The organism is Paenibacillus tundrae, from assembly GCF_036884255.1.
Lineage (GTDB): Bacteria > Bacillota > Bacilli > Paenibacillales > Paenibacillaceae > Paenibacillus.
In genome coordinates, this window is sequence record NZ_CP145605.1 from 92,501 (window position 1) to 207,843 (window position 115,343).

Annotated in this window: 98 protein-coding genes, 12 tRNA genes, 3 rRNA genes, 2 other RNA genes and 1 riboswitch (1 of these 116 cut by a window edge); of the genes, 92 read left to right on the plus strand and 23 right to left on the minus strand. The window is 46.0% G+C overall.

Going from position 1 to position 115,343, the window contains the following annotated elements:
- Positions 1–154: 154 nt before the first annotated feature.
- The 10 genes from guaB (at position 155) to V6W81_RS00465 (ending at position 9,385) form a co-directional block, all read left to right on the plus strand.
- Complete coding sequence (guaB, locus tag V6W81_RS00420; RefSeq protein WP_128099787.1) at positions 155–1,612, plus strand: IMP dehydrogenase; 1,458 nt, start codon at positions 155–157, stop codon at positions 1,610–1,612.
- A 433-nt stretch (positions 1,613–2,045) separates the two neighbouring features.
- The gene (locus V6W81_RS00425) at positions 2,046–3,419 is read left to right on the plus strand and encodes a D-alanyl-D-alanine carboxypeptidase family protein (protein ID WP_186381087.1); all 1,374 of its coding nucleotides are present in this window, start codon (positions 2,046–2,048) and stop codon (positions 3,417–3,419) included.
- Between the two features lie 216 nt (positions 3,420–3,635).
- Complete coding sequence (gene pdxS / locus V6W81_RS00430; protein WP_056698065.1) at positions 3,636–4,517, plus strand: pyridoxal 5'-phosphate synthase lyase subunit PdxS; 882 nt, start codon at positions 3,636–3,638, stop codon at positions 4,515–4,517.
- A gap of 17 nt (positions 4,518–4,534) precedes the next feature.
- Positions 4,535–5,125, plus strand: a complete 591-nt coding sequence (gene pdxT / locus V6W81_RS00435) for a pyridoxal 5'-phosphate synthase glutaminase subunit PdxT (RefSeq protein WP_338541228.1) — start codon at positions 4,535–4,537, stop codon at positions 5,123–5,125.
- A gap of 259 nt (positions 5,126–5,384) precedes the next feature.
- Positions 5,385–6,668 carry a serine--tRNA ligase gene (serS, locus tag V6W81_RS00440; protein ID WP_338541229.1) on the plus strand — a complete coding sequence of 428 codons (1,284 nt, stop codon included), beginning with the start codon at positions 5,385–5,387 and terminating at the stop codon, positions 6,666–6,668.
- Between the two features lie 243 nt (positions 6,669–6,911).
- Positions 6,912–7,000 (plus strand) — tRNA-Ser (locus V6W81_RS00445).
- A 301-nt stretch (positions 7,001–7,301) separates the two neighbouring features.
- On the plus strand, positions 7,302–7,643 hold the full coding sequence (locus tag V6W81_RS00450; protein WP_307221577.1) for a hypothetical protein: 342 nt from the start codon (positions 7,302–7,304) through the stop codon (positions 7,641–7,643).
- Positions 7,644–7,669: 26 nt separating this feature from the next.
- A complete protein-coding gene (locus V6W81_RS00455; protein ID WP_186381086.1) occupies positions 7,670–7,846 on the plus strand; it encodes a hypothetical protein in 177 nt (58 codons plus the stop codon).
- A gap of 24 nt (positions 7,847–7,870) precedes the next feature.
- Complete coding sequence (locus tag V6W81_RS00460) at positions 7,871–8,023, plus strand: small acid-soluble spore protein P (RefSeq protein WP_056698079.1); 153 nt, start codon at positions 7,871–7,873, stop codon at positions 8,021–8,023.
- 267 nt (positions 8,024–8,290) lie between these two features.
- On the plus strand, positions 8,291–9,385 hold the full coding sequence (locus tag V6W81_RS00465) for a hypothetical protein (RefSeq protein WP_338541230.1): 1,095 nt from the start codon (positions 8,291–8,293) through the stop codon (positions 9,383–9,385).
- Positions 9,386–9,521: 136 nt separating this feature from the next.
- On the opposite strand, the gene V6W81_RS00470 is transcribed toward V6W81_RS00465, so the two are convergent.
- Positions 9,522–10,094, minus strand: a complete 573-nt coding sequence (locus V6W81_RS00470; protein WP_145053388.1) for a GNAT family N-acetyltransferase — start codon at positions 10,092–10,094, stop codon at positions 9,522–9,524.
- Positions 10,095–10,132: 38 nt separating this feature from the next.
- Positions 10,133–10,633 carry a tRNA adenosine(34) deaminase TadA gene (gene tadA / locus V6W81_RS00475; RefSeq protein ID WP_338541231.1) on the minus strand — a complete coding sequence of 167 codons (501 nt, stop codon included), beginning with the start codon at positions 10,631–10,633 and terminating at the stop codon, positions 10,133–10,135.
- Positions 10,634–10,965: 332 nt separating this feature from the next.
- Here tadA and V6W81_RS00480 point away from each other — a divergent pair, with 332 nt between their 5' ends.
- Entirely contained in the window at positions 10,966–13,305 is a 2,340-nt protein-coding gene (locus V6W81_RS00480) for an ATP-binding protein (RefSeq protein WP_338541232.1), read from the plus strand.
- Between the two features lie 18 nt (positions 13,306–13,323).
- Complete coding sequence (rluF, locus tag V6W81_RS00485) at positions 13,324–14,025, plus strand: 23S rRNA pseudouridine(2604) synthase RluF (protein WP_338541233.1); 702 nt, start codon at positions 13,324–13,326, stop codon at positions 14,023–14,025.
- A gap of 236 nt (positions 14,026–14,261) precedes the next feature.
- Here the strand turns inward: rluF and motB are convergent, their stop codons facing one another.
- Both motB and motA read right to left on the minus strand, forming a co-directional pair.
- A complete protein-coding gene (gene motB, locus V6W81_RS00490) occupies positions 14,262–15,080 on the minus strand; it encodes a flagellar motor protein MotB (RefSeq protein ID WP_145053394.1) in 819 nt (272 codons plus the stop codon).
- Entirely contained in the window at positions 15,067–15,867 is an 801-nt protein-coding gene (gene motA / locus V6W81_RS00495; protein WP_145053437.1) for a flagellar motor stator protein MotA, read from the minus strand. Before motA ends, motB begins: the two co-directional genes overlap by 14 nt.
- A 234-nt stretch (positions 15,868–16,101) precedes the next feature.
- Between motA and V6W81_RS00500 the strand changes: the two genes are divergently transcribed.
- From V6W81_RS00500 to rbsK, 3 genes are all read left to right on the plus strand, one after another.
- A complete protein-coding gene (locus tag V6W81_RS00500; RefSeq protein WP_145053396.1) occupies positions 16,102–16,395 on the plus strand; it encodes a hypothetical protein in 294 nt (97 codons plus the stop codon).
- Between the two features lie 259 nt (positions 16,396–16,654).
- Entirely contained in the window at positions 16,655–16,951 is a 297-nt protein-coding gene (locus V6W81_RS00505; protein ID WP_056698106.1) for a 4a-hydroxytetrahydrobiopterin dehydratase, read from the plus strand.
- 41 nt (positions 16,952–16,992) lie between these two features.
- The gene (gene rbsK / locus V6W81_RS00510; RefSeq protein WP_338541234.1) at positions 16,993–17,976 is read left to right on the plus strand and encodes a ribokinase; all 984 of its coding nucleotides are present in this window, start codon (positions 16,993–16,995) and stop codon (positions 17,974–17,976) included.
- An 80-nt stretch (positions 17,977–18,056) separates the two neighbouring features.
- Here the strand turns inward: rbsK and V6W81_RS00515 are convergent, their stop codons facing one another.
- The 5 genes from V6W81_RS00515 to V6W81_RS00535 form a co-directional block, all read right to left on the minus strand.
- On the minus strand, positions 18,057–18,413 hold the full coding sequence (locus V6W81_RS00515; RefSeq protein WP_056698111.1) for a c-type cytochrome: 357 nt from the start codon (positions 18,411–18,413) through the stop codon (positions 18,057–18,059).
- 154 nt (positions 18,414–18,567) lie between these two features.
- The gene (locus V6W81_RS00520; RefSeq protein ID WP_338541235.1) at positions 18,568–19,059 is read right to left on the minus strand and encodes a GNAT family N-acetyltransferase; all 492 of its coding nucleotides are present in this window, start codon (positions 19,057–19,059) and stop codon (positions 18,568–18,570) included.
- 335 nt (positions 19,060–19,394) lie between these two features.
- Positions 19,395–19,865 (minus strand): C40 family peptidase, encoded by a 471-nt coding sequence (locus tag V6W81_RS00525; RefSeq protein WP_056698118.1) that lies wholly within the window; start codon positions 19,863–19,865, stop codon positions 19,395–19,397.
- 3 nt (positions 19,866–19,868) lie between these two features.
- Positions 19,869–20,006: riboswitch (cyclic di-AMP (ydaO/yuaA leader) on the minus strand.
- A gap of 253 nt (positions 20,007–20,259) precedes the next feature.
- Positions 20,260–21,102: a carbamoyl transferase gene (locus tag V6W81_RS00530; RefSeq protein ID WP_338541236.1), complete on the minus strand. Its 843-nt coding sequence runs from the start codon at positions 21,100–21,102 to the stop codon at positions 20,260–20,262.
- A gap of 10 nt (positions 21,103–21,112) precedes the next feature.
- Positions 21,113–23,104, minus strand: coding sequence for a M1 family metallopeptidase (locus tag V6W81_RS00535; RefSeq protein WP_338541237.1), 1,992 nt, complete (start codon positions 23,102–23,104; stop codon positions 21,113–21,115).
- Between the two features lie 101 nt (positions 23,105–23,205).
- Between V6W81_RS00535 and V6W81_RS00540 the strand changes: the two genes are divergently transcribed.
- Positions 23,206–23,709 (plus strand): YwhD family protein, encoded by a 504-nt coding sequence (locus V6W81_RS00540; RefSeq protein ID WP_145053409.1) that lies wholly within the window; start codon positions 23,206–23,208, stop codon positions 23,707–23,709.
- 293 nt (positions 23,710–24,002) lie between these two features.
- On the opposite strand, the gene V6W81_RS00545 is transcribed toward V6W81_RS00540, so the two are convergent.
- Positions 24,003–26,081, minus strand: a complete 2,079-nt coding sequence (locus V6W81_RS00545; protein WP_338541238.1) for a transglycosylase domain-containing protein — start codon at positions 26,079–26,081, stop codon at positions 24,003–24,005.
- A 410-nt stretch (positions 26,082–26,491) separates the two neighbouring features.
- On the opposite strand from V6W81_RS00545, the gene speE reads away from it, so the two are divergent.
- Entirely contained in the window at positions 26,492–27,319 is an 828-nt protein-coding gene (gene speE, locus V6W81_RS00550) for a polyamine aminopropyltransferase (RefSeq protein ID WP_338541239.1), read from the plus strand.
- A 15-nt stretch (positions 27,320–27,334) separates the two neighbouring features.
- On the plus strand, positions 27,335–28,204 hold the full coding sequence (speB, locus tag V6W81_RS00555; RefSeq protein ID WP_145326605.1) for an agmatinase: 870 nt from the start codon (positions 27,335–27,337) through the stop codon (positions 28,202–28,204).
- 386 nt (positions 28,205–28,590) lie between these two features.
- On the opposite strand, the gene V6W81_RS00560 is transcribed toward speB, so the two are convergent.
- Entirely contained in the window at positions 28,591–28,722 is a 132-nt protein-coding gene (locus V6W81_RS00560) for a hypothetical protein (RefSeq protein WP_260866136.1), read from the minus strand.
- Positions 28,723–29,354: 632 nt separating this feature from the next.
- Between V6W81_RS00560 and V6W81_RS00565 the strand changes: the two genes are divergently transcribed.
- The 4 genes from V6W81_RS00565 to argS all read left to right on the plus strand — a co-directional run bounded on the left by V6W81_RS00565 (position 29,355) and on the right by argS (position 33,577).
- Positions 29,355–30,836: an alpha-N-arabinofuranosidase gene (locus V6W81_RS00565; protein WP_338541240.1), complete on the plus strand. Its 1,482-nt coding sequence runs from the start codon at positions 29,355–29,357 to the stop codon at positions 30,834–30,836.
- 4 nt (positions 30,837–30,840) lie between these two features.
- Complete coding sequence (locus tag V6W81_RS00570; protein WP_338541241.1) at positions 30,841–31,140, plus strand: DUF6171 family protein; 300 nt, start codon at positions 30,841–30,843, stop codon at positions 31,138–31,140.
- 335 nt (positions 31,141–31,475) lie between these two features.
- Positions 31,476–31,898, plus strand: a complete 423-nt coding sequence (locus tag V6W81_RS00575) for a DUF1934 domain-containing protein (protein ID WP_145053417.1) — start codon at positions 31,476–31,478, stop codon at positions 31,896–31,898.
- Positions 31,898–33,577 (plus strand): arginine--tRNA ligase, encoded by a 1,680-nt coding sequence (gene argS / locus V6W81_RS00580; RefSeq protein WP_145053419.1) that lies wholly within the window; start codon positions 31,898–31,900, stop codon positions 33,575–33,577. Before V6W81_RS00575 ends, argS begins: the two co-directional genes overlap by 1 nt.
- A gap of 257 nt (positions 33,578–33,834) precedes the next feature.
- Here the strand turns inward: argS and V6W81_RS00585 are convergent, their stop codons facing one another.
- Positions 33,835–34,989, minus strand: a complete 1,155-nt coding sequence (locus tag V6W81_RS00585; protein ID WP_338541242.1) for a S8 family peptidase — start codon at positions 34,987–34,989, stop codon at positions 33,835–33,837.
- Positions 34,990–35,412: 423 nt separating this feature from the next.
- Between V6W81_RS00585 and rpoE the strand changes: the two genes are divergently transcribed.
- The 52 genes from rpoE (at position 35,413) to V6W81_RS00845 (ending at position 85,168) form a co-directional block, all read left to right on the plus strand.
- The gene (gene rpoE / locus V6W81_RS00590; protein WP_145053425.1) at positions 35,413–35,985 is read left to right on the plus strand and encodes a DNA-directed RNA polymerase subunit delta; all 573 of its coding nucleotides are present in this window, start codon (positions 35,413–35,415) and stop codon (positions 35,983–35,985) included.
- A 490-nt stretch (positions 35,986–36,475) separates the two neighbouring features.
- The gene (locus V6W81_RS00595; protein ID WP_128099818.1) at positions 36,476–38,080 is read left to right on the plus strand and encodes a CTP synthase; all 1,605 of its coding nucleotides are present in this window, start codon (positions 36,476–36,478) and stop codon (positions 38,078–38,080) included.
- 226 nt (positions 38,081–38,306) lie between these two features.
- Positions 38,307–38,693, plus strand: coding sequence for a response regulator (locus V6W81_RS00600; RefSeq protein WP_056698157.1), 387 nt, complete (start codon positions 38,307–38,309; stop codon positions 38,691–38,693).
- Positions 38,694–38,953: 260 nt separating this feature from the next.
- Entirely contained in the window at positions 38,954–39,808 is an 855-nt protein-coding gene (gene fba / locus V6W81_RS00605; RefSeq protein WP_056698160.1) for a class II fructose-1,6-bisphosphate aldolase, read from the plus strand.
- Positions 39,809–39,955: 147 nt separating this feature from the next.
- The gene (locus V6W81_RS00610; protein WP_145053427.1) at positions 39,956–41,209 is read left to right on the plus strand and encodes a UDP-N-acetylglucosamine 1-carboxyvinyltransferase; all 1,254 of its coding nucleotides are present in this window, start codon (positions 39,956–39,958) and stop codon (positions 41,207–41,209) included.
- Between the two features lie 470 nt (positions 41,210–41,679).
- Entirely contained in the window at positions 41,680–43,005 is a 1,326-nt protein-coding gene (gene rho / locus V6W81_RS00615; RefSeq protein ID WP_056698164.1) for a transcription termination factor Rho, read from the plus strand.
- 65 nt (positions 43,006–43,070) lie between these two features.
- Positions 43,071–44,345: a radical SAM protein gene (locus V6W81_RS00620; RefSeq protein WP_338541243.1), complete on the plus strand. Its 1,275-nt coding sequence runs from the start codon at positions 43,071–43,073 to the stop codon at positions 44,343–44,345.
- 103 nt (positions 44,346–44,448) lie between these two features.
- The gene (rpmE, locus tag V6W81_RS00625; protein WP_056698168.1) at positions 44,449–44,646 is read left to right on the plus strand and encodes a 50S ribosomal protein L31; all 198 of its coding nucleotides are present in this window, start codon (positions 44,449–44,451) and stop codon (positions 44,644–44,646) included.
- 264 nt (positions 44,647–44,910) lie between these two features.
- Positions 44,911–45,178, plus strand: an RNA gene (ffs, locus tag V6W81_RS00630) — signal recognition particle sRNA large type.
- A gap of 174 nt (positions 45,179–45,352) precedes the next feature.
- Positions 45,353–47,110, plus strand: coding sequence for a DNA polymerase III subunit gamma/tau (dnaX, locus tag V6W81_RS00635; protein ID WP_338541244.1), 1,758 nt, complete (start codon positions 45,353–45,355; stop codon positions 47,108–47,110).
- 49 nt (positions 47,111–47,159) lie between these two features.
- Positions 47,160–47,471 (plus strand): YbaB/EbfC family nucleoid-associated protein, encoded by a 312-nt coding sequence (locus V6W81_RS00640; RefSeq protein WP_024628773.1) that lies wholly within the window; start codon positions 47,160–47,162, stop codon positions 47,469–47,471.
- Between the two features lie 34 nt (positions 47,472–47,505).
- Complete coding sequence (gene recR / locus V6W81_RS00645; RefSeq protein ID WP_145053433.1) at positions 47,506–48,105, plus strand: recombination mediator RecR; 600 nt, start codon at positions 47,506–47,508, stop codon at positions 48,103–48,105.
- A 271-nt stretch (positions 48,106–48,376) separates the two neighbouring features.
- On the plus strand, positions 48,377–48,655 hold the full coding sequence (locus V6W81_RS00650) for a DUF2508 family protein (RefSeq protein ID WP_082560442.1): 279 nt from the start codon (positions 48,377–48,379) through the stop codon (positions 48,653–48,655).
- Positions 48,656–48,689: 34 nt separating this feature from the next.
- Positions 48,690–48,959: a pro-sigmaK processing inhibitor BofA family protein gene (locus tag V6W81_RS00655; RefSeq protein WP_338541245.1), complete on the plus strand. Its 270-nt coding sequence runs from the start codon at positions 48,690–48,692 to the stop codon at positions 48,957–48,959.
- 317 nt (positions 48,960–49,276) lie between these two features.
- A 16S ribosomal RNA gene (locus tag V6W81_RS00660) occupies positions 49,277–50,829 on the plus strand.
- Between the two features lie 100 nt (positions 50,830–50,929).
- Positions 50,930–51,046, plus strand: a 5S ribosomal RNA gene (rrf, locus tag V6W81_RS00665).
- 36 nt (positions 51,047–51,082) lie between these two features.
- A tRNA-Ile gene (locus tag V6W81_RS00670) sits at positions 51,083–51,159 on the plus strand.
- A 21-nt stretch (positions 51,160–51,180) separates the two neighbouring features.
- Positions 51,181–51,256: transfer RNA gene (locus V6W81_RS00675), tRNA-Ala, on the plus strand.
- Positions 51,257–51,463: 207 nt separating this feature from the next.
- Positions 51,464–54,388, plus strand: a 23S ribosomal RNA gene (locus V6W81_RS00680).
- The 16S, 23S and 5S rRNA genes sit together here with 10 tRNA genes alongside, the layout of an rRNA operon.
- An 84-nt stretch (positions 54,389–54,472) precedes the next feature.
- Positions 54,473–54,564, plus strand: a tRNA-Ser gene (locus tag V6W81_RS00685).
- A 49-nt stretch (positions 54,565–54,613) separates the two neighbouring features.
- Positions 54,614–54,690 (plus strand) — tRNA-Met (locus V6W81_RS00690).
- 9 nt (positions 54,691–54,699) lie between these two features.
- Positions 54,700–54,775, plus strand: a tRNA-Val gene (locus V6W81_RS00695).
- A 5-nt stretch (positions 54,776–54,780) separates the two neighbouring features.
- Positions 54,781–54,856: transfer RNA gene (locus V6W81_RS00700), tRNA-Thr, on the plus strand.
- A gap of 9 nt (positions 54,857–54,865) precedes the next feature.
- Positions 54,866–54,943 (plus strand) — tRNA-Asp (locus tag V6W81_RS00705).
- 20 nt (positions 54,944–54,963) lie between these two features.
- Positions 54,964–55,036: transfer RNA gene (locus V6W81_RS00710), tRNA-Phe, on the plus strand.
- A gap of 13 nt (positions 55,037–55,049) precedes the next feature.
- Positions 55,050–55,135: transfer RNA gene (locus tag V6W81_RS00715), tRNA-Tyr, on the plus strand.
- 7 nt (positions 55,136–55,142) lie between these two features.
- A tRNA-Lys gene (locus V6W81_RS00720) sits at positions 55,143–55,215 on the plus strand.
- 252 nt (positions 55,216–55,467) lie between these two features.
- A complete protein-coding gene (locus V6W81_RS00725) occupies positions 55,468–56,649 on the plus strand; it encodes a PucR family transcriptional regulator (RefSeq protein ID WP_338541246.1) in 1,182 nt (393 codons plus the stop codon).
- Positions 56,650–56,752: 103 nt separating this feature from the next.
- Positions 56,753–57,877, plus strand: coding sequence for an ABC transporter ATP-binding protein (locus V6W81_RS00730; protein WP_145051889.1), 1,125 nt, complete (start codon positions 56,753–56,755; stop codon positions 57,875–57,877).
- A gap of 368 nt (positions 57,878–58,245) precedes the next feature.
- Complete coding sequence (hprK, locus tag V6W81_RS00735) at positions 58,246–59,184, plus strand: HPr(Ser) kinase/phosphatase (RefSeq protein ID WP_145052149.1); 939 nt, start codon at positions 58,246–58,248, stop codon at positions 59,182–59,184.
- Between the two features lie 111 nt (positions 59,185–59,295).
- The gene (gene lgt / locus V6W81_RS00740) at positions 59,296–60,348 is read left to right on the plus strand and encodes a prolipoprotein diacylglyceryl transferase (RefSeq protein ID WP_338541247.1); all 1,053 of its coding nucleotides are present in this window, start codon (positions 59,296–59,298) and stop codon (positions 60,346–60,348) included.
- Positions 60,349–60,355: 7 nt separating this feature from the next.
- On the plus strand, positions 60,356–61,012 hold the full coding sequence (gene ppaX / locus V6W81_RS00745; RefSeq protein ID WP_145051895.1) for a pyrophosphatase PpaX: 657 nt from the start codon (positions 60,356–60,358) through the stop codon (positions 61,010–61,012).
- Positions 61,009–61,536 (plus strand): acyltransferase, encoded by a 528-nt coding sequence (locus V6W81_RS00750; RefSeq protein WP_338541248.1) that lies wholly within the window; start codon positions 61,009–61,011, stop codon positions 61,534–61,536. The genes ppaX and V6W81_RS00750 overlap by 4 nt, the downstream gene beginning before the upstream one ends.
- Positions 61,537–62,117: 581 nt before the next feature.
- Positions 62,118–63,344, plus strand: a complete 1,227-nt coding sequence (locus tag V6W81_RS00755) for an ATP phosphoribosyltransferase regulatory subunit (RefSeq protein ID WP_145051902.1) — start codon at positions 62,118–62,120, stop codon at positions 63,342–63,344.
- A gap of 1 nt (position 63,345) precedes the next feature.
- Positions 63,346–64,005, plus strand: a complete 660-nt coding sequence (gene hisG / locus V6W81_RS00760) for an ATP phosphoribosyltransferase (protein WP_338541249.1) — start codon at positions 63,346–63,348, stop codon at positions 64,003–64,005.
- A gap of 173 nt (positions 64,006–64,178) precedes the next feature.
- On the plus strand, positions 64,179–65,483 hold the full coding sequence (gene hisD / locus V6W81_RS00765) for a histidinol dehydrogenase (RefSeq protein ID WP_338541250.1): 1,305 nt from the start codon (positions 64,179–64,181) through the stop codon (positions 65,481–65,483).
- Entirely contained in the window at positions 65,476–66,105 is a 630-nt protein-coding gene (gene hisB, locus V6W81_RS00770) for an imidazoleglycerol-phosphate dehydratase HisB (RefSeq protein WP_338541251.1), read from the plus strand. The genes hisD and hisB overlap by 8 nt, the downstream gene beginning before the upstream one ends.
- Before the next feature lie 3 nt (positions 66,106–66,108).
- Positions 66,109–66,717: an imidazole glycerol phosphate synthase subunit HisH gene (hisH, locus tag V6W81_RS00775; protein ID WP_338541252.1), complete on the plus strand. Its 609-nt coding sequence runs from the start codon at positions 66,109–66,111 to the stop codon at positions 66,715–66,717.
- A 430-nt stretch (positions 66,718–67,147) separates the two neighbouring features.
- Entirely contained in the window at positions 67,148–67,882 is a 735-nt protein-coding gene (gene hisA / locus V6W81_RS00780; RefSeq protein ID WP_056695220.1) for a 1-(5-phosphoribosyl)-5-[(5-phosphoribosylamino)methylideneamino]imidazole-4-carboxamide isomerase, read from the plus strand.
- A 31-nt stretch (positions 67,883–67,913) separates the two neighbouring features.
- Positions 67,914–68,675, plus strand: a complete 762-nt coding sequence (hisF, locus tag V6W81_RS00785; protein ID WP_338541253.1) for an imidazole glycerol phosphate synthase subunit HisF — start codon at positions 67,914–67,916, stop codon at positions 68,673–68,675.
- Complete coding sequence (hisIE, locus tag V6W81_RS00790; protein WP_338541254.1) at positions 68,668–69,408, plus strand: bifunctional phosphoribosyl-AMP cyclohydrolase/phosphoribosyl-ATP diphosphatase HisIE; 741 nt, start codon at positions 68,668–68,670, stop codon at positions 69,406–69,408. Before hisF ends, hisIE begins: the two co-directional genes overlap by 8 nt.
- A 12-nt stretch (positions 69,409–69,420) precedes the next feature.
- Complete coding sequence (hisJ, locus tag V6W81_RS00795) at positions 69,421–70,260, plus strand: histidinol-phosphatase HisJ (RefSeq protein ID WP_338541255.1); 840 nt, start codon at positions 69,421–69,423, stop codon at positions 70,258–70,260.
- Between the two features lie 64 nt (positions 70,261–70,324).
- The gene (locus V6W81_RS00800; RefSeq protein WP_145051923.1) at positions 70,325–71,272 is read left to right on the plus strand and encodes a ribose-phosphate diphosphokinase; all 948 of its coding nucleotides are present in this window, start codon (positions 70,325–70,327) and stop codon (positions 71,270–71,272) included.
- Positions 71,273–71,546: 274 nt separating this feature from the next.
- A complete protein-coding gene (locus V6W81_RS00805; RefSeq protein ID WP_338541256.1) occupies positions 71,547–73,805 on the plus strand; it encodes a helix-turn-helix domain-containing protein in 2,259 nt (752 codons plus the stop codon).
- Between the two features lie 480 nt (positions 73,806–74,285).
- Entirely contained in the window at positions 74,286–75,872 is a 1,587-nt protein-coding gene (locus V6W81_RS00810) for an extracellular solute-binding protein (RefSeq protein WP_145051929.1), read from the plus strand.
- Positions 75,873–76,002: 130 nt separating this feature from the next.
- Entirely contained in the window at positions 76,003–76,902 is a 900-nt protein-coding gene (locus V6W81_RS00815) for an ABC transporter permease (RefSeq protein ID WP_239293559.1), read from the plus strand.
- Between the two features lie 60 nt (positions 76,903–76,962).
- A complete protein-coding gene (locus tag V6W81_RS00820) occupies positions 76,963–77,835 on the plus strand; it encodes a carbohydrate ABC transporter permease (protein ID WP_145051934.1) in 873 nt (290 codons plus the stop codon).
- 64 nt (positions 77,836–77,899) lie between these two features.
- On the plus strand, positions 77,900–78,850 hold the full coding sequence (locus V6W81_RS00825) for a sugar phosphate isomerase/epimerase family protein (RefSeq protein WP_338541257.1): 951 nt from the start codon (positions 77,900–77,902) through the stop codon (positions 78,848–78,850).
- Positions 78,851–79,119: 269 nt separating this feature from the next.
- Positions 79,120–80,880 (plus strand): hypothetical protein, encoded by a 1,761-nt coding sequence (locus V6W81_RS00830; RefSeq protein ID WP_338541258.1) that lies wholly within the window; start codon positions 79,120–79,122, stop codon positions 80,878–80,880.
- A gap of 190 nt (positions 80,881–81,070) precedes the next feature.
- Positions 81,071–82,804 carry a tetratricopeptide repeat protein gene (locus tag V6W81_RS00835; RefSeq protein ID WP_338541259.1) on the plus strand — a complete coding sequence of 578 codons (1,734 nt, stop codon included), beginning with the start codon at positions 81,071–81,073 and terminating at the stop codon, positions 82,802–82,804.
- Positions 82,805–83,010: 206 nt separating this feature from the next.
- Positions 83,011–83,970 carry a thioredoxin-disulfide reductase gene (gene trxB, locus V6W81_RS00840; RefSeq protein ID WP_056695247.1) on the plus strand — a complete coding sequence of 320 codons (960 nt, stop codon included), beginning with the start codon at positions 83,011–83,013 and terminating at the stop codon, positions 83,968–83,970.
- A 166-nt stretch (positions 83,971–84,136) separates the two neighbouring features.
- Positions 84,137–85,168: an AI-2E family transporter gene (locus tag V6W81_RS00845; RefSeq protein WP_145051946.1), complete on the plus strand. Its 1,032-nt coding sequence runs from the start codon at positions 84,137–84,139 to the stop codon at positions 85,166–85,168.
- A 196-nt stretch (positions 85,169–85,364) separates the two neighbouring features.
- Here the strand turns inward: V6W81_RS00845 and V6W81_RS00850 are convergent, their stop codons facing one another.
- The 4 genes from V6W81_RS00850 to V6W81_RS00865 are packed head-to-tail and all read right to left on the minus strand — an operon-like array spanning position 85,365 to position 88,823.
- Complete coding sequence (locus V6W81_RS00850; RefSeq protein ID WP_338541260.1) at positions 85,365–85,967, minus strand: response regulator transcription factor; 603 nt, start codon at positions 85,965–85,967, stop codon at positions 85,365–85,367.
- Complete coding sequence (locus V6W81_RS00855) at positions 85,964–87,097, minus strand: sensor histidine kinase (protein ID WP_145051951.1); 1,134 nt, start codon at positions 87,095–87,097, stop codon at positions 85,964–85,966. The genes V6W81_RS00850 and V6W81_RS00855 overlap by 4 nt, the downstream gene beginning before the upstream one ends.
- 9 nt (positions 87,098–87,106) lie before the next feature.
- Positions 87,107–87,844 (minus strand): ABC transporter permease, encoded by a 738-nt coding sequence (locus V6W81_RS00860; RefSeq protein WP_338541261.1) that lies wholly within the window; start codon positions 87,842–87,844, stop codon positions 87,107–87,109.
- 1 nt (position 87,845) lies between these two features.
- A complete protein-coding gene (locus V6W81_RS00865) occupies positions 87,846–88,823 on the minus strand; it encodes an ABC transporter ATP-binding protein (protein WP_145051956.1) in 978 nt (325 codons plus the stop codon).
- A 356-nt stretch (positions 88,824–89,179) separates the two neighbouring features.
- On the opposite strand from V6W81_RS00865, the gene V6W81_RS00870 reads away from it, so the two are divergent.
- From V6W81_RS00870 to V6W81_RS00895, 6 genes are all read left to right on the plus strand, one after another.
- Complete coding sequence (locus tag V6W81_RS00870) at positions 89,180–90,130, plus strand: ROK family glucokinase (protein ID WP_145051959.1); 951 nt, start codon at positions 89,180–89,182, stop codon at positions 90,128–90,130.
- Between the two features lie 50 nt (positions 90,131–90,180).
- The gene (rapZ, locus tag V6W81_RS00875) at positions 90,181–91,080 is read left to right on the plus strand and encodes an RNase adapter RapZ (RefSeq protein WP_056695257.1); all 900 of its coding nucleotides are present in this window, start codon (positions 90,181–90,183) and stop codon (positions 91,078–91,080) included.
- A 13-nt stretch (positions 91,081–91,093) separates the two neighbouring features.
- Positions 91,094–92,080, plus strand: a complete 987-nt coding sequence (locus V6W81_RS00880; RefSeq protein ID WP_056695259.1) for a gluconeogenesis factor YvcK family protein — start codon at positions 91,094–91,096, stop codon at positions 92,078–92,080.
- A 6-nt stretch (positions 92,081–92,086) separates the two neighbouring features.
- The gene (gene whiA, locus V6W81_RS00885; RefSeq protein ID WP_145051962.1) at positions 92,087–93,025 is read left to right on the plus strand and encodes a DNA-binding protein WhiA; all 939 of its coding nucleotides are present in this window, start codon (positions 92,087–92,089) and stop codon (positions 93,023–93,025) included.
- 257 nt (positions 93,026–93,282) lie between these two features.
- Positions 93,283–93,552 carry an HPr family phosphocarrier protein gene (locus V6W81_RS00890; protein ID WP_056695263.1) on the plus strand — a complete coding sequence of 90 codons (270 nt, stop codon included), beginning with the start codon at positions 93,283–93,285 and terminating at the stop codon, positions 93,550–93,552.
- Between the two features lie 145 nt (positions 93,553–93,697).
- The gene (locus V6W81_RS00895) at positions 93,698–94,450 is read left to right on the plus strand and encodes an SIMPL domain-containing protein (protein WP_145051965.1); all 753 of its coding nucleotides are present in this window, start codon (positions 93,698–93,700) and stop codon (positions 94,448–94,450) included.
- Between the two features lie 212 nt (positions 94,451–94,662).
- On the opposite strand, the gene V6W81_RS00900 is transcribed toward V6W81_RS00895, so the two are convergent.
- The gene (locus V6W81_RS00900; RefSeq protein ID WP_338541262.1) at positions 94,663–96,597 is read right to left on the minus strand and encodes a hypothetical protein; all 1,935 of its coding nucleotides are present in this window, start codon (positions 96,595–96,597) and stop codon (positions 94,663–94,665) included.
- Positions 96,598–96,942: 345 nt separating this feature from the next.
- On the opposite strand from V6W81_RS00900, the gene V6W81_RS00905 reads away from it, so the two are divergent.
- Positions 96,943–98,040: a PdaC/SigV domain-containing protein gene (locus V6W81_RS00905; RefSeq protein ID WP_338541263.1), complete on the plus strand. Its 1,098-nt coding sequence runs from the start codon at positions 96,943–96,945 to the stop codon at positions 98,038–98,040.
- 199 nt (positions 98,041–98,239) lie between these two features.
- On the opposite strand, the gene clpP is transcribed toward V6W81_RS00905, so the two are convergent.
- Together clpP and V6W81_RS00915 are read right to left on the minus strand one after the other, a co-directional pair.
- On the minus strand, positions 98,240–98,836 hold the full coding sequence (clpP, locus tag V6W81_RS00910; RefSeq protein ID WP_145051974.1) for an ATP-dependent Clp endopeptidase proteolytic subunit ClpP: 597 nt from the start codon (positions 98,834–98,836) through the stop codon (positions 98,240–98,242).
- A 179-nt stretch (positions 98,837–99,015) separates the two neighbouring features.
- Positions 99,016–99,090 (minus strand) — tRNA-Arg (locus V6W81_RS00915).
- Between the two features lie 482 nt (positions 99,091–99,572).
- Here V6W81_RS00915 and V6W81_RS00920 point away from each other — a divergent pair.
- The 10 genes from V6W81_RS00920 (at position 99,573) to ssrA (ending at position 112,316) form a co-directional block, all read left to right on the plus strand.
- Positions 99,573–100,598: a sugar-binding transcriptional regulator gene (locus V6W81_RS00920; protein ID WP_128099853.1), complete on the plus strand. Its 1,026-nt coding sequence runs from the start codon at positions 99,573–99,575 to the stop codon at positions 100,596–100,598.
- Positions 100,599–100,708: 110 nt separating this feature from the next.
- Positions 100,709–101,716 carry a type I glyceraldehyde-3-phosphate dehydrogenase gene (gene gap / locus V6W81_RS00925; RefSeq protein WP_056695277.1) on the plus strand — a complete coding sequence of 336 codons (1,008 nt, stop codon included), beginning with the start codon at positions 100,709–100,711 and terminating at the stop codon, positions 101,714–101,716.
- A 147-nt stretch (positions 101,717–101,863) separates the two neighbouring features.
- A complete protein-coding gene (locus tag V6W81_RS00930) occupies positions 101,864–103,045 on the plus strand; it encodes a phosphoglycerate kinase (protein ID WP_145051980.1) in 1,182 nt (393 codons plus the stop codon).
- A gap of 33 nt (positions 103,046–103,078) precedes the next feature.
- Complete coding sequence (gene tpiA, locus V6W81_RS00935) at positions 103,079–103,831, plus strand: triose-phosphate isomerase (RefSeq protein WP_338541264.1); 753 nt, start codon at positions 103,079–103,081, stop codon at positions 103,829–103,831.
- Position 103,832: 1 nt separating this feature from the next.
- The gene (gene gpmI, locus V6W81_RS00940) at positions 103,833–105,377 is read left to right on the plus strand and encodes a 2,3-bisphosphoglycerate-independent phosphoglycerate mutase (protein WP_338541265.1); all 1,545 of its coding nucleotides are present in this window, start codon (positions 103,833–103,835) and stop codon (positions 105,375–105,377) included.
- Between the two features lie 240 nt (positions 105,378–105,617).
- Positions 105,618–106,904, plus strand: a complete 1,287-nt coding sequence (eno, locus tag V6W81_RS00945) for a phosphopyruvate hydratase (protein WP_128099857.1) — start codon at positions 105,618–105,620, stop codon at positions 106,902–106,904.
- Between the two features lie 209 nt (positions 106,905–107,113).
- Complete coding sequence (gene secG / locus V6W81_RS00950; protein WP_056695287.1) at positions 107,114–107,347, plus strand: preprotein translocase subunit SecG; 234 nt, start codon at positions 107,114–107,116, stop codon at positions 107,345–107,347.
- 526 nt (positions 107,348–107,873) lie between these two features.
- Positions 107,874–110,654, plus strand: coding sequence for a ribonuclease R (rnr, locus tag V6W81_RS00955; RefSeq protein WP_338541266.1), 2,781 nt, complete (start codon positions 107,874–107,876; stop codon positions 110,652–110,654).
- 297 nt (positions 110,655–110,951) lie between these two features.
- On the plus strand, positions 110,952–111,434 hold the full coding sequence (gene smpB, locus V6W81_RS00960; RefSeq protein WP_145051992.1) for an SsrA-binding protein SmpB: 483 nt from the start codon (positions 110,952–110,954) through the stop codon (positions 111,432–111,434).
- A gap of 517 nt (positions 111,435–111,951) precedes the next feature.
- Positions 111,952–112,316: a transfer-messenger RNA gene (gene ssrA, locus V6W81_RS00965) on the plus strand.
- A 141-nt stretch (positions 112,317–112,457) separates the two neighbouring features.
- On the opposite strand, the gene V6W81_RS00970 is transcribed toward ssrA, so the two are convergent.
- From V6W81_RS00970 to V6W81_RS00980, 3 genes are all read right to left on the minus strand, one after another.
- On the minus strand, positions 112,458–112,682 hold the full coding sequence (locus V6W81_RS00970) for a transporter (protein ID WP_338541267.1): 225 nt from the start codon (positions 112,680–112,682) through the stop codon (positions 112,458–112,460).
- A 37-nt stretch (positions 112,683–112,719) separates the two neighbouring features.
- Entirely contained in the window at positions 112,720–113,025 is a 306-nt protein-coding gene (locus tag V6W81_RS00975) for a hypothetical protein (RefSeq protein WP_338541268.1), read from the minus strand.
- Between the two features lie 186 nt (positions 113,026–113,211).
- Positions 113,212–113,724 carry a hypothetical protein gene (locus V6W81_RS00980; protein ID WP_338541269.1) on the minus strand — a complete coding sequence of 171 codons (513 nt, stop codon included), beginning with the start codon at positions 113,722–113,724 and terminating at the stop codon, positions 113,212–113,214.
- A gap of 311 nt (positions 113,725–114,035) precedes the next feature.
- On the opposite strand from V6W81_RS00980, the gene V6W81_RS00985 reads away from it, so the two are divergent.
- Positions 114,036–114,662 carry a polysaccharide deacetylase family protein gene (locus tag V6W81_RS00985; RefSeq protein ID WP_338541270.1) on the plus strand — a complete coding sequence of 209 codons (627 nt, stop codon included), beginning with the start codon at positions 114,036–114,038 and terminating at the stop codon, positions 114,660–114,662.
- A gap of 270 nt (positions 114,663–114,932) precedes the next feature.
- On the opposite strand, the gene V6W81_RS00990 is transcribed toward V6W81_RS00985, so the two are convergent.
- A protein-coding gene (locus V6W81_RS00990; protein ID WP_338541271.1) for a hypothetical protein crosses the window boundary here: on the minus strand, positions 114,933–115,343 show its end. It continues 849 nt past the right edge of the window; 411 of the gene's 1,260 nt are visible here — the last part of the coding sequence; its start codon lies off the right edge, out of view — the gene reads right to left on this strand; its stop codon occupies positions 114,933–114,935.

A 115,343-nucleotide genomic window follows, 5' to 3' on the forward strand; every position in this document is an offset into this window, starting at 1 on the left:
TATAACCAGTCACTTTCCCTTGACAGGCTAAATATCGCTTTGCTAAGATGGCAATAATAAATTTTTCAGAAAACGCATTTTCGGCGTAAAATACAGCCTAGGATCTTCGGGTTTTGGACCGTAAAGCTGAGCAAACATAAGGAGGAACACCCGCGTGTGGGAAGATAAATTTGGTAAGGAAGGCTTGACCTTCGACGATGTATTGCTGGTGCCACGGAAATCCGAGACACTACCTAAAGAAGTAGATGTATCTGTACGTTTGAGCGATAGTGTAAAACTGAATATTCCATTGATCAGTGCGGGTATGGATACCGTTACAGAAGCAACATTGGCAATTGCTATTGCTCGTGAAGGCGGCATCGGGATTATTCATAAAAATATGTCTGTTGAGCAACAAGCGGAGGAAGTGGATCGTGTTAAACGCTCGGAAAGCGGCGTTATTACGAACCCATTCTCACTGACTGCGGAACACCTGGTATCTGATGCAGAAGCCGTTATGGCGAAGTACCGTATCTCCGGTGTACCTATCGTTGAGGGTGAACAGAAGCTGGTTGGTATTCTGACTAACCGTGACTTGCGTTTCATCCATGATTACGGCATTAAAATCAGCGAAGTAATGACTCGTGAGAACCTGGTAACTGCCCCTGTAGGCACTACGCTGCAAGAAGCAGAAGGTATTCTGCAGAAGCATAAAATCGAGAAGCTTCCATTGGTAGATGAGTCCAACACATTGAAAGGTCTCATTACAATTAAAGATATTGAAAAAGCAATTCAATTCCCGAATGCAGCCAAAGATGCACAAGGTCGTCTTTTGGTGGGTGCGGCAATTGGTATTTCGAAAGATACATTTGAACGTGCTGATGCACTCGTACAAGCAGGCGTTGATCTAATCACTGTAGACTCCGCTCACGGTCATCACATCAATATTATTGATGCAGTCCGTCAACTGCGCGAGCGTTTCCCGAACCTTACGATTGTTGCAGGTAACGTAGCAACTGGTGAAGCAACACGTGATCTAATCGAAGCAGGTGCTTCTGTAGTAAAAGTAGGTATCGGTCCTGGTTCTATCTGTACAACTCGTGTTATCGCAGGGATCGGCGTACCTCAGGTAACGGCTGTATACGATTGTGCAACTGTAGCACGTGAGTATGGAATTCCGATTATTGCCGATGGTGGTATTAAGTATTCCGGTGAAATCACGAAGGCTCTTGCAGCAGGTGCTCATGCCGTGATGCTGGGAAGCTTGTTTGCAGGTACAGAAGAAAGCCCAGGCGAGTCTGAGATCTATCAAGGACGTCGCTTCAAGGTATACCGTGGTATGGGTTCAATGAGTGCAATGAAACAAGGAAGTAAGGATCGTTACTTCCAAGATGATGATAAGAAACTTGTTCCGGAAGGAATCGAGGGTCGTGTAGCATACAAAGGTCCTTTGTCTGATACGATTCACCAACTGATCGGTGGTCTGCGTTCTGGTATGGGCTACTGTGGAACAAGCAGCTTGGATCAGCTTCGTAATGATACACATTTCATCCGCATTACCGGTGCAGGTTTGCGGGAAAGTCACCCACATGATGTACAGATTACAAAAGAGGCACCTAACTACTCGTTGTAATCGGAAGAGAGTTAACTATTTCCAAGACAGGCTTGGCGATTTTCGCCGGGTCTGTCTTTTTTTGCGGATACCCCTGTGATAGAATAGAACAAGCGGTGACGATTCTTTAATGGATTAGGGCGTTGCGGCGATTTTTTGACGTGAATCTATGGAAAAGACACCTAATCTGGTTAGGTGAGCATACATAGGTTGGTCTGCTAAATAGAAGCGCGGACGAACATCTACATAAACATGAGAGTTCATGCTGATGAAAGAACAGTCAATATTGAAATTGAGGGCAAATACATGCTCATTCGATATAGCGCATTAAAACAACGTTACACATGGATTTAACATGACGGGGACTAAGAAAATATCGCAGCTTAAGCTGTACTGAAGCATAGAACGGAAAGCTTCGGATTTGAAGGGAGTATTCATCTTGAAAGTCAAAACAATGAACAAAAAGAAACGCCAAATGCTCAAAAAAAGCGTTGCCTCAGTAATGCTGATTAATATGCTATGCCTGTCTGCGGTAATGCCTGTCATGGCTGCAGCGAACGATTCAGGGCAAGTCCTGACGGCAGCTGCAACGACGACAAAAACCGAAAAAGCAGCTAAGATCCCGGGTGTTGATGAATTAGGGCTTGAAGTTAAGAATGCTGTACTGATGGAAGCATCAACGGGTCAGATCCTTCTCTCTGTAAATGCAAACGAAGCAAAGCCGCCCGCAAGTATGACTAAGATGATGACAGAGTATATCGTGGCTGAAGAAGTGAAGCAAGGCAGACTTAGTTGGGATGATGTGGTTACTGTTAAAGAGAACGCAGCGAAAAGCATTGGTTCGCGTATCTTCCTTGCAGAAGGCGATCAGCATACTGTCAAAGAGCTCTATATCGCGATGGCGGTTGGGTCAGCCAACGATGCTACCGTTGCTTTGGCTGAACACGTTGCCGGCTCCGAAGAAGCATTTGTCAAAATGATGAATGAAGAAGCAAAACGCATGGGAATGAAAGATACCTTTTTCATTAACTCGTCAGGTCTTGACCGTGCCGATATGCCTGCAAAATTCCGTCCGGATGAAGATAAAGAAACGATGATGTCAGCGATTGATGCGGCGATTCTATGCAGATATATTATTATGGATCACCCAGACTACAAAGACTTCACAACCATTCAATCCTATAAATTCCGTCCAAATGATAAAGCACCAATTATCAACTATAACTGGATGTTGGAAGAGAATAAAAATATAACCAATTTCAAAAGCTATGCCTATGAAGGTCTGGATGGAATGAAAACAGGCCACACCACAAACGCAGGGAACAACTTCACAGGTACAGCTGAGCGTGATGGTATGCGTCTGATCAGTGTAGTTATGGGTACAACTTCAGAATCTGCACGTTTCAAGGAAACGAAGAAGGTACTGGACTTCGGATTTAACAACTTCGAAGTAAAACAGGCTGTTGCTGCTAAAACGAAGGTTACTGGTTGGGAAGCTGTACCACTGAAAAAAGGTGCAGAAACAACGGTACCTGTTGTTACAGATAATGCTGTAAGTTTTGTTGTCCCTAAAGGAACACAAAACCTGGATGTGACATTTAAAGCGAACATCACCGAAGCAGACAAGCTAGTTGCACCAATTAAAGCAGGAACTAAAGTTGGAACGGTAACTTATAGCTACAAAGCTGAAGGTATTGAACCACAGGAGAAAACGGTGAATCTCATAACCGCAGAAGAAGCAGAGAAGGGCGGCTGGTTCCGTCTATTCTTCCGTGCTGTTAAGGATTTCTTCGTTGATCTGTTCGATGGAATCAAAAACTTGTTCTAATTTTTTCCTGAATTGAATTTCGTATATTTTACCGTGACAAATTGCAAGTAATTCCGACTGGATGGATTGTATATTTACAATTTTTCCGGTAAAATATCAAGTTAGAATTCTACGTATGAATCAGTAAAAAGTCTAAATGTTCTTCTGCCCTAGTGTGGTGAATTCACATTCACCATAGGGGTAAGAGCAGCACATACATTACGGGGGGCTTGGAATATGGAAACAGGAACATCGCGCGTTAAAAGAGGTATGGCTGAAATGCAAAAAGGTGGCGTCATCATGGACGTTATGAATGCAGAACAAGCTAAAATCGCTGAAGCAGCAGGTGCTACGGCGGTTATGGCTTTAGAACGTGTTCCTTCTGATATTCGTGCGGCTGGTGGAGTGGCTCGTATGGCGGATCCAACAATTGTCGAAGAAGTGATGAAAGTTGTAACTATTCCAGTCATGGCAAAAGCTCGGATTGGACACTATGTTGAAGCCAAAGTTCTAGAATCACTCGGGGTAGATTATCTGGATGAGAGTGAAGTGCTAACTCCTGCGGATGAAGTATTCCATATTGATAAGCATGAGTTCACTGTACCGTTTGTATGTGGAGCTAAAGACCTTGGGGAAGCATTGCGCCGTATTGGTGAAGGAGCTTCCATGATTCGTACGAAAGGTGAACCGGGAACAGGAAATATCGTTGAAGCTGTTCGTCATATGCGTTTCATTAACAGCCAGATTCGTAAAGTTACGAACATGTCCAAGGATGAGTTGTATGCTGAAGCGAAAAACCTGGGTGTTGCCTATGAATTGCTGCTTGACGTACATGAGAACGGTAAGCTGCCAGTGGTTAACTTTGCAGCGGGTGGTGTAGCTACTCCTGCAGATGCAGCACTTATGATGCATCTGGGAGCTGATGGCGTATTCGTAGGTTCAGGGATTTTCAAATCGGACAGCCCTGAGAAATTCGCTCGTGCCATTGTAGAAGCAACAACGCACTATACGGATTACAAACTAATTGCCGAAGTTTCGAAAAACCTCGGAGCACCAATGAAAGGTATCGAGATTTCCAAGCTTTCGCCTTCTGAGCGTATGCAGGATCGCGGCTGGTAAGAGAAGGGGAATTGCAGATGAAGATCGGCGTGTTAGCACTTCAGGGCGCAGTAACGGAGCATATCCGTAGTGTTGAGCAAGCTGGGGCAGAGGGAATGGCCATCAAAAACATCGAGCAACTGGACGAGTTGGATGGGCTGATCCTTCCTGGTGGTGAGAGCACTACAATTGGTAAACTGATGCGCAAATATGGCTTTATGGAAGCTATTCGTGAATTTGCTGCAGCAGGTAAACCGGTTTTTGGTACATGCGCAGGGTTGATTGTAATGGCTAAGCATATTGCAGGTCAGGAAGAGGCTCATTTGGAACTGATGGATATGACCGTATCCCGTAATGCTTTTGGACGGCAGAGAGAGAGCTTTGAGACCGATCTGCCAGTCAAGGGTATTGAGGAAACGGTGAGAGCTGTATTCATTCGGGCTCCTTTGATTGAAAGTGTAGGAGAACAGGTTGAGGTTCTTTCCACATACAAGGATGAAATTGTAACAGCACGTCAGGGTCATTTGCTGGCTTGTTCTTACCATCCTGAATTGACGGACGACTACCGCTTGCATGCTTACTTTGTAGACATGGCTCGGTCATATAAAGCGTCTGTGCAGAATCTATAGCAACGATGAACAACCTATGATTGCCCGGAAACGGATCGCTCCTACAATCACTCTAGAGAGTGGTTGTAGGGGTTGCATCTAATCGGATGCCTGATGTTGCCCGTATCTGCTTCCAAAGCGGGAATCGCAGCATAGGGCGTCTTCCGAGGTTCATGGGTTGTTTTTAGTCTTAACGAATGATGAAAGATACAGGCTCACAAAGACATTGCTGATCTACATATCAGAATCTACATTTGTGGGGCTATTAGGAGGGTAATCGATGCTTGATGTGAAGATATTGCGGAATGAGTATGCACGTGTAGAAGAAGCGTTAACGAATCGTGGCAAGTCTCTGGATCTCATTGCAGGATTCACCGAAATGGATACCAAACGCAGAGAATTGCTGCAAGAGAATGAAACGTTAAAAGGTCGTCGGAATACGGTATCAGGAGAAGTAGCTCGTCTGAAGAAAAACCGGGAGAACGCAGACGATCTCATCCTTGAGATGCGTGAGGTTTCCGATCGAATCAAAGCAATGGATGAAGAAGTTCGCGAGTTGGAAGCGAAGATTAATGAGCTGACGATGGCGATTCCAAACATTCCGAATGAGAGTGTACCTGTTGGAGCTTCCGAAGAGGACAATGTGGAGGTTCGCCGTTATGCAGAACCCAAATCATTCTCATTCACACCAAAAGCCCATTGGGAAATTGCCCAGGATCTCGATATTCTTGATTTTGAAGCAGCGGCTAAGGTAACGGGTTCCCGTTTTACGTTTTACAAAGGACTTGGTGCTCGCCTGGAACGAGCTCTGATTAACTTCATGATGGATCTGCACAGTGATCAGCATGGTTATGAAGAGATTCTGCCTCCTTATATCGTGAACCGGGATAGTCTGTTTGGTACAGGACAACTGCCGAAGTTTGAGGAAGACTTGTTCAAGCTGAAAGATACAGAGTATTACCTGATTCCAACTGCCGAAGTTCCGGTAACGAACTATCATCGCGAAGAGATTCTGAACTTGGAGGATCTGCCGAAACATTTTGTGGCATACAGCTCATGTTTCCGTTCAGAAGCCGGTTCAGCTGGGCGCGATACGCGTGGTCTGATTCGCCAGCATCAGTTCAATAAAGTAGAATTGCTGAAACTCTCTTCTCCAGAAACTTCTTATGAGGAATTGGAGAAAATGACACAAAACGCAGAGCGTGTACTGCAATTGCTGGAACTTCCATACCGTGTCCTTACGCTATGTACAGCCGATATGGGCTTCACATCAGCGAAAACTTATGATATTGAAGTATGGTTGCCTGAGAGTGACACATATCGTGAGATTTCTTCATGCTCTAACTGTGAGGATTTCCAAGCACGTCGAGCAAATATTCGTTTCCGTAGAGAACCAAAAGCGAAGCCGGAATTCGTGCACACACTGAACGGTTCAGGGCTTGCTGTTGGACGTACAGTAGCTGCGATCTTGGAAAACTACCAACAGGAAGATGGCACAGTCGTGATTCCAGAGGTTCTTCGTCCTTATATGGGTGGAATCAGTGTCATTGCACGTCGTGCATAGAACCTGGAATAGTATATTCTAAAGCGTGAGATCAGATTGAAATCACGAATGATAATGAACCCGTCATCGAGAGGATGACGGGTTCTATTTTTAAACGAACGAGAGCAAGGCTCTAATTGAAGCAAATCAAGAATATAAATTGAATTTAAAATAAATTTTAAAAATGTTATTTAAAAAGCTTGCTATAATGCCCAACATTATGGTATGATATCTCTCGTGGCAAGTTTATAAAATATTTTCCCTGGAGAGGTACCGAAGCGGTCATAACGGGGCGGTCTTGAAAACCGTTAGGGGGCAACTCCACGTGGGTTCGAATCCCACCCTCTCCGCCATATTATGTTAATAACAAGGACTTGAGCTGATGCTCAAGTCCTTTTTTGATTTTCTTCTGGGGAACGGGCTGTTCAGATCGGTTAGCATTAAGCGTGGCGCAGCTGTTGCAGGATTGGCCATGTCACTTTGAGCTCACCTTAAATATAAACTTGCGGATTGGCCAAGTAAGCAGTGGTTATAGGCTGTTACTGCTGGTTGAATAGGTTTGCTATGGATTCATGTGGAAATGTGAAATCAAGCAGAGGCGAGATGCATAAAAACATCTTCATCGCCGCACTTTATAGAAGTGGAGGTGGTAAGATGAACCGCGAGTTAAACATCAGTCAATCAGAGCTTGTCGGCGCTTGGCAAGAGCGTTTACCCGAAGTCCTGAATGTTGGCGATCAAGCACAAGTTATGGCAGACGGAGCCGATGAGCAGGCCATTCGTATTCACATTGCGACTGCTGGGCATCAAATGTACTCCTTTGACTTTAAATGCGCTTATGTAGATTCCCGGGAGGTCAACGTGCAATTAGTCGATGTCGAGCGGGATGGACAGTCAACGGATGAGCGAACAGAGCCGATTCAGGAGCTTGCTCACGATTACACTCGGCACATTCACGAATGCGCTCAATCGTTACAATCTAGAACCAGACCATAACCCTAAGTGGGGAAGGAGTGATTCGAGTGAGCAAAGCTAAAGCGGGAGTGGACAAAAATCTACAAAACGTAGCTGCAGACCTTGAGCAAACGGCTGTCAACAGCCACCATGCTCAGCAAATTCAGCAGGACGTGAATGACCGTCGACATCAAGATTCACTGAATCACGATAAAACGGAAGACATGAATCCATCTCATTCCTAATTTTAGAAGGGGGAACAGAACACCATGAGCAAACCTAAAGCTGTCCCTGTACCTGAGGCACAACCGTCTAAACAGCATAGACAACCTTCTAAGGGATCTTCCATGCAAGAGCCATTATCGGGTTCCAAAAAGGTAAAAAACCAAAATCATGTTGATCACTTGAACCCTGAGGGTTAAACATGCTGTAAGTAAAATAGAGTCTGTACTACTTGATAAATCAACAGAATACCAAAAAAGTCCGGCAGGTAAAGCCGGATTTTTTTGCGTATTCGTACATATCTAGCCTTTGTGAACCGTTACCATTGAAATCTGACATAGGTCTTTGTAGCCAATTTGCAGAAGAAAGATCACAAATTTCCCAAATCGTGTTTCCGTTTCAGAATAAATGGTATATCATTGATGTTGAATTATTTTTTTGGGGTTATCACGAGAGGAGAGAAACAAATGAAGAAACGCATGGGGGCGCTTCTACTTACAATGTTGTTGACCGTGTCTATGGCATTAACAGCATGTGGTACGAAGCAAGAACCAAAAGAGGCTTTGAAGACGGCTGCGTCCAATGCTTCTAAACTAACTTCGTATGAAATGAGTTCCAACTTTACAATTAATGATCTGAGCTATAAACCTGGAGCAGAGTCACAAGGTGATCCAACCATGACTCAGTTTATGAGTATGCTGAAAGACGCTCAGTTGAACGTTACAGGCGTTTACCAAAGTGAGCCTATGCAAACGGAAATGACGCTTGGCATTGAGCTCAAAGGTGATATGGGCATGACGTTCAATATCCCAATGGTTATGACAGCAGAGAAGCTCTATGTTAAGGTACCAAATGTTCCATTCTTCCCTATTCCAGAAACGATCGTTAACAAATTTGTTGAGATCGACTTGAAGGAACTGGCTGAACAAGAAGGAACAGAGTTCAATCCACAAGCTATGGATGCTGCAAAAACACAGAAGCTCAGCAACGAAGTGATGGATGCGGTATTGGGTGAATATGATCAAGAGAAATTCTTCAAAAACATTGCTGTGAAAGATGCAGCACTTCCTGAAGAAGTAGATGCTAAACAAGTCGTACAATTCTCAGTTACGAATGACAATGTAAAAGAAGCTGTTACTGTACTGGTAACGAAAGCATTGCCTAAAGTAATGGACATCTTGTCCAAAGAGGAATATCGCGAAATGCTGCAATTAAGCCAAGAAGATATTGATAGAGCGAAGGAAGATCTGAAGATCACTGAGGCTGATCAAGCTGAAATGTCCAAAGATCTGGATAAATTGAAAGAAACGCTGACAATCAATAAATTCAACATTGACTTTGCCTTGGATAAACAGGACTTCCCCGTTTATCAAAAAATGGATGCTGATCTGTTGATCAAACAACCGGATACCAAGGATGAAGTTAAATTGGCCTTCACAGGTTCGAACACGTACACTAAAATCAACGAAAAACCAGCGTTTAAAATCAACATTCCAACTGGTGATAACGTGATTACAATGCAAGAGCTCGAAGAGCTGATGAATTCTTCTTACGGTTACTAATATCTATGTAATCTCACAAGATCGCCTATAATCAAACGGAAGAACGTTTTCCGCTTTGATTATAGGCGTTATTTTTACACTCTTATTTCGCTGGGTGGTGCATTTTTTGGAGCGAACGTACTATATTGGTGAGCGACTAGTCAGATAATTGTTCGTGCAGATCACCAACGAGAACAGCATAAATCTGATGGTCTTGATATTGCCCGTTAATCTTAAGATATTTACGTGCAATACCTTCTGCTTGAAAGCCGTTCTTCTCAAGCACACGCTGCGATCCTTGATTGGTAGGCAGAATGGCAGCTTGTACACGATTCAGCTTCAGTGCACGAAATGCGTAGGCTACAGCTAATTTTACAGCAGCAGTCATTCGTCCGCCGCCTTGATAGTCTGGGTGGATGAAGTAACCCATATCCGCATAGTTGGCGACACCGTGGACAACATTGTTTAGGCTAACTTGTCCAATGAGAGTACTGTCCTTGATGGTATAAATACCGAACTGATACCCGGTTCCTTCTTCAGAAGCCTTCATTCGATCCTGAATGCGTCTAGTCTGTGCTTCCAGCGTATAGAACTCATCCTCTCGTATAGGCTCTACAGATTGATAGGGGATGCGTGTAATCTGAATCAGATCTAGATAAGCCTGTGTATCCTCTGATGTTAATAAACGAAGGCTGATACCGTTAGGTGTGTCGTATAGTGTCAGTGCCATTATGGCGTTGCACATCCTTTCAAAATTGAATGAAGCCTCTATTTTTTACGCAAACGTCGGAAAAATTGAGTGAGCATGGTGGAGCATTCAGGCTGGAGCACATCCGGGATGACATCTGTTCGATGATTAAACCTTGGCTCCTGCAACAGGTTCATCAATGTTCCTGCACATCCCGCCTTTGGATCGGCGGTGCCATAGATTACACGCGGAACACGTGATTGTACTATTGCACCCGCACACATGGGGCAAGGCTCAAGCGTAACATACAGACTGCAATCCAGCAGTCGCCAAGCTCCAATCGTTTCACTGGCCTGACGAATAGCGACCATTTCTGCATGAGCTGTCGAATCCAGCGTTGTTTCTCGTAGGTTATATCCACGTCCGACGATCCGGTTATTCTGCACGATGACAGCCCCAATAGGAACTTCCCCAAGTGCCTCCGCTTTTTGTGCCTCAGCAATAGCTTCCCGCATCCAATACTCGTGCCTAGCCTCTTCCGGAAGGTGGGAAAGATCAATATGGGAGGAAATATCATTCATTACAGTTAAAAGCCCCTTTCAAAACGTTTATTCAGCGAACAAATATTCGGTTTGTTAACATGTTGTGTATAAGTCTGTGGATAACTACGGAGTTGCTCACATAGTTATAAACATACTATCCACAACCCTGTGGATTTGTGTATAGTTTTTGTGACTTATTTAATTGTAGACATGGAAAAAGCGAAAAAACAATAAATTTCGAGCTTTTTAGCTAAACGGTAACTTTTGGACTATGGTCAAATATCCTTTTCAAAACCACATACAACCGTTATGATGGATATAGGTTTTGCCATATATCGCCAAAGGGTACAAGCCGAGAGGTGAACAAAAAGTTGTCTATAAAAACGAAATTATCCATGATTATGTCGTGTTCAGTGCTCGTTATTTTGGTGCTGAATATTGCACTGAGTTACTATACTACAGAGGAAAACCTTAGACAGGACAGCGAAAATAAAATGGTGCTGACTGCTAAACAGATCGCGATTTCTGTCGAACAGAATCAGTATAGTTCAGAATATGTAAAACGCCAGATTGGTAGTAATCTGTGGCTTGCTTCGGTTATGGCTGCAGAAGAACTAGATCCGGATATTAATAATATCACAAATGAAGACCTTGTACGTGTGAGCAAAAAGGTCGGCGTATCCCACATATCGCTCATGGAACAGACCGAGGATGATATCGTTGTAACCCGTTCTTCCGATCCGCGGGAGATTGGACTTTCCACAAAATCCATGACGTATTGGTATCAGGCCTTCAAGCAATTGTTCGAAAAGCATCAGGTCACCATTCCCCAAGGGCAAGCGCTAGATCATTTCTGGTCAGATGGATTCGAGTATTCGACATCCAGTCCGTCGGATATTGATATTTGGGGCTACTACCATGATGGGGAGAGGAACTACATAATCAATCCCTTCTATAATAATGCCGAAGTTGATGACTATGTGAAGATCTCTGGTCCAGATGAGATTTTGAACAAAATTCGTGAAGTTAATCCTTCTATTCTTGAGATTACAGGTATTAATCCTTTAACCTTTGGTAGTCCAAGTATGAACGATGACGGAAGAGATAGTAACTTTAGCAAGTTAAACAACAAACCAATCAGGTTCGGAACATATCAATATGGCACAACAGAAGAGGATCACCGTGCAGTGGTGAAAGCTATTCGTACGGGACAGAACGTTTCTTTTGTCAGCGAAACACATGACCAAAAAGTGTTAAAGAGCTTTATTCCTATTTTTACTCCTAATCAATCGTCTTATGTAATCGGAATTGTCATGGACTATAAGCAGATATCTTCCATGGTGTCAGAGCAGTTGGTCAGCCATGCCTCGATCTCCCTTGTATTACTTGAGATTGTAATCTTCGGCAGTTATCTGCTCGCAGGATATATTACACGTCCAATTCAATTGATATTAGGCAAGGTGAATGATGTCGTTGATGGACATTTCGATTTCCGTCTGAAAGTGAAAAGGAAGGATGAGCTCGGACAGCTCGCCAATCGAATTAATGCCATGATTCGCAATCTGGGTCATTATACGAATCGCCTTAAGCAGATGTATGAAGAGAACCGCGCAGTCAAAGAGCACCTAGAATCGATTATTAATCAGACTGCGGATGCGATTCATATTACGGATTTGGATGGAAATGTACTTCGGGTAAACCGTGCTTTTGAGCAGCTATATGGCTGGCGTAGCCGTGAAGTAGAAGGGCGTACCTTGAAGATCATCCCTCCAGAGGCGGAAGAGGAACGGCGTGAGCAGCACGCACAGTTAATTGAGGGTATGTCAATCACCTCTAATGAAACGACTTGGATGAAGAAGGATGGAACTCGTGTAGAAGTCAGCGTAAGTACTGCTCCCGTTCGAGACGAAGAGGGCGAAATCACAGCACTGATCAGTGTATCGCGAGACATCACAAGTCGTAACCGAATGGAAGAGCTGCTGAGACGTTCTGAGAAGCTAACGACTGTAGGACAATTGGCTGCCGGCGTTGCGCACGAAATTCGGAATCCACTAACCACATTGCGTGGGTTCCTTCAACTTCAACAGCAGACAAACAAGCTTAATCATCGTCATCTGGACTTAATGCTGTCAGAGCTAGATCGGATCAATCTCATCGTTGGTGAGTTCCTGATCTTGGCGAAGCCACAGGCGGTTCATTTTCAAGATCGGGATATCCGTTTTATCCTTGGGGATGTAATCTCACTGCTCGATAGCCAAGCGCATCTGCATGGTGTAGAATTTGTGCTAAGTGCCTCATCCGATTCGGCTATGGTACACTGTGAAGAGAATCAATTGAAGCAGGTGTTTATTAACCTGCTCAAAAATGGTATGGAGGCGATGCCTAATGGAGGAAGCATTCGAATTCGTCTTCACCATGAGGAAGAGCTGAATCGCGTAAGGATTGAGATCAAGGACGAAGGAATTGGTATTCCTGAAGAGATGATGCCGAAGTTGGGCGAACCGTTCTTTACCAACAAAGAGTCGGGAACGGGTCTTGGTCTGATGGTCAGTCAGCGCATCATTCAATCACATAAGGGCATGATGGATATTAGAAGTGTCATGAACAAGGGGACAACGGTTATTATTGATCTTCCGGCTTCGGATAAGTTGCCAGAGCAGGCAGAAGACGATAACAGCACGGAGCAGCCCCCTACAGACGAAGAGAACTAGATGAGGTGAGATGACCTTTTGCGTATTAATAAATTTATTAGTGAGACAGGTTACTGTTCCCGGCGTGAAGCGGACAAGCTAGTCGAGAGTGGGAAAGTAACGATTAATGGTATCCAGGCAGAGCTAGGTAGTCAGGCTGAAGAAGGCGATGATGTACGCATTAATGGACAGCCGATCCGGGAGAAAAGAAAACATGTGTACATCGCCTTGAACAAGCCGGTGGGGATCACCAGTACGACGGAGCAACATATCCGGGGGAATATTGTAGATTTTGTAGGCCACACAGAGCGAATCTTCCCGATTGGTCGATTGGATAAAGATTCAGAAGGTTTGATTCTTATGACCAATGATGGGGATATTGTAAACCGGATCTTAAGAGCAGAGGGCCGCCATGAGAAGGAATATATCGTGACCGTGGATCGACCAGTAACTGCAAGCTTCCTGCAGGGTATGAGTACAGGGGTCAAAATTCTTGGCGAAATGACGCTTCCCTGCAAAGTGACACGTATCTCGGATCGAATGTTCCGAATTATACTGACTGAAGGAAAGAACCGCCAGATTCGCCGGATGTGCAGTGCATTTGGTTATGAGGTTCGGAGGCTGAAAAGAATCCGTATCATGAACATTCATCTTGGGGAACAAGCTACGGGCAAGTGGAGAGAGTTAACTGCGGCAGAGAAAGCAGAACTCGGTAGTCTGCTCGACTATTCATTAGAATAAATACGAGAGCATAGCCAGAGTGAAATAAGGCCAGCGTTCGGGAGTCCCTACGGGATTACTGGATGCTGGCTTTCTTCATCTGTCCATAGGAGCAGAGCAAGATTCAGTAATAGCAATAAAACAATAGCGGGATGCCGCAGCAGAGTAGGGAGTAAAACAAAAGTGCCACTCCCCTTGGTAAAAGGAAAGCAGCACTTATCGTTTATTCGAAATAGCTTATGCTATTAATAGGGCTTCTAGTTAGCCGAATCAACAGCTTTTACAGACGTGTTGTTGCTTTGGTATTTCCGAATGATGGAAACCTCTACACGTCGATTCTGTGCTCGTCCAACATTCGTATCGTTACTAGCGATTGGATGGTACTCTCCGTAGCCGCTAGGTGTGAACATGGAAGGATCGAGCGCCGTATTAAGCAACAGAATTTTGAGGAAGTTGAGGGCACGATCTGCACTCAAATCCCAGTTATCCTTATATTGGTTGTTCGAAATGGGAACATTATCGGTATGACCGGATACAACCACTTCATATTCAGGGAACTCCTGAAGCATGCTGGAGATCGCTTTGGCCAAGGAGCGCGATTCTGGTTTCACATCGGCTCGTCCAGAGGAGAACAAGGCATTATCACTGATCGTGATCTTCAGTTCCGACTGATTTAACTTGGTGTTAAGCTGATCGGACAGTCCATTTTTTGAAATATACTGATCCAGACGTTTCTTGAGCTTCTCCAGATCCTCTTGCTCTTTCTGAGCCATCTGAGCATCGGTGATCTGATTCGGTGATTTTTTCGTAATCTCCTCAGGCTGTTCTTTCTTCTTACCAAGATCAGCACCTGGAGTTTCAGGATTCATGGAGCTATAATCAAGGACACCTGATCCACCATTCAATGCGCTGCTTAGTGCGGAAGCCATTTGCTCAAACTTACCAGCATCAATGGAACTCATGCCGAACAACACAATAAAAAGAGCGAGCAACAAGGTCATCAAGTCGGAATAAGGGAGCAACCAACTCTCGTCTATATGCTCTTCATGTGGTTCATGCTTCTTAGCCTTTTTCACCTGATGAACCCTCCTTCTCTTCCAGTTGTTTACGTTCGGAAGGTGTCAGGAATACAGATAATTTCTGATTGATAGCAATGGTGGAAACACCGGATTGAATCGAGAGCAGACCCTCAACCATCATGAGCTTGATTTCCATCTCTTGCTTGGACATCCGCTTCAACTTGTTGGACATTGGATGCCACAGTACATAACCTGTGAAGATACCCAAGAGGGTAGCGATGAATGCTGCTGCAATCGCTTGAGAGAGCTTATCCATATCGCTAAGATCCGCAAGGGCTGCAATCAAACCAACTACGGCTCCAAGAACGCCGAGTGTTGGAGCATACATACCTGCTTGGGAGAAGATCAGTGCACCACTGCGGTGACGCTCCTCTGTAGTGTGAATATTTTCCATTAGAACATCGCTGACGAAATCTTGATCGTTCCCATCGATAATCATTCGCATGCCGCTGCGAAGGAAATGATCGTCGATTTCTTCAACTTTTGATTCTAGTGCAAGCAAACCTTCACGACGGGTAGTGGAAGCCCAGTCCATAAATGTGCCGATTAGGGATACGCGATCGATCAATTGTTGCTGTTTGAACAAAATTCCGAAGAGTTTCGGAATTCTCTTGACTTCTGACATAGGGAATGCCATAAAAATACTTGCTGCGGTACCAACAAATATAATCATGTAGGCTGCTGGGTTGTTGACTAGATTAATTACGGGAGCATGCTTCAACATCATACCGAATACAAGTGAAGCGAGTCCCAAAACAAGTCCAATAATTGTTGAAATGTTCATCATACACCTCATCCATGAGATAAAATTGAATCCTTTCAAGCGGCTATATTCGGGCTTCCGGACGAACGTAGAGCCGCAATTCGTTTCATGCTAGGCACTCTTTTGGATTGCCAAAACAGTTAAAACGATCATGTATAGTATTTATCGACCAATAGGCCTTTTTTTTTAAGGGTTATTTTCAGGTATAATAAGATGAAATCCGCTCCTTAGGGGCCGAATAGGAGTGAAAAGCCAATGGGCGTAAAGCATGGACGGGATTATGAAGGAATATTGACAGATTTAACACAGGCTCTCAGTCGTATACCGGATCGGTATGTTTTCTTTGAAATGGATTCGGAAGAGTGGAGCAGATTAGGCGAAGCGGAGCAGCTTGAAGTCGATGAGGCACTGGCAGAGGATCTGTTTTATGCGCTAGGTGAGGAATCGGTTATTCCAGTTGGCAGCGGGGTTGTCATCCATGATAAGGATCAGCACCGGATTCATATTTTGATTGGAGAAGAAGAACTGACCTTTGTACCGCTGATTTAGCTTGCACAGAAACGTTGATTCAGGGTCATCTATCATGGGAGATAAACCCCTGAAAGCCTTGTGGTTATTGGCTCTACCGTCATCTGTTAGATTGGATTTTGAGGCTTGTCCATGGTAAGATGATAGTCATGAAACGGCGAATCGCACTGCGGTGAACCAACCGTTTGGGGCTAGTCGGTAGTGCCAAAGGTTTCGTTGGTAGCATAGATGGATACGGAAGTATGGTGATGTTTCCATCGTATGGGGAGGAAGATAACGTATGGTTTTTTCGCAAGAGGAAGTCGAAGCTCATCTAGGAAGGCTTGAAGGCTGGGAACTAGAGGAGGGACGATGGATTGTCCGCAAATTTGTGTTTTCTAACTACATGAAAGGGATTGCATTTGTAGATGAGGTCGCTGCGATCTCGGAAGCATTCAATCATCATCCTTTCATAACGATTGATTATACGACAGTCACGCTACGTCTCACGTCATGGGATGACGGAGGCATTACATCTGTAGATATTAAAGAAGCGGAGCAATTCAACGAAACATTTGAGAAAATGAGGGCGGAATAACCAACTCGGTTAGGCTCGTCTGCTAGAAATGGGTGAACGGCATGTCAGACAACAATCAGAAACATCCGCTTATCGCTGTCGTTGGCAGCCTCAATATGGATCTTGTCGTCAAAACGGATACGATTCCAGAAGAGGGAGAAACGGTCAGTGGGGAAGAGTTGCACTATCTTGCTGGTGGCAAAGGGGCTAACCAGGCAGTGGCCTCCGCTCGTCTCGGTGGGCAGACAACGATGATTGGAGCTGTAGGAACAGATGTGTTTGGCGAACGCCTGCTTCGTAGCCTGCACGAAAGCGGGGTAGATGCATCGCAGGTTCGTGTCATGGATGATTCAGCGACGGGTACAGCCTCGATCTGGCTCTCCAATGGAGATAACCGAATTATTGTTATCCCAGGGGCGAATGGGAAGGTAGTGCCGGAGATGCTGGAAGAGGCGGATACGGTGAAAAGCCTGACTGCAGCCGCAGCGGTGCTGCTGCAGCTCGAGATTCCGCTGCCAGCGGTCACCCGCGCCGCTACATTAGCGGCAGAAGGCAGCGCACTGGTGGTGCTCAACCCGGCTCCCGCGGTGCCGGGTCTGCCCCAGGAGCTCCTGCGGTGCGTTGACGTCGTCACGCCGAACCGCAGCGAGCTCGCCGTGCTTACCGGCCGGGATCAACTCCGGCCGGAAGACCTGGATGCGGCGGTCGCAGAGCTCGCCGCATCCCTCGGGGCCGCCGTCGTCACGACGCTCGGCCCCGAGGGGGCTGTGTACGCGGCAGCGCCAGGCGGCCGCGTACAGGCAGGGCGTGCCGGCGCGTGCCGTGCGCCCGGCTACGCCGTAAGCGCCGTCGATACGACCGGCGCTGGCGACTGCTTCAACGGCGCGCTGGCGGTAGCCCTTGCGCGCGGCGAGACGCTTGATGCGGCCGTAAGCTTCGCTATGGGCGCGGCTGCGCTATCTGTGACGAAGCTGGGTGCCCAGTCAGGAATGCCATTTGCAGATGAGGTAGAAGCGTTTCTTGCGCAGCAGGCATCAAGCGACTGATTGTATCATGGATGTGTCCAAGCACAGAGAAGAGGCTGTTACACCCCGGGTAGGGAGGTAATAGCCTCTTCGTTCATCCGTTACTTTTTCTCGGCGAGCCACATCGCAATGTTGGCAATCTCTTCATCTTGTAGTCGATCCTTAAACGCAGGCATGCCGCCTTTACCTTTGACGATCGTGGAGTAGATCTTCTCTACGTCATCCTGACTTCCGATGTTCGCAAGAGCTGGGCCTACGCCCCCTTGAAGCTGATCACCGTGACAGGAAATACAATTGGCTTTCACCAGTGCTTCAGCCTGTCCGGCATCCATCGTGACTTCCGGCATAGTTGGTTTAGCCTCCTGGGCAACCTCTTCTTTTCCTGGAAGCGTAAACATTAAAATAATAGCAAACGCGCACGCTGCAAAAAATACCCCGCTCATGATCCACTTGTGCATCCCTTATGTCCCCTCCAGAATGAAAGATCATCTAACTGAATCTGTCCATATCATTATAACGGAACTAGCCATGACATCATAGCATTTTGTGGTAATTTTTTGAAACTTATCAACTAAAAGCAGCAATCGTATTAGCTCATAACAATCTTATACGTTAACGGGATCCTGTATACACCATACAATAAAAAGGTTGCAAGCCAGTAGGTGTCTGACGTTCGTATGTATCTTGGGTGATAAAACCAACCTTTTCATAGACCCGGATGGCTCTTGTGTTCCAGGTGAGCACTTCTAAATCAATTTCATTTGAGGGATTTCTACGAATGGCTTCTTGTACAATCGCAGACACAAATTCAACACCTTGGCCATGACCACATCGTTCGGGATGCATACCTAGTCCAATTCGGGTGACTCCGACCAGCGGGAAGAACTGTGCAAAACCGCAGATTTCATCATTCTCGCCAAAAATGACAGCATATTGGTCTTTCCTTAGCTGCACATCTCCAAATTCGACTTCAAGTGCCTTCATCTGTTCCCAAGGAAGCCAGCTATAAATATTATAAGGTGGGTCGTATTGCCAACTGCATATCTGTTGAGCATGTTCTTCTTCCATAGGTTTAACGTGAAACGTCACAGAAGCTTCATCCATACTTACTGCACGCTCCTCTCATTTGTAGGATAGGTACCGCTTCAAAATCGAACAAGCTCTTGAGTGGGGATCGATCCTACAGATCATGTGTCAATGTATAGATATTCCTAACATTACTCTACAGAACGTGGTGTAGTTTTGGCAAGTCTTCGTAAAATAGAAAAAAATTGAAACAAAAGATCGGTTTATTACGTTTATATTACAATAGGATGGGTAAAAACATCATAAGGGCACGGACGAAGAAGCACAAAAAAACCGCCGGATACATTCCTGCGGAGAATGGATCGGGCGGTTCTGTTATGCTTGGTTACAGTATGATGTTGCTCAGCTTGTCCCTAGTCACGTGCGAGTGTTTCATACGCGTCCGTGCTCATAATACGTTTAGCGCCAACATAGCGGTTAGCCCAGTAGTTTTCACTCAATGCGCTGATCGTAACGCCTTTAGAAGAAGAAGAGTGTGCAAACTTACCTTCTCCAACGAAAATTCCTACGTGTGATACTCCACTGCCGGAAGTATTAAAGAATACCAGATCGCCAGGTCTCATTTCTGAACGGGAAACGGAATCACCCATGTCGAATTGGGAGCTTGATTGGCGAGCCAGATCAATGCCAAGCTTGTCGAATACATACCGTGTAAACCCAGAGCAGTCAAAGCCGTTAAGCGTTGTTCCTCCGCTTTTGTATGTAGTTCCCATTGCTGAGTCAATTACTTCATCCATTTTTGAATCTGCGAACGCGCTGCCCGCTCCAAGCGATAATGCGAATGTGAGGCTAAGTACAGCTGCGGTTAGTTTCTTCTTGAACAAGAGATATACCCCTTCCAATGCCTGCGAGGTTAGCTTAAGGATTCGGTTGAAGGTCCCCTATGATCCCTCTGTAGCAAGATCAATTCACCCATAACTGGTTCCCCCGCTTCCCAGGTGCTAGGAATTTGGCTATGCTAGTTGTGCACCTGTGAAATCAAGAAATGACGATTAAATTTTAAGTAGTTACAAATATGAAGGTAAAGATTACAAAGTTGTTACTAAAAACTCACTGCGATTATTGTACCAGAGGTACATTGATTTGGCAACGTTTAGCAGTAAAATTAGCAAAAAAAACCTCGACCTTTGACGGGGAAAGGTTGAGGTTTGCTTTTGTGAAGCGTTATCATCGCGTTTATATGACATGGAGATGGTAACAAATTTTAACCTGTTCGAATCAACTTCTAGTCGACTTGGACTGCCATAAGCGGAAATGGGCGCATATCTTCCATAGAGACATCAGACAGCGAGCCAGAGGATACGTTTGCTGTAATATAAGGCCAGCTAGCCCTGTTAACAACCACGATGCCGAAGTGAAAGCGCCGAAGATGAGCAGATGAAGCCCTCCCAGAAGCAAGGCGATGCCAATCACAGGAACGAGATGACGAAGCGCGATCCATAGAGCGTATAATGCACCGCGTGCTCGGCCTTCTCCATCTGGAGCTGATGCACCGAACTGCATGTATAACATCATGTGATGAATAATCCAGCCGTACACAATCCATAAGGAAACATATGGAATACCCGTCAGTAACAGTTGTAATGAATGGAATCCATCCATTAGAATGGCGAATAGTCTGGGCACAAGCCAATAGGCCGGCAACAACATCAACAACGTTCGGATGAAGTGCAGTAGTAACATCGGTTTCCACAACACTTTGATACCACGGACAAAAGGAGTGCGCTCCTCCGATTGATTAAAGTGTTGTAATGAGTACAACAGTCCTGCTTGGATGAGGGGAGTGATTAACATGCGTAGCAGCAGCATGGCTCCAAGAATCCACAGATACCGATGAACCTCGGGATGAGTAGAGAGGCTGAGTTGACTTTCCATTTTGAACAAAAGGGTACTGAGCTCTCCAGCATCCGTGTCAGGATAACGAAGCAGCAGCGGGACAACCGCAGACTGCACTAATCGATAGATAAAGTATCCCCATACTAATTGATAGATAAATAGTAGTGCGGCTATGAATATATGCTGACGGACGAGAAACCAGCCTTCACGTATTTTTGCTTTCACTGTCTCCACCTCACCATGACAGACTTCCGAAAATAGCTTCTACAAGTTTGGTTGCGCTCAAACTCCAGCGGAATTTAGAGGGTTCGTCCAGATTAGCTTTCAGGAAATTGTCCATATGACGATTCTCTAATACCACAGTGTACAGGGGGTCGGTCATGGCCCAAGAAACCGGAGAAGTATAAGTAAGCTTATATGTGATCCGCTCCTCGTTTCCGTTCCATTGCTTATTCACGATATGACCATCCTCGAACACAATTCGTACAGGAACCTTCATATAATTGCTTCCCTTTTTCTGAATGGTTACAGAGGATTCGTACACCTCTTGCTCGCCCTTCTGAATCGGAGTTACGCTGATTTTCTCCACAGCAAAGTCCGCCATCCCATCGCCATATACATATTGATCAAAATACGTAGACCATGAAGTGCGAGTAACTTGCTCCACGACCTTTTGGAAATCTGCTGAAGTAGGATGTTTGAAACGGTACTTCTTCACATAAGTAGAGAGGATGCGTTCCATTGTTTTGGAGCCAACTTGTTGTTCGATACCGAGCAAAACAAGCTTGCCTCGTGTATACACATTTGCTGCATAATGGTTCTGTGAATCGAACTTCCATGCTTCTTGTGTCAACGGGGCTGGAGACGTAATCAGACCTGCTTGAACGGGTAAGTTAGGGACTAGACCATATTCTTGCTCCATTAACTTATCCTCTGCATAAGAGGTGAACCCTTCGTCTAGCCAAGCTTCCTCAAATTCATTGCTAGCGAGCATACCATAGAAATACTGATGACCAATTTCATGGACAACGGTTCGTTCCAGATCATACCCGGGTGTCGTATCATCCGCCCCAAAGGCAGTCACCAATGTTGGATACTCCATGCCTCCTGCGCCGTTTCCAGTTTTCGGAGGAACGACAATGGAGAGTGTAGAGTAGGGATAAGTGCCAAACCATTTGCTGTAGTTCGCTAGAGCTGCCTTAGCAGCGTAGAAGTATCGTTCTTTTAGATCCTGATGCGCAGGGTCAAGATAGAGTTTGATCCTTACTCCAGGAACATTGGGGGCGGAGAAAGGTTCTTCGGCATAAACAAAATGCGGTGAGGCTGCCCATGCGAAATCATGAACATCATCGGCATAGAATTGATAGATCTTTTCGTTATTTTTCACAACTGCCTGCTGCGTTGGAAAACCTGTTGCGGCTACCTTGTATGATTCCGGTACTCGAATGCGTACGCTATAGATACCGAAGTCGGCATAAAATTCGGAATTGCCGTGATATTGGTGCAAATTCCAACCCTCGGCTGTGCGGCCACGTCTACCTGTAGGCTCGTATACACTAATTTTAGGGAACCATTGCCCTGCCATCACGAAATTGTCTGCGTTTCCCATACGGGCAAAAATTTTGGGTAGTTGTACTTCAAATCGAGTGTGCAGCGTTATGCTCTCGCCGCCCTTCACCGGTTTGGGCAATCTGATTTTGATCAGTGTTTTGTCTTTCATATTTCCGTCGTCCGGCTGTACGTATTGCATGCGGTTTAAAAGTGACAGACCGTCTTCTGTTTTCATCTCCGTAATCTTCATGGATCCGTAGCCGTCTGTGGGCATAACATCCCCACGAAGCTTTCCGCCAGACTCCTTCATAAAAGTAGTGTCTGAAGAGGAGAATGCATTGGGATACAGGTGGAAATAAAGCTCGTTGACCGTTTTTTTGCCTGGATGAGTCCAGGTTAGTGTCTGTGTTCCCTGTAACACATTTCCGTCCACCAATTTCACATCGATGTGATATTCCACCACACGGTCGCTGAACACTTCAGCAGTCGGGGTCTGCACGCTTTCTGGAGGTGCGGAGGTTTTGGGTTTTCCTGGAGGCTTGCCCACTTCTGGGGCGAGCACAGGCAATTCGGATGTTGTGGAGCGAGTGTATCCCAGCGTAATCCATGCTCCTGCAATAAGTACACACAGGGCAAGGAATGCGGTGAGCCAACTCTTGGCGCGTCGTGGAATCATCGTTAAATACCTCCCGTTGACAAGCATCTACAGCATGTATATGTTTGCAATGGGACGAATATTAGTTAAAATATTTGTATCAACCCTTGGAGGCTATAAACATGGAACAAAACGAGCAAAACGGCAAAAAACAAATTGCCTTGAATATCGTTAGTGCAAAAAGCAAACACAAAGGTTTCGGTGCGGGTTCTATTGATCTGAATAACTTATCCCCGGTCATTATTGATCAAGGCGAAGCCAAGATTGATATTGGTGCAATGCACGCGAAGAGTAAAGTGGAGCGTGGCATCAAGTTTTCGACCAATCGTGAGGACGTACCTAATGGACGCCAAGTATGGCTTGTTTGGGTAGCTGTAGACCGTACAGAGCAGGGACAGCTATATGGTGGTGCGACGGCATGTGAGATGTGGATTGATACGGAGGCTAAGCGTGGATGGAAATTGCTTGCGGATCATGTGAACCGCATGGATTATGCGTTGAAACGCCGCTTTATGTTGGATGATCTGGGTCCAGAAGAACGTGCAGCCCTGAAGACACTTCTGATCTCACATAACGAAGAATGGTGGAATGCTTCCCCGGATGTGTTGAAGGAAGCATTGTCCTAGGTGCCTGAATCGTTTCAGTGCGTGTAACTAAACAAAATAATTAAACTAAAAAAGCCCCGTGACCTTTAGTGAAGGAAGTCACCTGTTTATTACAGGAGTCAGTCCTAACATCAGGTACGGGGCTTTTTGAATGTTGTTCAAGAACAGCTTTCCTTTTGAAGTGTTCCACTAATCACGTTCATCGTGAGAAAGAACCGGACAGATTTTCACTCAGCGGGGCTATTGATTGCAAAGATAGGGAGTCCAACAGCTGAAAAGTGATGATGACGCAATTACGTCATTACGTATTTGCGTCACTCTACCCACCAACGTTTGAAATCTCTCCACCATGAATGTTTTTCTTCCTGTAGACCCTGTTGCTGCTGTACCTCATGCGTCATATCATCGCTTCCAGATTCCGAGTCTTCTGAAGCACTGCGACATACTTCCGTCGGCTCTGTTCCATCAATAAATACTTCAAGTCGTTTCTCTGGGCATCCATTACCGGCTAGCTTACCGGATTCAGGATCAATGTAGACACTAACAACGTTGTCTGGTACCGAAAATATTTTGGGTGGCACACTGGCGAGTGCCTGTTCCGTGAACTGGGCAAACATGGGAGCCGCGCGGCGCCCATCAGCAGTGGAGATTGCTTTTCCTTGATCATACCCAACCCAGACGGCAGTTGAGAGCTCAGGGGTGAAGCCGACCAGCCAGGCGTCTGTATTGGTTGTTCCTGTTTTACCTGCAACGGGTCGCTTGATGGTAGCTGAGACGCGGTTCCCTGTTCCGCCATTTTCAAATACACTCTCCATTAACCGAGTCAACACGTAGGCCGCGGCGGGCTCAACGACTGTTTCTGCTTTGGTCTGAGGTGCTTCATATAGAACACGACCTGCAGCGTCAGTCACCTGTAAAATAGCCACAGGAGGTGTACGTTGACCGCCGGCAGCGATGACTGAAAAGGCAGATGCCATCTCCAATGGGCTAACGGGTGAGGTGCCGAGTGCAAGGGAAGGGACAGCGCTCATATTGCTTGTAATCCCTAAATTTCGAGCCATGCTCACTACCTGCTCTGGCCCAATCTGCATGATCGTATTAACCGCATATATATTGTCTGATGCAGCTATTGCTTTTCTTAGATCGATTTCACCAAGGTACTTGTCACCAAAGTTCCCCGGTTTGTACGTCTTACGATCGTTGTCATACTGGAACGAGGTAGGCTCGCTATTAAAGATAGATGCACTAGTGAGCTGTTTAGACTCCAGTGCAGCCAAGTACATAATGGGTTTAAATGCTGAACCTGGCTGACGTGTTGTTGCCAGCACGTGGTTAATCTGATTGGTGCGATAATTTTTGCCACCGACCATTGCTTTGATATAGCCTGTGCGAGGGTCAATGGAGACCAGTGCGGTCTCTAGCTCACCAGTAGCATCCATACCCTTGGATACAGCATCTTCTGCGGCTTTTTGCACACGTAAATCTAGTGTGGTGTAGATGTTCAATCCCCCATGATCCAGCATTGCTTCACTGATGCCCAGTTCCTTGATGGCTAGATTCCGGATATAATCTCGGAAATAAGGGGCTTTTTCCACCGTTTTCCGTTCACTTTCGGGTCTGAATTGGAGCATTTCCTCATAAGCTTTATCCGCTTCGGCCTGTGTAATTTCTCCGATATCTGCCATAGCATTTAATACAATTTTCTGACGATCCTTGGCATTCTTCATATGATTATACGGTGAATAATAGGTTGGACCTTTTGGAATACCCGCCAGCATAGCGCTCTCAGCGAGATCCAGTTGTTTAGCACTTTTGCCAAAATACATGCGTGAAGCAGCCTCGATGCCGTAGGCTCCATGACCATAATAGATCTCATTCAGGTACATCTGTAGAATCTCGTCCTTGCTATATTTCATCTCAAGCTGAGCAGTGTACATAGCTTCTTTGGCTTTACGTGTCCATGTTTTCTCGTGGGACAGGTATAGATTACGTGCGAGTTGTTGTGTTAGCGTACTGGCTCCTTGAGACATCTGCATATGCTCCAGGTTAACGAGTACAGCTCGTCCCATACCCCGAATGTCGAAGCCGTAATGCTCATAGAACTTGCGATCCTCTACAGCCAGTGTGGCATGAACGAGATCTGGCGAGATATCTTGCAGTTGTACGGGTACCGAGTCCTTGCCGCCAGCAGAGAAGGTTGCGATGATGTCGCCCTGGCTGTCCAATAATCTGGAATTGCGATCGGAGTCAGCTAGGGGCAGGCTAGTGGCATATAGATAGACGAGTCCGGCTGCTGTGGCAATCAGACCAAGTACAACCAGCACAGAGATCCCTTTGACGAATTTCCATATACGGAACCCGCGTTTGCGGGTCTTTTGGCGTGTTTGATTCATGGAACGGGCTCCTTTCTTTTCTTTCCAGTATGGGATTAGAGTGGCAGGTATATTCACCGCGCTACATAACGGTTTAATAAGTATCATATTGTGGGAAAACCGTTTTGCAGTATAAACGTCTATCGCGTATAATGCAAAAGGGTAATGAAAAGAACGAGTTCGGCACAATATACAGAAGACACGTAAGGACGAACCACACCAAATGTCACTGATTCGTTGATCTGTCAGTCGCTTTGCGCGTTCTGGTCCATTTTTAATCTATATATGAAGTGAAACGCGGATCTCTCCCGCAACCAGCAACCATCATGCTGTGTGGCGCCGAACGCTGGACGTGCTTGGGCGAACGTTTAAGCGTGTAGCGCTTAATCGGGTATGGCTGATCAATACTTTACGGAAAGAAGGTAGCGATTATGGAACTATGGTTTACGGAGAAACAGACCCCTGTATTCGGGATCACCGCGAAGATTAAGCAGACTTATGTAACAGAGCAGACAGACTTTCAAGATTTAGCTATGATAGAGACCGAAGAATTCGGTAATATGTTGATCCTTGACGGTATGGTTATGACGACAGTAAAAGACGAGTTCGTGTATCATGAAATGGCAGCTCACCCTGCACTCCATACCCATCCGAATCCGAAAAAGGTATTGGTTGTTGGCGGTGGCGACGGTGGTGTAATCCGTGAAGTCATTAAGCATAGTACAGTAGAAAAAGCAGTTCTCGTTGAAATCGACGGTAAAGTGATTGAATATTCCAAAAAATATTTGCCTGAAATCGCCGGTAAGCTGGACGAGCCCAATGTGGAAGTCCTTGTGAACGACGGCTACATGCATATTATTGAACATAAAAATGAATACGATGTGATCATCGTAGACTCCACCGAGCCTGTAGGGCCAGCTGCTCCATTGTTTGAGCGTGGTTTCTACCAAGGCATTTATGAATCACTCAAAGAAGACGGAATCTTTGTTGCCCAAACGGACAACCCTTGGTTCAAGGCAGATCTAATCCAGAAGGTGAACAAAGACGTCAAAGAAATCTTCCCGATCGTACATGTGTACGGCTGTAATATTCCAACATACCCAAGCGGACTGTGGACTTTCACCATGGGTAGCAAAAAACATGATCCGCTTGGGGTGGATGAGACTCAAATTCCGGAGATGGATACGAAGTATTACTCTCCGCGTCTGCACAAAGCGGCATTTGTACTTCCTAAATTCGTGGAAGATTTAACGAAATAAAGGGGAAATCAATTAATGAAACTGGATCAAGCTTATTCAGGAAATGTATTTATTTGCAGCTCTGAGGATTATGAAAATTCCAAAGCGGTTATCTACGGTATGCCGATGGATTACACGGTCAGCTTCCGTCCGGGCTCCCGTTTTGGCCCATCTCATATCCGCCAGGCATCGGTTGGACTTGAAGAGTACAGCCCGTATCTCGACAAAAGTATTGTAGACATGACTTACTTTGATGCTGGAGACCTGCTCTTGCCTTTCGGTAATGCTGGACGCAGTCTTGAAGTCATTCATGAATACATCGGTAGCCTGCTGGCTGACGACAAATTCCCGATTGGTCTCGGCGGAGAGCATCTGGTTACTTGGCCGGTCATTCAACAAATGTATAAGAAATACCCGGATCTGATCTTGATTCATATTGATGCACACGCAGACCTTCGTGAAAACTATGAAGGAGAGCCATTGTCCCACTCTACACCAGTACGTAAAGCGGCTGAGTTGATGGGCGGTAAAAATATTTATCAATTCGGTATTCGTTCTGGTTCCCGCGAGGAGTTCCAGTATGGACGCGAGAACATCAACTTCTATCCGTTTGAAGTTGCAGCTCCAATGAAGGAAGCTCTTCCGAAAATGGGCAACCGTCCAGTGTATGTGACCATTGATATCGATGTGCTTGATCCTTCTGCGGCGCCAGGAACAGGAACGGCAGAAGCGGGAGGCATTACATCTAAAGAACTGCTTGAAGCGATCCACATGATCGCAGGCTCTGATGTGAACGTAGTTGGATGTGATTTGGTTGAAGTTGCACCGATCTATGATCCAACACAACAGACTCAGATTGTGGCTGCAAAAATGATTCGTGAAATGCTGCTTGGATTCGTGAAGTAATAGTTAAAGTTAGCGCCTCTCTGTCTACGCCTGATTGTAACCTGCGTAGAAGGGGGCGTTTTTTAAAAATATAAGAGAATCAATCTACACGTATAATAGTGCTGAACCATAATTTCACCGAGGGGAGTAACGAGTTAAATTAAGTTAACTTAATTTAACTTTCTGCCCTGAGCTGTGCTATACTGGATACATCAGCAATCAGTAATATATTGATTGATATATTACAATTACGGAGTATATGGTGATCAGGATCGACCATATACTAAAAAAGAGTCCTTACCGCGCCAACGGTAAAGACTCTTAGGACCCGAAAGGCTGTGGATTGCCACGGCGCGCATGAATTAAATATTGCTATTCAAGCGAAACCCACCGTCAGGCTCCTAACCTTATGAGGTGGGTTTTCGCTTGCTACGAAACTTTTTGCGTAACCAACGGTACAGCTTTCGCCCACTCAGTACAATACTGAGGATCGCAGCAATCCATCGGATTACATCAAGCAACGCCACAAGATTGACCATCGACGTCACCCCCTTTCGGGAAGCTGCGCCGTGATCTGGAAAACATCCACCGTTTATTCAAAGTCCATAAGGAATATTATAGCACGTCTGTTCCCATCTCTCTACCATGAACTGGAACTGATCATACATCGTTTGTATAGAGAAAGTTCCACATGGAACAATGTTGATTGAATCTCAACTAGGTGTAGCTCAAGAGCTTCCGAAATCGTTCAAATATAACGAGCCGACTTGGGACGACAAGTGATATACTCTCAAGCTAGTTATGAAAACGAACGATGTGAGGGAGATTAGGAAGAACATGTACTCATGACTCAATTCCTAATACCTTAAGTAGCTTTAATCAGACGAGAGATAGATCGAAACGCTTCAGTTTGTCTATGTGCCAAAATATTATGCCGCGTAAATTGCATTCAACGAAAGATTCTAATGGAATTATAAGGATGTTACTTCAAAAACGAGAAGGGTAAATACGCTCTAACGTAGCTCTCGAATTGAATAGAAGGATAAGTAGACTCTTTCCAGCCACTAGAAGCTCGGAAGGGTCTATTTGCTGTGTCACATTAATGGTTGAAACCTGTTCAAAAAAGATATATTGTAAGCGATAACAACATACTTTTTAGGAGGTTGAATTAGTGGTTAACGTTACTTTAAAGGCGGATTCTAATCAAGGATTAATAAATCGCAATATCTATGGGCACTTTTCTGAACATCTAGGTCGTTGTATTTATGAAGGAATATGGGTTGGAGAAGACTCACCTATTCCAAATACTGATGGCATTCGCAATGATGTACTAACAGCTCTGCAAAAGCTAAATATTCCGGTGCTCCGTTGGCCGGGCGGCTGTTTTGCCGATGAGTATCACTGGAAGGATGGCGTGGGGCCGTTAAGTGAGCGTGCACGAATGATCAATACGAACTGGGGCGGCGTGGAAGAGAACAATCATTTTGGAACTCATGAATTTCTGAGACTGTGTGAACTGCTTGGAACGGAGCCTTATATTAGTGGTAATGTAGGAAGTGGTACAGTTCAAGAGATGCAACAGTGGGTTGAATACATGACGTTTGACGGCGAATCACCAATGGCCAATTGGCGGAAGAGCAATGGTCGTGAGAAGCCATGGAAATTGACGTACTTTGGGGTAGGCAACGAGAACTGGGGATGCGGCGGCAATATGCGAGCAGAATATTATGCTGACGAATACCGCCGATATGCCACATATGTACGCAATTATTCCGATAACCAGATTTACAAAATTGCCTGTGGTCCAAACGAGGATAACTATCATTGGACAGAAGTATTAATGCGTGAAGCTCATCAGCATATGAGTGGACTCAGCCTACATTATTACACCCTCCCAACGGGCGTATGGCAGGATAAAGGTGAAGCGACTGGTTTTAATGAAAGTGATTGGTTCCAGACGTTGAAGCGCACGCTTCATATGGAAGAGTTAATTGTAAAACATTCCGAGATTATGGATAAATACGACCCTGAATGTAAAGTCGGTCTGATTATCGACGAGTGGGGCACATGGTACAACGTGGAGCCAGGAACTAACCCAGGATTCCTCTATCAGCAAAATACAATGAGAGATGCCCTGGTAGCAGGCATCAATCTGAATTTGTTCAATAAGTATAACAAGCGGGTGCAAATGGCAAACCTTGCACAGATCGTGAATGTGCTACAAGCACTTGTTTTGACTGAAGGCGAGAAGATGATCCTTACGCCAACATATCACGTCTTTGATATGTATCAGATTCATATGGATGCAGAGCGACTGGAGCTGGATTATGAGAGCCCTGGATATACTTTTGGTGAAGATACAATCCCACAGCTTAGCTTGTCTGCATCACGTGATCAGGAAGGTGTAATTCATGTGACCGCATGTAATCTTAGTCATACGGATGAGCTGGAAGTGGTGTGCCAATTGCAAGCTACCGAGTCTTCCGTTGCGTCAGGACGTATTCTGCACCACGGGGAGATCGGTGCATTTAATACGTTTGAGCAGCCAGAGAACGTTACTCCATCAGAATGGACGGGTATTACGCTGGAAAATGGCCAATTGCGGTTCGTATTGCCGCCTGCATCTGTTGGAGTCATTGCAATAAAGGCATAGTGCGATGAATAGCCGTTTATCTATGGAAACAGGTCAGAAATCTGAACGTTCGCTTTGCAAAGGTTGCGATGATCAATATGATGTACAGATTAGTGAAGCCAAGCTAGCGCGTCTTGTGGAGCTAGCCTCACGTTCACGTCCTATTGTTGCAGATGCCGAATATGAGCGGAGATTATCCTCCTGTTACAGCTGTTCGGCGTTACAGTACGGTAGCACTTGTCGGTATTGTGGTTGTTTGGTACAGGTGCGTGCCAAACTGCTAGATTCAACCTGTCCATTCCCGTATGATTCACGATGGGCCTGATTGAAGTCCTAATCTTAATTACTATATTAATGAGAGAATGAGAGCAGCACTGAATGAACTGTCCCCCCTCAAGTAGGCAGGTGAACAATCAAACCTGTTACTGTAAGGGGCATATCATGGGGTGCTGCTCTCCTTTTTTTGCTGCCTGAGAACAAAAACTCTGAATTTGGATTTGAATTGAACGAGTGAACTGGATATAGTTATACAGTAGAGTGTAGGATAGAAGGCTATCCGGTAATATGAGTGCGTATAGCGGTACAACGATACGGGAAGCGCTTGTGTAGATCAGCCTCTCGTTTTTGGCGCCGCCTCGAATATAATGGAGGTTAACATTCATGTCGAACATGCGACCGGTTCAGATCCGGCTGCACAGCCGCTATGAAGGTGAAGATGTGCTGCAGGAAATGCAGGGTGAAGCTGTGCTGAAAGGGTCTGTTCTCTATGTTCGTTATCAGGAACCACAGACCGGCCCTGAAGGTGGGATTACCCGAACAACATTGAAAATGAGCGGACAATCCATCAAGATTATACGTCACGGCGAGGTGGAATCGGAGCAGACGTTTGAATTAAACCGAAAGCTTCCGGGCTTTTATCGTTCTCCTTACATGGCTTTTTCCTTGTCCACGCATACACAGGAGCTGGAACTTTCCATTCAAGGATTGAACGCACGCGCAGCGTGGAGCTACGACTTCTACCGCTTTGACGAAGAATCCGGACATTTCGCGATTAGTTTGCATATACAGGAGGAACCAATTTAATGACACGTAATCCACTAGATACAATTAATGAACGGGTAAGCACGGCGATCGGTAATGCCATCGTTGCTGCTGGGATCGTTACGCAAGATGAGTTACCTGCTATCACGCTTGAAGTACCTCGGGACAAATCCCATGGTGACCTAGCGACCAATGCTGCGATGCAGCTCACCAAGATTGCTAAGCGCAATCCTCGTCAGATTGCGGAAGAGATCATCGCCAACCTGAACTTAGCGGATGCTGGCATAGAGACGGCTGAGATCGCTGGTCCAGGCTTCATCAACTTCAAATTGGACAAGAGCTACCTCTATCCAGTACTGGAGCTTGTGCAAGAGCAGGGAGAGAATTACGGAAGAATTAATGTTGGTGAAGGACGCAAGGTCGAAATGGAGTTTGTCAGTGCCAACCCAACAGGCAGCTTGCATCTGGGTCATGCCCGTGGAGCAGCTGTAGGTGATGCACTGTGCAATATCCTTGATTACGCTGGTTACGATGTGACTCGTGAATACTACATTAATGATGCGGGTAACCAAGTATTTAATTTGGCTCGCTCCATTGAAGCACGTTATTTGCAAGAGCTAGGCCAAGATGCTGAAATGCCAGAAGACGGCTACCATGGTGAAGATATTAAAGGGTTTGCGAAGGAATTGGTTGCTGAGAAGGGAGACAGCTTGCTGTCCATGCATCCAGGAGATCGTGCCGCTTACTTCCGTGACTATGGCCTGGAGAAGGAATTGGACAAGATTAAACGGGACTTGAATCGCTTCCGCGTTAACTTTGACATCTGGTTCAGCGAGACCTCCCTGTACGATAATGGTGAAGTACTTCGCGTGCTGGATGAATTGCGTGACCGTGACGAGATCTATGAGAAAGATGGCGCAACCTGGCTGAAAACGATGCAATATGGGGACGACAAGGAACGTGTATTGATCAAGAATGATGGTACGTACACTTACCTGACACCAGACATCGCTTACCACCGCGATAAATATTCTCGTGGATATGACACGATGATTAACATTTGGGGAGCCGATCACCATGGATATATTCCACGGATGAAAGCTGCTATGCAAGCACTCGGTAACGATCCGGATAAACTGGTCGTGCTGATTGCACAGATGGTTAGCTTGTTCCAGAATGGTGAGAAAGTGAAAATGTCTAAGCGTACGGGTAAAGCCGTAACAATGGAAGACCTGATGGATGAAGTAGGCATTGACGCCATTCGATACTTCTTCACGATGCGTAGCATGGACTCCCATCTGGACTTTGACATGGATCTGGCTATTTCGACGTCTAATGAGAACCCAGTATTCTATGTGCAATACGCACATGCTCGTGTCTGCAGCGTATATCGCCAAGCAGAGGAGCAAGGCATCGAGTTGTTGCCAATTTCACAGATTAACCTGTCTAAGCTGACAACAGAACATGAATTTGATCTTCTTCGCAAAATGGGTGAGCTGCCAGAAGAGATTGCCACTGCTGCTACGGGATATGCGCCGCATCGCTTGATCCGTTACGTATATGAACTGGCATCCCTGTTCCATAGCTACTACCGTGCAGAGCGCGTCATTACAGAAGACGCGGAGCAAACGCAAGCGCGTCTGGCGTTGATCGGTGCCGTACGCACCGTTATCGCAACAGCGCTTCGTCTGGTTGGCGTATCCGCACCAGACAAAATGTAACCCATGCCTCGGCGGCGCATTGCTGCCTAGGCTTAGCCAAAATTCCCCATGCACCACGCTTGCAATGCAGCGTGGGCATGGGGAATTTTTGCAGTGCAAGCAGACGGACGCATAGCTTGCCGTGCTTGCACCTGAGCCTGGACCGACCACCGCCGCCGCTGCCGCGTGTACAAGCCTTGAAGCCACTGTATACCGCGAGCATGCGGTATACAGTGCCTTCGAGGCTTGCTCAGCCAATGGCAGTGGTGGTCGGTGCGTTATGCCTCGCCCTCCTGCATGAGCCGGAGGGCGTCAATCTCGCCGCTGCGTACCTTCGTCTTCGCGGCGCTTGTTTTGCGAGCGCGCAGTGGTACGGTGGCGCGCTTGACCAGCGCTTTAATTTCGCTGGGCGAAAGTCCTGGATGCTTGGCAAGTAATAGCGCGATGGCGCCGCTTACGTGGGAAGTAGCCATGGAAGTGCCGCTCATCTCGTGATGCTTGCCTTGCACCCATGAGGATACAATCTTGTCGCCAGGTGCGTAGACATCTACATATGCACCACGGTTGCTGAAGGACGCAATGCGCCGGTTTTTGTCCGTTGCACCCACGGATATCGTCTGCGGATACCTTGCTGGATAATCAATGCTACGACGTTTGCCGTCGTTTCCTGACGAGGCCACAATGACAATGCCGGCATGGTATGCCCGATTAACGACATCGAGAAGAGCTTTGCTTCGAGTCTTCATGCCGAAGCTCATATTGATGATATCTACCCGGTTGCGCACACACCAGTCGATGCCGAGCACGATATCGGATACATAAGCTGATCCGTTATGATCGAATGCTTTTACTGGATATATCAAAGACCGAGGAGCTACACCGATCATACCAGCCATGCTGTTGGCTGCTGCAATCGTTCCGGCAATATGAGTTCCGTGACCGTTATCATCATGTGGCAGTAAACTGCGATTTAACAGATTAATCCCACGCGCTAGTGAATAACGAAGATCCGGGTGCTGATAATCAGCACCAGTATCAATTACACCGATTTTGATGCGATGTCCTGTGGAGACAGACCATACTTTGGGTGCGCGGATCTGCTTCACTCCCCAGGGCACACCTTGAACGCTGGTTGGTTTATTATGAAGCGCAGTGGCATGGAGCGAGATGGAGTGATCCTCTTCTACTGTGATATCAGCGCCATAACGATTCAATTCTTCTGGGCAGCCTACATTTGCGATAATGGAGCGGGCAAGATGGGATGAACGCACCGCTCTGAGATCGGAGAATTTGCTACGCATTCTCGAAAGTTCCAAGAGACAGGCTTCATAGTGTCTTGGTTGGTTGAACCGGATGAGGTACCGCCCCGCCTGTTCCGGTTCAGGACCTTTCATTCCTTCAACTAAATGATGCAATAAGCCGGTGTAGTCCATTATGGGCAGCCCCCTTCGGGATGAACATGCTGAGGTATTCTATGAATGCGCTCAGCCTGCCGCATGGGGAACTTGCCCTTTTTTTATAAAAAGTCCTTCACTTCGTGTCAAAAAGGGCGCAGGGACATATGATGGATGGAGGGCTAGAGGGCTCTTGCGGGGAACCTTGGTAAGGAGCGATCCTACGAGGGTATACAGTCAGAAGGCGGAGGGGACTCCGTCTTTTTCCATTTTTTGCTCAGCTTCTGTAGAATGGCGTCGTTGAAGTTGTTTTCCATGTTATTTATCTAATCCGCGTACATAAAAACTTGCTTTTTAACGCTAAATAGGTTTTACTTAGTTTTGTTAATGGATATGTTATACGTAACGATCCAGTTCGTAGGGATATAAAGTGAATTAATGTGTGAGAGGAAGTGTCTGTCAGTGAGTACCTCACTCAACTTAAAAATTGATAAAGAAAAGGTAAGAGAGATTCCTTTGGTTGACCTCGCCTTTATGGTGCTGAAAGCGGCAAATACGCCGTATTACTACCGGGATTTGATGAATGAGGTAGCGAAACAGCGCGGAATGACTGACGAAGAAATCAACGAGTTTATCGCCCAGCTATATACCGAGATTAATATCGATGGACGTTTTGCTTGTGTCGGTACGAGTCTGTGGGGATTGAAGCGCTGGTATCCGGTTGCTGGAACGGAAGATTCCATGACGGGTGCGAAACGTCCGCGTATCATCAACGATGAAGATGATGATTTGGAAGATGAGGACTTCGGTGAAGAGGAAGATAGCTACAGCAGCGACGAAGACTTCGACAACACGGATGATGACCAAGACGAAGATGAAGACGAAGATGATGACGATGATGACATCTTTGATGAAGATGATAGCGATGAAGAAGTTCTAGTTGAAGATGATGATTTGGAAGATGAAGACCTCGACGAAGACGATGAAGAAGAGTCCGAAGACGAGGATGATTTTGACGACGATTCCAATAAGTAAACGTCATTTTTAATGTCAATAATTTACCCGTTTTACCCCGACAGACATCCTTGACAAGCAGATGGGGTAGCGGGTAAACTATTGCATGGGCTTATGAATGAGCGACAATATATTTATGTTTTTTATAAAAGTGCCCCGTCCTGCGGGAGTACTTTTTTTTGTATTTTTAGAGGCAGAATTTTGCAAAAAGAATTGATTTCCGCATGCTCCCGGTTAACGTCCGGGGTTCGTTTTTGTATATAAAAAAACGCCAATCGATGTTTCTGATTGATGTCAAGTAAGGGGACGAACCCGGATCAAGGCTCTCGGAAAATTTGCACCATTTTGTTGTAAAGCAGCGTTGTTCAAACGGTCTTCGTGAGAAAGAGCAGTTCGTAGATGCAGGGAATTTCTACCATTGCTCTTTTTAACGATGATTACCTGGGAAACGGGTTACGATAACACCATATATCGCCTGAATTTCTGTACTTATATTAGGAGGGTAATAACAGTGACAAAGTATATTTTCGTGACGGGCGGAGTTGTGTCCTCCCTGGGCAAAGGAATCACGGCTGCCTCGCTGGGCAGATTGCTGAAAAACAGAGGACTCAAGGTAACAATCCAGAAATTTGACCCATATATCAACATTGACCCGGGAACGATGAGCCCGTATCAGCACGGTGAAGTATTCGTAACAGACGATGGCGCGGAAACGGACTTGGATCTGGGTCACTATGAGCGGTTTATTGACATCAATCTTTCCAAAAACAGCAACGTTACAACAGGTAAAGTTTACTCTTCCGTAATCAGCAAAGAGCGTCGCGGTGAATATTTGGGCGGTACGGTACAAGTTATCCCACACATTACGAACGAGATCAAAGAGCGTGTATTCCGCGCTGGTCGTGAAGCTGGTTCGGATGTCGTAATTACGGAAATCGGCGGAACAGTAGGCGATATCGAGAGCTTGCCTTTCCTGGAAGCTATTCGTCAGATCAAGAGCGATGTAGGTCGCGACAATGTAATGTACATCCATGTAACGTTGATTCCATACATTAAGGCTGCGGGTGAAGTGAAAACAAAACCTACACAGCACAGTGTGAAGGAATTGCGCAGCATCGGTATTCAGCCAAACGTTATCGTTTGCCGTACAGAGTACGAGCTGTCCAAAGACATGAAAGCCAAAATCGCGCTCTTCTGTGACATTGATGAGAACGCCGTGGTAGAATGCCGCGATGCGAGCACATTGTATGAAGTGCCACTTAACCTGCGTGAAGAAGGCTTGGATGAGATCGTGGTAAATCACCTGAAGCTGACTACTCCTGCACCAGATATGAGCGAGTGGGAAGGGTTGGTTGACCGGATCAGCAAATTGCAACGTACGGTTGAGATTGCGATTGTTGGTAAATATGTAGCGCTTCACGATGCATATCTGAGTGTTGTTGAATCCTTGTCTCATGCTGGATTCGCATCCAACGCAGAAGTGAAGATTCGCTGGGTTCATTCCGAAGATATTACAGATGAGAACGTAGGCGACCTGCTGCACGGCGTGGGTGGTATTCTTGTTCCTGGTGGATTCGGAGATCGTGGAATCGAAGGTAAAGTATCGGCAATCCGTTATGCCCGCGAGAAAAATATTCCGTTCTTCGGTATTTGCTTGGGTATGCAGGTTTCCGTTATTGAATATGCACGTTCCATCGTTGGTTTGAACGGTGCTAACAGCTCCGAGATCAATCCAGCTACAGAATTCCCGGTAATCGATCTGCTGCCAGAGCAAAAAGATATCGAAAATTTGGGTGGTACGATGCGTCTTGGTCTGTACCCTTGTAAGCTTCAAGAAGGATCTTTGGCAATGGCTTGTTATGATGACGAGCTCGTGTATGAGAGACATCGCCACCGGTATGAGTTCAACAATGAATACCGTGAAGCTATCGAAAAAGCAGGGTTGGTTATCTCCGGTACATCTCCGGATGGCCGTTTGGTAGAGATCGTTGAACTTCCAGGACACCCATGGTTCTTGGCAGTACAATTCCATCCGGAATTCACTTCCCGTCCGAACCGTCCACAACCATTGTTCCGTGAGTTTGTGAAAGCTTCCTTGGAGAACGCTGAGAAGTAAGTTGTTTATGATATGGGGATGTCTCTACTCGCTCGTGATTTATGGGCGGACGGGGCATCCCCCTTTTGTTATGCGTTGAGAAGTTACAAATGGGATAAAATGTTTTTGGTCAATTTAAACCTGGAGAAGGATTTTACTGGAAGAGGTAGAATACTTATCATGACGACTATGGGATAGTTATCCAGATTCGGACGTTTATGCTTTCCTAAATCCAGGAGGTTACACAGTGGAAAATAAAAAATTGTTGATTGTTGATGACCAGAATGGGATTCGCATCCTCTTAATGGAAGTGTTCAGTAGTGAGGGATATAATACATTTCAAGCACCTAATGGTAAGGTTGCTCTTGAAATTGTAAATAACGACAAGCCTGATCTGGTGTTGCTCGATATGAAAATTCCCGGCATGGATGGGCTGGAAATATTGAAGCATATTAAAGAAATAGACCCCAACATCAAAGTCATCATGATGACGGCTTATGGGGAGCTAGATATGATTAAGGAAGCTACCGATCTTGGAGCACTCATGCATTTTACGAAACCGTTTGATATCGATGAGATGCGTGTTGCCGTCAATATGCAATTGCGAAATGATACCGCCAATAAATGCAGCTGAATCCTGTGGAAACAGGATTTTTTTGTCTATAAATAACCAAATATAAGGATTGCATTAATCCAAGGTATTCCAGTGAAATTTTCAGGGAATATTGAAATTGATGATGCCGTCATGTGATATCTATGAAAACTGTGCTGCAAAGCACAGCATTTTTGCAAATGCATGTTTAGTATTTGACATGGGATGTGGTATAATAAGCCCGTATGTGATTTCGGCTAAAAACCATAGACATAACCCAAACCCCTAGGAGGATTGAAACCATGCCATTAGTATCTATGACAGACATGTTGAACAAAGCACTCGAAGGAAAATATGCAGTTGGTCAATACAACATCAATAACCTTGAGTGGACTCAAGCAATTCTTACTGCTGCTGAAGAAGAAAAGTCCCCAGTAATCCTGGGTGTTTCCGAAGGCGCAGCACGTCACATGGGTGGCTTTACTACTGTAGTTAAAATGGTAGAAGGACTCTTGATTGACATGAAAATCTCCGTACCAGTTGCTATTCACCTGGATCACGGTTCAAGCTTCGACAAATGTAAAGAAGCGATTGACGCTGGATTTACATCCGTTATGATCGACGGTTCCCATCACTCCATCGATGAGAACATCGAAATGACTAAAAAAGTGGTTGAATATGCACACGCTAAAGGCGTTTCTGTAGAAGCTGAAGTAGGTACTGTAGGCGGACAAGAAGACGACGTTATCGGTGGTATTCAATACGCTGACCTGAACGAGTGTATCCGTATCGTTAAAGAAACAGGTATCGATACTTTGGCACCAGCTCTGGGTTCCGTACACGGTCCTTACCAAGGCGAGCCAAACCTCGGCTTCAAAGAAATGGAAGAAGTTCGTGACGCGGTACAAGTTCCACTCGTATTGCACGGTGGTACTGGTATTCCTAAACACGATATCGATAAAGCAATCTCCCTGGGTACTTCCAAAATCAACGTGAACACAGAGAACCAAATCTCTTTCACTAAAGCAGTTCGTGAAGTACTTGCAGCTAAACCAAATGCTTACGATCCACGTACATTCATCGTACCAGGCCGTGATGCAATCAAAGAAACAGTTAAAGGTAAAATCCGCGAGTTTGGTTCTAACAACAAAGCGTAATTTATCTCAAACAGTTCCATACTGTGAAATGGAAGAACACCGCCTAGCCGGTGTCTTTCCATTTTCACACCTTATTTCTACATCGTTAGCCATCAGCACGTATTGCCGTTCATCGGCTGCAAAACACGTAGGGGGACATTAAGCTTTATGGAAAAATTGATGATTAGTGGCGGACGTCCGTTACAGGGAACTGTAACCATAAGCGGCGCCAAGAACAGCGCCATTGCGCTTATTCCTGCAGCATTGCTTGCCGAGTCAGAGGTCGTGCTTGACAACCTGCCACTTTTGAGTGATGTGGCCGTATATGCGGAAATTTTGGAGGAACTCGGAGCGCGTGTGACATGGGAAGGCAGTCAGATGAGAATCGATCCTTCCGATATTAAATCCATTCCTATGCCGAATGGGCCTGTGAAGAAACTTCGTGCTTCATATTATATGATGGGTGCGCTGCTTGGGCGTTTCAAAGAAGCGACCATCGGTTTACCTGGAGGTTGTAACTTTGAACCTCGTCCGATTGATCAACATATCAAAGGTTTTGAAGCGCTTGGCGCAACGGTTACAAACGAACATGGTTCCATTCATCTGCATGCCAAAGAGCTTCGCGGAGCTAAGATTTATCTAGATGTAAGTAGCGTAGGTGCAACCATTAACATTATGCTGGCGGCAACTCGTGCCAAAGGCTCTACAATTATCGAAAACGCGGCTAAAGAGCCTGAGATTATAGATGTAGCAACACTTTTGAACTCTATGGGTGCAAGCATTAAGGGTGCAGGTACGGAAACCATTCGTATTGAAGGTGTATCTGAACTGAAAGGCTGTCGTCATTCGATCATCCCGGATCGTATACAGGCGGGTACGTACATGATCGCTGCGGCAGCAACACGTGGAGACGTTCTGATTGATAATGTCATCCCCAAACACCTTGAAGCTTTGACTGCAAAGCTAATTGAGATGGGCGTTGGCATTGAGGAACTAGACGAGAGCATCCGAGTTATTGGACAAGCATCGTACAATCATGTGGATGTGAAGGCGCTGGTGTACCCTGGCTTCCCTACAGATCTACAGTCCCCGATGACGAGTGTATTAACACAAGCAACGGGTGTTAGTGTCCTCAGTGATTTTGTATATAGCAATCGATTCAAGCATGTTCCTGAGTTAGTACGAATGGGTGCTAAAATCCGTGTAGAAGGACGTTCTGCAATTATTGAAGGTAGTCCTTTGAATGCGGCTAAGGTAAAAGCATCCGATCTGCGCGCTGGAGCAGCGCTGGTGATCGCAGGTCTCACCGTTAGTGAAGGTGTGACTGAAGTAACAGGTGTTGAATATATTGACCGTGGTTACGATCATCTCGTTACTAATCTGCGCTTGTTAGGTGCAGATGTGTGGCGTGAGACAGAGTAAACGAACGACATATTGCAAGTTTACAGCAATACAGTTATTATTTTTACAGAACTGCATAACCTTTCAACAAATGGGTAAACCTATACTAATAGAGTTCTCAGCCTCTCCGGAACCAGGTGAAATGTACGATTTCCTTGGCCGGAGGGTCTTTTTTTGGATTAGACATCATATGGCTGTAAGAACAGAGATCATTCCCTTTCCTCAAGCCCCCGGTTTGTTTGAACTGCGCTCCTTGGCCGGTTACCCGGATCGAACGCCTCATGACTTTTGTGTTCACTCACTAGCGGACAGTGCTGTGTATATAGCCATCCCGCCCGGAACTTACATCCAAAGACAAGTATTTGCATTATAGCGGTTACATTCCGTACAATGGACAGAAGAGAACGCGGTGTTATGCTGCTCTCCATAGCCGGAACATCTAGCGAAACTATCCATTTCACGGACTTATTAATTGAATAGGTGGTTATTATATGGATCTACAAATTTCCGATTTGGAAGAAATGAAATTAACGGACCTTTACAAACTGGCCAAAAAATATCAAATTCCATATTACGGTCAATTGAAAAAGAAAGAATTAATCTTTGCTATATTACGTGCACAAGCTGAACAAAGTGGTTTGATGTTTATGCAAGGTGTGCTTGAAATTCTCCCTGAGGGATATGGATTTTTAAGGCCGATTAACTACTTGCCGAGTACGGAGGATATCTACATTTCGGCTTCGCAGATTCGCAAGTTTGACCTTAGAACGGGCGACCTCGTATCGGGTAAGTGTAGGACGCCAAAAGAAAATGAGCGGTACTTCGGCTTGCTGCAAGTCAATGCTGTAAACGGAGAGAATCCTTCAGCCGCTGCGGAAAGACTTCATTTCCCTGCACTAACTCCATTATATCCGCAGAAAAAACTGGTTCTCGAAACATCCCCCAACCATTTGTCCACTCGCATTATGGATGTGCTTGCTCCAGTAGGTCTGGGACAGCGCGGATTGATCGTAGCACCTCCCAAAGCAGGTAAAACACTTCTCCTTAAAGAAATCGCCAACAGCATCTCAACGAACAATCCTGAAATTGAACTATTTGTCCTGTTGATTGATGAGCGTCCGGAGGAAGTAACGGATATGTCTCGTTCGGTTAAAGGTGAAGTTGTAGCTTCTACGTTTGATGAGCTGCCTGAGAACCATATTAAAGTTGCTGAATTGGTGTTGGAGCGTGCACTTCGCCTTGTAGAAGCCAAAAAAGATGTCGTTATCCTGCTGGATAGCATCACACGTCTGGCTCGTGCATACAACTTGGTTATTCCGCCATCTGGTCGGACGCTAAGTGGAGGTATTGATCCTGCAGCATTTCATCGTCCTAAACGTTTCTTCGGTTCTGCAAGGAATGTGGAAGAGGGAGGAAGCTTGACTATTCTGGCGACCGCTCTGATTGATACCGGTTCCCGTATGGATGATATTATCTATGAAGAGTTCAAAGGTACGGGTAACATGGAGCTTCATTTGGATCGTCGTTTGGCAGAGCGCCGTATCTTCCCTGCAATTGATATTCGTCGTTCGGGTACTCGTCGTGAAGAAGTGCTTCTTAGCAAAGAAGAGCTGGATACAATTTGGACTATTCGGAAAAATATGAATGACTCACATGATTTTGTGGAGAGCTTCCTGAAGAAGCTGCGCAACAGCAAAACCAATGCAGAGTTCCTTGCTGCGTTTGATGCAGCAGCCAATAATCCAACGAGTAATTCCGGCACAACAACAACCCGTCGTTCACCAAGACAAACAGCCACATCAGCAACAACAACCTAGTTGATTATGGGCTGATTGGACACTCGTCGTTTAGGCTTAACCCATATAGATATGAGGAGAACATCATGTATTTAGTATACGCAGATGAAAAAGGTAATGTATTTGATCACCCGTCCTTGTATGGACTTGCACGAAGTGGTGATATGATTGTTGAAATTATGGAGGATGAGCTTATTCCTCTGCCAGATGGTGCAACATTGGTGGGATTGCCGAGCACTCGTCCAATTGGTATGGATCCCGATACGGGCGAGATGTTGCCAATGCCTAGCGATACACAAGCTGTAGGTGCGTTGTTGCCGCAAGGCTTCACCCGGCTGTGCCTGCCAGGTTATGTGAAGACGGATAAAGAGTACAAGTTGCCTTTGTTCGGTTATTCGGCAGTTGTCTGGAAAGATGGCGGTTTCTACGTCACGGCTGCGAAATCGGATAGTCCTGATAAGTGGAATCCACTTAACTGCGACCGGGATGATGTGAAGTCAGGTGTGAATCATTTGACGAAAAAATATCCGGAAAATCGCTTGTATACTCATCTATCGAATTGTGCGCTGGGATATGAATGCTTAACTTCATCCAACACGTTCCTGAATCGTTGGGAAGGTGGCGTGCCTGTATCATACTCCTGTAATGCGGGTTGCTTCGGATGTATTTCGGAACAGCCAGATGACAGTGGCTTTGTATCTCCACAGACGCGTATGAATTTCCGCCCACGTGTGGATGAAATTGTAGAAGTTATGCTGGAGCATTTGAAAACGCCGGAATCCATTATCAGTTTTGGACAAGGCTGTGAGGGTGAACCATCCACGCAGGCTAAACTGATTATTGAGGCTATTCGTGAAGTGCGTTCCATTACAGATATGGGATACATCAACATTAATACGAATGCTGGATTGAATGATCATATTAGAGGTATTGTAGATGCAGGGCTGGATTTGATGCGTGTAAGTACAATTAGTGCTTTGGATGATCATTATAATGCCTATTACAAACCTCGTGGTTATACATTGGCTAATGTCGAGAAATCCATGAAGTATGCCGCAGAACAAGGTGTATACACCTCCATTAACTATTTGATCTTCCCGGGTGTAACAGATCGTGAGGAAGAGATTGAAGCGATGGTTGAGTTTGCGCGCAGAACCAAACTACGTCTCATTCAGATGCGTAATCTCAATATTGACCCTGAGAGTTATTTGGAGCTAATTCCTCCGGCTCAAGGTGACATACTGGGAATGAAGCAGATGATCGAAATCTTCCAAGAAGAGTTGCCTGACGCCGTGATTGGCTCGTTTACACATGTTCCACCAGCTGGAATGGCACGTCCTAAGCGTCTGATCACCTCTTGATAATTATGGATTGCAACTGGCAATATGCCATGTTATAATCTTCGGAGTTGTGCCATTTACTCTGGGTCCGCTTGAGGCTCAGGGCGGAAAGAGGTGAAAGGTAATGAAAGAAGCAATTCATCCTAAATACACGATTGGTCAAGTATCCTGCGCATGCGGTAATACTTTTGAGACTGGTTCGGTTAAAGACGGACTTCGTGTAGAGATTTGCTCCGCGTGCCACCCGTTCTTCACTGGTAAACAGAAGTTTATCGATGCTGGCGGCCGTGTGGATCGTTTCAAGAAAAAATACGGAATCTAATTCAGCAATCCTTCGGAGATTGTCTGCTAATTGCATCCAAACCCACCCCTGTCATCTTGGCAGGGGTTTTTATATGTATGTTTATGCATGGAAGGAAGAGAATGATCAACGATAAGGAACTTAGTTTCTAGACTTTTTTAAGACTAGTCTTCTACATCGTGAAGTAGGTCGAGCGGCATTCTAGATCAATTGGTAACAATTAATAAGCTCTCCCCATTTCCCTCTGGTTGCAATTTATACTACCTTACGTTATACTATTTCTTACCGTGCTAGATGGGGAGGTAGCGGTGCCCTGTAACTCGCAATCCGCTATAGCGAGGTTGAATTCCTGCTAGAGGTTTTGTCGATGTGAGGTTTGGTCCCTGAACGTGGTGTTGACGGTTGGGTCCTTCGCAATGAGTACTCATGAACCTGGTCAGGTCCGGAAGGAAGCAGCCATAAGTGAGATCACTCTTGTGCCGGAGGGTTGCCTAGCCTGAGCTATTGTTCAGGGGTGCCACTTGGATCGCAATTATCGATAGCAGGTGCACGGCTTACTATTAGAATTAGAGACCTTTGCAGTTGTATGTATGCAGAGGTCTTTTTGATATGTCTACAAAAAACCACGCAGAAATGGGTCAGATAAAGTTTGGATTCACCCCGGAATATAGTATAATGGGGGAACGACAAAGGACTCGAATGCGAAGTGGAAGGAAGGTAACGCATCATGGAGCATATCGCGTTATACCGGGCTTGGCGTCCCCAGTCGTTCCAAGATATGGTGGGACAACAGCATATTATTCAAACCTTGCAGAACGCGATTCGTGAACAGCGGACTTCCCATGCCTATTTGTTTAGTGGCCCTAGAGGAACGGGAAAGACAAGTGCTGCCAAGATTTTGGCCAAAGCTGTGAACTGCGAACGTGGACCTGCGCCTGAGCCTTGTAACGAGTGCGAAGCATGCCGGAGGATTACAACTGGTGCGGTAATGGATGTACAAGAGATTGATGCGGCATCCAACCGAGGTGTTGAAGAGATCCGTGATCTTCGGGAAAAGGTTAAATATGCGCCAACCGAGGTTCGGCAGAAAGTTTATATTATTGATGAAGTACACATGCTTACGACAGAGGCCTTCAATGCGCTACTTAAAACGTTGGAAGAACCTCCTCCGCATGTTATGTTTATTTTGGCAACAACCGAACCCCATCGTCTACCGGCTACGATTATATCTCGCTGTCAGCGATTTGATTTTCGCCGAGTGTCGTTGGAGGAACAGACAGCACGCCTAGCTCTAATCTGTGAGCAAGAAGGTATGGAAGCTGACCTTGATGCACTTCAATATATTGCCCGTCTATCTGACGGGGGGATGCGGGACGCGCTGAGTGTATTGGATCAGATCTCCTCATTTACGGATGGGAAGGTAACCTATAAGCAGGTCATGGATATGACCGGTGGGATTCCATCTGAACAATTTGCGAAGCTTGCTGCCTCTCTATTGAAGGGTGACGTCGGTCATATTCTGCAGATGATTGAAGGATTTATGCATGAAGGCAAGAGTGCAGACAAATGCATGGAGAATTTGCTTTATTATTTCCGTGATTTGCTTATGATTAAGATGGTACCGGATGCAGATAAGCTCACGGATCGTGTACTCAATCCGGAGTCATTCCGAGATATGGCTGAATCCTTTACTAAGGAACAGTTGTTCCAAATGATTGATACGCTTAATCGGTACCAGAGTGAAATGAAATATGCAGTCCAACCACAGACACTATTTGAAGTTGCGTTGCTCAAACTATGCAGTATTCCCGCGCAAGGCGCAGTGGCTGATCAAGCGGCAGCTTCGTCTAGTGCTGGATCTACCGCGCCATCGTCCGATAGTGGAGAGATTGGCCGGTTGAAGCAACAACTTGCTGAGCTTGAGAAGAAACTAGATCGCGCACTTAAGAGTGGGTTATCTGGTGGGGAATCTGCTTCGAGCAGCCCTTCTCGTCCGGCGACACGGGCTCCTGTGTCTAGAGGGAACTCGCCCGCGAAGTTGCCCGCGAATTTGGATCAGTATGTTGCGCGTAAAGGGTCGCCTGATTTTATGGAGATCAGCAAAAAGTGGAGTCAGATTTTGCAACGCGTAAAAGAGGAGAAAGTCACAGTTCATGCTTGGTTTATGGACGGTGAACCGGTATCTTTGTTGGAAGACAACGTATTAGTGGCTTTCAAAAATAACATCCATCGCGAAACGACCGAGAAACAGGCGAATCGTGAAGTGATTGAACGTGTGCTGTCTGAACAGCTAGGACGTTCAGCGCGTCTGGTGACGATGATGCTCAAGGATTGGACTGGCGCAATGGAAGGAGCTTCTGAAGCGCCAAAGGAGGACTTTAAGCTTGAACCAGAGCATGAAGATGGGGGTTCAGGCAGCAAGCAACCTTGGATAGATGAAGCCATTCAGCTATTTGGTGAGGATCTTGTTGTAATTAAGGAATAGATTTACTACACGCCTGGTGCGATAACTATACCTAAGGAGATGAAAAGTTATGAATAACATGAACCAAATGATGAAACAAGTGAAGAAAATGCAGGAGCAAATGTTGAAAGCGCAAGAGGAGCTGGCGGACAAAACGGTTCAAGGTACTTCTGGTGGAGGCGTTGTGACAGCAGAGGTTAACGGACATAAGAAATTGCTTGCTATTACAATCAAACCTGAAGCGGTAGATCCAGAAGATGTAGAAATGCTGCAGGATCTTGTAATGACTGCTGTAAATGATGCTATGACCAAAGCTGATGAGATTGCCAATCAAGATATGGGTAAATTCACAGGCGGCATGAAAATTCCGGGATTATTTTAATTTAAATTGATCCTGTAAAAGGAGACGCAATCGATTGTATTATCCCGAACCGATAGCCAAGCTAATTGATGCCTTTACTCGTTTACCGGGTATTGGGCCTAAGACAGCGGCAAGATTAGCTTTTCATGTGCTTAACATGAAAGAAGACGATGTTATTGATTTTGCTAAAGCACTTGTCAGTGTGAAGCGTAACCTTCATTACTGTTCTGTGTGCTGTAATATCACAGATACAGATCCATGCCGGATCTGTCAGGATAAATCGAGGGATACTTCGGTAATTTGTGTTGTTCAGGATTCTAAAGATCTGGTGGCTATGGAGCGTACGAAAGAATTCGATGGATATTATCATGTCTTGCAAGGCGCGATCTCTCCTATGGAGGGTATTGGGCCGGATGACATTCGTTTGAAGGAACTGCTGACTCGGTTGAGTGATGAACGAGTACAGGAGTTGATCCTGGCAACGAACCCGAACATTGAGGGAGAAGCTACAGCAATGTACATTTCCCGATTGGTTCGTCCATTCGAAATCAAAGTAACTCGTATTGCTCATGGGTTGCCTGTTGGTGGAGACTTGGAGTACGCAGATGAAGTAACATTATCCAAAGCGCTGGAGGGCCGTAGAGAGGTGCGTTAAACGCCTAGCTATGATCTGAAGGGCGGTACTCGATGTGTTGTTTTATTAGCTGATGAGTATAGCAGTGTAAACGAGTTTAATCAGAGAACCCTTCGGGGTTCTCTTTTTTTGTTTTATTGGATGTGTAGGTCGGTGGTCTTGAGAGGGGTGGGTGTAGTGACGTTGTGAGTTGAAAATCGGTGTACAGGAATATTCATGGAATAAGTTCTAAGTTTGTCCTCTCCTTGATATGTATGAGATATGCTGTTTCAGATCTGGAGGGGGAGAGCTTATGTTGTTTTGGAAAAGTAGCAGGCGCTCATCTAATGATAAACATACCCGAGTATTGAAGGAACGAGAAGCAGAACAGATTTATACTGATATTCAAAAGGCTAAGCTGGAATGGGAGAGAGCTGTGAGGCAATTCGAAGAGGCACAAGGGGAGGATGAAATTGATTATGCGATCTATGTGTTAGAAGCAGCTGAGCGAAAGTACCAAATTCATTTGAAGCGAGCTAAGCGGGCAGAAATGGATGGAGCAGTGATGATGGATCGAGGTTTGAGTGGATAGCTCAATAAGCTTAAGTGAAATGGAGGCGGGAATAATGAAGAGTTTAATACTAGGAAGTGTGCTAGTTGTGTCATTGGTTGCGCTGTTAGTCATCTTGTTTAAGAAGAGAATTGGGCTTGCTTGGTTTACCTCATTCGGAATCCATCTTGTACTAGCCGCTGTGGGAATTTATATCGTGAATTATTCAGGTTGGATTACAGGGGTGTACATCCCTCTGAATCCTGCCACGATAGGTACGGTGAGTATTCTCGGGCTGCCTGGAGTAGGGCTATTATTGGGTTTGAAAATTTCTTTGTTTGGGTAGTTGACTCTTTGATCATTTCTATGGTACATTATATCTCGTTGCTTTGCTTGCTTGGTCGAGACGTTTTGTAGAGATTTACGAGTTCGAAAGAGCTCGAAAAAAGAATTTCAAAAAAATGCTTGACTGAAACACACGAAGCATGGTATATTATAAAAGTCGCCGCTGAGACAAAATGGTGACGAAAAAAGAAGAAAATTATCAAGTTTGATCTTTGAAAACTGAACAACGAGTGAGTAATCATCCTGCTAGCAGGATGAACAAAATGAGATTTTTAATCTCGTCAGATTCAAAATGAGCTAATCGCTCTTTTCAATACTTTATTGGAGAGTTTGATCCTGGCTCAGGACGAACGCTGGCGGCATGCCTAATACATGCAAGTCGAGCGGACTTGATGAGAAGCTTGCTTCTCTGATGGTTAGCGGCGGACGGGTGAGTAACACGTAGGCAACCTGCCCTCAAGCTTGGGACAACTACCGGAAACGGTAGCTAATACCGAATACTTGTTTTCTTCGCCTGAAGGAAACTGGAAAGATGGAGCAATCTATCACTTGAGGATGGGCCTGCGGCGCATTAGCTAGTTGGTGAGGTAACGGCTCACCAAGGCGACGATGCGTAGCCGACCTGAGAGGGTGATCGGCCACACTGGGACTGAGACACGGCCCAGACTCCTACGGGAGGCAGCAGTAGGGAATCTTCCGCAATGGGCGAAAGCCTGACGGAGCAATGCCGCGTGAGTGATGAAGGTTTTCGGATCGTAAAGCTCTGTTGCCAGGGAAGAACGCTCAGGAGAGTAACTGCTCCTGAGGTGACGGTACCTGAGAAGAAAGCCCCGGCTAACTACGTGCCAGCAGCCGCGGTAATACGTAGGGGGCAAGCGTTGTCCGGAATTATTGGGCGTAAAGCGCGCGCAGGCGGTCATTTAAGTCTGGTGTTTAATCCCGGGGCTCAACCCCGGATCGCACTGGAAACTGGGTGACTTGAGTGCAGAAGAGGAGAGTGGAATTCCACGTGTAGCGGTGAAATGCGTAGATATGTGGAGGAACACCAGTGGCGAAGGCGACTCTCTGGGCTGTAACTGACGCTGAGGCGCGAAAGCGTGGGGAGCAAACAGGATTAGATACCCTGGTAGTCCACGCCGTAAACGATGAGTGCTAGGTGTTAGGGGTTTCGATACCCTTGGTGCCGAAGTTAACACATTAAGCACTCCGCCTGGGGAGTACGGTCGCAAGACTGAAACTCAAAGGAATTGACGGGGACCCGCACAAGCAGTGGAGTATGTGGTTTAATTCGAAGCAACGCGAAGAACCTTACCAGGTCTTGACATCTGAATGACCGGTGCAGAGATGTACCTTTCCTTCGGGACATTCAAGACAGGTGGTGCATGGTTGTCGTCAGCTCGTGTCGTGAGATGTTGGGTTAAGTCCCGCAACGAGCGCAACCCTTATATTTAGTTGCCAGCATTTCGGATGGGCACTCTAGATAGACTGCCGGTGACAAACCGGAGGAAGGTGGGGATGACGTCAAATCATCATGCCCCTTATGACCTGGGCTACACACGTACTACAATGGCCGGTACAACGGGCTGCGAAACCGCGAGGTGGAGCCAATCCCAACAAAGCCGGTCTCAGTTCGGATTGCAGGCTGCAACTCGCCTGCATGAAGTCGGAATTGCTAGTAATCGCGGATCAGCATGCCGCGGTGAATACGTTCCCGGGTCTTGTACACACCGCCCGTCACACCACGAGAGTTTATAACACCCGAAGTCGGTGGGGTAACCGCAAGGAGCCAGCCGCCGAAGGTGGGATAGATGATTGGGGTGAAGTCGTAACAAGGTAGCCGTATCGGAAGGTGCGGCTGGATCACCTCCTTTCTATGGAGAATCGTTTCCCGTAGCGGAAACATTCAAATATGCAGCTTAGCTGCAAACTACTCACTCGTTGCTCAGTTTTGAGAGCTCAAACTCTCAAACGTTTGGTGGCGATAGCGAAGGGGTTCCACACGTTCCCATCCCGAACACGACCGTTAAGCCCTTCAGCGTCAATGGTACTTGGACCGCAGGGTCCTGGGAGAGTAGAACGCCGCCAAGCGTAACCCATTATGGGTTCAAAACAAATATATAATGTGGGCCCTTAGCTCAGTTGGTTAGAGCGCACCTCTGATAAGGGTGAGGCCGGTGGTTCGAGTCCACCAGGGCCCACCATCTACACCTTGAATTTAATATGGGGCCATAGCTCAGCTGGGAGAGCGCCTGCCTTGCAAGCAGGAGGTCAGCGGTTCGATCCCGCTTGGCTCCACCAACAAGATTTTATAAGCTTGTTCTTTGAAAACTAGATATCGAAACGAACGAAAATGCGAATTAGAACATTCCTTTTTAGCTGAACTTGTGCAAACAAGTTTCAATAAAAATGGTAGTTAAATTGCTTTTGCGAGGGTTTCGAATGGGAGCGACTTTTGGCTTTGCGCAAGCAAAACAAGGGAAGCGAGCAGTCGAACCGGAGCAATATGGTTAAGCTACTAAGAGCACACGGAGGATGCCTAGGCGCTAGGAGCCGATGAAGGACGTGGCGAACAACGAAACTGCCTCGGGGAGCTGTAAGCAAGCTTTGATCCGGGGGTGTCCGAATGGGGAAACCCAGCTGGGGTAATTTCCAGTTACTCATAACTGAATACATAGGTTATGTAGAGGCATACCAGGGGAACTGAAACATCTAAGTACCTTGAGGAAGAGAAAACAATAGTGATTCCGTCAGTAGCGGCGAGCGAACGCGGAGAAGCCCAAACCAAGGAGCTTGCTCTTTGGGGTTGTGGGACGTCTCACATGGAGTTACAAAGGAACCGGTTAAACGAAGAGGTCTGGAAAGGCCCGCCAAAGAAGGTAAAAGCCCTGTAATTGAAAGTCTGTTCCCTCCGAGACGGATCCCGAGTAGTGCGGGGCACGTGAAACCCCGTATGAATCCGGCAGGACCATCTGCCAAGGCTAAATACTTCCTAGCGACCGATAGTGAAGCAGTACCGTGAGGGAAAGGTGAAAAGCACCCCGGAAGGGGAGTGAAATAGAACCTGAAACCGTGTGCTTACAAAAAGTCAGAGCCCGTTTTAGGGGTGATGGCGTGCCTTTTGTAGAATGAACCGGCGAGTTACGTTCCCGTGCAAGGTTAAGGTGAAGAGCCGGAGCCGCAGCGAAAGCGAGTCTGAATAGGGCGATGTAGTACGTGGACGTAGACCCGAAACCGGGTGATCTACCCCTGTCCAGGGTGAAGGTGCGGTAACACGCACTGGAGGCCCGAACCCACGCACGTTGAAAAGTGCGGGGATGAGGTGGGGGTAGCGGAGAAATTCCAATCGAACTCGGAGATAGCTGGTTCTCCCCGAAATAGCTTTAGGGCTAGCCTCGGAAAACAGAGTCGTGGAGGTAGAGCACTGATTGGGTGCGGGGCCCGCAAGGGTTACCAAGCTCAGTCAAACTCCGAATGCCATAGACTTACTTCCGGGAGTCAGACAGTGAGTGCTAAGATCCATTGTCAAAAGGGAAACAGCCCAGACCATCAGCTAAGGTCCCCAAGTGTGTGTTAAGTGGGAAAGGATGTGGAGTTGCACAGACAACCAGGATGTTGGCTTAGAAGCAGCCACCATTTAAAGAGTGCGTAATAGCTCACTGGTCGAGTGACTCTGCGCCGAAAATGTAACGGGGCTAAACACACCACCGAAGCTATGGCTTGATGCTTGCATCAGGGGTAGGGGAGCGTTGTATAAGGGTTGAAGGTGTACCGTAAGGAGCGCTGGACATTATACAAGTGAGAATGCCGGTATGAGTAACGAAAAGATCAGTGAGAATCTGATCCGCCGAAAGCCTAAGGGTTCCTGAGGAAGGCTCGTCCACTCAGGGTAAGTCGGGACCTAAGGCGAGGCCGAAAGGCGTAGTCGAAGGACAACAGGTCGAAATTCCTGTACCACCGTAAGCCGTTATGAGCAATGGGAGGACGCAGTAGGGTAGTGACGCAGGCTGATGGATGCCTGTCCAAGCAGTGAGGCTGATGTGTAGGCAAATCCGCACATCATAAGGCTGGGCTGTGATGGGGAGTGAAAATTACAGTAGCGAAGGTCATGATCTCACACTGCCAAGAAAAGTCTCTAGCCAGGTGATGGTGCCCGTACCGCAAACCGACACAGGTAGGCGAGAAGAGAATTCTAAGGCGCGCGGAAGAACTCTCGTTAAGGAACTCGGCAAAATGACCCCGTAACTTCGGGAGAAGGGGTGCCCCGGTAGTGTGAATAGCACGAGGGGGCCGCAGTGAAAAGGCCCAAGCGACTGTTTAGCAAAAACACAGGTCTGTGCGAAGCCGTAAGGCGAAGTATACGGGCTGACGCCTGCCCGGTGCTGGAAGGTTAAGGGGAGCGGTTAGGAGCAATCCGAAGCTGTGAACCGAAGCCCCAGTAAACGGCGGCCGTAACTATAACGGTCCTAAGGTAGCGAAATTCCTTGTCAGGTAAATTCTGACCCGCACGAATGGCGTAACGACTTGGGCGCTGTCTCAACGAGAGATCCGGTGAAATTTTAATACCTGTGAAGATGCAGGTTACCCGCGACAAGACGGAAAGACCCCATGGAGCTTTACTGCAGCTTGATATTGAATTTGGGTACGATCTGTACAGGATAGGTGGGAGCCTTTGAAGCCGGAGCGCCAGCTTCGGTGGAGGCACCGTTGGGATACCACCCTGATCGTATCTAGGTTCTAACCTGGTACCGTAATCCGGTGCGGGGACAGTGTCAGGTGGGCAGTTTGACTGGGGCGGTCGCCTCCTAAAGAGTAACGGAGGCGCCCAAAGGTTCCCTCAGAATGGTTGGAAATCATTCGAAGAGTGCAAAGGCATAAGGGAGCTTGACTGCGAGACCTACAAGTCGAGCAGGGACGAAAGTCGGGCTTAGTGATCCGGTGGTACCGCATGGAAGGGCCATCGCTCAACGGATAAAAGCTACCCTGGGGATAACAGGCTTATCTCCCCCAAGAGTCCACATCGACGGGGAGGTTTGGCACCTCGATGTCGGCTCATCGCATCCTGGGGCTGAAGTAGGTCCCAAGGGTTGGGCTGTTCGCCCATTAAAGCGGTACGCGAGCTGGGTTCAGAACGTCGTGAGACAGTTCGGTCCCTATCTGTCGTGGGCGTAGGAAATTTGAGAGGAGCTGTCCTTAGTACGAGAGGACCGGGATGGACGTACCGCTGGTGTACCAGTTGTTCCGCCAGGAGCACCGCTGGGTAGCTATGTACGGACGGGATAAGCGCTGAAAGCATCTAAGCGTGAAGCCCCCCTCAAGATGAGATTTCCCAGTATGTAAGACCCCTTGAAGACGACGAGGTAGATAGGCTGGGGGTGGAAGTGCAGTAATGCATGGAGCTGACCAGTACTAATCGGTCGAGGGCTTATCCAATTAGCACGTTTTAATCGCAGACTTTCGTTTCGAATCTAGTTTTCAAGGAGCAATCCTTGTAATCATTGTTTATGATTGTTATTTGGAGAGATACCCAAGTGGCTATAAGGGGACCCTCTGCTAAGGGGTTAGGCTGTGTAAACGGTGCGAGGGTTCGAATCCCTCTCTCTCCGCCATCTTTATTCTAATGGAGATGGACAAGCAATCAAGACAATTCATTAATATGGCGGTGTAGCTCAGCTGGCTAGAGCGTACGGTTCATACCCGTAAGGTCGGGGGTTCGATCCCCTCCGCCGCTACCATATTACCCAGGAGGCTTAGCTCAGCTGGGAGAGCATCTGCCTTACAAGCAGAGGGTCGGGGGTTCGATCCCCTCAGCCTCCACCATATACGCCGGTGTAGCTCAACTGGTAGAGCAACTGACTTGTAATCAGTAGGTTGGGGGTTCAAGTCCTCTCGCCGGCACCATTAATGCCTGGAACCGTGGTGTAGTTGGCCTAACATGCCTGCCTGTCACGCAGGAGATCGCGGGTTCGAATCCCGTCGGTTCCGCCATTAATCCCAATACAAAATAAGGCTCGGTAGCTCAGTCGGTAGAGCAGAGGACTGAAAATCCTCGTGTCGGCGGTTCGATTCCGTCCCGAGCCACCTTATTTATTTTGGAGGATTAGCGAAGCGGCCAAACGCATCAGACTGTAAATCTGCTCCCTTACGGGTTCGGTGGTTCGAATCCATCATCCTCCACCAGTTCTATGAGTCATTAGCTCAGTTGGTAGAGCACCTGACTTTTAATCAGGGTGTCGAAGGTTCGAGCCCTTCATGACTCATCATATAGAAAGAGTGATTAATCATTAATATGATTATTCACTCTTTTTTTGTTGTTTTGAAATTAGAACTAATGAAACAGTAGCGGAGTAATTATTGAATAATATTCTCGGGAACATAGATCACAAGGTCAGCTGCCAATACACAATACATTATAAATTTTCGTAATCCTTGCTATAAACCAATAGGTAAAAGGCGATCTCCCTTAGGATATGATAAGATAGTAGAAAAAACAGAGTGGTGACGTTCATATTATGATGATCATACCAGGTCTTAAACAACAAATTGAAACAGTTATCGGTACTACATTAGATGAATATGAAGTTACTATAGAAGAATGGGAAGAGTCAGCGGCAAAGTTATTTGATCATAACTATGATAACCCTATCTATAATGCAAAGCGTCACGGTCAACCGAGCGAGGCGGAAAGGAACAACTATACTGAAGCACGCAGTTTGAGCACGGGAGAACGGATTTATTTTAAAGTCGGAGTGAATGCCAAAGAAGGAAATATTATATGTTGGGGATGCTCTACTGAAGCGATTACTAGAGAAACCAAGGGTCTCATCGAGCTTCTAATCCTTAACTACACAGAAGAATCACTCGAAGAAGCCCCTGTAGTATATGAAAGTGATCGAGAGCAGCAACTTGCTGAACTGGGACAATGGCTTGTACAGCAGATGAACAATCCATCCCAGTATGAATCAGTGCCAGAGCATTTATCGATTGTGTCAGAGCTGAGCACAGAGAAAATTCCTTTTTTGCTGCAATGTGAAACACCGGATGCTCATCGAATTCGCTCTAAAGAGCTCAATAAACTATTGGAGAGTTACTTCGGTGAGTTAATTATATTAATTCCAATGGGAGATCAAGAATGGGTCTTTCTTGCTGATGAAGAGATTGTTATGGGTGAGGCTGAAGAGGATACCGTTGAGGCAAGAAAAGATCTGCTTAATGCCTTCTGTCTTGGACTATATGAATTGGTAGCGAGTGAATGGGCTGGTGTATTCCATCTATCTGCATTGTTACCTTGTCACCCAGCAACTCAACTGGTGCCTGCTACTGCACTTTTGCAGGAAAGTGTACAGTTAGGCAGGGCATTCCATGTCGCACAGCATATCCATCTTCCATGGAATTTACAACTAGAACAAGTTGTTGCAAGTATTCCTCAGCAGCAGCGGCTTCGGTTCATTAAGGATACAGGTAAAGATACTACAATATTTAACGATAGTGAGACCCTTACAACGCTAGAGACCTTTTTTAGCTTAGATTGCAATGTGAGTGAGACGGCCAAGCGGCTTTTTATCCACCGGAATACACTCGTTTATCGTCTGGATAAGATCAAACAAGAGATTGGATACGATGTTAGGAGCTTCGAAAGTGCTGTTCTAGTGCGGCTTTTGCTGCTTATGTACAAAGTGACGAAAAAGCTCTGATATTTTTGTGCAGTTTGCGAATAGTCAAACATCACATGCATGGGTTATTATAAAACTACAAAATGTATTCGATTACAAAATGATCTCTGAGGAGGCAACAATCATGGCAGGTGTACGTTTAGAGCATATTTTCAAAAAATACCCGGGTTCCGATAAAGCAACAGTAGTTGACATTAACCTGGACATTAAAGATAAAGAATTCTTGGTACTGGTAGGTCCGTCCGGTTGTGGTAAATCAACAACACTGCGTATGATCGCAGGCCTTGAGGAAATTTCCGAAGGTAAACTCTATATCGGTGACCGTGTCGTGAATGATGTTGCTCCTAAAGACCGCGATATCGCGATGGTATTCCAATCCTATGCCTTGTATCCGCATATGAGCGTATATCAAAACATGGCGTTTGGTTTGAAATTGCGTAAAGTGAAAAAAGACGAGATCGACAAACGTGTACGTGAAGCAGCTAAAATCTTGGATATCGAGCATTTGCTTGAGCGTAAACCTAAGGCATTGTCCGGTGGTCAACGTCAGCGTGTCGCTCTAGGACGTGCGATTGTCCGTGATCCACAAGTCTTCTTGATGGATGAGCCACTCTCCAACTTGGATGCTAAACTTCGTGGTCAGATGCGTGCGGAAATCACAAAACTGGCTAAACGTTTGGAAACAACTGTTATCTACGTAACGCATGACCAAATCGAAGCAATGACGATGGGTGACCGGATCGTAGTTATGAAGGATGGTATCATCCAACAAGCTGCTTCTCCTGAAGAGCTCTACAACCATCCGTCCAACCTGTTTGTAGCTGGTTTCATCGGTTCCCCGACGATGAACTTTATCTCGGGTAAACTGGCTGAGCAAGGTGCAAACCTTCACTTCGTAGCTCCAGGCGTGGACGTTGAAATCCCGCAAGGTAAAGCACAAGTGCTGAAATCTAGAGGATACGTTGGTAAAGAAGTGATTCTGGGTGTTCGTCCAGAAGACATTCACGAAGAGCCAGTATTCTTGGAAGCATCCCCGAACTCTGTATTCTCTACACACGTAGATGTAACAGAGAACTTGGGTCACGAAATGCTCCTCTACTTGAGTGGTGTAGGTAACGATACTACAATCGCACGTGTAGACGGACGTTCTAACACTCGTGATGGTTCCACAGTTAAAATGGCAATTGACATGAACAAGGTTCATATCTTTGACAAAGAGACTGAAGTGAACGTACTTCTTCAAGACTAATATTACTGGGATTCCTCGGAAACGATGAAATCTATCAGTTAACGCAATTATACATTGTATTCAGAGCCCCTTCCGTTATTGCTGGAAGGGGCTTTTTTGACTAATAACAGGCATAGTCCAAGATTGCATTCAGCGGTGAATTCATTTAAGATTATTTGAAGGTTATCGATTGATGAAACAGAGTTCGAGCATGCTATACATGCATAGAAAACATCCGATAACTGTGGTCTGTCCTCGCTGAATGACGTTGATCGACGTTTCGTATAGGCTGCATATGGAATCAAACTGAATGCGCTCTTAAAGTAGTGAAATGATGTGTCATCTTGATGTACATACAGAGGCAGCGAATGCTGAAAGGAAGAGACAAAATGGCGAAAAAAGTGAAAGTATCCGAGTTAGTGCAACAATTTCAGCTTGAAGTTGTTTCAGGATCTCATGGATTAAAGAGATTCATTACAGTAGATGATCTGAACCGACCTGGCCTAGAAATGGCTGGTTATTTTGAATATCATCCGCAAGAACGGGTGCAGCTTCTTGGAAGAACCGAGCTGGCCTTTTTTGCAATGTTATCTGAACAAGAGCGCCGTGATCGGATGCAGCGTCTATGCACAGAAGAGACACCTTGTATCGTTATAACCCGCGGACTTGACGTTCCACAGGAACTGATTGATATCAGTGAAGAACAGAACTTGGCTGTACTTCGCAGCAATATGGCGACTACGATTCTTTCCAGCCGGATCACGGGTTTCCTTGAAGGCAAGCTTGCGCCAACTGCGACGATCCATGGTGTTTTGTGTGATGTGAATGGTGTAGGTATGTTAATTACGGGAAGCAGTGGTATCGGTAAGAGTGAGACTGCCTTGGAGTTAGTTAAGCGTGGCCATCGACTTATTGCTGATGATGCGGTAGAGATTCGCCAAACCTCTGACTTCCAGCTTCACGGAACAGCGCCAGAGTTGATTCGTCATTTGCTGGAGATTCGCGGAGTTGGTATCATCAACGTCATGACGCTGTTTGGTGCAGGTGCAGTACGTAACAATAAACGAATTACGCTTGTTGTTCGACTTGAAGCATGGCAACAGGACAAGCAGTATGACCGTCTTGGATTGGACGAGGAGACTACACGAATTATTGATACGGATGTACCTCTGGTTACGATTCCGGTTCGTCCTGGTCGAAATCTAGCTGTAATCATCGAAGTTGCAGCCATGAACTACCGTCTGAAGCAAATGGGATTGAATGCGGCGCTGCAATTTACGAATAAGTTGACAGCAACCATCTCAGAAGATATGGAAGACATGGATTAATTAAATTAGTTCAAGGAATTGTGGTATGAGACAAAGCTTTGCTTTGCTATACCACTTTTTCTTGGACATAGGTTACGTAGGAAACGAGTGAATTTATAGGAGTGTGAATGAATGGATACATTATTACTGTTGGACCCGGTTGCGTTCTCTATTGGATCGCTAACGGTTCACTGGTACGGATTAATTCTGGGTGCAGCAGCGCTTGTAGGTCTATTGCTGGTCATCCAGGAGGGGAAACGATATGCCATTCCGCAGGAAGTTTTCATGGACATGGTTCTGCTCGGCGTACCGTCTGCTATTATTGGAGCCAGAATTTATTATGTGGCATTTAAGTGGGACGATTATAAGGACAATTTCTGGGATGTATTTAAAATATGGAATGGCGGTATCGCCATTTATGGCGCACTAATTGGTGCAATTATATGTGCAGTTATTTTCTTCCGTCGTAAAGGATATAACTTCTGGCGTATGGCCGACATTTGCGCACCAGGTCTCATCGTTGGACAGATGATTGGGCGTTGGGGGAACTTCGTGAATCAGGAAGCCTACGGCGGACCTGTAGAGGAATCATTTTTGCGGAACAATCTGCATCTGCCAGACTTTATCGTCAATCAGATGAATGTAAATGGTGTATTCCATCATCCGGCTTTCTTGTATGAATCGTTATGGAGCCTGGTAGGTTTAGGGATTCTACTCGTATTGCGTCGTCAGAAGTTTCTACGTGCAGGCGAACTATTCATGTCTTATTTTATCTGGTACTCTATCGGTCGTTTCTTCATTGAAGCACTGCGTACAGATAGTCTTGGGTTCCAAGCACCAGCATGGGTGGCTTCTGTCGTAAATGGAATGTGGTCTCCAATGACGGCAATGGGCTTCGAGCAAGGGTATCTAGATCCAGCGTATGGCAACGTTAGAATTTCGCAACTGCTGGCGATCGCTATTATCATTGTTGCGGTAGTATTCATTGTGGTAAGAAGAGTGACGGGTCGGGCAGATGTACGTTATAGTGACCCGATCGTATCGACGAAAGTACCTTCGGAGCCATCGGATGATATGCCACAGACAGGTGCGCCAGGTACAGGTGCTGGCAAAGACAGCAAAGAAGACAAAACATCAACGCTAGCTAGAGATGAGCAGAGGCAAGCTGAAGACAAAAAGGAGTAATGCAGGTATGATCAACACGGTTTTGTTTGATCTCGATGGAACGATTATAGATACGAATGAGCTGATCATCAGCTCGTTCCTACATGTAATGGGAGAATGGGAGCATTCAGCTCCGTGGACAAGGGAAGAGATTATTCCACATATGGGTGGTACGTTGGAACAGCAGATGCGTACATTTTCTGGACAAGAGGATGTCTCTGAGTATGTGAAGGGCTACCGTGCATATAACGATATTCACCATGAGGCAATGGTGCAGCCTTTCCCACATGTGTTGGAGGTTATTGAAGCCCTTCATCAAGCAGGTATAGTAATGGGAGTAGTGACAACGAAAATTCGTCCTTCCACACTTAAGGTGTTAGAGCGCTTCGACTTGCTCAAGTATATGCAAACCATTGTAACCGTCACGGATGTAACCCATCCGAAACCTCATGCTGAACCGGTATTGAAGGCGATGAACGAGCTTGGTGCCGATCCTGCCAAAACATTGATGATTGGTGACAGCCCGGTGGATATTCAGTCGGCTCAAAATGCAGGTGCACTCTCCGTAGGTGTGGCTTGGTCTCTCAAGGGAGAAGAAAAACTGAAAGAATACAACCCGGATCATATTGTGCACGATATGAGGGATCTGCTTGCACTCACAGGTATTGAAGCGAGACGTACATGAGAAAAGTAACCCGCTATCCGGTAGAAGGTCATAATGCATTATGGCACATCTATCAGACCGTAAGCCCATGGAAGGGTGTTCGTAATTTTATCTGGATTCAGCTATCACGTTACTGTCCGATTCTATCGGTAAAGAACTGGATCTATCGCCGAATGCTTGGCATGAAGGTAGGTAAACATACGGCATTTGGCTTAATGGTGATGGTAGATGTGTTTTTCCCGGAGAAGATCACGGTGGGCGAAAACTCAGTCATCGGATACAACACGACCATTCTGGCTCATGAATATCTCATCAAAGAGTACAGGCTGGGCGAGGTCATTATCGGTGAAAATGTACTTATTGGTGCGAATACAACCATCTTGCCGGGGGTAACCATCGGGGATGGCGCTGTGGTTGCAGCAGGTGCTGTAGTTCACAAGGATGTTGCACCAGGAGCCTTTGTGGGAGGTAATCCACTACGGGATCTATCCCGGTCTGCACGTTCAGAGCATGATGTGCTTGTGAATACAGAGGAACCATTTTAGGAAACGAAGATCGTTGGAGAACGGCATTTCAATTATGTATACCGATGACCTAAGATCAGAGCCATAGGAACTAATAAGAGATATCCAGTGGTAAGGTGAATTCAGAACCGCTGAGAGAGAAGCTGCTAAGGGCAGCTTTTTTCATATATAAAAATATTCTCGTCATGCTTATAAAATGCGGGTAAACCATAGAAGGAAGATGGCTGGCTAGCTGTGTGGCTTTGTTGACGATGTGGAGTCATTCATGTTATCATATCCCATATACTTTAGTTTGTTAGCACTTTACCATACGAAAGCAAAGAGCGGCAGAGTGTGAACTTCATATTCTCTTCTCTGAGGGTTCGACTTCATAGAAATAATGCGCTGCATAGCAGCTAGAGCACAAGAACAGCTTCACAGATGAACGTATAGAGGATTTGCGAAGGCATTTGTGACTTCGGTTGAAACAGATGCTATTTACATAAATCCTGTTGAGATACAGATTGAAATGCAAGTGGACGAATGAATTGATGCAAGAATCGATATACAGACTTACAGACTGCTGCACGATCCAAATTACTGACTCGGGGTGAATGATACAAATGTCTAAACCAAAAGGCTTCGAGAAACCAACGGGTTTCCGTGACTATACACCGCTTGTCGTGAACAAGCTGAGAACGATTGAGCGAAATGCACTAGAATGCATGGAACGCTGGGGTTATCGCCAGATTATGACGCCAACGATTGAGTATTACGACACGGTAGGTGTAGCCAGCTCTACATCAGATCGTAAATTGTTTAAGTTGCTGAATAGCCGAGGAACAACGCTCGTGTTGAGATCGGATCTGACAGCTCCTATTGCGAGGGTGGTATCTTCTCTACTGAAGGATGAGCCGCTACCGCTCCGTTTGTCTTATCATGCGAATGTGTTCCGTTCGATTGAAGAGGAAGCGGGACGTGAAGCGGAGTTTTTCCAGACGGGTGTTGAACTCGTAGGTGATGATTCTCCTGAAGCGGATGCAGAAGTGGTTGCTTTGGCCATTGCCTCATTACAGGCAGCAGGCGTGTCTTCTTTTAAAATAGCGATGGGTCACATGGGTTTCCTGAATGGATTGTTGGAAGAGGTTATCCCGGGTCAGACTGCACAGCAGCAAGAATTGAAGAAGGGATTGCTCGGGCGGGACTACGTTGGTTATCGGGAGTCTATTGAAGCGCTTGATCTTGAACCGAAGCTGAAGGCGCAACTTGAGGCAATTCTACGTTTGCGAGGTGGCAAAGAGATCTGTGCTCAAGCAACTCAATTAAGCTCCAGTCCGGAAGCAGCAGAGTCTATCGCCCATCTGTGTGCAGTATTTGAGGTGTTAGAGGCGTATGGAGTCTCTGAGCATGTGTTGATCGATCTGACGATGATTGGTGACTTCTCGTATTATACAGGTATGACATTTGAAGGTTATGCGGCCGAGCTTGGATCGCCTGTATGCAGTGGTGGACGATATGATAATCTGCTGCAGCAGTTTGGACGTGCGCTTCCGGCTACGGGATTTGCACTCAAAACAAACCGAATTATCGACGGAGTACATGGCATTACAATAGAAGAAGAAAAGCCTGTGCTGATTGAATATCAGTCTGAATGCCGAGCTGAAGCACTTACGGAAGCAGCGCGGTTACGCAGTTTAGGAAAGAATGTTGTGACAGCCCTTCTCTCCGAAGAGAAGAGCAATACTGAAACGGTGAAAGTAGCTGTAACCTCTGGTGAACAAGAAGTGCGGAGTGACAAGCGGTATGCCGAGGTCATTCGTTATGCATCTGAAGAAAGGGGAGCACGCTGAGATGTCGGATATTTTGAAGGTAGCAATGCCAAAGGGACGAATCTATAAAAAAGCTTCAAAGTTATTCCGTGAAGCAGGTCTCGACATTCCCATTGATGTGGATGACACGCGCAAGCTGGTGATCGAGGTGCCGGAAGCTGGCATGGAGTTTATTATGGCGAAGCCTGTGGATGTCCCAACCTATGTAGAATATGGTGTGGCTGATATCGGGATCGTGGGCAAGGACGTACTGCTTGAGGAAAACCGGGATGTCTATGAGCTGCTCAACTTGGGAATTGCACAATGCCGGATGTCCGTTATTGGGCTTCCTGATTGGAAGCCAGGTATTCAGCAACGGGTAGCAACCAAATACCCGATCATTGCTTCCCAATATTTCAGAGAACAAGGACAGCAGGTGGAAGTCATTAAGCTGAACGGCTCTATTGAGCTTGCGCCACTAATTGGCCTAGCTGACCGAATCGTCGATCTAGTAGAGACGGGGCAGACGCTACGTGAGAATGGACTGGTGGAAATGAATTCGATTCTTGATATCACCAGCCGCCTTATTGCCAACCGGGTTAGTTATCGGATGAAGAATGATCGGATTCAATCGTTATGCGATGCATTGCAGAGGGTTATTCCAGCATCGACGGAGACGCCTGGTGGGATACTGAGAGGCTGACGAAAGCCTCTTAGCTTATTATCATGGACATGTAGCAGGCCTCGTAAATGCGTAGCGGAGCATGGTGTTCTAAGACTACACTTGGAGCGAAATTGCGGCTTGATAGAAATTATGGATATCAAAGAATGACCATATAGTATGGTGGTATTACAGGAGAGAAGGAGGTTATATGCATGAAGATTGTACCTGCACGGGAGTTTAATCTGAAGCGGGAAGTCGAATATGGTACACCTGAGCAAAATGAAACTGTACGGCGCATTGTCAGTGACATCCGCCGAGAAGGCGATACTGCGTTGCTCCGATACACAGAGCAACTGGATCGGACGAAGCTCGCGGCTTCAGAGCTTCGTGTGCCGCAGGCAGAGCTACAAGCAGCGTATGCCGCGGTGGAGCCATCTTTTGTGACGGCGATTCGGCAGGCCGCCGACAACATTCGTGCGTTTCATGAGAAGCAGAAACGCAATTCTTGGATGGATTGGCAGCCAGACGGCAGTCTGCTGGGCCAGGTAATCCGACCGCTGAAGCGGGTCGGTGTATATGTACCTGGCGGCAAAGCAGCGTATCCTTCGTCAGTGCTGATGAATGTGATTCCGGCACAGGTAGCAGGTGTGCCGGAGATTGTTCTGGTGACGCCGCCATCCACGAATGGCGGCGAAGGCATTAACCCGTACATTCTCGTGGCTGCCGCGGAAGCAGGCGTAAGCGAGATGTACCGGGTTGGCGGCGCGCAAGCCATCGCCGCCCTCGCCTATGGCACGGAGAGTATTGCCCCGGTGGATAAGATCTGTGGACCGGGCAATATTTACGTGGCGCTCGCGAAGCGCGAGGTGTATGGGGCGGTCGATATCGATAGTATCGCGGGGCCGAGTGAGATTGTGGTGCTCGCCGATGATACGGCGAACCCGGTGTATGTTGCCGCAGACTTATTGTCGCAGGCAGAGCATGACGAGATGGCATCGGCTATTCTCGTCACAACTTCGGCTACGCTGGCAGAAGCCGTGCAGGCCGAGGTGAAGCGGCAACTGGACGTGCTGCCGCGTAGAGATATTGCGGCTGCTTCGGTGGAGCAGTACGGGGCAATTATTGTGGTCGATTCCTTGGATGAAGGAATTGATGTGGTGAATCGCCTTGCACCGGAGCATTTAGAGATTATGGTGCAAGAGCCGATGGCTTACGCCGGACGGATTGAGAACGCTGGTGCCATCTTCTTAGGGCCATATAGCTCGGAACCGGTAGGGGATTATTTTGCCGGCCCGAATCATATTATTCCGACGAATGGCACAGCCCGATTCAGTTCACCGGTGGATGTGGATGATTTTATTAAGAAATCCAGCTTGATCTATTACAGCAAGGAAGCGTTGCTCCAGAACGGAGCGGCTATTATAGAATTGGCTCGGCATGAAGGGCTTGAAGGTCACGCCCGCGCAATCGCTGTGCGGTTAGAACAGGAAGGAAAGGCGGAATCAGATAATGGATAATCAAGAGAATGGTTTGGAACTAGAGAACAAAGGTGCTGTGCGCGAGGCACAGGTAGACCGAAAAACGAATGAGACCAATATTCAACTCGCATTTTCCGTCGATGGAACGGGTCAATCGGTGATTGAGACGGATGTTCCTTTTCTGAATCACATGCTGGATCTGTTCACGAAGCACGGGCAATTCGATCTAAACGTACAAGCGCGTGGGGACATTGATATTGATGATCACCACACTGTAGAGGACATTGGGATCTGTCTCGGACAGACTTTACGTGAAGCATTGGGTGACAAACGAGGCATTAAGCGTTATGCCAGTGTATTCGTACCTATGGATGAGGCTCTCGCTCAGGTCATCATTGATGTCAGCAACCGTCCTCACTTTGAGTATCGTGCAGAATATCCATCCCAGCAGGTAGGTAGCTTCTCGACAGAGCTTGTGCATGAGTTTCTGTGGAAATTGGCATTGGAAGCTCGGATTACCTTACATGTGATTGTGCACTACGGACAGAACACACATCATATGATTGAAGCTATATTCAAGGCACTTGGTCGGGCATTGGATGAGGCAACGATGATTGATCCACGTGTAACGGGTGTGCCTTCCACGAAGGGAGTGCTGTAGACGATGGCGATTGCAATTGTCGATTACGGTATGGGGAACCTGCACAGCGTCGGCAAAGCGGTCGAACGTCTAGGCTATGAAGTGCTGGTAACGGGAGACCGTGAGGCAATTCTGGGTGCAGATGGTGTGATTCTGCCCGGTGTAGGTGCATTTGGCGATGCGATGGAGCATCTGCGAGAGAGTGGTCTGGATGCTGTAGTTAAAGAAGCTGCTGCTGGGTCGAAGCCTCTACTCGGTATTTGTCTTGGGATGCAGTTATTGTTCAGCTCTAGCGAAGAGCACGGGGAACATGAAGGACTGAACATTTTACCGGGTAAAGTGGTGCGCTTTGCCCCAGGCGAGCTGAAAGTTCCACATATGGGCTGGAACCGTCTGGAGTTCCTACAACCCGAAAGCCCGTTGTTGGCTGGTCTGGATGCAGGACACGTGTATTTCGTCCATTCATATCATGCAGTTACTGAAGTGCAAAGTGATCTACTGGCAGTCACCGATTACGGACATCCTGTGACGGCAATTGTGGGTAGAGGATCAAACTTCGGTATGCAGTTCCATCCGGAAAAAAGCGGCGAGCTAGGTATGAAGCTTCTGGGTAATTTCTTGGCTTTAACGTAAACGTAAACGGGCTGTATATGTTTGAGCATTAATATGTTCAAATTAGAGCTTCACCGGAATGATCTGAATAACTCGCGTAAGACAACGTAATTTGTTATTCGTTATATTGAGGTCAGATTGGATCATCGTGCAAGAGAGTAGTGAGCTCTGAAATGAAATGCTACTCTAAACTAAATATCAGCTATAAGTGCGTGTTCAAAAAGGACGGTTTTCAGTACCGAGAAGATGGGATGAAGCTAGAAATGGAGTAGCGGAGCGTAGGCAGGACTGCGTGAGCAACTACATTGTTTCCGAAGGAAACAAGCTGCGTAAGCATCCATTTATTTCGGGTGAATTCCATATTCGATGCTGAGATGCAGTCAGGCATTCTTCGTAATCAAAAGCAGACTTTTTGAACAACCTCTATAAAGCGATAATCAGGAGGGCTTGTATGTCATCTTTTATCATATATCCAGCAATTGATATCCGGGACGGTAAATGTGTAAGACTGGTGCAAGGCGATTACAATCAGGAGACGGTATACAACGATGACCCTGTACAAGTTGCCCTATCTTGGGAGAAGCAAGGCGGTACATATGTTCATCTCGTAGATCTGGATGGTGCTAAGGCTGGACATCCCGTTAATGATGAGCTAATCGGTCGCATCGCTTCAGCAGTCAACGTGCCTGTTCAGGTTGGTGGCGGTCTTCGTACAGTTGCCGATGTGGAGCGTCTGCTCGGACTTGGCGTTAGCCGACTTATTATTGGAACAGCGGCGATTGAGGATCGTGCTTTTACGGAGGAAGTGTTGGGACGCTACGGTGATAAGGTTGCTATCGGGATCGATGCTCGTAACGGTTATGTCGCTACACGAGGCTGGCTCGAAACATCAGAGGTTCAGGCTGAAGTGCTGGCGAAGGAGCTGGCTGCATTCGGCGCAGAAACATTTATCTTCACTGATATTTCTCGGGACGGCATGATGCAAGGGCCAAATGTGGAAGCGATTGTGTCTCTAGCGAAGGCAAGCGGCAGAACCGTTATTGCTTCCGGTGGTGTGAGTGTTATGGATGATCTACTTCGCCTTAGCCGCCATGCAGATGATGGCGTTGGTGGAGCAATCGTGGGCAAAGCGCTATATACAGGTAGCATCGATCTGACTGAAGCGGTACGTTCGGTGAATAAATAAGCGAGATATTCGGGTAGAGAGGAAGAGGAGCATGCTGGCAAAAAGAATCATTCCTTGTCTGGACGTGAAGGACGGGCGGGTTGTCAAAGGCGTTAACTTCGTCAATCTCCGCGATGCGGGTGATCCGGTTGAGCTGGCGGCGCTATATGATCGTGAGGGTGCCGACGAACTGGTATTCCTCGATATTTCCGCTTCGGTAGAAGGACGAGAAACGATGGAAGAAGTCGTACGTCAAACGGCTGGCGAAATTGCGATTCCATTTACGGTGGGTGGAGGTATCTCCAAGGTTGAAGATATGAAACGTATTTTGCGAGCAGGCGCGGACAAAATTGCCGTTAATACAGCAGCAGTGCTTAATCCTCAGTTAATTGCAGATGGGGCACGTCGTTTTGGTTCCCAGTGTATTGTGGTAGCGGTGGATGCCAAGTACAACGATGCTTGGGGCGAGTGGGAAGTCTATACCCATGGAGGCCGGAAAGCTTCAGGAATCAAGGCGCTGGAATGGGTCAAGCAGGCTGAAGAACTAGGAGCAGGTGAAATTTTGCTGACAAGCATGGATGCTGACGGCACCAAAGATGGCTTCGATCTAAAGCTGACGGCTGCTGTATCTGAATTGGTGCGTATACCGGTTATCGCCTCAGGCGGTGCCGGCAAGGAATCCCACTTCTACGATGTGTTCACGGCGGGTAAAGCGGATGCGGGGCTCGCGGCAACGATATTCCATTATAAAGAAATCGCCGTACCGGTACTAAAACAACATTTGAGCGAACAAGGGGTGGAGATCCGTGAGTAATACAAGAAATGAAATTAAGGAACAATTGTCCCTTACACAGGTAGTGGAGCATATCCGCTGGAACGATGGATTGGTACCTGCCATTGTACAGGATGCTGAAACTCGCGAAGTTTTGATGATGGCTTACATGAACCGGGAGTCTTTGAAGCTGTCGCTGGAATCTGGTGAAACGTGGTTCTGGTCACGCTCTCGTCAAGAGCTATGGCACAAAGGAGCAACATCAGGCAACGTACAACAGATCACTTCGCTAAAATATGATTGTGATGGTGATACGTTACTTGTTGAGGTTAAACCGAATGGACCAGCTTGTCACACAGGTGAAGTGACTTGTTTCCACAATGAAATCACTGGTTTGCCGGAAACGTCCGAACAAGCAAGCGAAGCGAATAGCACGTCTTCTGGTCAGAATGATGCCGCGCTGAGCGACGTGGAGGCACGTTTTGCTGTACTTGGTGAACTTGAATCTGTCATTGCTGAACGTGAGCGTGAGCGCCCAGAAGGGGCTTATACGACATATCTGTTCGACAAGGGCGTTGATAAAATTCTCAAAAAAATCGGTGAAGAAGCATCGGAGACGATCATTGCCGCGAAAAATAAAGATAATGACGAGCTGCGTCTGGAAGTCAGTGACCTCATGTATCACTTGCTCGTTCTCCTTCAAGAGCGCAAGTTGCCACTGGACGATATTATGTCAGAGCTGAGCCGTCGTCACGAGCGGCCTCGTCGCGATTAGGAGGAGACAGGCGTGCGAATAGACTATCATACACATCATGAGCGGTGTGGTCATGCCGTTGGTAAGTTGGAAGAGTATGTGAAGCGTGGCGTAGACATTGGGCTATCCCAGATTGGGCTGTCTGATCATATGCCGTTACTCCATGTAGATCCAGCCAATTATTATCCCGAGATGGCTATGCCGATGGATGAACTTCCACGCTATGTTGAGGAATGTTTCTCCCTGAAAGAGAAATATCGTGGTCAGATCGATGTACGTGTCGGTCTGGAGGGCGATTACATTGAAGGCTGGGAGAATGAGATTCGAGCGATTATTGAACGGTATCCGTGGGATTATGTCATTGGATCTGTGCATTTCCTGGGCGAATGGGATATTACCGACTTTCGTCAAACGTATCACTGGGAAGGGCGTAACGTGTTGGAGGTGTATCGCCAGTACTATGATGCGGTGAGTAAGGCAGCTGCAACGGGAATGTATGACATTATGGGACATACGGACGTCATCAAGCGATTCGGCTTCTCCCCTGCACCTAAGGAGGTAGATGAGCGTATTGCATTGGAGAATGCTGCTCTGCAAGCGATTGCTAAGAGCGGCTGTGCAATGGAGCTTAACGCCTCAGGGTTATCGAAGCCCTGTGCTGAGATGTTTCCTGGACGGCGGATGCTGACGAAAGCGATTGAGCTAGGTATCCCGTTAACGCTTGGTTCGGACGCGCATGATCCTTTGAAGCTGGGGGATTACCTACCTGAGGCAGAAGCACTCTTGCGTGAGTTGGGGTGCACCGAGGTGGCTGTCTTTGAAAGTCGCCGTCGCTCTTTCGTTCCTTTAAATGGAGGAGACAGTAGAGTATAATAAGGTTGAAAATAACCTTATTCATAAGGGATTATATAGGGACTTCAACCCTCGGGAGGGCATTATGCAGCAATCGTTACGTATTTTTTCCGGTTCATCGAACCCGAAGCTGGCAGAACAAGTATGCGACAAGCTGGGAGTACAGCTAGGCAAGATCAAGCTGTCCCGGTTCAAGAGCGGAGAGATATACGTTCACTATGAAGAGACTATTCGTAACTGTGATGTGTTTCTAATTCAGTCGTTGTCTAACCCGATTAATGAGCTGTTCGTTGAACTGCTCGTTATGATCGATGCTGCGAAGCGAGCTTCTGCTCGGACAGTGAACATCATCGTTCCCTATTATGGATATGCTCGTCAGGAGCGTAAGTCAGCCCCGCGCGAACCGATCTCAGCCAAAATGGTTGCCGATGTGTTGACCACGGCTGGAGCGAACCGGGTTGTGACGATTGACCTCCATGCAGCAGCTATCCAAGGATTCTTCAATATTCCGGTGGATCATATGACATCATTAGATTTAATCAGTGAGTATTTGCTAAGCAAAGGTATTGAACATCCAGTTGTTGTCTCCCCGGATGCTGGGCGTGCCTCTATGGCAGAGAAGCTAGCGAACCGGCTGGATTCACCTTTTGCTATCATGATCAAGAAGAGACCAAGCCATAACGAATCTATCATTACCCATGTCATTGGTGATGTTGAAGGTCGCACACCGATCATTATTGAGGATCTGATTGATACAGGCACGACCATTCTGAATGTCGTTGAGGGACTCAAGGAGCGCGGCTCCAATAATGTATACGTATGTGCTACACACGGGTTGTTCTCCGATGGAGCATTAGCGAAACTCAATCATCCTTCGATAGCTGAGGTGGTTGTTACCGATTCAATTGCACTGCCAGATGATCATCCTGAGTGCTTCAAAGTATTACCCGTTGCTCCGATGCTGGCAAGAGCCATTCGTATTATCGTCGATGGCGGCTCTATGGCAACACTGTTTAAAGATTCTGGTATCTAATGAAGGATCGGAGAATGATTTTTACTCCATAGAGTTGTTCCGTGTCTGAGTTGTCTGCTCAGCACGGCTTTTTTGTTTTATTCATAAGACGGGCAGAATTCCAGGCAGTCAATTCCTTGGTTGCTCTTCTGAAGCATGTGCTATAATAACATCAAAATAAATTTATGAGAGCGCTTTAATATGGGATGATCCAGCCCAGAGGTGCGACAGATGATAAACAATAGAACTGCGTCCGATTCTGTGGTCGGCATCGTGGAGTGAGGAGTGGGGTCGATTGTCCCGTACTTGGTATTATCGGTTACTATTTTCGTACTTTCCTATTTTCTTTCTGACTGTGACCATACTCATTTTTATCGCGTTTGTTTTCATTAATGACATCTCTAGGGCCGAAACGAAAAAAGCAGACCGCATCTCATCCAACTATCTAGCGGATACGGTAGATCACACCATCAGAGATATCGAATTATCATTGATGGAGGCGGTGCAGAATGACCAAGCCTATAGAGACTATTTTAATCATAGAGTTGGGGCGAATTCCGAAACAGTCTATGCGATTGCACAGAGTTTGCGTGAGTTAACCAGTTCTTCTTCATGGATTGAATCCATCTATTTATATGACAATATGAATAAGAGCGTTGTGACGGTAAGTGGGCCTAGAGATGTGGAGAGCTTCTCTGACAAAGCATGGATTGAGCAGACGGTATCTGGGAAGTTATCTCCGGGATGGCAGCCCGTTAGAGAGTACGATGGAGGTATTATTCAGCGTGCCCCTATTCGAGTGTTAACCGTTAATAAGGATATGCCTTTGCCTTTTGGATCCCAAGGTACACTTGTGATTAATATTAAGATGAGCAGTATTGAGCAAACGGTCGATAACATGGTTAACGGACAACTATCCTTCATGACGATTCTGAACCGAGATGGTCAGGTAGTATACAATGCACATTTGGATGATGAGGATGCTACAGAAGGAAGAGTATTGAACACGCTTACGCTCGATAGATTAGGTTGGACGTTATCCAGTGGGATCAAGGCGGGGAATCTGTTTGGATGGGTATCTGTCATTTCTTATGTATGGGTAGTCATTGCCATTGTGACCGTCGTTAGTGCGATCATCTACATCATTTATGTTACACGTCGAAATTATAAGCCAATTCAGATTATTATGAACCGGATTGAAGCACATCAGATTCGGACACTTGAAGATTCGGGATCTCGTAAAGATGAGATGAAGATGATTGATGGTGCACTTGAAAATTTGATTAACCACATGATGGATTATGATGATAAAAAGAGGGAAAATGTACTGTTGCAGCGCAGCAAGCTGTTCAACAGTCTGTTACATGGCGAGCATCTGGATCAAGCCACAGCCCGGCTTGAGGAGCTATCTCCATTTGACACCGTGGGAGAGTCTGTCCGCTTCGCTGTTGTCGTTGGAGAGATTAACCGTTATGAGAAGGGATTTCAAGAGCTTTATACGAGAGGTGAACAAAATACTCTTAAATTCGCATTGATGAATGTGCTACAGGAGCTCTCACGCAACAAGGGCATGCAATGCTGGGCTGAATGGGTCAGTGCAGACCGGATAGCTATTCTATTTCTCTCCACAGAGGATAGCAGCGAGCATGATATGACTGGGCAGATTCGTGATGTTGCAGAGGATTGTCGGTTCTGGGTTGATCAGAATCTACGTATCTCGCTAAGCTTTGGGATCGGGCCGATTGCAGATGGCATTGGAACTATTCGAGAGTCTTATACTGGTGCAGAAGCGGTCATGCATCGGAAATGGCTGATGAACGGAGACGTGGGTTTGGCCGAGAGCGGGGAGAAATCGAAGCCATTAATAGAAACGTACACCTACTTGCAGATGATTGCTGACTTTGTTAAGCGATTCCGAATGTCGAGCGGCCAGTGGAGGGAAGAGCTGGAGGAGATTTTCGCGGCGTTTGAACGTAATATGCTGCCGGATGAAGATATTCAATCCCTCATTCAAGCGATGCTACAGATGCTTAGCCGTGAAGTGGCACTAATGTCGGACGAACTTCAGGAGAAATTGTCAGAAGACAATATGAACAAGTGGCTCAAGTCGATAGAGGAAGCAGCGACACTTGCTGATGTAAAAGCATTGCTGTTCGAGGACTTAACCGACCTGTTCAGAACGTATGTCTCGGTGACAGAAACCAAGAGCTACAAAGCGATGGTCAATGAGATGAAAAGTTATATTGAAGAACAATTTGCCAACCCTGACCTGTCTCTGAAACATTTGAGTGATCGGTTTCAGATCTCTGGCAAACATGCGAGTTATTTGTTCAAGACAGAATTCAATATGAAGTTTGTGGACTTCGTGACCGAGCTGCGAATGAAGGAGACGGAACGACTTCTCTGCACAACTGAATTGGCATTGCAGGATATTGCCGTGAAGGTAGGGTATGCTAATGGTATTACGCTGGGGCGTGTATTTAAACGGGTTACAGGCATTACGCCAGGCGATTATCGCCGAGCGAAGCGTGAACATCATACGGATGAGTCCTAGTCATAGGTGGTAATGTAGCATGGATTGTTTATTTTCGGATAAATGAGCTTAAAGTGAGGGGTGGAATTCTCGCAGGTGTTCTCCGTAGGAGGGGTACTTGCTGGAATCCACCCTTTTACTATGATCCAGGCGGTTTGCCTGATCAATCCGATCAGTGATTTCAAGTCATGTGGTAATTCCGAGAGTATACGTGGATGGATATTCCAGTTTATATGTCGGATACGAAAATAGGCAGTATCAGAAAATGGTTTATCGACCTAGCTAAGAACAAACTGTACTGAAGTGGGGGTAAAGTCTGTCTGCGCGTGGGTTTAGAGCAGTAATACTGAAAACGGATTGTCTGCGAAAATGGTTAGGGGAATAAACCACAACCGCTCTGTAAGCGCTTCCGAAACTGGTTTATTGCATGAGGGCAAGAAGGTATGGAATACTCGGATCAAGCTTTACAACATTCAACGCAAAGCCAAAGGGGATGACAAAATGACAAGAAGAGCAACCAAAGGGAGTACGAAGAAATGGATGGGTCTGGCGCTTACAATGGTAATGGGAGTTTCACTGTTAGCAGGATGTTCATCTGCATCTGATCAATCGGCTGAAGGCGGTGCATCAGGTAGTGGTGAGCGTGTCACCTTGAAAGTAGAGGTATTCGATCGTGGTAACAGTCCTTCTCCACATACGATCACGAATAACTACTTAACTAAATTTGTTCAAGAGAAATTTGGCGATCCGAATAACATTGATGTGCAATTCGTACCTGTTCAACGTTCAGAAGAAACAACCAAGCTCAACGTGTTAATGGCCAGCCCCAGCGACGTTCCAGATATTGTGTTTGTATATGACTCCAGTGTGTTCTACCGTTACGCTCAGCAAGGCGGTCTAACTGACGTAGGCGAGCTTCTTAATGAACATGCACCTAACTTAAAAGAATATCTCGGCGATGACCTGTTGAAATTCGGTCAGCTTGAAGGTCAGCAATTCGCTATTCCGGGTAAACGTGCCATTACGGCTCGTTATAACTCATATATCCGCCAGGATTGGCTTGATAAAGTTGGCATGAAAGCTCCAACAACAACCGATGAGCTGTATGAAACGTTGAAAGCATTCAAAGAGAAAGATCCAGGCAATCTAGGCAGCAAAAACATCCCAATGGGTATGGCACTAGCCCCAGCCCAGTATGAAACATTGATCTACTCCTTTATTAAACCTGTACAAGATGGACTTACGTACAGTCAACGTTACGAGCTACCATTGCATGATGGCTTCAAAGATGCGATGCAGTTCCTTAACAAGCTATACAATGAAGGTCTGATCAGCAAAGACTTCAGTCTTGATGAAGAAAAAGCGCAATTGGTCAAAGACTTCCAAAACGGTAATATCGGCTACATGTCTGAGGACGTAGGTCAGATTCTGTATGCAGATGGTATGCTTGATAATTTGTACAAAAATGTACCGGATAGCAAAGTTGTAGCAGTTGACGCTTATACTAACCCGAATGTGGACAACAAACACATCAAATCACGTTATGGTAGCAACGGGATGTACATCATGATTCCAAAAAGCAGCAAACGTTCGGTTGAAGCAGTGAAATACTTAGACTGGATGGCTTCTGGAACGAACTTGCTGGAGATGAACACCGGTGTCGAAGGTGAGAATTACGATATGGTTGATGGTGTTCCAGTTGTTAAAGATGATGCACCACAGGATGTCAAAGATCGTCTCTACAACGGCGGTGACATGGCGATTATTGCCAATGGTAAAGTAGTTGGAGATCAGGCAGCCAATGAAGCTGCATGGATTGCAGGCTTCCCAGAACGTAACCAAGAGCTGATGAGACAGTCCATTGATATCGCGAATACGGACACGATCGGTCCGGTTATCTTCAGCAAACCGATTGAAGCAGAATCTAAATATGGTACGGCGCTAAATGATAAGTTGAAAGTGCTTATTGTAAAAACTGCGATGGCTAAACCGGCAGACTTCGAAGCGGTATATGAAAAAGAAATGAATGATTTCATGTCACTGGGTGGCACAGAACTGAAGAAAGAGCTTGAAGCAGCACTTCAGTAAGCGTTATCAATTAAAAGGTTCATCTTGTGATTACCAAATCAATATGTAATTTACCGTATAACTTTAGAAGGAACGTGTGCCGCCAGTATGGGCGGCACAGCCGTTTCTCTGTTGATAGGAGGAAACCGACTTGACCATCACATACTTGAAAAGGTATTGGCAATTATATGCGCTCATCTCACTGCCTCTGATCTACTTCTTGATCTTTCGTTACGGCCCAATGTACGGGGTTCAGATCGCTTTTAAGGATTTCAACTTGTTTCAGGGCATCAACGGGAGTGAGTGGATCGGTTTCGATGCTTTCCGTGAAGTATTTGGAATGCGGGACTTCTACACCACATTACGAAATACGTTCATGCTTAATTTTCTAGATTTGCTCGTTTCATTCCCTGCTCCAATTATCTTGGCGATCATGCTCTATGAAGTTCGGTTTAAGTGGTTCAAAAAGATTTCACAAACGATCCTGTACATTCCTCACTTTATTTCTTGGGTTATTATCGGGGGAATCGTGTATCAATTATTCGGCAATCAATCCGGTATGGTGAACGGTTTGCTGGAGAGTATGGGGCTGAACTCCATACCATTTTTGACAGAGAAGAATCCATGGCTTGTTACGTACCTGTTCACAGGGGTTTGGCAGAGCGCTGGATGGGGAACCATTCTGTATCTGGCTGCATTAACCGGCGTGAACAAGGAATTGTTTGAAGCTGCTGAGATTGATGGAGCGTCACGTCTGAAGAAAATCTGGCATATTACCTTGCCTAGTATTAAACCAACGATTGTCACTTTGCTTATTCTGAATCTCGGACAAATGGTCAGCATTGGTTTTGATCGTCCTTACATTATTGGTAACACTGCTGTACGTGAATACTCTGATGTACTGAGTACCTTCGTGTACAGGGTTGGTTTGGAATCTGGACAATATACACTGGCGACTGTCGTCGGACTCTTCCAGGCTGTTGTAGGACTGATCTTCGTACTCGGTTCAAATTATATTTCGAAAAAGGCGACCGGTGAAGGTATTTTGTAAGCCTGAAAGGGATACCAATCGGCTGTTTGTATAGACCATCAGTAAAGGAGCTGTGCGCATATGAGTGAACGCACCTCAAACCGGGTTTTTGACATCGTTAATATTACCTTTATCAGTTTGTTTGTTATCTTCTGTCTGGCTCCGTTCTTGCACACGATTGCGATCTCACTAAGTTCCAATCGGGCAATTACATCTGGTGAAGTGACCATATTCCCTAAAGAATTTAATTGGGATGCGTATATTCAGGTATTCTCTGACCAATCAATGATCTATTCACTGGGCTTTACGAGTGTTCTAACGGTAGCAACCACTGTGCTATGTATGCTCTTCACACTAGCAGCTGCATATCCGTTAACGAAGAAAAAATTGAAAGGGCGCAAGCTCTTCATGTACGTCATCATCATTACCATGTTCTTCAGTGGCGGGATGATTCCAGAATATTTGCTCATTCGTGATCTGAACTTGCTTAATTCCGTCTGGGCGCTGATTTTGCCGGGTCTCGTAAGTCCGTTTAACCTGATTATCCTGATTTCCTTCTTCCGCGGCATTCCAGAAAGCTTGGAGGAATCGGCTGAGATTGACGGTAGTTCGCATGTACACACACTCTTTAAAATTATATTGCCATTATCTATGCCTGTATTGGCTACACTGGCTCTATTCTATGCGGTTGGTCGCTGGAATGGCTTCCAGGATTCACTGCTGTATATTAATGATCCGAAGCTGTACCCGCTGCAGCTTAAACTCTTCCAAATGGTACAAAACAATATGGTCAGCGAGCTTACGCTCATGGAAGGTGCTAACCGTGCACCATTGACCCCAGAGAGTCTCAAGGCAGCAACGGTTATATTTGCAACCGTACCGATTCTGCTCGTGTATCCTTGGCTGCAAAAGTATTTTGTCAGCGGTGCGATGCTTGGCGCGGTAAAGGGTTGATTCTAGCATTGGTATAAGCGTAGGGTAGGTCGGCTTACCCTAATGGGAAGGAGAAGGAATTCGAATGCAGGCACAGGACAAGGGAATATACTCGTTTTCAACTTGCTGGAACATCAGGAAGCATACGGTTGGAGCAGATATGATTCGAGAGATTGCAGAGCTTGGCTTCAGCCGGGTGGAGCTTAATTATAATGTGACGAAGGAAATGCTCACCACTATAGAGCCCATGATTGAGCGAGGAGAGATCGGAATCTCCAGCGTTCATAATACCTTCCCACATGATCCAGATCCAGATTACGGCACAGACTCTGTCTTGCTTGGCTTCGAAGATGAAGCGAAGCGGCAGCGAGCGATTGAATTGCTGGTAGGATCAGCGGAATATGCCCATCGCTACGGAGGGGAAGCCGTAGTTGTACATCCCGGAGAGGTACCCTTCCCAGAGGATATCAGCAAGGATCTTAGTAAGTTCTATAACGAAGAAGGGCCGGATTCACCGAAGTATCGCAGCAAGTGGGAAGAACTGATGGAGCGTCGGCAGGCTCTTAGTGCGGGCTATGTCGAGAAAATCATCGTGAGTCTGGATGAGGTCTGTAATCGTGCGGCTGCCAAAGGTCTAAATGTGCGCTTTGGGATCGAGACGAGATCCAGACCCCAACAGATTCCTACACTCGCGGAAGCAAAGACGATCGTTCAAGCACTTAAAGGAGCTCCAGTTGGTATCTGGTATGATACGGGTCATGCCATCATGATGGATCGACTAGGTCTCTATGATAGTGTAGGAGAAATGCAGGGACTGATGGACGATATCGTAGGTGTCCATATTCATGAAACGCTTGGACTTTCGGATCACTGGTGCCCATATGTACACAGCAAGGATATGCATTTCTATGATGCCTATCTGCCGATGATAGAGCGTGCACAGGTGAAGGTCTATGAGTTGAAGTCCGCCTGCCAAGCAGGCGAGATTCACGAGAGTCATGACTTGTTAATGAAGAAGCTTGAACGGGTAGATTGATAAACGGAAAAGCGTAACAGAGTCTCTTAGAAGCTGTGTGGCAAGGTTGAATAGCAGGCTATTGTTAGTAAAGAAGTTGGTGTCTAATCTAGCCGGCGCTATGGCCGCTACGCTGCTTGAATTCTCTGGCGACTTTTGGCGGGATATGGTATATACTGACGAGAAATTAGCTCGTATACAGGTGATGTGAGTAGCTTCCACGCTATGGAGGGGGTGCGTCATGTCCTTCGTTCATCGGGCAAATGCATTGGTATGGAGGGGAACTGCACATGTACAGACAACTGGTAAATAGTAATGACAGAGCAGTAGAACGAGGCATGGCCAGGCAGATGCTTGATCCAGAGAATCGATACTACGGTGGTACGATTGATCCGTATACAGGTGTGGCTTGGGTGAATCATACCACTGGAACGCCGACGGACATGTGCTACTGGGGAGCAGCGCTCTCTAATCCGGACTCGATCTATTATCGGGATGAGGCATTATTAGACAGACTGCTATTGGCCACTGAGTTTGTACTGCGCCTACAGCATGAGGATGGATCGATATCACCCGGCTGGACGAACTATCATTCCCCGCCGGATACCGCATTTGTCGTAGTAGGATATTCGCAGTTATATCAGCTACTCGTTAAGCAGGAGTGGGCTCCTCTGAAACCTGTTCTTCACAATATGCGTTTGTTCCTAGAGCGAACGATACCTGTGATGCTGACAGGAGGCTGCCATACGCCGAATCATCGCTGGGTGCTATGCGCGGCGCTTGGTTTCCTGCACGACATTTTTGGTCTGGAGGAAGCCGTGCAGCGCGCAGAGCAGTGGCTGGCAGAAGGCATGGACATTACGCCCGATGGCGAGTGGACTGAGCGAAGTAATGGAATATATAGTGCAGTGAGTGACATTATGCTCATTCATGCAGCGCGGCTGATGAATCGTCCGGAGTTGCTGGAACCCGTGCGTCTTAATCTTCGGATGATGGTGTACCTTGTGCACCCTACAGGTGAGATTGTTACAGATTACTCCGGTCGACAGGACCTGGGTAGTGTGCATGATCTGTCCCCGTATTATCTGCCTTATGCCATCTTGGCAAGACTGGATGGGGATCCGCTTTTTGCTGGTATGGCTGCCTGGGCAGGAGATACGTTGAACGATCCGGGTGTATGCTCAGTCAATACACTCGTAAGGCTATTGTTAGAGCCCGAGCTTCAACAGACGAGTGGATCACAGGATGTCTTACCAGAGCAGTATGAGGTTATATTGAACGAGCATTTTGTACGGGCGAGCTATCTGGATCAGATGGAGGCTGTTGGCCACCACGGACGTATTTCTCACAGCCGAATGCATACGGATTTTGGTGCACCTGTAGCTCGAATCCGCGATGGTGAGACCAGTGTAACGGTGATGACGGAGGTGCCTCCTTTCTTCGCTCTGCGTCATGGCAAGGTGCGTCTACTTGCTGTACAACTGGCTTCCTACTTTAATCCAGGGTATATCCCGATGCAAGATATGACCCGCTTGCCTCAAGGGTATCGACTAACAGGGGAGCAGAAGAAGGGTTATTATGATCCGATTCCTGCTAATGAACTGCCAGAGACGGCGTCTTCAGATATAAGTCCGTGGTACCTACTTCCCCATCAGAGCCGCCGACTTACCCATGAGCAGACATTCCGTGTGGGAGCTGAGGTGTTACATTCGGAGAACGGTTGGACAATGCATCTGACGGGGGAAGAACCGGAGGACGTCATGATGCAGTTATCCTTTGTATTCGGGAGCGAAGGAGAGTTAACCTACGGGCACGGAACGGAGACTAGTGATGGTCATCACTTATGGAGCGGCGGTAATTTGCGTTATACCTGCGGTGAAGACTGGATCGAGATCAGTGGAGGCGAAACGGGACATTTGGCTCCATCCGTTCGTGAGGCGAAGCTGCCAGACAAGTGCAAGGTTGTGCTTGTTAACTTCGTGACACCGTTTGATAAAACGATTCATATCTCACTTTCACCATCCATGGCGAAGAAATTGCAAGACCAATAAGTCCTCTTACGAAATTGAATATGGTTAACAAGAACAAGGCGGTATTTCAATCCAATTATGGATGATGGAATACCGCTTTATTTTGCACATTTTTTGCCTAAATCACATGAAACTACATGTTGAGAAGCCTACCTCAAGATGTGGTATACTGGAGAGTATGAATGAAAGCAAAGAGGAGGTGCCTTGGAAGATGAAGGGCAAGCTACTGCGGGCTGAGGGAGACCTCGCCAACATTATACCGATTCATTTGGATGCGTCTTTCTTTTTTGAAAGAGCTGTCCGCTCGCTGGACCGTAATCACGTCGACAAGGCATTAAAATATTTTCGTAAAGCTGTTGAATATGAACCGGAGAACCCGGTGAATCATTGTAATATGGCGGGTATATTATCTGAGAAAGGGGATTACGAGGCATCTAATGCGATTCTCGCGAATGTATTGGATGTCGTAGATCCGTCGATGACCGAGTGTTATTTCTATATGGCGAACAATTATGCCAATATGGATCGGTTTGAAGAAGCGGAGCAAGCGTTAGTAACGTATTTGGAAGAAGACACCCAGGGTCAGTTTATGACGGAGGCAGAAGAGATGATGGAGCTTCTGTATTACGAGTTGGACCGCCCAGCTAAACTGAACCGGATCAAATCACGTAAGGGTGTTGTGGAGCATGATCATGCACGGGAATTGTTAGAGGAAGGAAAATTCGCACAAGCAGCTGAGCTTCTGGAGGGCATGCCACCTGATTATCCAGATTATCTGGCTGTACGCAATAACCTGGCTCTTGCCTATTATTATATGGGTCAATTTCCTAAAGCGCGTGAGACCATTGCCGAGGTGCTTGAGCAAGAGCCGGGCAATTTGCATGCTCTGTGTAATCTGGCGATCTTCCATCAGAATGAGAACCGGACAGATCAAGTGTTACTATTGATCAAAAAGTTACGTGTCATCGTACCTTTCCAACAGGAACAGGTCTATAAACTCGCAACAACAATGGGTATTTTGGGGCAGCATGATACCGCCTATGTACATTTTCGTAGATTGCTTAAAGCCGAAGAGACGGCAGCAGATCCTGCGCTTGCGCACTATGCTGCAGTTGCGGCCTTTAATACCGGACGTTATGATGCAGCCGAACGGTTATGGCATCATGTAAGCAAGCTTGATCCAGGGTCTGAAGTGTCTACGTTTTATTTGTCTCGACTTAAGGCTGTACAACAAGACGAGCTTCAGCCCGAAAATTTAAGCTACCATTACCATCTTCCTTTTGATGAGCAATTCAAGCAATGGGAGAACTACGGAAATGGCATTCCGGAGGAAATGAAGAATGATCCACTGATACGTTCATCGTTTTTCTGGGCATTACGCCATGGTGACCGGGCAACCAAGCTTCAAGTTATTCATGCGCTCGGTATGATCGGAGACTATGAAGTACAGCAAGCGTTACAATCCTTCATACAGGAATCCGATGAGCAGCAGGATCTCGTGGAAGCTGCTCAATCTGTATTGAACGAACTGCTTGCGACTGAACAACACTCGGAGCGGAGCCGCGCAGTACTACCGCTCTCAACGGTAGCTGCGCGATCTATTCAGAATGCAGCAATCAGCGCAGAAGGCTCGCAGACAGAATCCATCTCTCACTGGCAAGCGGTCGTTGACCGTGCGCTACAGATGACGGAAACGAAAGCCGAATTACAGCAGGAAATGGAACGTATATGGACCGATTATGTGTCCCGTGCTCATCCTGAAATGACAGCGATGAAGCATATTGAGGGATGGGCTGCAGGGCTGGAATATTTGGCTGCCAAAATTCACAGACGACCTGTAACCTATCAAAGTGTAGCAGAGCGATATGGCATTTCGGCATCAACGGTTAGTAAATATGCGAAGCAGATTAACAAGGTGTGTAGTACGGTACCGCCTACAGTATAATCGGATGATTTAGAGTGGTTATTCTTAATGTTTTAAAGGCATGACAGGGATTTAAGCGGCTTGAAGAACGATTGAGGAAGATTGGGATTTCATGAAGGATACATTTGCCTGCAAAACGGGTAAACTTAATGGATGGCTATTGTCACATGGATCTAGAAATGAACCAGTTCATATACTCTCAACCTAATCAAGGAGGCTGTATCTATATGTCTAAATACAGAACGATTGTGATTGGAACCGGACCTGCCGGATTAACAGCAGCAATTTATTTGGCGCGTGCCAACCTTAATCCATTGGTTATCGAAGGCCTTCAACCTGGTGGACAATTGACCACCACGACAGAGGTTGAGAACTTCCCTGGATTCCCGCAAGGCATTATGGGGCCAGAATTGATGGACAACATGCGGAAGCAAGCGGAGCGTTTTGGCGCAGAATTTAAGAATGGCTGGGTGGAAGAGGTAGACTTTAGTAAGCCCCCGTTCAAAGTGAAGGTTGGCGGCATTGGTGATCTCGAAGCCGATTCAATCATAATCTCGACCGGTGCATCTGCCCGCTACCTCGGTATCCCGGGAGAGCAGGAAAATGTAGGGCGCGGGGTAAGTACATGTGCGACATGTGATGGATTCTTTTTCCGTGGCAAGAAGATTGTCGTTGTTGGTGGGGGAGACTCCGCGATGGAAGAGGCTAGCTTCTTGACCAGATTCGCAACAGACGTAACCTTAGTGCATCGCCGGGACGAATTACGTGCGTCGAAGATCATGCAAGATCGGGCACGAGGGAACGAAAAGGTAAAATGGGCATTGAACCGTACACCACTTGAGGTAGTGCCTGAAGCACTGGGCGTGAAAGGACTTAAGGTACGGAACAATGAGACAGGCCAAGAAGAGCTGTTGGAGGCGGATGGTGTGTTTGTTGCCATCGGACATACACCAAATACCGGATTCCTCGGCAATCAAGTGGTGTTGGATGATCACGGGTATGTGGTTGTTAAACCAGGTACGACGGAAACGAACATCCCAGGTGTATTTGCTTGTGGCGACGTTCAGGATACGAAGTATCGTCAAGCGATTACTGCAGCAGGGTCAGGTTGTATGGCAGCAATGGACTGTGAGAAATTTTTGGAAGGCAGCATTGTGCACGACTGGAGCGAAACATTGGATAAATAAGCATGTTTGGCTTGATTGTCCACATAAGATAAGGAATAGAGACAACGGGAAGTCTCATGATGTGAGAGAAGCCGGTAGGCTTCTCTTTTTTTTTCTGAAACGAAAGTGGGCATGAGATCGTATACATAATGGGCATATTAGCTGTGAGGTGAAGACTTTGGGGGAAATGATAAAAGATTGGCTACAGAACACAACGGTCAGACGTTTTCTGATCCTGCTGTTGTTCTGTTTGGTTCTATTCAGCATGGGGAGTATGCTGCACATGATTTTGCTGTTGTTCCTTGTGACGTATGTCATGAATCGACTACAGCACTTCATTACAGGACAATTAAATCGGCTGTTTCCGATTAACTACAAGGTCGTTGTCATCTTGCTATATTTGATTGTGATTGCGGCGATTGTGCTAGGAATATCTAAGTATTCGCCGAGGATTGTTGATCAGGTCATACAACTGACGAATGAAATCATTAAGTTTCTGGATACGGCTGAAGGCGATAATTATGCATCGAAGATTGCAGGTTATCTGCAGTCATTTGATATTAAGAATTATACGAATAATGCGCTGAAGTACATTTTTGCTCTGAGTAAAGGGCTGGAATTTATTTTGCTGGTTATTATTCTTAGTCTGTTCTTCTTGCTGCAAAAACAAGAAATCGTCAAATTCACATCCAAGTTTAAAACAAGTAAGCTCGGCTGGTTCTATAAAGAAGTGGCTTACCTTGGAGATAAATTCGTATCTTCCTTCGGAAAAGTCATTGAAGCTCAGCTATTGATTGCGGTGTTCAACACGGTTCTTACGATGTTGGGACTATGGATTCTTGGATATCCGTATCTGTTCGCATTAACCATTCTGGTATTCCTATTGAGCTTGGTTCCCGTTGCGGGGGTTGTCATCTCATTGGTGCCATTGTGTCTGATCGGGTATCAGATGGGCGGATTGCAGCTTAGCATTATCGTTATTGTCATGATTATTATCATTCATGCGCTGGAGACATATTTCTTGAATCCAAAGTTAATGGCGCACAAAACCAAGCTTCCAATGTTCTACACATTTATCGTATTGATTCTGTCACAGCATTTCCTCGGAATCTGGGGACTGATCATCGGAATTCCGATCTTTGTATTCCTGTTGGACATCCTTGATGTAAATAAAATGGAGAAATCAAACGAACCGGTGCGTGTAGATTCGAAGCTGTAGCTTAGTGTAACGCTTGTGAGTAGTGTGTTGTATTCATCGAATGTAGCATGTGAAAATAATGAATAACGCCTCCCTGACTGATCGAGGGAGGCGTTTTTTGGTGTACATTTTTGCGCTTGTATGAGAAATGCATAGCTCATGCTTGAATCATTAATTTTGATGATATGTATTACATGAATAGATGATGGATCTACTGCTATAACCAGCCCTTCTCTTGGGCAATACGTATAGCTTCTACACGATTCTTAGCCTCTAGCTTATTGAAGGCTTCCGATAGGTAATTGCGAACTGTGCCGTAGGACAGATGAAGTGATGCTGCGATCTGGTTGGCATTCATGCCTGTGGCGGCAAGTTTTAACATTTCTCTCTCTCGTTCCGTTAGCGGATTAACACCTTTGGATGCGCCAAAAATAAGTTCGGGAGATACTTCTCGTCCGCCCCCAATAACACTACGAATGGCCTGAGCTAAGCGGTCACTTGGCTCATCTTTCAGCAAATAACCTTGTACGCCGGCTTGAACCGCACGCTCTAGAAAACCAGGACGAGCGAATGTGGTTAGGATGATGATCCGACAGGGGTTACCTTGTTGTTGTAAACGTTCTGCTACGTCAAGTCCACTCATAACTGGCATTTCAATATCCATCAAAGTGAGATCTGGTTCTAGAGAGGAGATTAGCTTCAATGCTTCTTCCCCGTTACCGGCTTCCCCAATGACTTCAAAATCATCTTCGAGATCCAGTAGGGAGGCGAGAGCACCCCGAAGCATGCGTTGATCTTCTGCAATTAAAATACGAATCATGATGATACTCCTCCTTGGGAATCGCTTGCGATTAATGGAAAGAAAAAGGATAGCTCGGTTCCTGCTGAATCGGAAGAGATCTGAAGGGAACCATCGATTAAGTTCAGCCGCTCTGACATGCCTTTTAGACCGTTACCCTGAGGCTTGCTGGAATCTATCCCTTGTCCATTATCCCTAATCCGTAGCTTGATCCCTTCCTGCGTGCGATGAATCAATAATGTACTTCGTGTTGCTTGACTGTGTTTGACAATGTTCGTGACGGCTTCAATAAGGCATAGGCTCGCCATGTTCTGCGTTAAGTCTGGCACATCATCGTAGGAGTTCTGCTCCTGAGTCACTTGAAGCGAGATATCCGCACTCTTTAACATCTCTATCGCATCTGCGACAGCTTCAGGAATGCTAATGGCTCGCATATCCGAGACAAGTTGACGCACCTCACGCAGGGCAGCACGGGATGTTCGTTCGATCTCTCGTGCCTCCTGAATGGCTCGTTCTGGATTTTTGGCGATTAGCTTGGTCACGAGTTCACTTTTAAGGGTGATTAAAGATAACGTATGTCCCATGGTGTCATGCAAATCTCGGGCAATGCGCATACGTTCCTCACGCTTAATCAGTTCTTTGATATGCTGCTGAGCTTCATCGAGCTGTGCCTCCAGCTGCCGCTGTTGCATCATGGAACGAATGCCATAAGGAGACGCAATCATAATGAGGTAAAAGGGAGTGAAGAACATGAGCTGAGAAGCTGTCAGGGATGAGAAATGAATAGCAATGGGAATGGTCTGAAGAATAGCCAACCCTAGTAGGAACAGACGAAACATCCGTTTATCGGTATACCATCCAATAAAATTCGCTGTGAAAAACCCGAGAAAAAACATGTTCGGATCGATAACCGTACTCAAGATCAGTACAGTAAGCATCTGTAGCGTAAGCCAATAGGAAAATATAACGGTTCCTGCTGTCATATACAGCTGACGATAGGTCAGGATAAACACAAGGAAAGCAGAGAGTCCAATATATAGTTCATGACCACGGGCTACCCATAAATAATAGATTGGCATGGCCAAGTAGATCATCCAAATGTAAGGATAGAAGCCATATCGCTTCGGGAAAATCTCAAACTTTTGAAGCATAGATGAGGGTTAAGCCTCCTTTTGTTTGCTGCGGATATAAGTGGATATTAACATAAACACGATCAGGTACGCTGTCAAAATTAGTATATCACGGAAAGCTGGCGTGTTACCGCTGACGATCGCCCAAGCGCCATTGCCAAAGCTGTTCGACGGAAGCCAGCTTCCGATCTGACCCAGCCATGACGGCATAATATCGAGCGGCATCCACATGCCGCCAAGGAGAGCTAGCGAGAGATAGAGCGCATTGCTAAGACCACTGGCGGTGTCGACCTTGCGTAAGGTTCCAATGCAAGTGCCTAGAGCAAGAAAGGGTAGCGATCCAGCTAGAATCCATAGGGCACTTCCTATCCATTGTAAGGCAGATAAAGAGACACCATTAATCAGATATCCAGCGGTAAAAATAACGATGATGGAGAACAGGTGCACCGTCGTCTGACCAACCATTTTGCCACCAAAATAGATGGCATCAGATAGCGGAGTTACCCGCAGGTACGAAACCCAGCCATGTACACGTTCCTGAACCAAGCGTATGCCGAGTGTCATGATAGATGAACCCATCACGCTGAAACAGGTCATGGACATTAAGTAGTGGGCATTCCACTGTTCTGGGTCAACCGCGTCCGTTGTAAAGATCCGGGTATATAGCACATAGAATAAGACAGGCATCATCAGAGACCAGAAGATAAAGTAAACGTTGCGAAACATGCGGAGCATCTCCATCCGGGATTGTACAAGTAATGTAGACATATTATTGTTCCTCCTTCATCGTAGCAAGCAGTTCGGCATAAGCGTCGTCGAGTTGTCCCGTTTCAATACGGATATCCCGTACAGGTAGCTGGCGCTGGATCACATCACGAATCAGTGTGTCTGTATCGGTGGTGTAGAGACTCCAGCGTCCGTTACGATATTCCACCTGGTCAACATTAGGTAGCATCGCAATCTGAGCTTCAATATGTATGTGAGGTGAGTTTGTGTTGTTGTGATCAGGCTGTGTGTCTGACGGGGAAGCTGATTCGCCAGGTATCATTCCATGCTGAGCGGAGAAAGAAAGAATACGCTTGGTAAGCCCCGACTTGAGACTCTCCGGTGTGCCGTCCGCAATGATCCTACCTTCGCTAAACAGAATAATCCGATCTGCCGCTTCATCGGCTTCTTGAAGGTAGTGCGTGGTGAAAAGCACGGTTTTCCCCGCCTGCGTCAATTGGCGAACCTGTTTCCAGAAATGTTTACGTGTCTCTGAATCCATGCCTACCGTTGGTTCATCCAAAAATAAGAGCTGTGGATTGCCTGCCATCGCGAGGGCAAAGTTCAGGCTGCGTTTCTGACCGCCCGATAGTTTCTCTGCTCTTCTCTTCAGATCAATCTCTGAAAGTCCAGTCAGCCGCTCGATTTCATGGATTGGAAGTGAATGATGATAATAACTGTGAACCATGCGGATGATCTCGCGCACCGTCAATCCATCAATGACACTTACATCCTGTAGCATAACTCCAATCTGCTGACGTACCTGCCGATGATTCGGAGACTGTCCTAATACCGTGATGTTCCCGGAGGTCGGTTTACACATTCCTAGAAGCATCTTCATCGTTGTGGTCTTGCCGGCTCCATTCGGGCCGAGGATTGCTACAATTGAGCCAGGCTGGATTTCAAGAGATAGGTCGCTTACTGCAAGCTTGTTTTTAAATTGTTTGTTTATATGTTCAAGTTGGATGATGGGTGAACTCATCTGTACTCACGTCCTTCGTTTTGATCTAACTTCATTTTAGAGGGCGAAGGCATAGCGTTTTAGTAAGAGTTGTCATGACTTTTAGGTGACAACTGTCATCTTTTACGAATGGATCGAATCAGAATGCAATATGATTAGATGAGACTTCCTCTACTAAGGAGGGAGGTTTAAGCGGTGCGTTTTGATAGAGAACATAGAGAGTGAATGCGCATTCATGAAAAGGGTGTGACAGTGTTCACAATAGCGCCAGGACTGGAGATAGCAAAGGTCTTATCGTCCTTGACCCAGGCGTATCCTTCAATTATAGTTGGTACGTAGGATTAAACTATTTTAGATAGATAAAGGTGGCTTGCAGCATGTCTGAGAAAATCTACGTTGGGGTCGATCTCGGCGGAACAGCAATTAAGGTCGGTATATGCGATGATCAAGGTCAACTTAAGCATACGTATGAAGGACCGACAGAAGTGGATAAGGGCGTAGATACGGTTATCGCCAACATCGAGAAGTATGTCCGTCATATCGTTGCCGAGTCGCCGTATAGCTGGGAACAGCTTGAAGGTGTCGGTGCTGGAGTTGCCGGGTTCACGAATGTACGTGAGGGAATTATCGTCCTTGCCCCTAACATTGGATTTCGGAATGTACCTATTCGTTCGATTCTGGAAGAACGTCTAGGTAAGCCAGTCAAAATAGATAATGATGCCAATGTTGCGGCGCTTGGCGAAGCTTGGGCGGGTGCCGGCAAAGGTGTAGATAACTGTGTATGTTACACGCTGGGTACAGGCGTTGGCGGCGGCTTGATCTTGAACGGCAGAATATATCAAGGATTCTCCGGTATGGCGGGTGAACTGGGACATATTAATGTTGTACCTGATCTGGAAGCCATTAAATGCGGTTGTGGCAAAATGGGATGTTTAGAGACGGTATCGTCTGCAACGGGTATTATCCGTATGGCGAAGGATGCTGTCGAGCGTGGGGATCATACTTCGCTTGCTCTTGTTGATCGGATCGCTGCGAAGGAAGTATTCGATGCTGCTAAAGCGGGTGATGAAGTAGCGCTGCGGATCGTTAATCGTGCTGCATTCTACCTGGGTAAATCGATGGCTACAGTAGCGGCTGTTATTAATCCGGAAGTGTTCATTATTGGGGGCGGCGTATCCAAAGCAGGTGATTTCCTGTTTGACGAGATTCGTACAGTATTTGCTCAATTAACCCCAGAACCGCTGCAGGGCGGCGTTAAAATTCTGGAAGCTACACTTGGCAATGACGCAGGTATTGTTGGTGCGGCAGGTCTTCTCTTGCGTTCCTAGTCCACTGTAACAATATAAACCGACAGCAATATGATAAGGAGGGGACATATATGCTTGAAGGTGAAGTTTCACCGAACACAGGCGCCACGCTCATTATCATTACGGGTATGTCCGGGGCGGGAAAGACCATTGCAGTTCAGAGCTTGGAGGATCTTGGCTTCTTCTGTGTAGATAATTTACCACCGGTGCTGATTCCAAAATTCGCAGAATTGATTGAGCAATCCAATGGTAAGATTGGCAAGGTCGCTCTCGTTATTGACTTGAGAGGGCGTGAATTTTTCACAGCGTTGTCCGAGTCGTTGAACTACATTAAAGATCATTTTACCATCCATTGTGAAATTTTATTCCTGGATGCTACAGATTCCGTCCTTGTGCAGAGGTATAAAGAAAGCAGACGTAGACATCCTTTAGCTCCGGAAGGCATGCCGCTGGACGGTATCCGACTTGAGCGCAAAATGCTGGAGGAGCTTAAAAACTCTGCAACCCAGGTACTCAATACCAGCACGATGAAACCGGCTCAATTGAAGGAACGGATTATATCCCGTTTTTCTCATTTAGAGAGCCATATGTTATCTGTAAATATAACGTCATTTGGATTTAAATACGGAATACCGATTGATGCTGATCTGGTATTTGATGTTCGTTTTTTACCGAACCCGCATTATATTGACCATCTGCGTCCAAATACAGGACAGAACAGCGACGTATATGAATACGTCATGAAATGGCCAGAGACACAGTCCTTTCTGACAAAGTTGCTGGATATGCTGCATTTCCTGATTCCGCAGTACCGGAAGGAAGGCAAGAGCCAGGTTATTATTGGAATCGGTTGTACCGGAGGCAAGCATCGTTCGGTAGCAATATCGGAATATTTGGGCAAAATGTTGGGAAGCAGCGAGACTGAAGCTGTTACCGTAAGCCATCGCGACGCTGACCGGGATCGTCATTGAAGAGGGTGAAGGGATGAAAGAAGCCGGACCACGAAGAGAACGTCCGAGAATTGTAGTCATGGGCGGGGGAACCGGATTATCCGTGATGCTGCGCGGTTTAAAAGAAAAGCCGCTAGACATCACGGCCATCGTCACGGTTGCTGATGACGGTGGGAGTTCAGGCATTCTGCGCAGTGAGCTGCATATGCCGCCTCCGGGCGACATCCGTAACGTACTTACGGCGCTAGCTGACGTAGAGCCACTGCTTTCGGATATGCTGAGTTATCGTTTCAACACAGGCGCGGGGCTTGCAGGCCACAGCTTGGGGAATTTAATTTTGGCGGCAATGACAGATATATCAGGCGACTTCGTAACCGCAGTGCGGGAACTTAGCCGCGTGTTTGCTGTTCGGGGTGAGGTGCTTCCCGCAGCGGGTCAGGCAGTTGTGCTACATGCTGAGATGGAGGATGGATCGATTGTTACAGGCGAGTCCAAAATCCCTGAAGCAGGTGGGCGCATTAAACGTGTTTTTCTTGAACCGGATCACGTGGAGCCGTTGCCAGAGGCTGTAGAGGCTATTCGTCAAGCGGATGCGATATTGATTGGGCCAGGTAGTCTGTATACGAGTATTCTGCCGAATCTGCTTGTACCCAAATTAGCTGAAGCTGTCGTTGAGGCTGACGCAGTTAAAATGTTTATATGCAATGTTATGACACAGCCAGGAGAAACCGATGACTATACCGTGAGTGACCATCTCAAAGCGATTCATGAGCATATAGGTCATCAGCTCTTTGACTATGTCATCGTTAATAATGGTGAAATTCCGCTGCAAGTTCAGAATAGATATGCAGAAAAAGGAGCAAAACCAGTAGTATTAGATATGAATGTGCTGAAAAGTTCTGGATATCAGGTTGTCGCAGATACGTTGGTGCTATTCCGTACCTATCTTCGTCATGATGCCGACAAGCTCAGCCATCACATCTATCAACTTGTACAAAATTGGATGTTACGGAAGAGGTGAAGTCCCATGTCGTTTGCAGCACAGACCAAAAAAGAATTAACGATGATTGAGAGTGAACCGTGCTGCGAAAAGGCGGAACTTTCAGCCCTCATCCGTATGCTTGGTGCGGTGCAGTTATCGAATAAAAAAGTGATCTTAGATATTTCGACGGAGAATGCCGCTATTGCTAGACGGGCATACTCTCTGCTTAAAAAGCATTTTCAAGTGCATACGGAATTGCTTGTCCGCAAAAAAATGCGGCTGAAAAAGAACAATGTGTATATTGTTCGTATTCCGACCATGGTACAAGAGATTTTAAAGGAATTGTACATCGTATCCGAGGGCTTTCTGTTCACACCAGGAATTAATCAGGAGCTGCTTCGGAAAAACTGTTGTAAACGAGCTTATCTTCGCGGTGCCTTCATGGCTGGTGGCTCGGTGAATAACCCTGAGGGTTCCTCCTACCATCTGGAGATTGCATCTATGTATGAGGAGCATTGCCAAGCCTTGGTTGATCTAGCGAATGAATTTCATCTTAATGCCCGGTGTATAGAACGCAAAAAAGGATTCATCCTATACATCAAGGAAGGCGAAAAGATTATTGAGCTGCTCAGCATCATTGGTGCACACCAAGCTTTGTTTAAGTTTGAAGATGTTCGCATTATGCGCGATATGCGGAATTCCGTGAATCGGATCGTCAACTGTGAGACGGCGAACCTGAACAAAACCATTGGAGCTGCTGTAAGACAGATCGATAACATCAAGCTTTTGCAAAAGGAAGTTGGCCTAGAGTCCTTACCTGAGAAGCTGCGTGAAGTGGCTGAAGTCCGACTTGCCCATCCTGATATTAACTTGAAGGAAGTTGGCGAGTTGTTGAAGGGGACGGTCAGCAAATCTGGGGTAAACCATCGTTTGCGTAAAATTGATGAGCTAGCCGAGAAGGTTCGTAATGAACGGATGGGATAGGCTGTTAGAGGCCGGAGCTCTTACTTAGGTTAATTTTATTCGTATTATAAACCGTTGTTGGGCAACATTAACTCATGTGCAGAGAAGCGGGATTGGCGTCCTGAAGTGTGATTCCGTGTCAATATAATGTCCTTGATTGGGAGTTCATACCTGACTGGTTTTTTTCTTCTAGTGTCCTGCACGGGTTAATGGTATAATGTTATATAAATATAATTGTGTATTTAATGTCTAGATTTCATAATAGGGGGTAAGTTTCTATGACAAAGCACCCGGTAGTTGTCCGTTTGAAAACGGGTCTCCATGCCAGACCTGCGGCACTGTTCGTTCAAGAGGCGAATAAGTACTCATCTGAAGTGTTCGTCGAGAAGGACGACAAGAAAGTAAATGCAAAAAGTATCATGGGGATCATGAGTCTTGCAATCAGTACAGGTACGGAAATCCATATTAGTGCTGAAGGCGCGGACGCCGAACAGGCTGTAAACGCTTTAGTTAGTCTGGTTAGCAAAGAAGAGCTTGAAAACCAATAAGATATGACTGAACGAATGAAGAAGTCCCGAAAGGGGCTTTTTTGCGTTTCAGGGTCAAGCAATGCAACATTTTGGAATTTGCTCCGTCTGTTAAGGTATCAAATCACTTTGAATTTGAGATGTTAACTACAAGGAGGCTACGGTCATGGGTAAACAATGGATGAGACCGCTTGGTGCGGTACTGGTGGCAAGTACATTATTGGTTGGAGGAACAGCTTGGGTTACTCCAGGGAATTATGCATATGCTGCTGAGGTTCAAGGCGTACAGCAGAATGTAATCAATGTTGTTGGTAAAGGTGAAATTCAAGTGAAACCGGACATCGCTTATCTATCCATCGGGGTAAATAGTACAGCGGAAACAGCAGCATCAGCTCAAAAAGCAAACGCAGCCAAAATCCAAAAAGTAACTAATTTGCTGAAGAACACGTGGAAAATTAGTGAAAATGACATTCAAACAAGCCAATTCTATGTGCAACCCAACTACACATACAGTGAAAAAGATGGACAGCAAGTAAAAGGGTACACAGCTCATCACACTTTGACAGTAACCTATCGTGAGATGGATAAAATCGGTGAGTTGTTGGATGCAGCTTCCCAAGCTGGCGCGAATAACATTGAAAATGTACGGTTTACTGTAGAGAATCCAGAGAACTATGAATCTCAAGTGATTGAGAAGGCTGTAGCTAACGCGGATGTAAAAGCTGGAGCGATTGCGAAGGCGGTTAAACGTCAGTTGGGTGCAGTATTATCTGTGAGCCAGCCTGATGCTAATGTGCCTGTATTCTATGCATCGGAGAGTTTGATGTCCAAAGCTACGGATACCGCAGCGGGTACTGAAATTGAAACCGGTCAGGTTAAAGTAAGTACAACACTGAACATCACATATGAGATGAAATAAGATACGTTGTTCATATTTAGGTATTTTGTATAAACAAGAGACCACCTGCTCTGAAGCAGGTGGTCGCTTTTCTTTATTTTAATATTGCAGAGGAGTCTACATTGTTCTGCCCATGAAACAGCTTAATAGCTTAATGGGTTGTATGTTGCAAGTGGGCGAAATTCAAGATTTATTTGCGTTCATCGTAAAATTTTAAGTGAATTGCTAATAGCTTAGAATCGATTAGGGTCAAAGACCGGTAGTTGTAGCTTATATGCAAGATACAACTCTGGATTGTAAGGAATGGCGATGGTTGCTACTCCGTTTTCCAATACATCGGTTGGTATAGCGGTGGATGTCGCCTCGTATCTATTGCGCATATCCACGGGAATATCCATTAACACTTTGCTGTAATCGTTGCTTAATATCTTCACATGAAGCATTTCTCCATTATTTTTATAATTCTGCATCCGAATTCGTAACGTGCGATTGTGATTTAACACAACTTCTATATTACGAAATACAGCGCGATCAGGATTGCTCATCTCATAAGGTTGAGTACCTACAAAAGAAACAGATTCCCCGGCTACCTGCTTCACCTCTTCCACAGTTGCTCGATGAGGGAGTGGTACAGGTGCCATAGCAGCAGCCGTTTTACGTTCCTCATCACTGAATTGTAGCTCGGTATTCATGACATGTTTGCTTGCAATAGATACTTTAAGTCCAAGATCCTTGTTCCATTGCCCCAGTGGAAGATAAACCTTACCCCCGACAACCTGTTGCTTGCTTTGACTCACGGCTAGCTTACTGGTTCTGCTATTCCGCACAAATAACAAGTCTCCCCCTTGAATTTCATATTTAATATGGAAGGCATTCGTGAACTCCTCTAAAGGAACATAATATAAGCCATTCATGTAGAACGTAGGTTGTCCATTATAACGAAGCACGCCTTCACCAGAGGTGATTGCTACAGGTAGTGTTAAAAAGAACATGCCTTCATAAGAGAAGGAGTCCCAATAATTTACCCAATCTCTATATTGACTGTACTCAATCTTAAAGTGTTTTCCTTCCGGAATATAGTAGAAGGAAGGTGGGTATGCCTGTGGGTTAGAGAAATAATAATCGATGACATACAAATCATCTGAGACCCATTGTATTTTTTCCACTCTCGCCCGGTACAAGCTTTCGTAGGATCGAACCTGCTTCAATGTTTTGAGATCATATACAAGCACTTTGCTTGCCTTGGTTTTCTTAATTCCTACCGAGGGATCAGCGATCAGTACCAAATACTTAAGATTAGGTGAGACGAATGTTTTTATATCTCTGACTTCGCCTTTAAAAAGTGAGGTCGTTTTTCCGCCGCGATTCCCCTCTACAACCGCACGGTAGGTCTGTTCTTTATAAGTGCTAGTCCACTTAATTTTTGTGTCTCCTGCCATAAACGTCTTACTGGAGACGGGTTGTTTGGTGTCGTACACAATGTCATTTTTGGTTACTTTCACGGGGCTACCCTTTAATCCGCCAAATAAGAGGGTAAAGCAACTGGTGAATTTTGCGTCAGGGCAGTATACACCAAGAGGTGTGGACGAAGTTGAACGATTTGTACTGAATTTAGTATCTGTCACATCTTGGCTCGTAATAATGCTGCCATTGGATAAAACTCGCTTGTTATCTACAAGGGAATAGTACTGGGTATCACCGTTATCCGATCTTACGGAGTACAGCCCTTGTTTGGCCCAAAGTTTGAGCCATTTGTTGGATTTGATCTCTGTGATTTTGCGAAGCTTAATGGAGGCATAGTCATATTCATAAATGACGGCACCTGTGTTCAGGTAGGCTAATGTATAAGCCTTCAAACCTTGTGGGGTGTCTACGACAACACCGTCTTGTTGGTTGAATCCGTTAGTCGATGTGAACCGATATGAAGAGGGCTGCAACGATGAGTCAGTGAAATCATACTCCTTAACCTTTTTCATACCTGTGTCATAGCTAATTACCGTTGTTCGTACAGTGACTTGCTGTTGTCTTTCATCAAATATGTAGGTTGTGCGGTGTCTTACTTTTTCCTTGCTACCTTCTGTAGCTGCTGCTGAATGTCCAGTCTCGGGATGAATTGTGAGCAATAGGGAACAGATCAACAACAGGGCAATACATTTCCTAATAATCATGCGACGTTTCCTCTTTCCTCTTCTCATATTGTCTTTTTATCAAGATGTGTGTGGGTTAACCCTAATTCATAATATCGGTGAGTTTACTGCTGTTGTTTAATGAATTATCGGATGGGTTGAACGCTGTTTATCGTTCATTTGGTATCTTTTTTGTATATATGTTCGTGACAAAACGGTCATTTTCGGTGCAATTTATTTCAAGTTAATCGTCAAGATTGTAACTGGAGCTGTAAACCTTTCCTCAAATGGGTTAATTATAATAAAGAGGTGAGCGTATGAGACATTTTCGTTCAACATACATACGCAATGAACCCTTAGTGCGAATTTAGAGAGGAGTTTTTATATATGACATCATGGAAGAAATGGACAAGTGCGTTGCTGGCAGCTGGAATTATTGTAGGTAGTGGAGCAGGGTGGCAAGAAAGTTCGGTTCAAGCGGCTTCGGTCTCAACTAAAGTAACGTCTCCGACGGAAGTAACACTGAAATCGGCAGGTAAAACGATGACTCAAAAAGGACTTCTGCAGGGTGGATCTACATGGGTATCTCTAACTGCGGTCAAAGATGTTGCAGGTGGAACACTAACCTATGATGCGAAGAACAAAGAGTATACGCTGACCGCGGCTAACAATAAGATGAGAATTAGTCTAGCTGATGGATCACCAATGCTTAGAGTGAATAACTACTATCCGGGCGTTGAGGCGAAGCTGATTCAAGGGCGGTTATACATTCCTTTCTCAGCGATGAGAGATTACCTGGGTGTTCAGGGAAGCTGGAATGGGCAAGCGAAGACGTTAACACTTAGCAAGGTGAAGCAGAACAATGTAACGGTAAAAGCAGCTACAGTGAAAGCGAATGTGAAAAATGCTGAGGTGGATATTCAATATCCACAAGTAAGTGGACTTGGCAATGACAAAGCTGAAGCGGCAATCAACAAGGTGCTGAAGGATGAGACTGATGCATTTGTAGCAGGCTTCAAGAAGCAGGTTTCTGAGAATGGGGCTGCTACTGCGGATCGCCCATATGCTTTTGAGAGCACATACGTTGTGACATATAACGAAAATGGCGTGCTGGGACTCATTACACAACGCTATGAGGACTACGCGGGAGCTCATGGCATGACGACCCGTTCAGGACACACATTTGATCTAGAATCCGGCAAGGAACTGACGCTGAATGATGTGTTACAGAACAATACATCCATGCGTGAATCTCTTGGCAAAAAAGTAGGTACACAGCTTAAAGCACGTGGTGGTTATCTGGACGGATATACTGGTCTGAACAAAGATCAGGACTTCTACGTTACGCCAACCGGTATTGTCGTGTTCTTCCAACTGTATGAGTACACGGCATATGCTGAAGGATTCCCAGAGTTCCCATTCACGTACAAAGAAGTGCTTCCTAAAGGTGCAGCGCCATTCAGTGGAGTAACAGCTGAAAAGTAAGAATAGGATCGTTATTATATGTTCAATAATTTCGGATTTATCACGTATAGAACAGAAGTTTAAACGACACGCAGTTGCAATTGCGATCATCATAAAACCACAAAAAAATCCCACCATTCATAGAATGGTGGGATTTTACTAGTTCATAATTAGAAGCCAAGAAGACTTCAACTCATGACTTTATAGGTGAGTTCTGCAATTATACGCCTTGTGAACCTACTCTTTCGATAACTTTATCAATGATACCGTAATCGGCAGCTTCAGCAGCACTCATGAAGTAGTCACGATCTGTATCTTTCTCGATACGCTCCAGTGGTTGACCTGTGCGCTCGGAGATGATGCGGTTCAATGTGTCACGCATTTTCAGAATGCGACGAGCACGGATTTCGATGTCTGTAGCTTGACCTTGTGCTCCACCAAGTGGTTGGTGAATCATGATCTCACTGTTAGGCAATGCAAAACGTTTACCTTTAGCGCCTGCATTGAGCAAGAAAGCGCCCATAGAAGCTGCCATACCTACACAGATGGTAGATACATCCGGTTTGATGAATTGCATTGTATCGTAAATGGCCATACCGGCTGTGATGGATCCGCCTGGGCTGTTGATGTATAAGTGAATGTCTTTCTCTGGATCTTCTGCAGCCAAAAATAACATCTGTGCCATAATGGCATTCGCCACAACGTCATTCACGTCGCTGCCAAGGAAGATGATACGATCCTTCAGCAATCTGGAATAGATGTCATAGGCCCGCTCACCGCGGTTGCTCTGTTCAACGACCATTGGAATATAACTCACGTGAAAAACCTCCTCGGAAATGTAAATGTTAAATTGGTGTTTATATTTAAACTGTTACCGTATTACCCACATCATAAACAATTCCAAACAAAAAGTCAAAGAAAGTCAAACTAACTTTGAAAAAAAAGAAACCTTTCCGGTTTCATTGGTTAAAAGGGTTATGTACTACGAAATAAGAATGGCGCGCCCGCCAAGAATCGAACTTGGATCTCAGGCTTCGGAGGCCTACGTCATATCCATTGGACCACGGGCGCACATGAATTGTTGGCTACTCTTTCGTAGCACGGATGCTTGCACATCAATGAGCTTCAAATATGTGACAGCATTAATGATTATATCTTAAGCGTGGTCGAAATGCAAGCAAATGATCAGCCTCGTAGTTTGGAATGTAACGAAAATGATCATGATGAAGATAAGTGGATAAAGAATGCATTTAAGTACATGCTATAAGAGGTTTTGCACATGTTGAGCAAGGTGGAGAAGGAGCCATATGTAGATAAGAATGTAGACTTTCTTCTATATATAGTGTGAAACAGATTCAGCACCTACGAGAAGCTCAAGATTGTGAAAATAAGCGCGTACAAGCTTAGAGGAACGTTATGAAATGGGGCGTTTGAAACACTTGCATGTCGCGTCAGTTTTAGGTAGAATAGACGTGGGACTTAAAAAGTTAACCCGGGACATTTTGAGGCCATGAAAGAGAGCTTGGAACGAGAAGCTTGCGGGAGTGGAAAGCATGCGAAAGATTTTAGAAGTGCAAAAGCAGCTTCTGCCTGATCTCATGGATGTCTTGAAGAAGAGGTATACGATTCTACACCAGATCATGTTATCGGATGTGATTGGACGAAGAACGTTAGCTAATTCCATGCAGATGACCGAGCGGGTTCTGAGGGCTGAGACCGATCTATTAAAGGCTCAGGGACTTATCGAAATTGACAGTACAGGAATGAAGATCAGCGAGGCAGGTCATGATTTGCTGCAGCAGTTAGAGCCTGTCGCCAAAGAGCTGTTCGGATTATCCGAACTGGAAGAGCGCATCAAGCAAGCCTACGGTCTGCAAAAGGTAGTCGTTGTTCCTGGCGATTCGGACGTATCTCCATTTGCCAAACGGGAACTGGGCAAGGCCGGAGCAAAGGCTCTCGGCAATATTATGAATGATAACGACGTTGTTGCCGTAACTGGCGGTTCAACAACGGCTGAAGTTGCAGAGCAGCTTAATCCGCCAACACCACTCAAGGGTGTCTGGTTCGTCCCTGCACGCGGTGGACTAGGAGAGAGCCTCGAAATTCAGGCCAATACGATCGCATCCACGATGGCAAAACGGGTAGGAGCACAATACAAACTCCTGCATGTACCGGATTTGCTTAGTGACCATGCCTATGAATCCCTTGTTCAAGATCCGGGTGTCCAGGAGATTCTGCAGCTGATTAGACAATCGCGCATCGTTATTCACGGAATCGGTGATGCCGTGGAGATGGCACGGCGACGTAAACTTGCGACAGAGATCGTGGAAGAGCTTCAAGAGCAAGGAGCCGTATCGGAATCATTCGGTTATTACTTTAATGATCAGGGTAACGTGGTTCATACCATGCTTACACTCGGTATGCGACTTCAAGATATCGAACGAACCGATGTAGTGATCGGGATTGCGGGTGGCAAGAGCAAAGCAGCTGCCATTCACTCCGTGCTTAGATTCGGTCAGGAAGATATATTGATTATTGATGAGGCTGCTGCCAAAGTCATCGTAGCCGAACTGGAATAAGAATTTATTTTCTAGAACATTTCAAATTTGTTGTCTTGACGGACTTCACGGTCTGTCTTGAATATATAGCTTCATAAAAAAATCAATCAAAACTTGGGAGGAACTTACTCATGATTAAAGTAGGTATTAACGGTTTTGGACGTATTGGTCGTTTGGCATTCCGTCGTATTCAAAATGTAGAGGGCATTGAAGTTGTAGCAATCAACGACTTGACTGATGCTAAAATGCTGGCTCATTTGCTTAAATATGATACAACTCAAGGTCGCTTCGATGGCGATGTTGAAGTACATGATGGCTTCTTCAAAGTGAACGGCAAAGAAGTTAAAGTATTGGCTAACCGCAACCCAGAAGAACTTCCTTGGGGAGACCTCGGTGTAGATATCGTTCTGGAATGTACTGGTTTCTTCACAACTAAAGAAGCTGCTGAGAAACACTTGAAAGGTGGAGCTAAGAAAGTTGTTATCTCCGCACCAGCTACTGGCGACATGAAAACCATCGTTTACAACGTAAACCATGAAATCCTCGACGGTACTGAAACTGTAATCTCCGGCGCATCTTGCACAACGAACTGCCTGGCACCTATGGCAAAAACGTTGCAAGACAAATTCGGAATCGTTCAAGGTTTGATGACTACAATTCACGCTTACACTGGCGACCAAAACACGTTGGATGCTCCACACCCTAAAGGTGACTTCCGTCGTGCTCGCGCAGCGGCTGAAAACATCATCCCTAACACAACTGGTGCTGCTAAAGCAATCGGTTTGGTTATCCCTGAACTGCAAGGTAAATTGGACGGTGCAGCTCAACGTGTACCAGTAGCTACTGGTTCCCTGACTGAGCTTGTAACTGTATTGGGTAAAAAAGTTACTGCTGAAGAAGTTAACGCAGTAATGAAAGAAGCTTCCGATCCACAAACTTTCGGATACACTGAAGACGAAATCGTATCTTCCGATATCCAAGGTATCACTTTCGGATCCCTGTTTGATGCAACTCAAACTAAAGTTCTGACTGTTGGCGACCAACAATTGGTTAAAACTGTAGCTTGGTATGACAATGAAATGTCTTACACTGCACAATTGGTTCGCACTTTGGAGCACTTTGCAAAAATGATTAAGTAATATCTGCAATAACATAGAGCGGAAACAGAGTATTGTTTCCGCTCTTTATATATCAACCTTTTGCAAATTTCTCAAAAACACCAGGATTGACAAGGGTTTTTCGCTCTTCATTGGTCCACAAAATACATGGGTGCGGAGGAAATACAGATGAACAAAAAGAGTGTACGTGATATCGAATTGACAGGAAAACGGGCTTTTGTACGTGTAGATTTTAATGTGCCGCTCGAAGATGGTAAAATTACAGATGACAAGCGTATTCGTGCAACGCTGCCTACGATCAACTTCTTGATCGAAAAAGGTGCTAAAGTCATTTTGGCAAGCCACATGGGTCGTCCTAACGGCGAAGTGGTTGAATCCTTGCGTTTGACTCCAGCTGCTGAGCGTTTGTCTGAATTGCTTGGTAAAACAGTTGTTAAAGCTGACGATTCCGTTGGGGAAACAGTTAAAGCTCAAATCGCTGAACTGAACAATGGCGACGTATTGTTGCTTGAGAACGTTCGTTTCCACGCTGGCGAAGAGAAAAACGATCCAGAACTGGCAAAACAATTTGCTGAACTGGCTGATGTTTTCGTTAACGACGCGTTTGGTGCGGCACACAGAGCACATGCTTCGACAGAAGGTATCGCTCACTTGCTGCCAGCTGTATCTGGTTTGTTGATGGAAAAAGAGCTTGAAGTATTGGGTAAAGCAATCTCCAATCCTGAGCGTCCTTTCACAGCAATCATCGGTGGTTCCAAAGTTAAAGACAAAATCGATGTAATCGACAACCTGTTGAACATTGCAGACAACGTAATCATCGGTGGAGGTCTGTCCTACACGTTCATGAAGGCTCAAGGTCATGAAGTAGGTCAATCCCTGTTGGATGAGTCCAAATTGGATGTTGCTCTGGGCTTCATCGAAAAAGCGAAGAAATTGGGCAAGAACTTCTACCTGCCAGTGGATATCGTAATTTCCGATGATTTCAGTGCGAATGCAAACACGAAGATCGTTGAAGTTGGCGACATTCCAGCAGATTGGGAAGGTATCGACATCGGTCCTAAAACACGTGAGATCTATGCTGACGTTGTTAAAAACTCCAAACTCGTTGTATGGAACGGACCTATGGGCGTATTCGAAATCGAGCCATTCTCCCACGGTACACGTGCAGTAGCACAAGCTTGCGCTGAGACAGAAGCTTACACTGTAATTGGTGGCGGCGACTCCGCAGCAGCAGCAGAGAAGTTCAAATTGGCTGACAAAATGGATCACATCTCCACAGGTGGCGGTGCATCGCTCGAATTCATGGAAGGCAAAGTACTTCCAGGCGTAGTTGCATTGAACGACAAATAAGTTTTAAGCTATAGCATGAAGGAGTTGAAAACCATGAGAACACCGATTATCGCAGGTAACTGGAAAATGTTCAAAACTGTTTCCGAATCCAATGACTTCATTCAGGAAGTTAAAGGAAAAGCGGAAGTGGAAGGCGTGGAAACTGTAATCTGCGCACCTTTTACGAATCTCCCAACACTGGTAGAAGCAGTTAAAGGCACAAACATCAAAATTGGTGCCCAAAATCTTCACTTTGAAGATAATGGTGCATTCACAGGTGAAATCAGCGGCGTTATGCTGAAAGACCTGGGTGTGGAGTATGTAATCATTGGTCACTCAGAGCGCCGCCAATATTTTGCGGAAACCGATGAGACTGTCAATAAAAAACTGCATGCTGCATTCCGTCATGGATTGACTCCAATCTTCTGCCTCGGTGAAACACTTGAAGAGCGTGAAGCTGACAAAACTAAAGACGTATGCAAAGTGCAAACGGTAGCTGCTTTTGAAGGTCTGTCCGCAGAGCAAGCAGCACAAGTTGTTATTGCTTATGAGCCAATCTGGGCGATTGGAACAGGCAAATCTTCCACTTCCCAAGATGCGAATGAAGTTATTGCTTACATCCGTACATTGGTGAAAGATTTGTACAATGAGCAGGTTGCTGATGCAGTTCGTATTCAATACGGCGGCAGCGTTAAACCTGAGAACGTAACTGAATACCTCGGACAAAGCGACATCGACGGCGCACTTGTTGGCGGTGCTAGCTTGCAGCCAGCTTCGTTCATCGCGCTTGTTGAGGGGGCGAAGTAAGATGACAGCTCCAAAACCTGTAGCACTGATCATCATGGATGGCTTCGGTCTTCGTAATACGGTGGAAGGCAACGCGGTAGCGCAAGCCAAAAAGCCGAATTATGACCGTTTTATGAGCCAATTCCCACACACAACACTCACTGCTTGCGGTGAGGCTGTAGGTTTGCCAGAAGGGCAAATGGGGAACTCTGAGGTTGGTCACCTTAACATTGGTGCTGGCCGGATCGTTTACCAGGATTTGACCCGTATCTCCAAATCGATTCGCGATGGTGAGTTTTTCGATAACGAAACGCTCGTCAAAGCTGTACGTGAAGCGAAACAAAACGGTAAAAAGCTTCATCTCTACGGCTTGTTGTCTGATGGTGGCGTACATAGTCACATCGACCACTTGTTCGCTATGCTGGATCTAGCCAAAAAAGAAGAAATGAATGATGTGTATATTCATGCCTTCATGGATGGCCGTGATGTTATGCCGGACAGTGGTAAAGACTTCATGCAAAAACTGATCGCTAAAATTAAAGAGGTTGGTGTAGGACAGATCGCTACGGTACAAGGTCGTTATTACGCGATGGACCGTGACAAACGTTGGGAGCGAGTTGAGAAATCATACCGCGCTATCGTTTATGGAGATGGCCCTAAATACACTGATCCACTCAAAGCGGTTGAAGAATCGTATGAGAAATCTGTATTTGATGAATTCGTTGAACCAACGGTTATCGTCAAAGCAGATGGTGAGCCGGTAGGTTTGGTAGAAAGCGGCGATTCCGTTATCTTCCTTAACTTCCGTCCTGACCGTGCAATCCAGTTGTCGCAAGTATTCACGAACCAAGACTTCCGCGGTTTCGATCGTGGACCGAAGTTCCCAGAAGGCTTGCACTTTGTGTGCCTGACTCTATTCAGTGAGACGGTTGAAGGTTATGTGGCGTACTCGCCGAAGAACCTCGACAATACACTGGGTGAGGTTCTGGTACAGAACAACAAAAAACAACTGCGTATTGCAGAAACAGAGAAATACCCGCACGTAACGTTCTTCTTCAGCGGCGGCCGTGATGTTGAGCTTCCAGGCGAAACTCGCGTATTGATTAACTCACCAAAAGTTGCAACATATGATTTGCAACCAGAGATGAGCGCTTATGAAGTGGCAGACGCATGTGTACGCGAGATTGAAGCAGACAAACACGATGCAATCATTCTGAACTTCGCTAACCCTGATATGGTTGGACACTCCGGGATGCTGGAGCCAACAATTAAAGCGGTTGAAGTAACAGACGAGTGCATGGGACGTGTTGTAGACGCGGTTCTCGCAAAAGGCGGCGTTGTGCTGATTACTGCGGATCATGGTAACGCGGATATGGTATTCGATGAGCAAGGACGTCCGTTCACTGCACATACAACGAACCCAGTTCCATTTATCGTTACTGACCCTAATGTAACATTGCGTGAAGGTGGAATTTTGGCTGATATCGCGCCAACGATTCTTGACCTGATGCAATTGCCAAAACCGGAAGAAATGACAGGAACATCTGTCATCGCTACCCGTAAATAAGATACACAACCTTTTATATGAATTGGGCAGGTTGGCGTTTGCCCCGGAACGAAGGCAGCAGAAATAGTCTGAAGAAGCAACGCGTTCGCCTTTATCACATGATTTCAACTTATGACGATAAGTTCAAAGAAATCAGGGGATAACAGCGATCGGAAGACGATTCTGCTGACGTAGTGAATAAGGGCAAGCACAAGTTTTCCCGAATTTAAATAAATCCAAATTTAAAGGAGATTATCACTCATGACTATTATTTCTGACGTGTACGCTCGCGAAGTCTTAGACTCCCGCGGTAACCCTACAGTAGAAGTTGAAGTATACTTGGAGTCCGGCGCAATCGGACGCGCAATCGTTCCATCTGGTGCATCCACTGGTGCCCACGAAGCTGTTGAGCTTCGCGATGGTGACAAATCCCGTTACCTCGGTAAAGGCGTTCTGCAAGCTGTTAAAAACGTAAACGAAACAATCGCTCCAGAAGTAATCGGTATGGACGCATTGGATCAACTGGGTATCGACAAATTGATGATCACTTTGGATGGTACGCCAAACAAAGGTAAATTGGGCGCTAACGCAATCTTGGCAGTATCCATGGCTGTAGCACGCGCTGCTGCTGACGCTTTGGACTTGCCACTTTACGTTTACCTCGGCGGATTCAACGCTAAAGCTCTTCCAGTACCAATGATGAACATCATCAACGGTGGTGAGCACGCTGACAACAACATCGACGTTCAAGAATTCATGGTTCTTCCTGTTGGCGCACCAAGCTTCAAAGAAGCTCTTCGCGTAGGCGCAGAAATCTTCCACAACCTGAAATCTGTATTGAGCTCCAAAGGCTTGAACACAGCAGTAGGTGACGAAGGTGGTTTCGCACCAAACCTTGGTTCTAACGAAGAAGCAATCACTACAATCATCGAAGCGATCGAAAAAGCTGGTTACAAACCAGGCGTTGACGTATTCTTGGGTATGGACGTAGCTTCCACTGAGTTCTACAAAGATGGTAAATATACACTTGCTGGCGAAGGTAAATCTTACACTTCCGCTGAGTATGTTGACCTTCTGGCTTCATGGGTTGAGAAATACCCAATCATCACAATCGAAGACGGTATGTCCGAAGATGACTGGGATGGTTGGAAATTGCTCACTGAGAAATTGGGAGACAAAGTACAACTCGTTGGTGACGACTTGTTCGTAACAAACACAGAGCGTCTGGGTAGAGGTATCGAGCAAGGTATCGGTAACTCCATCCTGATCAAAGTAAACCAAATCGGTACATTGACTGAAACATTCGATGCAATCGAAATGGCTAAACGTGCAGGATACACTGCTGTAATCTCCCACCGTTCCGGAGAGTCCGAAGACAGCACAATCGCTGACATCGCTGTTGCAACAAATGCAGGTCAAATCAAAACAGGTGCTCCTTCCCGTACAGACCGTATCGCGAAGTACAACCAATTGCTCCGCATTGAGGATCAACTGGGTGAACTGGCTCAATACAATGGTCTTAAAGGATTCTACAACCTCAAAAAATAAGCTGTGTACACAGCTTTTCGGGCAAGCCGGGTAACCGGCTTGTCTTTTTATTATGGAGAGGAATCTCCGTTAGACTTTGCTACAACAGTGGATAAAGTTGGATGAATGTATAGGAAGCACTACTTGTATCACAGCAGTAGCTATGGTACAATCAAACTAACTGTTTTTATGGTGAGATGTTATGCCCACATGGGTAGGAGGTGGAAAGAATGGATATTGCTTTGAAATTGCTGCTCGTTGTTTTCTCGATCGGTCTAATCACTGTAGTATTGCTGCAGCACGGGAAAAGCGCTGGTTTGGCGGGTGCCATCTCCGGTGGTGCGGAACATCTTTTCGGTAAAACGAAAGCGCGCGGACTGGATCTTTTCTTGCAACGTGCAACGGTTGTACTCGGTGCAGGTTTCATGATTTTGTCTATTATTGTTACGATCGTCTCCAAGTAAGAAGGATACTTTCTTATACAATTCAATAGCATGAGCGGAATTCGCTTGTAAGATTAACCTTCGTTTCGAGAAGAAACGGAGGTTTTTTAATAAGTTTTAACGTGTCCAGTATTTTCCTGCCACTACAATTACATGATTTAATTTTCTCTTCTGTTCGGTTCTCCTTCCTTCGAAGGTATGCCCCTGCGATATAGGGAATGTACCTGTCTGTGCTTCCGCGCATAATCTATTCCTATAATGAGGTTCATGATACATGAACATGTAGATTGATCCCTTTTTCAGTAAGTATAGAAGAATTAATTCTAACTTGAAATGATCCGTAGTTACCTTTGAAAGCGTGCTTATGCTTAAGCAATCCTGCGACTGTGGTTTTTTTGTTAGGGACGGATGTGCTGGATTGAATTCGTGTATACTAGGGTATGAGATAGTAAGGTATGCATTACATTGCATGAAATTGGTAAGGATTCCGATACATAAAGAGATGAGACCAGATCATACTTTTATGTTTCCCGAGGTGAATATATTAATGATAACAGAACAACAATTGCTCGACTTTATGCGGGAAACCGCTTATAAACCGATGACTTATCAAGAGCTGGAACAGCACTTCGAGATTGAAGATGCGGCTGATTTCAAATCTTTTTTGATTATGCTCAATACGCTGGAGGAATCCGGCAAGATTTTGCTTACCCGTAACAACCGTTACGGTATGCCTGAACGTATGGACTTGGTTCGTGGACGTTTGCAGGCACACGCCAAAGGGTTTGCTTTTCTGATCCCAGAGGATCGAGAGCACCCAGATGTGTACATTCATGCGAATGATATGAAAAGTGCGATGAATGGAGACATCGTGTTTGTGAAGGTCACTTCTAAAGGGCCATCAGGTGGACGTTTGGAGGGCGAGATCGTTCGCATTGTTACACGTGCGGTGACACAAGTCGTTGGGGTATTCCAAAGCCATGAGGTATACGGATTCGTCATTCCGGACGATAAACGCATTAACCGGGATATCTTCATTCCGCGTACCAATTTTGCTGGAGCTGTGGATGGACAAAAGGTTGTAGCGAAGATCGTTAGTTACCCAGAAGGCCGTGCAGCGGCTGAGGGTGAGATTATTGAGATTCTTGGGCATAAGGATGAGCCGGGGATTGATATTTTGTCCGTCATTCGTAAACACCAATTGCCAGAAGCTTTCCCAGATGAAGTCGTTGGTGAAGCAGAACAGGCTCCGGACTCCATTACAGATGAGGAGATCGTGCAACAGGGTCGCCGTGATCTGCGTGGACTGAATATTGTTACGATTGATGGCGAAGATGCCAAAGACTTAGATGATGCGGTGAACGTTGAGAAGCTACCTAATGGCAATTACCGTCTGGGTGTTCATATTGCTGACGTCGGTTACTACGTGCGCGAGAATTCTAAGTTGGATCAAGAAGCTTACAACCGTGGATGTAGTGTGTATTTGGTGGATCGCGTTATTCCGATGTTGCCACAGCGTCTGTCTAACGGCATATGCAGCTTGAATCCGCAAGTGGATCGTCTGACATTGTCCTGTGAGATGGAGTTTAACGACCAGATGAAGGTTGTGAAGCACGATATTTTTACAAGTGTCATTAAGACCAAAGAGCGGATGACGTATACAAACGTTCGTAAAATCCTTGAAGGCGAAGAGCCTGAATTGCTCGAACGGTATAAAGATCTGGTGGATGACTTCCATCTGATGAAGGAGATTGCCTTGAAGCTGCGTGCGATGCGTATGCGACGGGGGGCGGTTGACTTTGATTTTGAAGAGTCCAAGATCATTGTAGATAAAGAATGCAAACCGATCGATATTGTGAAACGGGAGCGTTCGATTGCGGAGCAGATTATTGAAGAATTCATGTTAGCGGCTAATGAAACGGTGGCAGAGCATTTCCACTGGCTTAAAGTACCGTTTATCTATCGTGTCCATGAAGACCCGGATCAAGAAAAACTGCAAAATTTCCTCGCCTTTGCGGCGAATTTTGGACACCACGTTAAAGGTCGCGGCAACGCCATCCATCCACGTGCACTCCAATCGTTGCTTGAGGACATCAACGGAACAAAAGAGCAGACGGTTATTAGTACGATGATGCTACGTTCCATGAAACAGGCGAAGTATGATTCTGAAATGTCGGGTCACTTCGGTCTGGCGGCAGAATTCTATAGTCACTTCACATCTCCAATCCGTCGTTATCCTGACCTTGTTATTCACCGTGTGATTCGTGAGGTTATCGAGAACAACGGAGCTCTGCCAGAAAATCGTCAAGAGTACTTGGCTGGACGTATGGCGGATATTGCACAGCAATCATCCGAACGTGAGCGTGTTGCGGTGGAAGCAGAACGTGATACGGAGAAAATGAAAAAAGCTGAGTATATGCTGGATAAAGTGGGCGAAGAATTCGAGGGTATGATCAGCAGCGTAACGAGCTTCGGGATGTTTATTGAGCTGGAGAATACAGTAGAGGGTCTTATTCGCCTGAGTGCGCTCACGGACGACTACTACCATTTTGACGATCAACATATGGCTCTTATTGGGGAGCGTACTTCCAAAGTGTTCCGCATCGGTGATGAAGTGAAGATCCGTGTGGCGCGTGTGAGCATGGAAGAGTATACGATTGACTTTGAAATGGTGGATATGAAGCCTCGCGGTGAGCGTCCTGGTGGTTTCGGTGGTGGTCGCGGCGGTAAAGGCGGTCGCCCTGGAGGTAACGGTGGACGTGGTGCAGCGAAAGGTGGATTCAGTGGTTCACGTGGTGGCAAAGGTGGCTCTGGCTCTACAGGTGGTGCTGGAAGAGGTCGTGGCGGCAGATCACCGGAAGAGAGCAGCAAAGGTGGACGCGGCGGACGTAGTGGTACAGCGAATGCCGGAGCAGGATCAACTGGCGGCTTTGCTGGTAAAGGCAGTGGCAAACCGAAGGGTGAGCGCCGGAGTGGAGAAGCTGGTGCATCGACTAATCGTGGCAAAGGAGCAGTAAGCTTCGGCTTTGGTTCAGGCAAAGGCGGCTACAGCTCTGCACCAAGTGGTAGTCAGGAGCAAAGTGCTGGCGGAGGCCAGGGAAGTAGCTCTAGCGGTCGTAGTGATCGCGGTGAAGGCAGCTTCAAATCCGGTAAAGGTGGCAAAGGCGGCAGTGGACGCAAAAAAACGTCACCTAGTGGTATTTTTATTGGCGATGCAGCAACACCTGGAGGCACTCAGGAAGGTGGAGCCCCTCGTCGTAAGCGGAAGAAGAACAAAGGCGGAGCGGGTAATAGTACAGCGGCTTTTGTACGGAAGAAGAAAAAGTAAGGTAAGGCTGTTAGGTAGATATGTTGAACTGCCAGCCAAGGTGCATGAAACGTATGAGCAGAACAATCCTTGAAGAAGCGTTATAGATGAAAAGAGACAGTCTTGAGGAATGTGTGAAGCTGTTTCGTATCGTCTGGAAAAGGTGTAATGAGGAGGGGCGGCTGAGGTCGCCTCTTTCTTGATTTTAACAGCTGTACTTGCTACAATTGAGGTCTGGCACGGGTAATTTGGTGCAACATGAATGCATGTGGACACAGGCATTGGAACGGATTTATTTTACGAAGAAGGAGTGAGGACATGGGCAAGAATGATGGACAGAGTAAGGTACTCGCACAGAACAAAAAGGCTTCCCATGACTACTTCATTGAAGATACGTATGAAGCGGGCATGGTGCTTACCGGGACGGAGATTAAGTCTATTCGTAACGGACGTGCGAATATTGGAGATGCGTTCGCCACGATTCGGAACGGTGAGATTCATATTCACAATATGCATATTAGTCCTTTTGAACAAGGGAACCGACATAATCCGATTGATCCAACACGTACGCGTAAGTTACTGATGCACAAGGCACAGATTCACAAGCTGCTTGGACTGTCGAAGCAAGACGGTTACAGCATTGTGCCGCTGAAGATTTATGTGCGTAATGGTTATGCGAAGCTGCTGCTTGGACTAGGTAAAGGTAAGAAACAATATGATAAGCGTGAGACTGCTGCTAAACGGGATGCACAACGTGATATTCAAAGAGCAATGCGCGAGAAGCAGAAGATCGCTCGTTAATTGGATGGTTAAGCGTGAGAGGCTGCATCTAGATTTCGTTAGCCATTGGTTGCTGGTGAATTAGTGACAGTCATATCACGATGGAGAATCTCAAGACTTGCCCGGTAAGGGCGGGATTGAGATTTTTTATTCTTGGAACACGTCTGGTTGCGCGTGATTCGATAAGATAAGTTGGTGGCTGCTTAATATGCTCACATCGTGGGTAAAATAGTTAAGTGAAGCTGATGATGAATCGTTGCTACGTGGCAGTGAACTTTACTTCGTCTGAGGGACGCGGTATAATATGTAGACGATTCGCTGGTAACTGCTATATTGGTTAAACTTGCACAGTTACTTAGCCTGCTGGAATGTCTTCCAGCAATCTGTACTATATCGGTGAGCTGTCCTGTGATAAGATTACTTATGTAGCAGACAGGAATGCCGAGTTAGAAAGAGCATCTTTTTACCTTGGAGGAAAAAGATGTGCAGCACCTTTGCTCCGTATTCACGGATTAATCCTGGAGCCCTTCTTATATGAGGGGGCGTTTATGGATTCGACGGGGATAGTTCGAGCATGGGTAGCGGGTAGTGGGGACGCGTCCGCTTCATCAACGCTAAAGCCTATTAAACGGCAAACAACAAACAAACTACGCTTTCGCAGCCTAAGAAACTGTGTGCGTGCTTCTAACCTGCATCGCCCATGTGACAGGATTAGGGGCTAACTAGTAGTGGGATACGCTGTCACATCTCCGCCTGGGGTGTGCTGAAGAAGACAATCAGGCTGACCCAACGTATAGCCGGTTACGGGGCGATACTCGGGTGACATCAAAACTGTGACTACACCCGTAGAAGCTTATGTGTCGTTATCTTCGGACAGGGGTTCGACTCCCCTCGCCTCCATTAGTAGTATTAGAAAAAGCACCCAAGAGGGTGCTTTTTTGTTTTTGGTGAGTTGAAAAGGGATCGCTATTTTCTTCTCTAAAAACATGTAAATGACACAATGCTTCTTAGATCGACTCCAGTAAACACCCATCTTCGACCGGTTCATCTAAAACCTGCAACGGATGTACGCCCTACAAAGGTTGGGAAGAACCAGAACGAGTTCCCATTTCTCAGCCACACATAGGTGTTGCGGAATAAACAACCGACAATAGCTCCGGGGTCGATGGCGAACGCTGTAGCAGCGGGTTGCGGTGGTGTGAATTGTGGAGGAGGAGAGGATGGTGGCTGCTGTGTTCCTTGTGGTCCTTGAGGCGGCATGAATGCCATAACATTTCACTCCTTAATGATAGGATTAGGCTTGGGTCTATAATAATGAAATGGCGAGTAAATTAAACAGCACCAGGGGTAATACGACATCATTTTGGAAACCAGGAACAAAGCCTCGATTAGTCATAGGGCTTGGTAGTTTTAAGTATAAAAATCCCCTTTCGCAGTGGATGAGTAACCCTTCAAAAACATCGCCATCTACTGTCTCCACTCTGACAAGTGTATTAACATGGTTTTTACATGTATTTGTTACATGGTCTTGAATGGATTTTAAGTTATTCATAGTGGTTGGATCCATTCGAAACAATGTTTGTTCTTGTTGCCCCTGCAGTTGCAAGTTCATGGTCATGACCTCCAATTTAGATTCGTTCATATTCTCCATGCTATGCAGAAGCCTATAGGGGAGTGACAGTCTACGTGCGATTGATAACAGGTCTCCATTCTTTTAAATGGGCTGACCCGAAGGAGATCGAATAAATAAAAAAAGCCCCTGGATATCAGGAGCCTCCTTAACAGCACACTTGAATCGTTAATTCATAACATCAGAAATGGACGAACCCGTTACCCCAGAGAAGTCGCCATTTACTTTACTACCCCCGCCACTCCATTGAAGCGTATAGTCTCCACCGCGCACGCCTTGTTCAAAACCTTGCTCGAAGTTTTTCCACGTAAAATTTTCTTTTCCGGCAATCTCCTGAGAGAAATATACTTTTCCCGTATTATTGTGTGTTAAGGAAACAAAAACCGAATGACTACTATGGTTGTTCATCGAAAGTTTAATATGGCCATGCCCCGCATTTACAGTGAAGGATTTTTGTACAACTGCATCACCACTTACAGTATCACCAATGGGATTGTCCGTACCAATAGCCATTGAGTCGATCGACTTTTCTTCGGTAGAAGGACTATTATTGGGGTCTTCAAGTGTATTTGATCTTGCAAGTACACCTGACTGATTTGTGCTTGTTGAAGCATAAGCAATTATCACTGTTATCGTCATAGCTAGAGCTAATGTCACCCATAAACCACGTTTTTTCTCCATAAAATTAGTTTCTCCCTTATATAGTCTGTTCTCTTTGAGGTATTTAATATATAAAGCTATCTACATATTATTAAGTATATTTGTAATATTATTACACTTAATGCTGCTAGTAAAGTTAGGTCTGAAATAACCAGTCAGAATTGAGAAAACTGATGACGGCTAATTTCTATTTCAAACCTCATATTTTCCCTATATTCCCATGCTGTTTGATATAATTGTTATCATAATTACGATTGTACATATATCTTAACTCCATGTGTAAAACACACACTTCAATGTCTATGAATCTATGAAAGAGGAGCTATTATTTCATGAATAATATGTCATTGGTTGAACAGGTATCCGTTCGGGAAAAGGCTGTAGCTTTCACATTTGATGATGGGCCGCATCCGTTGTACACACAGCAAATCCTTGAGATTTTCCGTCGTGTGGGGGGACAAGCGACCTTCTTCATGATTGGTAAGGAGATTGAATCTTACCCGGAAATTGCAGCTGAGGTTCATCGTGAAGGGCATGAGATAGCCAATCATACGTTTACACATCCCAATCTGACCGAATTGACGTTGGAGCAAGCTGGGGAAGAGCTGCAAAGAGCGGAGAACGTCATTCGGAAAGTAACAGGGAAACCGACAAACCTTTTCAGACCACCATACTTTGGGATAAATGACGATATCTTATCTCTGGCGGTGGAACAGGGTTACCATACGGTTGCTGCGGTTAACGGCGGTGCTAAGGATTGGGACAACCCTGGTGTAGAGTATATTTTGGATCATACAAGGCCTACGGTAAAGCCTGGTAGTGTACTCATTTTTCATGATGGGTATGCGGATCGTTCACAGACGGTGGAGGCTGTTCGAATACTGGTAGAAGAGCTTATTGCGGAAGGGTACCGTTTGGTCACAGTAAGTGAATTACTAGCCATCTCGGATGAAGCGTGAGGAAATAAATTAAGGTGAACCTAGCATGAAGTTGTTATTCGCACCGCGTGCAATGTCCAGCACGCGGTGCCCTGCATCATACCAATGGTGATCAGCCCACTTTAGAGACATGAAGAGTGGGACATGATTTTAATAATAACTACAAGAACTACAAGAACTACAAGAACTACAAGAACTACAAGAACTACAAGAATTATAAGTGCTGCTACCCAGTTACATAGATCATATTCATTTTAGAAGATAATTCTCTCACCCTGGCGATCACCCAACCTACTTACCAGTGAGTTCGTACTTCGCTAATGTCTTCTCCATGGTCAGATAAAAAGTATTGGCATTGACGAAGCGGATGTTCTCTGCCGAGAACGGCGCTTGGTCTAGTTTTAATGCATTTATCGAGCTCAGCGTACGATCCAGCACATGATATACCGCTTTGGATGGCAGTGTAACATAATCATTATGCGTAAACCCTTGCTCGATTAATTTCACAGGAACCAGCCCTTTATCCTCGACTGCACCGAATACAAAGGTATCTTTATTCAGAAACTGTAGCTTACCAAGCTCAGGAAGATCATTAAAGGTCCTTGTGGAGATCCGTTTGTTGTTGGTGTCGTATACGCTAAGTGTATTTTCCTCTTGAATGAGGAAGTGGTTTCCGATCGACTGAAACAGTGTACTGTTAGG

Bases quoted from the DNA above. Each gene is read 5' to 3' on its own strand.
- V6W81_RS00425 (WP_186381087.1), top strand. From the start codon at position 2,046: ATGAACAAAAAGAAACGCCAAATGCTCAAAAAAAGCGTTGCCTCAGTA.
- pdxS (WP_056698065.1), top strand. From the start codon at position 3,636: ATGGAAACAGGAACATCGCGCGTTAAAAGAGGTATGGCTGAAATGCAA.
- pdxT (WP_338541228.1), top strand. From the start codon at position 4,535: ATGAAGATCGGCGTGTTAGCACTTCAGGGCGCAGTAACGGAGCATATC.
- serS (WP_338541229.1), top strand. From the start codon at position 5,385: ATGCTTGATGTGAAGATATTGCGGAATGAGTATGCACGTGTAGAAGAA.
- V6W81_RS00450 (WP_307221577.1), top strand. From the start codon at position 7,302: ATGAACCGCGAGTTAAACATCAGTCAATCAGAGCTTGTCGGCGCTTGG.
- V6W81_RS00460 (WP_056698079.1), top strand. From the start codon at position 7,871: ATGAGCAAACCTAAAGCTGTCCCTGTACCTGAGGCACAACCGTCTAAA.
- V6W81_RS00465 (WP_338541230.1), top strand. From the start codon at position 8,291: ATGAAGAAACGCATGGGGGCGCTTCTACTTACAATGTTGTTGACCGTG.
- V6W81_RS00470 (WP_145053388.1), bottom strand. From the start codon at position 10,094: ATGGCACTGACACTATACGACACACCTAACGGTATCAGCCTTCGTTTA.
- tadA (WP_338541231.1), bottom strand. From the start codon at position 10,633: ATGAATGATATTTCCTCCCATATTGATCTTTCCCACCTTCCGGAAGAG.
- motA (WP_145053437.1), bottom strand. From the start codon at position 15,867: ATGAACATTTCAACAATTATTGGACTTGTTTTGGGACTCGCTTCACTT.
- V6W81_RS00500 (WP_145053396.1), top strand. From the start codon at position 16,102: ATGGGCGTAAAGCATGGACGGGATTATGAAGGAATATTGACAGATTTA.
- V6W81_RS00505 (WP_056698106.1), top strand. From the start codon at position 16,655: ATGGTTTTTTCGCAAGAGGAAGTCGAAGCTCATCTAGGAAGGCTTGAA.
- rbsK (WP_338541234.1), top strand. From the start codon at position 16,993: ATGTCAGACAACAATCAGAAACATCCGCTTATCGCTGTCGTTGGCAGC.
- V6W81_RS00515 (WP_056698111.1), bottom strand. From the start codon at position 18,413: ATGCACAAGTGGATCATGAGCGGGGTATTTTTTGCAGCGTGCGCGTTT.
- V6W81_RS00520 (WP_338541235.1), bottom strand. From the start codon at position 19,059: ATGGATGAAGCTTCTGTGACGTTTCACGTTAAACCTATGGAAGAAGAA.
- V6W81_RS00535 (WP_338541237.1), bottom strand. From the start codon at position 23,104: ATGATTCCACGACGCGCCAAGAGTTGGCTCACCGCATTCCTTGCCCTG.
- V6W81_RS00540 (WP_145053409.1), top strand. From the start codon at position 23,206: ATGGAACAAAACGAGCAAAACGGCAAAAAACAAATTGCCTTGAATATC.
- V6W81_RS00545 (WP_338541238.1), bottom strand. From the start codon at position 26,081: ATGAATCAAACACGCCAAAAGACCCGCAAACGCGGGTTCCGTATATGG.
- speE (WP_338541239.1), top strand. From the start codon at position 26,492: ATGGAACTATGGTTTACGGAGAAACAGACCCCTGTATTCGGGATCACC.
- speB (WP_145326605.1), top strand. From the start codon at position 27,335: ATGAAACTGGATCAAGCTTATTCAGGAAATGTATTTATTTGCAGCTCT.
- V6W81_RS00560 (WP_260866136.1), bottom strand. From the start codon at position 28,722: ATGGTCAATCTTGTGGCGTTGCTTGATGTAATCCGATGGATTGCTGCG.
- V6W81_RS00570 (WP_338541241.1), top strand. From the start codon at position 30,841: ATGAATAGCCGTTTATCTATGGAAACAGGTCAGAAATCTGAACGTTCG.
- V6W81_RS00575 (WP_145053417.1), top strand. From the start codon at position 31,476: ATGTCGAACATGCGACCGGTTCAGATCCGGCTGCACAGCCGCTATGAA.
- argS (WP_145053419.1), top strand. From the start codon at position 31,898: ATGACACGTAATCCACTAGATACAATTAATGAACGGGTAAGCACGGCG.
- V6W81_RS00585 (WP_338541242.1), bottom strand. From the start codon at position 34,989: ATGGACTACACCGGCTTATTGCATCATTTAGTTGAAGGAATGAAAGGT.
- fba (WP_056698160.1), top strand. From the start codon at position 38,954: ATGCCATTAGTATCTATGACAGACATGTTGAACAAAGCACTCGAAGGA.
- V6W81_RS00610 (WP_145053427.1), top strand. From the start codon at position 39,956: ATGGAAAAATTGATGATTAGTGGCGGACGTCCGTTACAGGGAACTGTA.
- rho (WP_056698164.1), top strand. From the start codon at position 41,680: ATGGATCTACAAATTTCCGATTTGGAAGAAATGAAATTAACGGACCTT.
- V6W81_RS00620 (WP_338541243.1), top strand. From the start codon at position 43,071: ATGTATTTAGTATACGCAGATGAAAAAGGTAATGTATTTGATCACCCG.
- rpmE (WP_056698168.1), top strand. From the start codon at position 44,449: ATGAAAGAAGCAATTCATCCTAAATACACGATTGGTCAAGTATCCTGC.
- dnaX (WP_338541244.1), top strand. From the start codon at position 45,353: ATGGAGCATATCGCGTTATACCGGGCTTGGCGTCCCCAGTCGTTCCAA.
- V6W81_RS00640 (WP_024628773.1), top strand. From the start codon at position 47,160: ATGAATAACATGAACCAAATGATGAAACAAGTGAAGAAAATGCAGGAG.
- V6W81_RS00650 (WP_082560442.1), top strand. From the start codon at position 48,377: ATGTTGTTTTGGAAAAGTAGCAGGCGCTCATCTAATGATAAACATACC.
- V6W81_RS00655 (WP_338541245.1), top strand. From the start codon at position 48,690: ATGAAGAGTTTAATACTAGGAAGTGTGCTAGTTGTGTCATTGGTTGCG.
- V6W81_RS00725 (WP_338541246.1), top strand. From the start codon at position 55,468: ATGATGATCATACCAGGTCTTAAACAACAAATTGAAACAGTTATCGGT.
- V6W81_RS00730 (WP_145051889.1), top strand. From the start codon at position 56,753: ATGGCAGGTGTACGTTTAGAGCATATTTTCAAAAAATACCCGGGTTCC.
- hprK (WP_145052149.1), top strand. From the start codon at position 58,246: ATGGCGAAAAAAGTGAAAGTATCCGAGTTAGTGCAACAATTTCAGCTT.
- lgt (WP_338541247.1), top strand. From the start codon at position 59,296: ATGGATACATTATTACTGTTGGACCCGGTTGCGTTCTCTATTGGATCG.
- ppaX (WP_145051895.1), top strand. From the start codon at position 60,356: ATGATCAACACGGTTTTGTTTGATCTCGATGGAACGATTATAGATACG.
- V6W81_RS00750 (WP_338541248.1), top strand. From the start codon at position 61,009: ATGAGAAAAGTAACCCGCTATCCGGTAGAAGGTCATAATGCATTATGG.
- V6W81_RS00755 (WP_145051902.1), top strand. From the start codon at position 62,118: ATGTCTAAACCAAAAGGCTTCGAGAAACCAACGGGTTTCCGTGACTAT.
- hisG (WP_338541249.1), top strand. From the start codon at position 63,346: ATGTCGGATATTTTGAAGGTAGCAATGCCAAAGGGACGAATCTATAAA.
- hisD (WP_338541250.1), top strand. From the start codon at position 64,179: ATGAAGATTGTACCTGCACGGGAGTTTAATCTGAAGCGGGAAGTCGAA.
- hisB (WP_338541251.1), top strand. From the start codon at position 65,476: ATGGATAATCAAGAGAATGGTTTGGAACTAGAGAACAAAGGTGCTGTG.
- hisH (WP_338541252.1), top strand. From the start codon at position 66,109: ATGGCGATTGCAATTGTCGATTACGGTATGGGGAACCTGCACAGCGTC.
- hisA (WP_056695220.1), top strand. From the start codon at position 67,148: ATGTCATCTTTTATCATATATCCAGCAATTGATATCCGGGACGGTAAA.
- hisF (WP_338541253.1), top strand. From the start codon at position 67,914: ATGCTGGCAAAAAGAATCATTCCTTGTCTGGACGTGAAGGACGGGCGG.
- V6W81_RS00800 (WP_145051923.1), top strand. From the start codon at position 70,325: ATGCAGCAATCGTTACGTATTTTTTCCGGTTCATCGAACCCGAAGCTG.
- V6W81_RS00810 (WP_145051929.1), top strand. From the start codon at position 74,286: ATGACAAGAAGAGCAACCAAAGGGAGTACGAAGAAATGGATGGGTCTG.
- V6W81_RS00820 (WP_145051934.1), top strand. From the start codon at position 76,963: ATGAGTGAACGCACCTCAAACCGGGTTTTTGACATCGTTAATATTACC.
- V6W81_RS00825 (WP_338541257.1), top strand. From the start codon at position 77,900: ATGCAGGCACAGGACAAGGGAATATACTCGTTTTCAACTTGCTGGAAC.
- V6W81_RS00830 (WP_338541258.1), top strand. From the start codon at position 79,120: ATGTACAGACAACTGGTAAATAGTAATGACAGAGCAGTAGAACGAGGC.
- V6W81_RS00835 (WP_338541259.1), top strand. From the start codon at position 81,071: ATGAAGGGCAAGCTACTGCGGGCTGAGGGAGACCTCGCCAACATTATA.
- trxB (WP_056695247.1), top strand. From the start codon at position 83,011: ATGTCTAAATACAGAACGATTGTGATTGGAACCGGACCTGCCGGATTA.
- V6W81_RS00845 (WP_145051946.1), top strand. From the start codon at position 84,137: ATGATAAAAGATTGGCTACAGAACACAACGGTCAGACGTTTTCTGATC.
- V6W81_RS00850 (WP_338541260.1), bottom strand. From the start codon at position 85,967: ATGATTCGTATTTTAATTGCAGAAGATCAACGCATGCTTCGGGGTGCT.
- V6W81_RS00855 (WP_145051951.1), bottom strand. From the start codon at position 87,097: ATGCTTCAAAAGTTTGAGATTTTCCCGAAGCGATATGGCTTCTATCCT.
- V6W81_RS00860 (WP_338541261.1), bottom strand. From the start codon at position 87,844: ATGTCTACATTACTTGTACAATCCCGGATGGAGATGCTCCGCATGTTT.
- V6W81_RS00865 (WP_145051956.1), bottom strand. From the start codon at position 88,823: ATGAGTTCACCCATCATCCAACTTGAACATATAAACAAACAATTTAAA.
- V6W81_RS00870 (WP_145051959.1), top strand. From the start codon at position 89,180: ATGTCTGAGAAAATCTACGTTGGGGTCGATCTCGGCGGAACAGCAATT.
- rapZ (WP_056695257.1), top strand. From the start codon at position 90,181: ATGCTTGAAGGTGAAGTTTCACCGAACACAGGCGCCACGCTCATTATC.
- V6W81_RS00880 (WP_056695259.1), top strand. From the start codon at position 91,094: ATGAAAGAAGCCGGACCACGAAGAGAACGTCCGAGAATTGTAGTCATG.
- whiA (WP_145051962.1), top strand. From the start codon at position 92,087: ATGTCGTTTGCAGCACAGACCAAAAAAGAATTAACGATGATTGAGAGT.
- V6W81_RS00890 (WP_056695263.1), top strand. From the start codon at position 93,283: ATGACAAAGCACCCGGTAGTTGTCCGTTTGAAAACGGGTCTCCATGCC.
- V6W81_RS00895 (WP_145051965.1), top strand. From the start codon at position 93,698: ATGGGTAAACAATGGATGAGACCGCTTGGTGCGGTACTGGTGGCAAGT.
- V6W81_RS00900 (WP_338541262.1), bottom strand. From the start codon at position 96,597: ATGATTATTAGGAAATGTATTGCCCTGTTGTTGATCTGTTCCCTATTG.
- V6W81_RS00905 (WP_338541263.1), top strand. From the start codon at position 96,943: ATGACATCATGGAAGAAATGGACAAGTGCGTTGCTGGCAGCTGGAATT.
- V6W81_RS00920 (WP_128099853.1), top strand. From the start codon at position 99,573: ATGCGAAAGATTTTAGAAGTGCAAAAGCAGCTTCTGCCTGATCTCATG.
- gap (WP_056695277.1), top strand. From the start codon at position 100,709: ATGATTAAAGTAGGTATTAACGGTTTTGGACGTATTGGTCGTTTGGCA.
- V6W81_RS00930 (WP_145051980.1), top strand. From the start codon at position 101,864: ATGAACAAAAAGAGTGTACGTGATATCGAATTGACAGGAAAACGGGCT.
- tpiA (WP_338541264.1), top strand. From the start codon at position 103,079: ATGAGAACACCGATTATCGCAGGTAACTGGAAAATGTTCAAAACTGTT.
- gpmI (WP_338541265.1), top strand. From the start codon at position 103,833: ATGACAGCTCCAAAACCTGTAGCACTGATCATCATGGATGGCTTCGGT.
- eno (WP_128099857.1), top strand. From the start codon at position 105,618: ATGACTATTATTTCTGACGTGTACGCTCGCGAAGTCTTAGACTCCCGC.
- secG (WP_056695287.1), top strand. From the start codon at position 107,114: ATGGATATTGCTTTGAAATTGCTGCTCGTTGTTTTCTCGATCGGTCTA.
- rnr (WP_338541266.1), top strand. From the start codon at position 107,874: ATGATAACAGAACAACAATTGCTCGACTTTATGCGGGAAACCGCTTAT.
- smpB (WP_145051992.1), top strand. From the start codon at position 110,952: ATGGGCAAGAATGATGGACAGAGTAAGGTACTCGCACAGAACAAAAAG.
- V6W81_RS00970 (WP_338541267.1), bottom strand. From the start codon at position 112,682: ATGGCATTCATGCCGCCTCAAGGACCACAAGGAACACAGCAGCCACCA.
- V6W81_RS00975 (WP_338541268.1), bottom strand. From the start codon at position 113,025: ATGAACTTGCAACTGCAGGGGCAACAAGAACAAACATTGTTTCGAATG.
- V6W81_RS00980 (WP_338541269.1), bottom strand. From the start codon at position 113,724: ATGGAGAAAAAACGTGGTTTATGGGTGACATTAGCTCTAGCTATGACG.
- V6W81_RS00985 (WP_338541270.1), top strand. From the start codon at position 114,036: ATGAATAATATGTCATTGGTTGAACAGGTATCCGTTCGGGAAAAGGCT.